Source organism: cyanobacterium endosymbiont of Rhopalodia gibberula (genome assembly GCF_003574135.1).
Taxonomy (GTDB): Bacteria; Cyanobacteriota; Cyanobacteriia; order Cyanobacteriales; family Microcystaceae; genus Rippkaea.
The window spans coordinates 1845489-1960831 of record NZ_AP018341.1; the positions used below are offsets into that span (position 1 = coordinate 1845489).

Genomic DNA, 115343 nt, shown 5'->3' on the forward strand with positions numbered 1-115343 from the left:
CGTAGAACGAGAAGGACTCGCACAGCAAACTCTAAAACTCTTAAACCTCGAGCCCCGTCAACCAGATTTAAGTCAGTGGCAAACCTTGATAGACCGAATGCAGTCTCCTACTCGACAAATTGAAGTAGCCTTAGTAGGGAAATACGTCCAGTTGAGCGATGCCTATCTGTCTGTGGTAGAAGCGTTGGGACATAGTGGTATTGCTGTTGAAAGTGAAGTCAAACTACGATGGATTAATGCTGAAGATATTGAAGAACAGGGTCCAGAGAAACTCTTAGACGATGTTAGCGGCATTATTGTTCCTGGAGGGTTTGGCGTTCGGGGAGTAGATGGTAAAGTTAAAGCCATAGAATATGCCCGTCAACAGAAGATTCCCTTCTTAGGATTATGTTTAGGAATGCAATGCGCAGTTATTGAATGGGCGAGAAATATAGCTCATCTAGAAAGAGCTAATAGTGCTGAATTTGATTCAGAAACACCCAACCCAGTAATTAACCTTTTACCAGAACAACACGATGTGGTTGATTTAGGGGGAACTATGCGTCTTGGACTATATCCTTGTCGTTTAATACCGAACACTTTAGCGAACTCCCTTTATCAGCAGGAGGTAATTTATGAACGTCATCGTCATCGTTATGAATTTAATAATGCTTTTCGGAGTCTTTTATTAGAAACTGATTATCTCATTAGTGGTACTTCCCCCGATGGCCGATTGGTGGAAATTGTTGAATTAACCGGACATCCCTTTTTTATTGCGACTCAATTTCATCCCGAATTCAGATCTCGTCCTAACAATGCTCATCCGTTATTTTTAGGCTTTGTTAGGGCTGCGGTTGACTATCACTCTGTTTATTTAACCTCCATTAATGGAGATCAACCATTAATCTCTAGTTCCTAATCCCAATCTCTTGTACAATTAGTCTTGACATTTCTAGGCTCTCAAAGCATTTCATGATTTCTAGTAATGATTTTCGGACAGGTACTACTATTGAATTGGACGGAGTGGTGTGGCGTGTTATAGAATTTCTACACGTTAAACCCGGTAAGGGCTCGGCGTTTGTGCGAACTAAATTAAAAAACGCACAAACTGGAAGCGTTGTGGAACGTACTTTTCGTGCTGGGGAAACTGTCCCCTCAGCCAACTTGGAAAAACGCACCATGCAACATACCTATAAAGAAGGTGAACAATACGTCTTTATGGATATGCAAACTTTTGAGGAAGCGCGCTTAACTCCAGAACAGATGGGAACAGCCGTCAATTACATAAAAGAAGAGATGGAGGCCGATGTACTTTTCTGGAACGATCAGGTGCTGGAAGTTCAACTTCCAACATCAGTGATGTTAGAAGTTATTGACACCGATCCAGGGGTTAAAGGAGATACTGCAACTGGTGGGACAAAACCAGCTATCCTTGAAACAGGAGCGCAAGTTATGGTTCCTCTGTTTATTTCGATTGGGGAAAAAATTAAAGTAGATACCCGCGACGGATCCTATTTAGGACGAACATAACCTTGAAATATTTGAATTTACCCTGTGTCGGTTGTCATAATTTGGATAACCGCCCTTCTATTAATTTTACGGGATGGATGATTTGTGTCGATCAACTTCAATGAACTTAGAGAACTGTTAGGAGCGATCGCTCAAACAGATATTGCAGAAGTTACCCTAAAAACTGAAACGTTTGAACTGACAGTACGCCGAGGAAACAGCAACATTCCGGTTGCGTCAACTGTGTTATCTTCTACGGCTACGGTTCACCCTTCTCTCGCGACGGCGGAAACTTCTATTATGTCCTCCTCACCTGAATCTCTTAAACCTTCTGTATCTTCTCCTATCGACAAGAAGTGGGTAGAGATTACTTCTCCTATGGTAGGGACATTTTACCGAGCTCCTGCCCCTAACGAGTCTCCTTTTGTCGAAGTAGGTGATTGCATTAGTAACGGCCAAACGGTTTGTATTGTTGAAGCGATGAAGTTGATGAATGATATTGATGCAGAAGTAGCCGGAGAGGTCATGGAAATTGTGATCGCTAATGGGGAACCGGTAGAATATGGACAAACTTTAATGTGGATTAATCCTAGCTAGTTTTTAAAACTTTTAGAAAACTGACTATTAGGACGATGATGACATAACCTAGTATTTACTGATCTGGAGAAATAGCAGTTGTAATGACTTGTCCTGAGCTTAATAATTTCTATTTTTTAGAAGATTGTAATCATCTATTTTTGAATATTTCATTTACTGTAATAGTATTGACAATACTAAAATCTTTGAAGTAAATATTATTTATTACTTTAGTGTTATTAACGATAAATTAATTCTTGGTAAATTTTATTCAATCACCATTCATGTACAACTTAGCACAGATGGTGTCAACTATCTTCTTAGTTACTTTTCTATCTATTAAAAGATTAAAAGTTATTAAAGTTAACTTGCAACCACAAAATTTTCTTCAGAACGCGAAATCAGAGTAGAAATATTATGTTTAAATCCAAAAGAATAAAAAGTTATAGAAATTGTATTTTAAGTAAAATAATCATACAATTTGATTAGAAAAATAACTTTATGATTCATTATTTAATGAGTAAAGAAATATTAACTTTTTCAAGAGATGAAAGAAAAAGAACTTTAATTGTAAGAGTATAAAATACTTTAAATAGCTCTCAGAAAATAATATAAAAACTTGTAATAGTTAGAAATTATTTAATCTTAAAAAGAAGAGATAAAAATCAAATTCACTCTCAGAAGAATCCGTAAGATTCTAAAAAAAAGGAATCATAATGAAAATAAAAAAAGTAAATATAAAATTTTTCCATCAACAAAAAAAATGATAAAGGCAGAAAAACTTTAGATTGAGAGGTAGATTAAGCAAAAAAAATACAGCGAATACGAAAAGATAGATACTTAAAATTGTTTTTTAGCAATGACTCATGAACCAGCGCATACAAGTAGTTTAGTTAGAGCCAAACTCAAACAATGGAAAGAAAAAAGATTATATCTCTGTTTTCTACAAACTTATAGTCTAGAACTAAATATAATGGGATAAGGATGGCATAAAATAAAAGTTAATGAAATTGCCAAAATAATATTTGAAGATAAATATGATTTAGCCAAAGCAGTTAAACAAAGTCCTTATTAAAGGAGTTATTCTTAACTAAGATACTAAGTTTAGTATCTTAGTTAAGAATAACTTCAAAAATTATTATCAAGCCCATAAATATAACTATATTTTCTTTTATATAGAAATACAAAATAATTTATTCGTTCAACATTTACTGGTAAGAACAGGATCCTACTATAGGATTAACTGATGAGATGTCAAGTCAAGATACTTAGGTGTTAAAAATTGATAAAAACTCTAAATTCATTAGTTTTCTTTTTAATTAATTTAAATTTATTATTAATATCTTCAGAACGGTTTTCAAGTTTTTTTACATAAATAGATAGTAATTTATTTAATTAAATAAATTTTCACAGCTTTTTAGTTCAAATAAATAGGCTTTTAACCAAAACAGTTATTTTAATAGTCCTGATATCTAGTATTAATTTTCATCAAAAATATTCCAGATTTATCCTTAAACTTGTGCACTTTCGAAAGAATAAATGACGTTATTATATACTTGATTTAATCTAGCTTTTTATTCTTTACTTTAATCTTTTTTGTTTTTATATAAAAAATACTCACTCCCTATATAGAGACTAATATATTGTTTGATTTTTTACTAGTATTTTTAGTTCTTTAGCTTCTAATTTAGAAGTTTTTTGTTGATTATCTAATTCAGTTTCAGCGAACCTATTATGCATAATCGTTAATACAATACTATTGTTTTAGTTTCTAAGAATTTGTTGATTATTAACATGATTTCTAAACAAGACCATGTTAAGGCTTGGCAGATTTTACCATTTTAAATTCAGTGACGCCTATATATTGAGTATTGATTCAATTTATCAGACTAGACCTATGTACTGTTACTTCAGCTTCAATCTTTGTCAAAAATTGTTAACTATTTAAATGTCCGAAATTTTCTCATCTGTAGTTATTGACCTAAATCTTTGAGCATTGTTTCTATTTCTTGTTCACTCACTCCATTCCTTTTAGCTACATTTTTCATGTTACTATTTAAAACCTCTTCAATAATTTTTGTTTTAAATCTTTCAGTATATGTTCTTTTCTTTCTAACATAGCTTAACTCTTCTGTAAACTTATTTCCACATTGGTTACATCTCATTTGACGACGATTAATTTTGAGATAGACGGCTTTCTCTGCCCAAGGTAAATCTCTAATAGTTAATTCATTATTTTGATGAAGTTTCCTAGTGGTTGAACCACAATAAATACAAGTTGCTGTGGGGTCTATTTTTTCGATAAATAAAACTATTCCTATCTCATTTGAAATTTGATAATGGGTAATGCTGAGTCCTTCCAAATCTAGAATCTCATTCATTAAACTGAGTTGAGCATTTGATGCCATAGGTATAAACTAAGTAAAAATATCGGGCTTAACACAATTTAATTTAAACATAAAATTTGCTACAATACCATTTATATGGTAACTATATAATAACAGTGGCTTTTGATAAGCCTATTATTAATAATTAGACTCTGTCTTTATACTTTTAATTTTTAAATTACAGATAAAGATTAAGTAAAACTGCATTTTTTAAAAAAGTGAGCTACAATTGTTCCGTAAGGTTTATGCCCTAGGCAATGATGTTACTATACTGTGTTTTTGCAGACTTATAAACCAAAAATTATAGCAATCAATTTGATATATCTTACTTTAATGAAAGTCTGTCAAGTGTTTAAAAATAACTTGAAAGGCTCTATAGGCAAAGAATTTAATTGATTCCTTGCTATCAGATTAAGTAGAAGTTAATTAAACCAATTGACATAATTTTACTTCGTAAGTATTTTTTGATTGCAACAGTTAACGAAAAAATCGAAAATATCTTTCAGACTTAACATTTAAGAAATCGAAGTAGAAGTATTTGGAACTGTTTTGTTAACGATTTTACTGGACCAGTTACTTATATCGATTGATCCGAAAATCCTTTTCTCAATTTTAAGAACGGAACGTTCTGAAGATTTATCTTGAATTAAGGTAAAAGTTCTGAGTATGAAAAGATAATTCCTAAATTCCTAGTCGTTGATAGATTCGATCTAAATTCTGTAAATGATATTGAGGATCAAAACAACTATCAATTTCTTCAGGAGATAAATATTGAGTCACTTGAACATCTTGTTTAATTAATCCATAAAAGTCGCCATCAATTTTGTTCCAAGCTTGATGAGCACATCTTTGAACAGTTTTGTAAGCATTTTCCCGACTCATACCTTTTTCTACCAAGGTTAATAACATCCGTTGACTAAAAATAACTCCGCCATAAACATTCATATTGCGTTTCATATTTTCGGGATAAACTAATAAGTTCTTCACCAAATTGGTAATTTCAAACAACATAAAATGGGTTAAGATGCAGACATCTGGTAACATAATCCGTTCCACCGAACTGTGGGAAATGTCCCTTTCATGCCATAAAGCGACGTTTTCTAAAGCAGTAACTGTATATCCTCGAATAATACGGGCAATCCCCGTTAAGCGTTCTGAACGGATAGGGTTACGCTTGTGGGGCATAGCAGAAGAACCTTTCTGTCCCTCATAAAAAAATTCCTCGACTTCTAAGACATCAGTGCGTTGAAGATTGCGGATTTCTACTGCAAACCTTTCGATAGAAGCAGCTAACAAGGCCAATTGTTGGATAAATTCAGCATGGCGATCACGCGAGACTACCTGAGTTGAAGCGGTATCAGGTTGAAGTCCCAATTTCTGACAGGTAAGGACTTCTACACTGGGATCGACGTTAGCATAAGTTCCCACTGCCCCCGAAATTTTTCCTACCGAAACATTATTGCGTAGGTTTACTAAACGCTCACGGTTCCGCAAGACTTCGGCCAGCCATCCTGCCAATTTAAAGCCAAAAGTAATAGGTTCGGCATGAATATTGTGTGATCTTCCCACCATTACCGTATTACGATGCTCTTGTGCTTGGTAACGAAGAACTTGTACTAAATCTTCTAGACGTTCTAGGATCAAATTGAGACTGGCTACCATTTGAAGAGCTAAGGCTGTATCAAGAACATCGGAACTGGTTAACCCTAGATGAATGTATCGCCCCGCATCTCCTACATACTCATTAACATTGGTTAAAAAAGCAATTACATCGTGGCGGACTTCGGTCTCAATTTCGAGAACCCGTTGGAGATTAAAATTAGCCTTGGCTTTTATCTCTTCTACTGCATCTCGGGGAATATGACCCAATTCTGCTTGTGCTTCACAGACAGCAATTTCTACTTGTAGCCAAGTTTTCAGTTTATAAGTGTCTGTCCATAGTTCCCCCATTTCGGGAATAGTGTAACGCTCAATCACTTAATATTCTACCGAGTACGACTCTTTCATTCTACCCTGTTTTAGTTAATAGGAAGACACTTCGAACAATACGGGTCAAGATAAATAAGTTAATATTAATTAATGTTTTGTGATCTGGTTATGCAGTTAGCTTCTGTCATATCAACATCTTCGGTCCCTGTAAACTATTCACGATGGCAAGGTCATTCAATATTTCTGGTTTATGAATTTAACGCTTCTATCCGAATCGCTGGCGTAAAAATATTAGCCAATTGCCCAATTACCAATTACAAGAATACTTTGAGGTATAGGTAATTAATCTATCGATAGATCGAACACTCCGCAAAGTTGAATGTAGCCAAAGGTTACTACTATAGGCGCAATTAGTCGCAAAATTTTATTACAGAGGTTATCAAATAACCGGCGGTGTTGGCAGGCAATTTCTTGGCAAAATATGCTGCTTTAATTTTTAGCGGCTTGATGTCCAGACACAACAATCCGGATTGTTGTGTCTGGACAGTACGGGTTCTTTCAGCAAGCTCCCATTCCAAAAGCCCAATCTATTACAAAAGTTAATTTTTTCTATTCTTTCACAACCTTGGGGGAGTTATCTTTTTATATCAAAAATGTGTACTGCCCGGCTAATATTGGTAGGATCCACAAAAAAGCTTAGCTTGATTGTATCGCAGTAACTGATCGTTTAGCAGAAGAAATTTATCACCCTTTTTGTGGGCATGGTGCAGTCGATCTATATTACCTCTTTTTTTAAAACTTCTCAAAGAAAAAAAGTTGATGTCTTTTTGCCGTAGCTAACCCATCTTTGTATGAAAGTTATGGAGAGGGGGTGTCCTTAAATTAATGTTGAATAACGGGGGAAACAGTTTAGTTAGTCAACATTATCTCCATTTGAAATTAGTCACGGACCTTACAACGAAATCCCGAAGAAAGCGTCTTGAAAGATGTAGTTAAGCTTCGCAAAATTCGATAAAACCCACCTAACTCAAGACTTTTTTGTTCCCCTATCTTATTAAATAACTTTTCCATTGGGGAGTTTCATAGTACAGACTATATTCTCTCCTTAGTAACCTCCAGCTTTCCCCCTCTATCTGTCGTTGTAGATAAATGTCAAATCGATTCTCTTTTTGTTCTTTTATTTGACGAGGAAACATCAATTTTAAATTGTAAGTTCCCTGAAGGTGATAAGTGGACAACTGTGCAACTAAAGTTGAGTCGAGTTTCTTAACTTGAATTTGATTAATTTTAAGCTGGGGAAGAGTCATGTCCAACTGATTGCTCAAATGCTGTAAATTTTGAGTTAGTTGTAAGACAATCGCTTTTTCAACTATCTCTCCATCAGGAGCAAATTCTGTTGGAGGAGTTGGAGAATCACAGGCAATAATTAAACTACTTAGACCAATTAAAATAGTTGTCAACACAAAATGTAACCATAAACGAATCATATCACATATATGCTAGATGAGGCTCAATTCACTCTTCTATTTTCCCACAACTTCTTCATATATTTTAGTCAACTCATTAATACTAACTTACGTTCTGCTGACAGGTATTACTGTTAACCCAAATGGAGCTTTACTCTCATCAAATGTTTAGATCTTTATGGGTAACTCCCTCAATGTTCTTCGGTAGCTTTTGTGATTTTAAACAAAACTAACCCAGTCAATAACCTAAAAACCATTCCATAGTACTGTTCATTGGCAATAAATTATTTCTGTAATGAAACCTCTCCTGATTAAAGATTCACTACTTTTTTCATTGATTTGAACCACTCTGTTTCCTTTAGAAAAATAATTTTGGGGTTTAACTCTCCGTTGAATTTACCTAAGTCTCACAAACATTAACAAACTTAAAGAAAGCTTCTTGAGCCGCAGCTTGTTCAGCAATTTTTTTAGAACGACCTTGGCCTGATCCTAATTTACGGTTGACAAGCCAAACTTCAGCCAGAAAACTCGGTTGACTAGTCGGCAAAGAGTTAAGCTTTTGAACTCTATATTCTGGTAGAAGTTTATACTGAGCCTGAGTCCATTCTTGTAGCGCATCTTTATAATTTTGACGAGCCGGATCTTGTCGAATTTCTTCAGCTTTGGCTTTCAAAAGATCGTCTAACCAGGGACGCACTAAACTCATGGTTTGGGTACTTAAATATAGTGCGCCTAAAACCGCTTCAAAGGCATCTGCTAAACGAGAAACCCTTCCGGCTTCATCTTTAACTACATGATCAGCCATCAGGATATAGCGTTCTAACCCAAAACTCTCGGCAAATTGGGCTAAAGTGCGATCGCTGACCATCATAGAACGTAGAGCAGCAAATTCCCCTACAGACTCATTTGGATAGGTTTCTAAAAGGATTTCCGCGGCTACAAGTCTCACGACAGAATCCCCCACAAATTCCAGTTGTTGATAGTTCTTTTCCCTGGAAATAGTAGGATGAGTTAAGGCAATATCTAACCATGACCAATTAATCTGTGAGGTGTCAGATAACCCCAGTTTCTGCATTAACATTCGTAATTGCTTATTACGCCGAGGATCATTAAAAATCATGAGAAAACTGTCTTGAAACACTATCGGCTGCTCTAGTATATAAATAAGTTAAAGGCTCGACAATTTTTTGTGTTTTAAATTTTTTACCAGCACGTTCCCATAAGTCTGTGTCTTCTCCATAGTGAATATCTTGAAAACCTTGCAATTCAAAAAAGACATATCTTCTGCCAAACAGGGTTGGACAAATAACACAGTTTTGGATATTAACTTTTTGGTCAGGATTATAATAGTCTGTCACCCATGTTTCTTGATTGGGTTTGAATCCCCCTGCAATTAACTCAATTTCTGGATGTTTTCTAAAAAAGTCTAGTTTCGATTGTAAGTGATTGGAAAGATATTGATCATCGCTATCAATAAAAGTTATATAATCTCCAAAAGAGGCTTTAATCCCTATATTTCTCGATAGAGCTGCTCCCCTATTTTTATGTTTTATATAACGAATATTAGAAAAATTTTCAAGATAAGGATTGACAATTTCAAAGGTGTGATCTTGACTGCCGTCATCAACAATAATAAATTCCCAATCTTGATAAGTTTGGTTGAGGACACTTTGAATACATACTGTTAAATATTCGGCTCGATTATAAGTCGCTAATATTACGGAAACTTCAGGAATAAAAGAAAAATTTAAATTATTCATAGTTCAGGTATTAAGATAAAAACAGTTTTAAATAACTAGCTTTATTGGGTAGTCATTTCTCTGCTACGATACAGGTGATAACAGGATAACCGGGATTAAAATTATTGATTTCTTCTGAAGAGAGTTCTTCAGTTGCAATACCATGATAACTAGCAATGAGAGTAATGAGGCTATCATAAATGTATAATTTTTGCTCAGAGAAATCTTCAAATAAATACTTTATTCTATCGTGTAAAGGTCGCCAGTAATCAACAGGAGTACCATGAATTCTGACAGTATTTGGAACCATTGCGAAATATTTCCCCCCAATTTTTAGCCATCTATAAATATTCTGAACCGCTATCCAAGGATCATAACAATGTTCTAAAACATTAAAAATAATCACTGAATCTACTGATTCTGGTTCTATTACGGAAGGATCATGAATATACCCCATAATATCTATTCCTAACCCTGGTCCCAAATTCAGGACTTGATAAGAATCTTGGGAAGTCACTTCATAAAAATCTCGATCTTTGGAAGTTCCTCCTATTTCTAAGATCTTTCCCTGAATTTCTTCTCTAATTTCTTCAATAAATTGATTTAGATAGTAACAATCAATAAGAGTCCCTCGCGTTAAACCAAATAAGTAATAAATGGGAACCAACTTTTTAAAGTTTCCCCAATCTAGAGAATTTATCTCTGGAGATAATAGCCCCAAATCCTTGAGTTTATTAACAATTCGTATTAATTTTTCCTCGCTGTCAACTAATTGTAAATCCTTTTGTAGTTTATGTGTTTGAAACAGTTGAATAATAATTTTATGAGTTTTAATACTCAACTTATGTAATTCAATTTCCCTACTTTTCTCAAAAAAACTACGAAATCCTTGAAGAAGAATCTTTAAGCTTTTTTTACTTAAAAATATTAAAGTTTGAGAAAAATTCTGAATGAGTTCTTGATAGATAGTTAATTCTGAGATTGTTTCTTGATTTAAGTCAAATTCTCTTACGATTTTTAAAATTTTATAAGCATCTTCTAGAGAAATTTGTCGAATAAATTTTTCTAGAAGATGCTAACCAAGATTGAGCAGGCATTATCTCTGGCTCTTTTTTACTCCAAGCAAAAATTTTATATAGTTTTGAATCCTGCGATTGTAAAATCATACTTGTACTATATTTTTTCCCATAGAATTTAAGCAAGCAACATTAAGTTCAATATTAGTTAAATCATTAAATAGCTTAACTAAATCCCAATTGTCTTCCAAAAGGGATAAAAGAGGTCATCATCGGAGCCGATACTGGTTTTCTCAAGCCTAATTTCCACTTTAACCCCATCGAGATACCCAAACTGGGAAGATTGACAATAGTCAAGAAAAACGGTAATTATTACATTCGGGACTTGATTGTATGCTGTTTTGCCATTTTTTTATTTTTTAAAAAAACTAGCAGTGTTATCTGTTTGAAACAGACAAGTTTATTGCTATAATCTATAATTATCTTTAATATCTGTCACTTATTCCTCTGTTCTCTGTAAAAATATTTAAATTGCTTCCTCCCAATTATAAAATTTCCTTAGCTTTAATAGGAGTGGCTGTTGTCTTGAGCGTGACACAACCTCGGGCAAGTTTATCCCTATCTTTAGTTTGATTTATCTCTGTTATTTCAAATCGTCAGTATCCGTTTACAGTTTACTCCAATCGTTTTAGATATTTATCCTTAGGGTAAATTGATTCACTGTTTTTCTTATGCTGAATAGAAAAACTAGCCAATTTTTTGGAGTTCAAGACCAATTTTATTTTCGAGACGTTAATAATATTCACTTTTTGCCTATTACTTTTAATTTTAAAACCTTGAAAAACTGTTTATAACAATACTGTCTTTTACAAGAAGATTACTATTAGTGTATAATTTTAACATCATTTAGATAAGCTAGATTGTCTGGGGAAAATACTATATAAATCAATTCTTGTTACTCATCGGATTAATGGCTCAACCATAGATAAGTATGTTCGTAACATAAAAACTCATAATCTAGAATTAGAACATTATTCAACTAGGATAGATTCGATAATTAACGTCGAACTATTAACATAAAAGTTACCTTCAAAATTACTGTAAATTTGTAACGAGAAAATGAATATAGACGATAACCAAATTCCCCCAACCCAGTTAACCAACAAGTCAACTGACAATACTGCCGAGAATGCAGTCGCATTTGAGAACTCAAACCCAACTTCAGAACCAACAAAATCTACTTCGATATCAACTACGTCTGCTTACGTCAAAAGGGAAAAAGAAGAAAGTACTTCTGAACCTGAAATGATTAGAGTTTCTAACACAATATTAAATCTTGAAAGTAAAGTTAAAGAGTTAACGTCACAAGTTCAGTCCTTAGAACAACAAAAACAAGAGTTAACTCGAGAAATAAAACAGCTACAAGAATGTGAACATAAAATGATGGCGGAAAGAATTCAAGATATTGAGCAACATATTCGCTTGATAGTTAAAGAAGGTTTAAAAGAACTTAAACAGCAAAAACAAGCCTTAGAAATTTCCGTTGAACAACTTGAACGTCGTCGGGATAGAATCAAAGAAGAAATGCAAACAACATTTGCAGGAGTTTCTCAAGATTTAGCGGTTCGGGTTCAGGGATTTAAGGATTATCTAGTAGGCAGTTTACAAAATTTAGCGGCAACGGCTGAACAGTTAGAATTACCCACCCAAGAAAATTGGAGTTCTTCAGAAACAATTCCTTCTCAATCTTCGAGTTCAGGTAAGATTCAGTTTGCTCCCCAAGAATTTGAAGCACAAACTACAAAAATTAAGCAAATATTGGAGCAATACCGCAATAACCCTGATTACTATGGGTGTCCTTGGCAACTACGTCGTACTTTTGAACCAATTCATGCAGAACGGGTACAAACGTGGTTCTTTTCTCAAGGGGGACGGGGAGCTATCTTATCTATGGGGACTCGCCTACAGAATATTTTGATTGCGTCGGCAATTATTTCTGTATTAAATAGTCTTCACGGTGATCGCTCTCGGTTTCTAATCCTAGCTAACAGTCCCGAAAGACTCGGAGAATGGCGTAGAGGATTACAAGATTGTTTAGGAATTTCCCGCAGTGATTTTGGTCCAGAAAAGGGAGTAGTTCTCTTTGAATCTCCAGATGCTTTAGTGCTGAAAGCAGAACGTTTACTCGAAGATAAAAAAATTCCCTTGGTGATTATTGACGAAACCGAACAACAGATAAATCTTTCTCTCCTACAGTTTCCCCTTCTGTTAGCATTTGCACCTGATCCTCAACAAGTGTCAAGCTATTTATATTAACGATATAGATCTGTAAACTATACATAATGACGGAATGAATTAGGAAATATGGCTTGGGTAATTAGTGGATTTTTGTGTATGGTGGCCTATTTACTAGGTTCGATTCCTACAGGTTATCTTGTAGGAAGAGTCCTCAAAGGGATTGACATTCGTGAACATGGATCTGGTTCTACGGGAGCGACAAATGTGTTGCGAATACTGGGCAAAACAGCAGCTGTCCTTGTATTAATTACAGATCTGGGGAAGGCCATCTTGTCTGTGGCAATGGTCAAATGGTTTTATCTATTAGCCCCTACAGGATTGATTACTTTAGACTGGAAACCTTGGTTAATGATAGTTACGGCGATGGCTGTTGTATTTGGCCATAGTAAGTCGATTTTTCTTAATTTTACAGGTGGTAAGTCAGTAGCTGCTGGTTTAGGAGTTTTGTTTGTCCTTAACCCTTTAGTTGCCTTGGGAAGCTTAACTAGCTTTTTGCTGATGCTGAGTTTCTCTAAGATTGTTTCCCTGAGTTCCTTAACAGGAGTACTTGCAGTCAATATTTTGATGATTTGGCTACATCAACCTTTACCCTATTGTATTTTTGCTTTGGTAGCAGGACTCTATGTCATTATTCGTCATAGTACAAATATTAATCGTCTCTTTGAGGGGAAAGAACCAAAAATTGGTCAAAATCTACAAAATTCTTCTTTGTCTTAATCTAAGAGTTAGTTTAACTTATCTCTATTTTTGCTTTTTTTGGGTATAGTACTCTCAAATACTAGATATTCAGACATTTTCATGAAAAACCTACCTTCAGAATTAGAAAGTAAACAAGATACATTTTTATAACAAAATCACCTCAAGACAAGATAGGTGGGCAGCTAAAATGTAAACGCTAAAAAAGCAAACTATCCCTAATTTTTAAATTTCAACAATTGCAATTGACTTTGTATCATTTTAATTAGTGTTTTTTCAGACAATTACCTTGACAAGAACCTTATTTAATTACCTTAGCTAAATTATATTGATCTTCAAACCTCTTGAAGACAATTTTATAAGTTCTATTTAACGTTTTGCTTTGCTACACTTAGTCATTTTTTCTGCTTATATTTATCTAAACCTATCCTTCCAATTTATCCTATTCAGTAGGAAAGAGCAATTTCTTTGACCACTATCTTATTATTTTCTAATGTCAGAATGACAGTCTAGCTTGGTAAATTATGTAAAGTGTATGTAGTTAAAAAAACTCAGTTTGTGTCGCTTTTAAAATATTTAGGCTAAAATTAAAATTGTGCAGGCTTTTAGAAAATTCCATGGTATGTAGATCTATAGAGAAGTATAAATTATTCCAGTGTGAATGTAATTTATCGGATAGTTACAATAATAATCCGTCGAGTAGACACTCTCGTGTGATACAAGCTTGTACAATAAATTTCCAAGGGATTTGGTAGATCATCACTACTTATCTGGGGATGGCAACTTCGGAGATTAAGTTCAGATGGCGACCACCTAATCAATTACCTTTAGTTTTGACTAGTCCTAGGAAAACTTGGTATTGACATTATAATAATAATGTGCGGTGTATGGCAAAAAATGATGTGTAGTGCATAGCATAAAAAACAACTCGTCAAAAGGTGAAATCTATCTTAGTATTGAAAAATAAGAGAATTGATTTTCTTGAAGATTAACTCACACAAAACAAAAGATAGATTAGGAGGACATCTATGGCACTCGTCCCAATGCGAATGCTTCTAGATCACGCGGCCGAGAATGGTTATGGTATTCCTGCATTCAACGTCAACAATCTTGAGCAAATCTTAGCAATCATGCAGGCGGCCGACGAAACTAATAGCCCCGTTATCTTACAAGCTTCTCGCGGTGCTCGTAAGTATGCAGGAGAAAACTTCCTCCGTCACCTGATCTTGGCAGCATCAGAAAGCTATCCTCATATTCCCATTGCTATGCACCAAGACCACGGAAATAGCCCCGCTACCTGTTATAGCGCAATCCGCAATGGTTTTACCAGTGTTATGATGGATGGCTCCTTAGAAGAGGATGCCAAAACACCCGCTAGCTTTGATTACAACGTAAATGTTACTGCAGAAGTTGTTAAAGTTGCTCATGCTGTCGGTGCTAGTGTTGAGGGTGAACTTGGTTGTTTAGGTTCTCTTGAAACTGGTCGAGGAGACAAAGAAGATGGTCATGGGTTTGAGGGAACTTTAAGTAAGGAGCAACTCCTGACAGATCCTGATGAAGCGGTAGAATTCGTTGAGCGGACTCAAGTTGATGCTTTAGCCATCGCTATTGGAACCAGCCACGGTGCTTATAAGTTTACTCGTAAACCCACCGGTGAAATTCTCGCTATTAACCGCATTGAAGAAATTCATCGCCGTTTACCCAATACCCACTTGGTAATGCACGGTTCTTCCTCCGTTCCCCAAGAATGGTTAGACATGATCAACCAATACGGGGGCAAAATTCCTGAAACCTATGGGGTTCCTGTTGAAGAAATTCAAAAAGGGATCAAGAGTGGTGTTCGTAAAGTTAACATCGATACGGACAATCGTTTAGCGATAACAGCTGCCATTCGAGAAGAATTCCATAAGGATCCTAGCAACTTTGACCCTCGCCATTTCATGAAACATTCTATAAAGTACATGAAGCAAGTTTGTTCCGAGCGTTATCAGCAATTCTGGACTGCTGATAATGCTAGTAAGATCAAGCAAGAAAGTATTGAGGCTTATGCCACTAAGTATGCTAAAGGAGAGTTAGATACTGGTCTTAGGAAGACTATTTCTGTATAGAGGTTGAGTGGCAAAAATTTTTTACTTGTCATTTAATATCTAATGCTTGGGTGACTAATTAAAGTTACCCAAGTTTTTGTTTCTTTCTTAAAATTGATAACTGTATTTTATTAAGTCTTCCCAAAAAATTTAAATTATTGTGTCAAGATAACTTTTCAAGGTTAAAGATTAAACTTAGTACATTTACTCAAACAATTTAAAAAAACACAAAGATAGTTAAACACAATACTAAGTGTATTTAGTGGTTATAAATTATGGTTATATTGCTAGAAAACCTAAAAAATAGTAACTTTATTAAGTTTATTAATACTTAAAAATTAAGACTATTCTAGAGCAATAGAAAAAATTTAACAATCTTGTTTTAGAAGTTGTTAATAAATAGTTAATCATATTCAATCAAGAAGAGCTATTACTATTAATTATGCTTAAAAGACAATACGACTAATTTAATTTTTTTGAAAACTTTTTAAAAGGATTAAATCAACTAGCATTTGATATTAAAATTGAAAGCGGTGATAAAAGTGAGCGATTAAAAGTTATTCAACATGCAAATTGTCTTACTAAAACAATTGAAAATCATAGAAAATAATCTTAAATCTCTATATAACAATATTTCCCCGGTTAATATTGATTATTTAAATATCAATAAAACTTTGATAAATATGTCATCTTTTTATTGAAAATAAAAAAAAATAACAGTGTCAGTAATAGACTTTATTAAAAACCATAACTACAATTGTAAACAGTGCAACAGCAGGTTTTACGTTTAAATTAAATTATGTTATGCTCAACATTTTGACTTAATTTATACTCATGGCATTTAATGCTAAATTCAGTTTAGCTAATAAGATGCTAAGTTTAGCAAAACTCACTTTTAATTATTATATATCTTCAAATAAGATAGGAATGGTTTGATTTTTCATAGAAATAGCCTAACAACAATTTGTATTTATTGTAATTTAACCACCAGAGAAAGCTATTTACTTAGAAAAATCGTCATCATGTTAAATGTAATCAATATAGAAATAAATTTATATAAAAGTAAAGAAAAAATAAGATAAAAATTATTAAGTTTTTTTAGAAAAAAATATTGAAAACATAAAAAATAGAAATAACACTCTAAAATTTAGGTAAAAAATTACATATATTATAGTTATCTATTTTTTTATAGAAATAACTCGAGAAACAGTAAAAAGTATTAATGATAAATCGAAGTTAATCAAAAAGAAAGTTTATGGATTAAGAAAGTTCTTAAATCTTTAACTTCGCAGTTGTTTTAACTTAACGTTTCACTAGTTAATTTTATATTGCAATCTTGCTATAACTATTAATAATTACAGAGATCAAACTTACAAGACAAAGCAAGATAAACATAAACTTATTGTTTCTTAACCATGTTTTAAACCACGATCTTTGTTGTATGTATAAAGTTACTTATATCAAAAAAAACAAATTTTGTAAAGGGTTAACAACCTATACATCTTTATAAGATAAAATGCAAAAAACTATAGGATTTAGCTATAGAGCTAGCAATTTTTAATCAAAATGATAAGCGTATTAATCCTACAGATAAAAATCTATCTACTCAAAATTACATATTAGCTTTAAAACTAACAACTAGGAATCAGTTCAAAGGTTGAACTTAATTTAAATACTTAATCATATGGAATATTTTTATAGTATATAGATATATCATCTCACTATGATTTTATTTAGAAAATTGGATTGATTAAATCCTAAAACCCTAAATCTGCTTTGGCGACTTCAGCTGCAATTAAAACCTCTTCATCAGACCATTCTGAACAATCAGTTGCTCCAATTTCACTGTAAAACTGTTGATCATAACCTCGGGTCCTAACAACTACTGGCATGGGGACAGCATGACCCAAGATTAATGCCTGTTGTTTAGAATCTAATTTAGATAAAACTGACCGCAAATTTTGTCCTCCAGATACACCTGTAAAAATCGCTTCAATGTCTTTTTCATCATTTAACAAACAGGTGATTCGAGTCCCAATTTGAGACATAACTTCATTATCAATTCCTGATGGTCTTTGATCAACAATTAATAGGGTTACAAAATATTTTCGCATCTCCCTGGCAATAGTACCAAAAATTGTTTGATGAACAATTTTAGAATCAAGAAAACGATGTGCTTCTTCAATAGTAATGACTAGTTGTCTAGGTCGATCACTTGGATTTTTACTCTGAAGAAATTTCTCTGATTGTTTTACATAACTTGCATGGATTCGTCGAGTGATCATATTGGTTGCCAGCATATAAGATAAAATATTCGATTGGGAACCAAATTCAACAACCACGTGCTTTCCTGCATTTAAAGATTGTAAAATTTGCGAAATATAATTATAGGGACAGACAGTACGTAAGTACTTTAGTTTTTCTAAGCGCATTAACTTCCGTTGCAGGGACATAAGTGATCCTGGATGACCCTGTTTTTCCTGGCAAAAAATTTTAATGTCTTCATTGGTCATATCTAATAAATTAATAATCCAAGATTTCCCATATTCTTTCCGAAGAATCTCAGCATTATCTAAACTGGCTTCTGAAATGCCTAATTCATATCCAACTAAGCGAATATCTTCAATCTCGATTTGATCAAAACTAAGGTAAAGATCTTGAGCATCTCTAACTCCCCTTCGTTTAGTAGACTCCACATCTAGAGTATAAATTTCTACCTCACTAGAGAACAGTTGACGTAACCCTTTCACCGTAGAAACGTGTTTACCTTCTCGCATCGCTTCCCAACCGTATTCCGAATGCATATCAAACATCAAATTAACAGCTGCTTGCTTTTTAATAATCCCTGAGATTAACAAACGAGTGAGAAAAGACTTTCCGGTTCCTGACTTACCAAAAACTCCATTACTTCGTTCTACAAATCGATCTAAATCAATACAAATTGGAACCTCCATATCTAACGGTTTTCCAATAGCAAAATTACGACGGGTGAGATCATCTTCCCAGCCAAAAACACAACGAAAATCCTTTTCTAAAGCTTCATAAACTTGACTAAAATGAGCCGGAATAGTTTTAACTGGGAGTAATTCAATATCACCACTTGTTTGTACCTCAAATGATCCTAATGAACTATCCCCATTTTTGGTTTTAGCATTAACTTGTACTTCCTTTTCGATAGGAGTAAACATTAACATTGGGGCTAATTCTACTTTTCCATAGGTTCCGCTTCCTGCCAGGACGTCGCGCATAAAACTATCTTCAAAACTAGGAGGATTGGAAAGAATACGAGGGTTAGTAGTTCCTAAAGAGACGTCGGTAAGGAGACAGAAAAACCGCGATTTTATTCCCTGAACGACGAGAAACTTACCTACCCGCATTTGCTCGACGGAAACATCAGGATGTAAGAGAACCTCTAATCCTTGACTAAGAGAACCTTCAATGACTGATCCGAAGGATTGTTCTATCATGAGACACAAAAAATAATACAGACGTTATAGATAGGGGGTGATTGTATAAATTAACCCTAGGGCTATTGTATCGATATCTTATAAAAAATTAACTGTAATCGACCATTAGTAATGGTTTATAAAAAACTCATAAAATTATTACGGGTCTATTTCCTAATAAACTAGGAATCCTTATCTGGTTACAATTATCGCAATAGATTAGCGATCTTCTGAGCTATATTGAAAATAACGATAAAAAATATGAAACTATATTTATAGCGATAATAGCAGAGTTGCCTCTATTTGATGCACTAGTAGTAGTCTAACTCCTTTTTTAGAAACTAAATCTAGTACTATCATTGATAGTCAAACTTACAAATGAAGATATAAACTATTAATGTTTCTCTCTTATGAAAGAGAACTACAAATCTATGCTGAATTTAATTAAAATTATGTCTATAAATGCAATCATGTTAGTCTTTGTTGTTATCATCCAGGAGTTATTAGCTATTTTTGTGATTAGAGTTGATCAATATGCCTTCGATGAGTGACTTCTAGAAGCAGCTGCACCAGCTTTAGATGTTGTTATGGAACGCAGTAAGAAACTAACTTTACCTTTTGCTATCGTTTTTGATTAACAACTCAAATCAAGAAAAAAATTAAAAAATACTGAAACAGTGGTGTGAAGAAGTTTTTGAAGAGTACACCATATAATATGACTACATAATAGAATGTGGTAGTTAATTTTTCAATCTAGGGACATTAAGAAAATATATGTTTATTAAACAAAAGAAAAATCTAAAAAATTAGATGTTCAGATACGAAATAGAAACACAATCAATTCAGTTATCTAAAAGATATCAAAAAGTAGTAAATATAGACTAATTAAATTTTTTTTAAAACGTTCAAAAGAGCAAAATAAATCGAAGCTTGGTAATTAACGTTGAGAAAAAAGATAAAAAAATTAGTTATCATGATTTTCTAAAATCAACCTTTTTAAATAAAACTAGGCAATAGCTTGACTACCTAGACAATTAACAAACAAGGAGCCTTTTAAAAAAAAGTTTATTTTTAGCAACGAACTGTTCCATTATAAAGGAATTGCCTCTAAAATTTAAGACAACAACAGTCATTGGAATAAACTCAATAGATTTCATGAGTAATTTACCTCAATCCCCTCAACCTACTGACATGCCATCTTTATCTCCTAATGCTACTCCTAGTGACACATCATCAAGTTACGTCAGACTGGCAATGCGTAACATGGTTCGTAAAAGAGGAACTTCCATTAAGCACTTTGTAGTAACAACGGTAGGCTTATTAGGATTTCTTATTAGCATTTCCTATTTAACTCGTTAAAATCGAGGGTATCATGGCACCTTCTCCCGTAAAAACCTTAACTGTTGACCTTTATCTTCAGGATGTTTTTAACTGCGAAGCATCAAATGATTCAGATATCTCTGACATTATTACAGCAACTTGGCAACAGTGGATTCAAACTTGGTTAGAAGAACTACACTCAATAATTACTATATCCGGGGCTTACGAACTGAGTCTAAGGTTAACCAGCGATTACGAAATACAAACTTTGAATAACCAATATCGTCATAAAAACCAACCCACAGATGTCTTAGCGTTTGCCGCTCTTGAAGTTAAAGTTCCTCAATCATCGGAAAAAATAAGTGCTGATGAATCTCTATATTTAGGCGATATTATCATTTCGGTGGATACAGCTAAACAACAGGCACGACAAAACCATCATTCTCTAACTGTAGAATTAGCATGGTTAGTGGCTCATGGACTTCTACACCTTTTAGGTTGGGATCATCCAGATGAAGAAAGTTTACTACAGATGCTTGCACAACAAGAAACTTTGTTAAAGCTTGTGGGCCTTCAGCCAAATAATTGATATATTGAATTAATTTAATTGTTTCAATTCCACAGTATTTCCAATAAGATTTAACAGTTCCATCGTAAAATTTTAAGATAATGAAAACAAATTTACACTTGAACCAATCCTCCTGTACTCAGTTAGTTGCCCCTTCCCCATTGCCTTCTGGTGTTTCCTTCAGGAGCTATCCTAGTCTTCAGACAAGCTCAACTGCAGAATTAAAATTACATTCCCAACGGCAATTGGCTTGGCAAATTGCCCCTAACTTGTTTTTAAGTTTTAAATATGCTTGGGCTGGCATTTGTTACGCTTTTGAGACTCAACGTAATTTCCGTATTCATACCGCCATGACCGTGATTGCCATTAGCCTAGGACTATTTTTACAAGTCACTGGTGTAGCCTTGGCTATTGTTTCTCTAACCTGCGCTCTCGTAATGGTTTTAGAGTTATTGAATACTGCTTTAGAATCGGTGGTTGATCTAACCGTAGGTCAGTCTTACCATATGCTAGCTAAAATTGCTAAAGATTGTGCTGCCGGAGCGGTAATGGTTGGGGCAATGGCAGCGGTTTTAGTCGCCAGTTTTATTTTGTTACCCTCTTTGGTTCCTTTTCTTCTTACCCTGTAAGACTTTGCGTTAAGGTCAAAGACAGATTTTGGGCGGAGACTAACTGCTCCCCCAGTAAGCCTCAAGGAGACAAGTATTGATTCTTATTATCGATAATTACGACAGTTTTACTTACAATTTGGTGCAGTATTTAGGAGAACTGGGTGCCGAACTTCCCGTGGCTTTAGATATCCAAGTTTACCGTAATGATCAAATTACTCTTGATAAGATTCGTTATCTACAACCGAATGGAGTTGTGATTTCTCCAGGGCCAGGCCGTCCTGATGATGCAGGAATATCCCTCGCGTTAATTGAACAGTTAGGACCAACTCTACCCATTTTAGGGGTCTGTTTAGGTCATCAAAGTCTTGGTCAAGTTTATGGAGGACAGGTTGTAGCCGCACCTCTGTCAATGCACGGCAAAACCTCTCAGATCTATCATAGGGGAGTCGGAGTGTTTACAGGTTTAGAGAATCCTTTTAGTGCCACTCGTTATCATAGTTTAGTGGTAGATCGAGATAGCTTACCACAAGTATTTGAAATAACTGCTTGGGTTGAAGACGGTACCATTATGGGGCTTCAACATAAAGGTTATCCTAACCTTCAAGGGGTGCAATTCCACCCGGAAAGTATCTTAACTCCATCAGGAAAACAACTTTTACGTAATTTTTTGGTCAGTTTGGAAAATTTTGACAATCAAGAAATCAAGAACGGGAAAATGTCTTAACCGTTTTGGTAACTGCTATAAATTCCAAAAGGAATAAGTTAATCAAATAAGTAATAGATAAAGTAGGGTGTTAACCAAAAACGAGTTTTTATAAGTCCAAGAACTTTTAGATTCACCCTACCTACTATGCTTGACTAACAATTAAATCTTAGAATAAGTTTTAAGATTTAATTTGTATTAAAATTTATAGCTACACTTCAACAATTTTTTCTCTTCTTAAGGAATAGGATTTATTCTAAAAACCAGTTTTATAAAAAAATGTTTAATTATTATCTTTTTATAGAGATAATCTTATAGAAGATTACTAATATTTTTTAAACTTTAAACTTGAGATTTAATTTCTTTTACATCACTAGGTTTCTCTCTAGGTTTCTCTATTGTAGGTAAGTACAATAATTTTAAAAAACTTTTATATTTAGTTTTTAACAGTTGGTTATCTTGCTTTTAATACTGACATTACTTCTCAATCTTAATTTTTAGTTAAATTATTAATATTAATATCTTCAAGAAGATAATATTGTCTTTTAATTCCTATAAGTAGTGGTCTATTTTGTTTTTAATACGCTCAGTTAACCTTCTTTATAACTTCATAATGGCGTATTTTAGTTTCAGTATCTTTTCTCTTAATCAAAATAAAAAGAAGCAGTATATTTTAAATAAATTTGCCAAATTTTTGTGGATTTATAAAATTTAGTAGCAGATTCTCAAATAAATTCTAATAAATCTCTTTTTTAAGAGTTATAAGTATATAAATTAGAAAGCCCGTTTGATAAATTTTTGCTGAAGTCAAAATTCTCATTAAAATAATTATTAAATATATTGTCAAACTCCTAATTTTTATCTTTTCTTTTTGTACTAATTACTCATATAAATTGAAGATTATTATAAAAACTTATAGTATCTTATTGTTTTATATTACCTATTTCTTCTGTGCTTAAAACTTACTCAAATAGATTCTGAATCTCATCATAAAGTTTAATCAGTTTTTTAAAACTTTAGTATTATTTTTCAAATACTTAAGTAACAATAGAATATCTTTTTTCAAGTAACTTCTTTGATTCTTTATGTTTATGTTCTCTTCATTGAAGAAGCTATGTTCATGATAAAAAGAAAGTTTTAAAAAATTTTTTTGAGGTTGGTTATTATTAATAATATGTATGATTTTAGAAAAAATTATACACTCTTTCTGAATCCTAACTAATTTATTATACGTATTGATGTTAAGGCAACTGTAATGTTAATACCTATCTAAATTTCAGTACTTACCAATTAACTAGGTGAATTTAAATAATTTTAATATATAAAAATAATTGGTAATAACCGTAGCATAAATATTATACTTGAATTTTTTAAAAAAAATTATGTTTACTATTGAACGTTTATTTGAAGTTTTTAATTAAAAGTTCTTGCTGAAGATAGATTTATTATTAAATAATATACGTATTAATGATAAGAGTTATTTAATGAATTTATAATAAATTCTGTTGTTAATTTAGAATATTTTTTGGATAAAAATTAACTATTTATTAAATGTTAATAACAGTATTTATTTTCAATTAATTATGATAAGTAAGCAGAACAAACAGTCTAGTTAAACTCTCGTTCTAAGATTATTAAAGTTAATTAAGCGATTAGCTTATCTTCCAATCAATTGAGTTTTATGATCGACCAGCAATGATTATTCCTTGACTATTGGAAGATCTTGAACATACTCTTCCTGTAGCTACTCGTTGGATCGAATATCCCGACCCTCTACCAATGCTGATGTCTAATACAATCAAGGAAAGACGATGTTAATTAGTAAATTTGCCGGAATTAAAAAATACAATCCCGATTTTCGAAAAAAATGTAAAAATTGAAACAATAGATACCAACTCTAATCACCAAAACTTAGAAATAGAGAAAAAATAGCATTTTAGGAGATACTTTTCGATATTTTTAGAGACTCTTCATTCAGAGAAAATAAAGGAGGAGTTTGATATAGATTTATCATTTTGTAGAGTAGACGAGAATTCGGTGATATATAACCATTTAAGATAGTTTTATATCTGTTGACCCTAAGGTCTAGGAATTTATCAGGAACAGTCCTAAAAAGATCATGGGAGCAGTTTATCGATGATAGTCAGGAGTCATCCCATAAGTGGGTCAAGCTTCCCTGAAAGAAAAATAAATAATGTCAGATTTAGGTAACAAATTGAAACCCTGTATTTCCTCACCGCAGTAAAATTGTCGCACAATTCGATCGTGACAAAGGTCGTAAAGATTGTCCACCGTCAAGACTTCAATCCAGTCATCACTTGAGCTATGTTGTAGGAACATCATTTTTTTCGTTACTATTCCCTGACAATTTCAGTGCACACACATACCCAAGATAGTAAGTTAAACTATATACAATTTTGCAAAATAAAGCTGAAACTGTTAAGAATTAAGAGATAGTCTCCTTAAAAATATTAGCGTGAAAAATATTAACGTGTCCTTCAACTTTCCGTTAACCTTTCGTATTTCTTCGCTTATCCGTATCACTTTAGTTAGTCTTTATTTTTCCCTGACTCTTCCCCTTCCCTTCCTTGTAGACGTTACATCCGTTTCTATTCCTCCTTTTATGTTATGGACAGGAATCGTCATGGGCTTCATAGTTTTAGTAGGAGCTTTAAGTGAACGGGTTATTGTGGATGAGGATACTATAAAAGTGACTTATCCTAGTTGGGTTCCCTCTTTTCTCTGTAAAGGATGGTCTTTGCCTTGGTCAGAAATTAAAGATTTAAGATTGCGCACTACTGGACAGGGGGGGCTTGTTTACTATTTTGTTTCTCGTGAGGCTCAAACAGCGTATTTATTACCGATGCGAATCGCTGGATTTTCCCGTTTGGTAAATATTGTTACCGAAAAAACAGAAATTGATACCACTGATATTCGTCCCTTACCTCAACCTTGGATGTATTTAGTTTTATTAGTATTAACTTTATTTTTAATAATAGTAGATGGCTGGACTATCACTACTGCAATAGGTATGGGACGCTAGAGAAACTAAAGTTTCTTGGGTGATTCTTCCCCTTTTTTCTACCGTAACTCACCAAAATGGTTTGTAGGGTGTGTCGCGTTGCGCTCATACATCCTATAGTTCTTCTAAGATTTACTTAATAAAAAGTTCTTTATTTTTTGAGAAAACATCTCCCATATGAACTACAGGGTAGGAAGATTAGGTCTTATAAACTATATTATTTTTTAGTCTCATTTACAGGAATATAAATAGTTGCAGATAAATAAACAACCCTATATTAAAAACTTTTAAAAAAGCATGTAAGTTTTCAAATTTTACTAAAGTAAAAATACTTTTTTAATAAAAGGCTTAAATAAAGTTCAGAACTAATAGAAAGATTAGTGAGTGTAAGTTTGGTACTAATTTTGAATATACTTAGACAATATTTAGACTTTTCTCTTTAATTATTAGTCAATGAACTTACTATATTTTGTAATCCTTAACAAGAAATATTTCTACTTTTAAACTATTTTTTTTGAGTAAAATTTAATAGTTTATATTACTGCGATTACCAACTTATATTCGTATTTTTATAACCAAGTAAGTTTCAATAACTGTAAAATATAAAAGTAGTTTAAAAAGAGCAATCACTAGATATTAGTTTGTCTAAAAGTCTATCAAATACAATTATAAAAGTAAAAACTATCAAAGTTAACTTGTGTTCACAAATTACTCTAAAATGAGAATGAAAACAGAAACCTTCTGTTTAGATCTAAGGGGCTGAAAAGTTAAAGAAAAATAGGTTAAACGATTAGAAGATGAAATTTTAAAAACAATTTATATATGGATAATTTAAGGAATTAAATGATTTGGTTTTAACAAATAAAAAAAAGAAAAAATAGAAGAAAAAAATATAATAGTGGAGGATTATCTAGAATTTAAAAAAGAGAATAAATTAAACTAACTTTTAAATTAAATAAGTTCGCGATTTTTTTTAAAATGGTAAGAAATAGAAATAAAGAAAAGTGAGTATTATAATTAATAATCTACAAAAAGAGAAGCTAAAAAAGAAGATTAGAAGATATTGAGTTATTCAAAAAAAATAAAAGTATAAAGTTAAAATACTTAGATGAAGCAGGTTTATATTTATAAAACACAGTAATTTGTACTTATATAAAAATTAGGAAATAGAAAATGATTCCATAGAGTTAAATAGAATTAAAATTTGATCCAAAAATTGTAAAAATTTAAAGTTTGTTTTGTGAGAAAAGCTCTATTTTATTCAAGAAAACTTGTGAGCTATCTGAATATTATCTTAACCATACTTAAACAAAATTTTTACAGATAAATTCGTAAAAATTACTAATATAATTGGAAATTATTAATCAATAAAATCAGTAAATATATCTTTTTAAACTTATATTTAATTTGATTTCTACTAATAAATTAAATACTTTTTATTTCTCGTTTCTGTAAATATAAGTGAGTTAATTTTAGAAATCTAGCGCTAAAGAGAATTAGTTGACTGACCATTCTTTTCTAGAAGTGTCTTCGTTAGTGATTACTTCTGATTTAGCTTTATAAAAACTATAAATTACCTTATCTCCGGCAAAATTATTGTATTTTTAAGGGGTATTTTAAATAATTTTAACTTTCAACAATGCGATCACTTCTCTCAATAAGTAGCCTCAGCTTTAAACACTGGGTATTACTTTTTACTAGGGGTTTATCTCAAAAAATGATTGAGGTTCTTGAAGTAGCTTCTAATTATTTATGAGGGTTAACAGCCGCTTTTATTTTAAACATTCTCAATTATCTTAATTGGCGTTCTGATAGTAATTTTGATGTCAGTTTGTTTGAACACTGCATTATCTATAATCGTGAGCTGAACTTTATTGAAATGGGTTTATTTTGTCAGTGATCATATCAGGCTTACTTAGAAAAAGCTAATTTAACCAAAAATATCATTGATAAAGAATGCATCCTCACCGAAAATTGTCAAATTTATTTTAAGTGGTCAGAGAAATTGTATATGGAGCTATGCCCTCTATCAATTAATTCATTAAACCAGTCAATAATAATCATTCTTGCCAACCGTTCTGAATCGTTTCTTTATTCTAGTCAATGCAATCTGATCTTTTAAGCAAATTACAAACCCCTGCCCGGAGATGGACACGAGATCTCATCAGATCAGAGGACAAATTAGCTTATCTTTTCCTTAAGTCTTGATTTCACAACCTGGACAAGCTCTATACACAAAATTTTCCTATAAATATCTATTGCTAAAACCTTATTTAGGTTGACAAAAAATAGCGATTTTCTCAAAAAGAGACAATGATACTTGTTGCCATCGGAACTCTCACTAATAAAAGTTAATGATGATTACCATAGAAATTAGCTAAATTAAACTTGAAAAACCATTAAAGTTAATCTATGATTTGAGTAGGTTACTTAATACTTCAGCAGACTTAAAATCTCGCACTAGAGGAAACGCCCATTGATTCAAGCCACCCTACATCAGTTAAAAGTCTTTGAGACTATGGCCCGTCATGGGAGTTTTACCCGTGCAGCAGAAGAATTGTTAATTACTCAACCTACAGTATCAAGTCAAATTAAACAACTAACAAAAGTCATTGGTCTACCGTTGTTTGAACAAATTGGCAAACGTCTTTATCTAACTGAAGCCGGAAAAGAATTACTTCAAACATGTCAGGAGATCTTTGGAAGGTTAGAAAATTTTGAGATGAAAGTAGCGGACTTAAAAGGAACCCGACAAGGACAATTAAGATTAGCAATTATTACCACAGCAAAATATTTTATTCCTCGAATTTTAGGTACATTTTGCCAACAATATCCCGGCATTGATATCTCCTTAAATGTCACCAATCATCAACATATCCAGGAACGTATGATGGAAAACCGAGATGATTTGTATGTTGTAAGTGAACCTCCTGATGGCATGGGATTATCAACTCAACCTTTTCTTGATAATAATTTAGTAGTGATTGCCCCTAAAAACCATCCATTAGCGGGAAAACAAAATATTCCTATCACCAATCTTGATGATGAAGTTTTCATCATGCGTGAATCAGGCTCAGGGACTCGACGGGCAATACAAAAGCTGTTCTATCAACATGGTTTATCTGTTGAAGTACGCCTAGAATTAGGAAGTAATGAGGCGATTAAACATGCGATCGCAGGTAACCTAGGGATTTCTATTCTTTCTCAACATACGCTTATTTCTGAGGGAAAGGATAGTGAACTAACTATACTTGATGTGGAACATTTTCCGATCAGACGTCGTTGGTATGTAGCATATTTAGAAGATAAACAACTATCAGTGGTAGCTCAAGCGTTTTTAGACTATCTACTTCAAGAGAACGCGAATTTTTCTGTCCCTCCTGTTAGTCTCCTAGCAAAAGCTTGAGACTTAACGTAAAAATTGAGTTTCTACTAAACTTGTTATGTAAAAATTAAGCATATAAAGACTATAGTCTGATTATCAATAATAGGTGTAACAAAAGCTAACTCATTTAGATGGACAATGTTTTAGCTGGTTTTGTGTTTAAATTTAAATATACTAGTCCTAAGGTTTTTACTCGACTTACACATATAGCATCAAATACTCTACTCGGTTTAATCGATAAGATTCTAAATTTTTAAATACTTATCACTATCCATCATTAGATTTTAAATGAGATAGGAGTAGTTTTACTTATCGAAAAAATAGGTATAATATTTACTTTTATCTATTAAAATTAGACTATGAGAAAACTTCATCTAAATAATCAATTCTATTAAAGATTTATCTTGTACACAAAAATCAGTCTATCTCAGAATTAATCTTTATTAAGTTAAATATAATCAACATTTAAATAAATTTAAAGAATAGTTAAGTCTCTTAAAAGAAAAAGAGTATATCTGGAAAAATTTTAAATAAAAATCATTGAAGCAATTTTAACTAGTGACATCATATAGTTTAATCTAGTTAAAGTAATGAAGTGAGTGCACAACAACTAGAAACAATGCTCAAAGATTTAGTGTAAAAATTACAAATAAAAAAACCTTAGATATTGAAAAAATTGGCAGTTACTAAAAACATCTTAATCGATAAATAATAAAATTGTTATGTAGTGTTAATGTATTTAGATACAAAGAGTGAGGGTAAGTTTACAGAAACAATAAAATATAAATTACTACTAAAATAGTTAAAAATATTAAAATAATTAGCTTTTAACTATATCAAATATATTTATATGTTTTGGTAAAAAGTATAATAATGTTGCATGTTAATTAACATAATAATCTAAATTATTAACAAATAAATATCATGAAATTAAACAGATTAACGCTAAGTCAGATAGCTATAAAAAACTTTTTAGTAAGTTAATAAAAATCTTTAAATATTAATGGTATAAAACATATAATTTCTAAATTAGAAACTAAAATAAAGTAAAATTAAACAATATATGTTAAACATTAGTAGCCCTCTTGATATATACTAATCAACAGAATAATTAAGAAAATTATTTAAGATATCAAGAATGATATCAAGACCATTTAAATTGGCTAATTAATATCAAATATTTTATTTATGATACTTGTAAAATAGTAATACTTTCATCTTAATTTTGAAAAAATTATTACTTATTTTAGACAAGAAATAGTAAAGAATATTAATGGTAAAGCTAAGTTAATTGAAAGGAAGACTTATAGGATCATAAATTTTGTATTTTTTTATACTAAAACTTTTTTACTTGATATTTTACTAATTATTTCTACATTATTATTTCAGTAAAACCAGAATTTATAATCAAAAATAGTCAGTAATTTATACCTAATTAACAATAATCTAAAGTCTAAAAATCAGATTGCCTAAGAAGAAGAACTACTTGACGTAATCTTAAAAATTATTTATTTAACTCAATTACAAATTGTCAATTTTTTCCTAAGAGAAAACACTACTTTTTGGTTCTTTTAGATATAAAAACTGAACTGACTCAATAAAATTTAATTAAATATCCAAAATTAGATTTAATAAAGGTTAATTTTGGATAGATAAGTTAGCCAAATTCCATTAACCAACAGTTTTTATATCATGTAATTATTTCAGAATTAGCCATTAATTATCAACCAAATTAGTGTATAAATAAATTCATAGCCTTCCTAAACCAGAGAGTTTGTTTCTAAATTTAGAACAGGTTGCTTCTCTATCACTTCTAGGAGAAAAGGTTTTTGATCAACTCTCTATTAATCTCATCAATAAGTTAACTAATAATATTTAAATTGTTTTAATAAAAAAGCTAATATACTCACTTTAGTGACAATCCAATGTCAATAGTCAAAATAAATTTAGTTTATTTATTTTGACTGTTTTATAAAAACTTTATTTTTTTTATTTAAAATAAAAAATATTATTACTAATAGTTATACTTTTTTTAAAAAAATAAAGTAGCCATAAATAAATTTAAACTCGTTCATGTCTTCAACTCATTAAACCTAAAGATAATGCCTATTCTATAGTAATTCAACTACTTTATAAAAACCCAGTAATTGCTTGATAATCAAAAGTATAGTCAATAATTCTATCCCACAAAGAAGCAACAGAAATCTACTAATCATCAGATTTGATTACTTCAAGTTAACAATTATTTATAGTTTCTTTGTATTTAGGTAAAGTAATGATATAAGATAAATAATAAACCCAATAAATTTGTACCAAGTATTGGTTTTCATTCAAAGTTAACTCAATTGTAAGAGAATTAATAGAAAAATAACCACAAGTTGCTAAAATCAAAATCGCCCCTGGTTTAAGTACTTCATAATACTTTTCAAGTAGTTTAGTTTTATCGGGCATATGTTCGCCACTTTCAAGGAACCAGACTAGGTCAAAATTATTATCCTAATAAGGGATATTTAAGGCATTAGTTACCTGAAAATTAACTGTAGATATTTTCTTGATAGTTAGCTAATTTTTAATTGAATTAGTGAACTTAAAATTTTTATCAAATTAATATAAATTTCTGGACAAAACTTGATTATTTCTTCTAAATAAACAATGGCTTTATGTTAGCAACTTAGTCTAACTTGACAACGTACTTATTACTATCAAGTATAGTCACTTTTTAGTATAGTATTCATATCTTTTTTATAAAAATTAATCTCTTCATAGAGAAGGTACAATTGTGATCAAATTTGCGCTTGATAATACCATGAACAATAATCGTTCGATTTAATTTCTAAAGCTTTTCCTATGGTACTGTTTTCAACAATCATCAGAACAATGTTTTATAAATTGATTAATATAATAAAGCCCTCGATTGTTTTATTTTAAAACAGACACAGTCTTGCTCGCATTACCCCATAATTCTTCGGTTGAACCTTTTGGTAGCCGACAACAGCCCTTCCATGATATCCGAGTTTTTCTAGCCTCATACCGCGTTTAACCAAATCCAATAGTTATTAGTATAGATTTCATTGGAGTTTCAAGTGACTGACAGTTAATTTATGATTTATTTATCAATAACCATATAAAAATTATATGTTGTTATTAAACACATACCAAACACGTATCGAATATTATGTTGCCTTCTGATTTATTAATTTATCGTTATAGTGGCAAGTCTATAGTTCCTAGAAAACTGCCTTTAGATTCCAACGCGCTCACCCTTGCTTCTGAACAAATTAATTGTTTTCAAAACAATCTAGGGAGTACTCAAGAACAACTAAACCGAAAGCTTCTAGAACTAGAAGCAGATAATCCAAATTATCGGATTAAACGAGGGTTAGCCCATCTGTTAAAAAATAACTTTTCAACTTTTGAAATTGTCAGTCCTCTCGAACCCCAAGAACTACGACAACGGGTATTTAGTCGTGCGGCAGAATTCCTCCCTATTCCCTCTAACCGTTTCTATCTGTTAGACAACATTGCTAGTCTATTAAGTGAGGAATTAAATAGGGAAATCTTGCCTATTGAAATTGAACGAGGACTTTATGCAGACTTACAAGAAAATCGTATCCTAACTGATTTTGAGTCTCCTACTTCAGAAGAATTAATCCATCGCTATAATTTATCACAAGTTCAAGGAATTTTCTATCGTTCGAGTCACATTATAATCAATGCTCATCGCAATGATCCAGGGGAATATAAATTGCTGTTCCGTTATCTTAAATTATTTCAATTAATGGCTTATATCGAAGGAGATGCAGATACGGGATTTACCATTATGATGGATGGACCTACAAGTCTATTTAAAGCTAACACCCGTTATGGGTTAGCCTTAGCTAAAATGATTCCGGCACTACTCCATGTTAGTAAATGGAGTCTTGAAACTAAATTACAAATCAAGGACAACTATACCGGAAAAATTAAAACTAGTCATTTTAGTTTAGATGATCGCTGTGGTTTAGTGAGTCATTATTCTAAAGGAAAAACCTATGATAGTATGTTAGAAGAATCCTTCGCCAAACGATGGGCGAAATTGAGAACTCAATGGCGACTAGAAAGAGAAGTGGATTTAATTCCTTTACGGGGGAGTGTAATGATCCCCGACTTTCGTTTAGTACATCCCGATGGACGAGATATTTTGTTAGAAATTGTTGGATATTGGCGACCAGAATACTTACAAAAAAAATTTTATCAGGTACAAAATTCCGATGTAGATAATCTAATTCTAGCTATCTCTGAACGATTGAATCTAGAAAAGGCAGGAGTTAAACTTACAGATACTCCCGCGAAGATTGTTTGGTTTAAAGATAAGCTGGACCCCAGAAAAATTTTGGATTTATTGGAATAACTTTTAGAATAACTTAATGAATCGATCGATTGACATAGAGTCATTTTTTTTCTAAAACATCTCAAAATTCAGTCCATCCACATTCTTTTTTCAGTTTTCAGGAATATTTGTAAAGTGTTAGAAAACAGTATGAGTAATTTAGTCCGTCGTCAGATATGATTGGTAATCATATATATTTTTTCCTTTAGGAAGTTAGTTGATAAACCGGAACTCTGAGCGTAAGAATTGCTGAAAAGGGTCTTTAGGAAAGAAAAAATATTTCATGTTTTTCCAGCAAACCCTAATTAATTACGTAAATTTTATCAAAATAAAGAGCTCAGCTTATTTGGAGAGAGAAATAGAAGTTGTGGTATCCTTTAAATGCGTGTTAATCACTGAATCACCAACGCCAAACTTGTTGATATTGTTCAAACAAATTGGGTAAATCACGACGAGATAATTTTTGAATTCCACTAAGTAATTTTGCCTCGGGAATACCCCTTTGGGCGATATCCTCTGCAATTGCATACACTTTCAATCCACTATCAAGAGCTTGTTGTAAATCTTGATCAACTTTGGCTGGACAAGTTTGTTGCCAAGAACCTAATGTCAAACCATCATTTCCTTGTCCACTAACAGCATAGTTAACGGCACTGCCTCGTAACAAAATATCGACTTCGCCACCGGCTGTCTTTAAAACTTGAACTATCCAAATAGCCGGATCATCTTGTTCTTCAACGATACAACGATAAGCTGATTCAATAATTTGTAATGCTTTCATAGTCAATACTCCTTAAAAATTTAGAATCCTTTTACTCCTTGCCTTACTAAAACTTGTTTTAAATAGGTTTTAGCTTATCTTGTGCCGATAACTAACGTTGATGCGGATTCGGTAGCCCATTGCCAAAAATCTTTGGGTCCGCCGCGACGACATCCTTTGATCGCTTCTTGTACACCCCTTTCATCAACACAAAGACCACAATTAATCCAATCAAATCTACAGCCTTTGTCTTGTGCTTTTGCTTGCATCGCTGCCACCCAATCTTTAGTTAATGGATGATTTTCTTCCTCAAAGGTACGGCCATGAATACTATTAGCGTGAGGTCTCTGGTGAGAAAACGCTAAGGAAACTGCTCCTTCATAGGCAAAAACATTGACATTGTAGCCTTTGTCTAATGCTGCATCCATCAGCCGAAAAGCGGTGGTTGTTCTCGCTTGTTCAAATGGCGCATCCATTAAGAGAAATGTAAGGGTTGTTGTACTCATTATTTTGTCAGTTACTAATAAACAGTGATTCAGTAGATAATTTCTGGTCATAGGCTATCGCCTGTCGACCCTCGATATTTATAACCACAAGGTTTTTTGTCCTTGTCCCATAGCATCGGCTACTGAAGATATGGTAGAAATTTGAATACCAGAATTCACTTCAGAATACTCAATTCCTCTTTCTTCGAGAGAAAATCTATCTGCCAAGACTTTAACTGAATTCAGGTTGGCTAATTCAGAAGGAATAATAGTTGAGCGGGTGGCTAGTACACCGTTTTCCACTAAAAATAAAGTCACTTCGTGCCCTGACTTAGCTAGATCAGATGCCAATTGATAATCGTGTATAACTTCTGTAGACTCGAAAGGACTTTTTGACTCGATTAAAAAATATTGACTCATGGACTCTTATTGAAAGACTATCGCTTCTGACTATATCTAACAATAGGTTTAAATCCAATTCTATTGGACTAAATTTAAGGCTTTCTTTAAAAGTAACTGGGTGGGCTTAAAAAAGCCTAAAATAGAAACGTAGTTAAAAAAGGGCTATCATTGTATACAAAACCCAAAATTTAGCTAACAAAATTAGAAGAGTAAATACTACTAAAATTGATTTATAACTACAAAAAAATGTATTTTTATATATAAAATTATTTAGAAGATTTCATTAAATAACAATTTATAGATGAATTATTTAAACAATATAAATATTGTATTTTTTTCTGATAAATAGAAAAACTTTGAATTGAAGAAGATATGAAAATATTTATAATAGTCAACAACTGTCTAAGTACCTAAGACTAAAAAATACTGTAAATATAAAAGGATAAATACGATGATTGTTATTAACATTGACTTAGTGCATACAAGTAGTTTATTTAAAGCTAAACTTGAACAATGGAAAGAGAAAGAATTATATATACACTTTCTACTAACCTATAGTCTAGGACTAAATATAATAGGAAGAGAATGACAGAAAACAAAAGCTCACAGAATTGCTATGAAGATTTTGAAGATGAATACAGTTTAGTTAAGATAGGTAAATAAAGTACTTATTAAATAAGCTTTTTTTTAAAAAAAACTAGAGCAATATAAATTCAATTTTAGTTACCTAAATATAAATCCCAAAAAAAGAATATTTTTTATATTTATATCTATCTAGATCATCCTACTTACAAATATACTAAAAATGCCACCCAGCTATTAATTAAGCAGACATTGATAAGTTTAGTTGCTTCTAATAAAAATCAATATCTGTCCATAATCAATTTGATTGAGATGAGATACGTTCAAATAGATAAACTTGGTTTTTTTTGTAGGTTAATTGAAAATCGGGAATTTGTTCAATTCTTCCTATTAGAGTGTCAACCAATTCTGGTGAACTATTCCAACCTGGATGACGTTTATTTAACAATATATCATCAAATTGTTGAAGATTAATTTCTTGTGAACCCTCAATTGCTAATTCAACTTTAGTTCGATGTGCAACATGGGGGGCAATATTAGCTGAGGTCAACACACTACCTTCTTTTGTCACTTGAGTTAAGGCTTCTCTGGTTGCTGACCAAGTATCTATAGATTCAAGGTAGCGAGAGGTAAAATAGCCAACTTTAGCTAGAGCAAAAAAAGTAACTAATGACCACAAAACAATATATTTAGGTCTTTGTAACCATCCTTGTCCTGCACTTATAGTTGCAATCACCACTAGGATTAAAAAGGGTAAAACTGGAAGAGAATATTGGTGCAATAAATCTTTTTGTTCTTTATTTTCAGTCAGTAAATTTAAGAATAAAATAGGAAAAGCACCGATTAATGGAGAAAAATGTCTAGGAAGTAATCCCCAAATAAAAGGACATAAAAGCAACAACAAATACTCTAAATTATTTAAAGTGAAGAGATGACTTAGAACAATTTGTGGTTTAAAAAAAAGATTTAAAATAATCTCCTGTAAAGATACCCCCAAAAAATTATATCTAGCAACAGCAGCCACCTGTTCTCCACTAAATTGAGGAATAATTACTTTAGTGGCTAAAACAAACCAAACTATTCCTATTACTAAAGAAATTACCCCAAACTTTATTTTTTTCTCTCCTAAGATTAGCCAAGCTCCCATTGCTGTTATAGTTAAAGATAAAGCATCCCGACAACTCAAAATAAAAATTAGTGCTAAGCTAAACGCAAAAATGTTGTTTTTTTTTGCGGCTAGTAATGCCCAAAAAAAAGCAGGCAGTGTCAATGTTTCGGGGTGAAAATCAAACAAATTTAGGTTAAAAATTAGGGGGTAAAAAAGATAAGAGAACGCGATTACTACAGCTAAGTTTGGGGTTAAATTTGCGTGTCTTGCTAGTTGCCAGACTGGTAATGCTCCTAAAGAAAGGGCAATCGCTTGTAATCCAAATAGCCAATAAACACTAGGGTAAATCTTATATAATCCAGCAATTGCATAAAGAATGAATGCAGCGTGATCTCCTAATATGTGTATACCTCGCAAGGAAACGAAAGGAATTTTTCCCTGACTAATCAAATAAATACCATTATCAAAAATTGCTAAGTCATAAGCAGTAGATTGAAATAATATATGTCTTAAGCTACTACAAGTTAATAAAATCAACGTACTCACTGTGATCATAATTATTACAGAATAGCAATTAAAGTTTTTTGGGGTCATTTCTATAATTCTTCCTCTGCTAAACTAAAAATAGTTATTTGAACTGATGATTATAATTTTTTTATAGACAAAATTATAATTAGTGTTTCAGTTCAACTTTTTTTATTAGCTCATAAACTATCTTTATTATCAATACACAACACACAAAGATTAGCAAGCCCAGACAAAGTTACTATATCAGGATTCTTTATCCATTGGACATAGATCGGTAAGGTAGAGAACAATAGCTTATTTTAAATAAAATAGCTGATAATATTTATAAATATTTTAAAATTAAGAAAAAAGCGATTTTACTTCATAAAAATCGCTTAATTTCAAAAAAAATAGTTTTAATACCTCTCTCTTATAGAAAAATTTTGTGGTACAATCACGCATAGCAAAAATACCCTGCTCACTGCAGCGTGGTTTATGCAAAAAGAGCATCTGGAAAAGTTAAAATTAGAAACCTCTAGTGGCGGAGAACATTCCTTAAACTGAAGAGCTAACCAATCTAGACAACTGATAACACTTCTTATGGTTAGCTGCTACGAGAGCAGAGATACTTAAGCGGTATGAATGATTCAGGAACTCTTATACACAAGTTTGGGCAAATCTGCTTTCTGTGCGTGCGTGGAGTTATGTTAACTCTCGATACATTCTAAGATAGATGTATTAACAATCCTTGGTTATCCTCAATATGCTGAATATTAAAAAGATTGCCGAATACGCCCAATTAAGTGCGAAAGAATTGGGAATTGATAAATATGATATCTATGGTTTATCTATCGACGAGACCAGTGTTGAGGTTGATAGTGGTGAACCTAAACAAGTCCAAGCATCAAACCGATCAAGTGTTATTGTTCGTGTCTGGAATAAACGAAAAGCAGTGGGAGTGACAACTACCACAGATCTAGACAACAAAGGCGTAAAATTAGCCTTAGAAACAGCTAGAGAAGCGAGTGAATTTGGCCGTGAAGATAATACTCCTGAGTTCAGTCCAGAAGCTCAAAGTCCTGTTACTAAGTTATCCCATAGTTTGGTGAGCCATGCACCAGTTCCTACTCTTGTCGATACTTTAATTAAAGCCGAAAAAAAACTTTTAGAAGCACATAAAGCCATTATCGGAGTTCCCTACAATGGCTTATCTCAAGAAAGTATAGCGCGGTTCTATCTCAACAGTGAGGGAGCCCTTCGCCAAGAAGAAGGGTCTTATTCTTCGATTTACCTCTACAGTCGTACTGAGGAGGAAGGTAGAAAACCGCGAGGGGCTAGTTCAGTTAAAATTAGTCACAGCTTACCAGAGTTAGACATTAACGGTTGTTTAAAAGAAGTGATTGAAAAGACAATTAGTCACATAAATTATCAATCTATTCCATCGGGCAAATATCGAATTATTCTTTCTCCTACATCATTTTTAAGCCTGATTGATGCTTTTTCTAATATCTTTAATGCTCAAAATATTTTAGATAACCAAAGTCTTTCTACCCGAGATTCTCTAGGAACAGAGATTGCCTCCCCTCTTCTGTGTCTATGTGATGATGCCCTTCATCCTCATAATGTTGCAACAGAAACTTTCGACGGAGAAGGAACTCCCACTCGTCGTGTAGAATTGATTACTAATGGAATACTGTCGGGTTTATTGCACAGTGCCGGAACTGCAAAACAAATGAACGCAAAACTCACAGGTAATGCAAATATTGGCTCAAAAGTTACAGTTAGCCCTCATTTTTATCATGTTTTTGCTTCGGAAAAATATGCCCAGAAATTAAGTTTAGAAGAATCAGACGGAGTTATTTTAGTTGATCGTTTACAGGCACTTCATGCGGGAGTTAATTCCTTACAGGGCTCATTTTCCTTACCTTTTGATGGTTGGTTAGTTAATAAGGGAGAATTAACCAGTATTGATGCGGCAACGATAGCTGGAGATATACGAGATGTATTAAAGTCAATCATTTATATTGAGTCTGAAACAAAAGTCCTTCCTGGGGGAATTTGTCCGCGAGTTTGGGTTGATGAATTGTCTGTTACTGGAGAGTAATTAATTGGTTTTTACTATGAGAGATAATTTATACATAAAACACTGAATCGAATGAAGTAGAGATTACTCTCAGAATTAAAGTCAACGGGAAGATTGTAGGCCTTAGTCGAACTGAGTAACAGAACTTACTTCCTAAACATTCTATAATCGAAATGGTTAACGACTAACTTAAAAATATCTCTTAAATATTACATTAGAGAAATTGCAGTGTTTGGAATTGTTTTGTTTACCTTTTTGCTCAACTGATGGCCTATACCTAGTCACCTGAAAAAATTTCTCTTGGCTTAAAATCACAAGGTTAACTAACCTTGTTTTCTGCCATTTTCAAACAATTATTGCAGTCTTATATTGTTGGCATTTACTATTACTATCTCGGATAATTGTCAATTTTGTCGTATTTTAATTTAGATATTAAGAATAATAACCATGTTTTTAAATCTCGTCTAACTCACGCTGATACGAGAAGAGTACTCATCTACAATGAAGGTGTTTGTCATAGAATTTTATAGGTATGGATGTTTTATGACACCGCCTAATTCAGTATCACAACATTGATTATGATCTAAAACTTTGTACTGACCTTTTTTTGTATTGAACCAATCTTAAGAAGATTAACAAAAATTTTAACAACTAGCAAACTGTTAAACGTTTGAACAATTTCCAAGTTAATGCTTTCAGAAAATTGATATTAAAATCTTATATGACTGTTTCAGTAGAATTGAGTTAAGGCTCTCCTAGACCTAACATGATAAATTAGCAGCTAATAACTTCCAAAACTTTTTTTACGACTGTATCCTTTAACTCTAAAAACCAGATCTTTATCAAGACCAATTTGACGAAGTCTTGGAAAATCTGGGAAACAAGACTTTCAGCTTCTATTTGTTGTTTGTCATGGTTTTGTCACGGCTAGTCTAGAAGGGCCAGAGTTAATCACCGGTCTAATCAGAAACAGCCTCAGAAGGTTCTTGTTGTAATCTTCTTTGTTGGATTAGTTTAAATTCCTGAGCTGCTTTATTGAGATTATTATTCGTATCTTCAGCAAAGTCGCCGGCGTTACGACTTCGTTGTAAATTAGAACGGTGCATTAGATCCATTGGATTAAAAATGTTACCAAGTTCCCCAGCAGGATCTTGTTCGTTACTTTGATAACGATTTTCCTCATTAATAACATCAACAGACTGGGCTAATATTATCCGAGGAATTCCATTTACTGTTCCTAAACCAATTAAAACACAAAATAATTGTTTCAAAGACACGTTAATAGACATCATTAAAACTCACTTCTACATACAACCAAACATTAAACATCTTAAATTGAGACTACCCTAAGCAAAACGACGACGCAACAAAGGTTGAATGGCTACTAATATTAACGCATTGAAGGCTAACAATAGAAACAAAACCAATCCAAAACTTAGGTCTGCCCAAGGAGTTTGTAGTACCAAACTATTCAAAGACCAACTTTCATTGAGATAAACATAACGAATCGGTTCAATGGCATAGGTAAGGGGGTTTAAACTGACGATAATCTGTAGCCATTTGGCCATGAATGATAAAGGAGCTAAAGCGGTACTTGCAAATAATAAAGGCAAATTTGTCACGAAAATTACTGCGATTAATTCAATATGACCTGGTAAAGCAAAAGCAAGTCCCAAACTTAATCCTGTTACTCCTAAGACGATAGAAAAGACAACTAGGGAAATTGTACCTAATCCAATTAAGCTTGGCAAACTAGCTCCTAGAACAGTGCTAGCTCCCACAATGACTGCTGTCTGGATTAAACTCAAGATAATTATATAGATGGTAGAAGCAGCCACAATCGAATAACGAGAAGCTAATGGCGCAACTAATAAACGATTGAGAAAACCAAATTCTCTGTCAAACATTACGGGCAAACCCGCATTCAATGCGCCTGAAAAAGCAGTAAAAACTATAATACCAGGAGCAAGAAACTTAGCGTAATTAAGCTCTTCTCCAAATAACCCTTGAGGAGCATTGTGAAACAGTGCGCCAAACAAAACTAACCACATAAACGGTTGAATAATACCAGCAATTAAGGTTGATGGACGGCGTTGCAGTTGAATAAAAAGACGCTTTGTCATAGCAAGGGTTTCTTGAATAAATTCACCCAAAATATTGCCGTCTTCATCTATGGGGGTTGTTTTTTGTTTTTTCGGAGATAAAGCAGATTTAACCTTAGAAGAGATCATAGTTTGACTCATATTGGTTATTCCTCATCGATACACAATATCTAAAAATTGACATGCTGACATACAATTTGCACCTAAAAAACGAATTAACCTATTTTTTTGTCTATTGTCTGTCTTAATAAACAAGTAGAACTTAAATGCAAGGTGGGCAATGTTTACTCTAAAGAGTAGGATCACTTCATTTCATTTGTTGTTTTTTCTCAGCTTTTAGATTTCGAATACTGGCGGACTCCAATTCGGCATCCATCAAAGTTTGACCAGTGGCGGCTAAGTAGACATCATCAAGACTAGGACGAGATTGAGCTAAGCTGAAAATAGGTAGTCCTGACTCTATTAAAGATTGTTCAATTTGACTTAAACAATTACTTCCTATGGTCACCACAAGGTTAAGAGAATTGCCTTGGCAGTGATTAATTATCACCTCTTCAACAAAGGGTAAATCTTGAAGTAAAGTTTTGGCTTGTCGGGCCTCTTCGGCTGGAGAAAATTCCCGGATTTTTAGGGTAACGCGATCACCACCTACTCGATTTTTTAACTGAGAAGGAGTTCCCTCAGCAATAACTTGCCCTTGATTTATAATGGCTAAGCGGTCAGCTAAGGCATCAATTTCTTCAAGATAATGGCTAGTAATTAAGATAGTTGTGCCAGCTTGTTGTAATTTCCGTAAGAATTCCCAAACAATAAACCTACTTTCTATATCTAGCCCTACGGTAGGTTCATCTAGTACCAATACCTCTGGTCGATGGAGCAAACCAGCTGCTAAATCTAGGCGTTTACGGATACCCCCTGAATACGTTCCAGTTTGGCGATCAGCGTAGGTTTCTAGGTCCAGCAAGCTGATTAATTCAGCAATACGATTTTTGGCTTTCTTTTGGGGAAGATGATAAAGGGCGGCTTGCAATTCTAATAATTCTCGTCCTGTCAATACTTGATCTAAGGCTACTTCTTGGGCTACATATCCTAAACGGCGACGGGCCGCTTTGGGGCGCTCAAGAACGGAAATTCCCGCTACTTCAATTTTACCACCATCAGGCTTGGACAAAGTACATAAACAGCGAATGGTAGTGGTTTTTCCCGCTCCATTAGGACCTAATAAGCCGAAAATCTCCCCCGGTTGTACTTTAAAGGAGATGTCTTTAATCGCTTCAAGAGTACCATAATTTTTTTTGAGGGACTCAATAACAATGGCAGGGATCATAACCGATTTATAATTGGGAAGTAACGATACGAACAACCTCATTACTTTCGCATGAGGTCTCCTTGGCTCAGTTCGATTCCGAACTGATGTCATCCTCGGTGTGCCATTTTTGAGCAACAGCCACACCTTAGGGAATATCTCCCGTAGGCGCAAATTCTGATAGTTATTGCCGTACAATAGATGACTTTATTTAGTTGTTGTGAACCGATGTTTGATATCGATCCTTTTTTATTGTATTGGAAGTTTAGGAAATGTGGGGAGTACGAACAGAGATTGTAAATTATAGTCAGCAGATTATTTAATGGATGAACTGATTCCAAAGCAACCATAGGACGTCCAGTTATTTCTCTTCATTGAAATATTTAATTTTAAATTTATTTAAAATTAAATCTAGAATTTAGAAAATAATGTTCTTAATCAACTGATTTTTTGAAAAATCAGTTGATTAAAATTAATTGTAGGCAAAAGTTAGCCTTGTCCTTTTGAGAAATTACATTTGTCCTCAGTCTTTTGTATTCTCTGAATAAGAATACTGATAACAGTCAAAAATTGACTAAATTAATCGAGGTAGCCAGTTTAAATTATGATTCAAGTTCCTCAACGACTTCAAGTGTTGAATTAACATCTAAAACTTCTATACGCTGAAATAAATTCTTCTCTTATGCATCAAATACAATAAGTTTCAGAAATCATGGCGCTCAATCTTAATAACCTGGATTCTTCGGTCATCTTAACTCTGTTGTAGACAGGTATCGTATTCATAATTGTTGGAGTTACACACGATAAGTCAATCAATTCAATCGATCCATATCGGACTTAATATATTAATTACCAGAACAAAAAAGATCTCTTTAAGCGATCATTGGTTATTTTCCATACAATATGAAAACCTGCCCCCCATTAGGGGGTAGTCTTGGAATTAGATTAAAAATTCCTAAGACTAAATCGATTCAGTCTAGTCCAAATTTTCCTTTATATACCCTAACGATCCCTCAATATCTTTCCATTCAGTAAGACTAAGAAAGAGAACACACAAGCACAAACTAAACAAAGGACCGACGATAGTCACCTAAATAAGAATAGAGTAATGGAATTAGACTTAATACCTTGAGGGCAATCAACTAAGCTATGCCCTAATTAATGAAGTAAGGCCGAACTAAATAGTAACAAAACAATTGATTAGCTAAGTTAACCATCCTAATCCAGGGATACTACTCGCCAACTCTTAGCTTATAAGACCTTGAGCATGAACAAGAGCGATCAAAATCACAATTAAAAGCCAAAACTAAGAGGAATCAAGATATATAAAGATTCCTAAACAAAGAGCCGATTTACCATTTTTTTGTACAGATCTCAGGAGAGGTGAAGTTAGCTAGGGTCAGTAGATAATTAAGGGAAGTCTTATTAGCTGCGAGCTCGCCGATAGATCATCTACAACAAGAATTTTCAGAGGGGTGTGAACTAATAGTTAAGTGCAAACTATAAGCTACAGCACCTTAAATATAAACTACAGAACCTCTATGGTGGAAAGAAAATAATAAAACATTCATGGTCTTTACCCTGCTTACCCTCAAACCTTATCAAGAATAACTTGTCAGCTTCTGTTAACCTTTTAGTTCAGCCCCGGCTGCTTGATCAAGTAACCACCAGAGTTCGTCTTGGGGCTTAATAAAACGGGAGGGATAAGTTTTTCCATCGGCTTCAGGAGCCATAATTTGAGCTAAAGCCGGACGTTTATTCTCGCCAGCCACAATAAAAATCACACAATGAGCTTGATTAATCAAAGGGATAGTAAACGTTAGACGAGGTTGTCCATCTTTGTTACCTACAGTGATTAAGCAATTACGAACATCGAGGGCTGCTGTTTGAGGGAACAAGGAAGCTGTATGACCATCATCCCCCATACCAAGTAATACGACATCCAAAGAGGGAAACTCTTCTGGAAAAACCTGAAAAAACTCTCTTAATTCAGCCTCGTAGATTTGGGCATCAACAGCAGGATCACCTGACTCTGTGGGCATAGGATGGATATTTTCTGCTGGAATAGGGACTAGATTGAGCCAAGCTTGACGTGCCATTCGTTGATTACTGTCTGAATGATCACGACTCACGTAACGTTCGTCTCCCCAGAAAATATGTATTTTTTCCCAGGGTAAAGATTGCTTAGCTAAGGCTTCATACAATGGTTTAGGAGTGCTGCCCCCAGATAGAGCGAGGCTACATTTTCCTTTGTTTTGAATAGCATTAGTTATTTTTTCCACCGTCAGAGACAGAGATCGCTCAATTAGAGCAGTTTTATTGGGTAAGACTTCAATCAATTTTTTCATTGCTTTTAAATCGTGTTCAACTGTAACCTATGTAGACTCTTTATGAGCAAGGCTTTTAGATAGAAGGTAAAAGGAGACACCGGATCTATATTTTCGATGGGATTTCACCAACACGCAGTGTCAACCTAAAACAACTGAGAGGAACAAATTTCTTCAAATTCTAAACCCGTTCTCAGTTATTAGCTGTTTTAGCACAAACTAATCGGACCACTAAATACTATCATATTGACAGTGATTGTTATCCTGACAAATTTGTACCTAATGTTTTAACAGGATGGTTAGGAGAAAGATTTACTTGTCAATTCCCCAACAACATCCATTTTTTGGGGAGAGGGTTTGCCGAAAAGGGTATGACCCGTAGCTATTTTCGGTGTTTAAATTGCCTCTGAAATGGTGGTGAACTCTATTATTGTCAGGTATGGTTTAACCTCTTTCATCAATCCCCACTGAATAAATCAACAGCCAAGCAGATAAAATGACGATGAATAACCGTGCCTTTACCTCTCTTTCGCTTAAACTCATTGGAGTGGTTTTGCTCCTGTCTTCCTTGTTGGACTATATTACTCTAGCTATTCCTTTAAACTTGCAAAGTTCTCAATGGCAAATTGGATTGCTTACAAGTATTGTTGATCGTGGAATCGTTCCCTTGGTGGGGATAGGGTTGATTTTGGTCGGATATTTTATCGAAAACTTGAACGATGCTAATCCTCATAAACCCTCTGAATTCGATCTACGAGTCCCTATTTATGTCCTGGCTACCATTATGGGGCTTATGTTTTTGTTAATTGTTCCGCTTCATCTCAATAATCTTAATGAAGCTAAAGTCAATGCCCTTAATCAAATTGAACAAGGAGCTGGACAGGGATCTGAGCAAATTCAAGCATTTTTAAGTCAAATCGATCAATTATCTAAAAATCCCCAACGTCTTAGCCAACAGATTCAACAGTTAAATCAAGTAGTTGAGTCAGGACAAGTTCAAGGACAATCTCTCAATGCTCAACAGCTAGAACAATTACAACAACAACGTACCCAACTCAAACAATTACAGGATTTATCTAAAAATCCAACAGAATACAAAAATCGCATTGATGAGTTGACTGAACAATTAGAAGCGCAGTTAGTTGATCAACGCAGACAAGCCGAAAATAAAGCCAAAACTCAAGCTTTTAAGCAAAGTTTACGTATTGGGTTAAGTAGTTTGATGCTAGCTATCGTTTATAGTGCTGTTGGCTGGATTGGATTAAAAGTTGTGATGGGGAGCAAAACTTCTTAAATTTCAAGAAGACAAACCATCATAGCTAAATTGCCGATGTTCCTTTTGTCTTTCTGACTCAAATACTTTTTCAGCAATGCCTAAAAAGCCTACGATGACTAGACTCAGTGCGATTGGTTAGATTGATATCCCCTAAATTCTGAACAAACTATGATACGATAAATGGGATTAATTACCTTCTTATTGAAGAGTTTGCGGACGTGCTTCAAGGCTTCAAGCAAGATCTAAAAAATGATCTAATTGCCGGTTTGTTAGTGGTGATTCCTCTAGCAACAACCATTTGGCTAACTATCACTGTTGCTAGCTGGGTAGTTAATTTGCTGACGCAAATTCCTAAACAGCTTAATCCTTTTGACGGGCTTGATCCGATTCTGAGCTACTGTCTTAATTTGCTCGTGGGATTAGCCGTTCCTCTGCTCTGTATTTTGATTATTGGCTTAATGGCCCGCAATATTGCAGGCCGTTGGTTGTTGGATTTAGGAGAACGAATTTTACAATCAATTCCCTTGGCTGGAGCTGTTTATAAAACCCTTCAACAAATTCTAGAAACCCTATTTAAGGATTCTAAAAGTAAGTTTCGCCGCGTCGTCATGATCGAGTACCCCCGTCAAGGGGTATGGAGTCTTGGTTTTGTCACTGGAGCGTTGAGTGCTCAATTGCAATCTCATCTGAATGAGCCGATGCTTAGTGTTTTTATTCCGACAACTCCTAACCCTACCTCTGGGTGGTATGCTATTGTTTCTGAAAATGATGTGATTAACTTATCGATTTCCATCGAAGATGCCTTCAAAGTGCTGATTTCTGGCGGTATAGTCAGCCCTCATGCCACAGCATCGATTTCAGTTACTGTATCTCAATCTCATGATCAAAAGTTAGTTTCATTAGAAAACCCCATCATTCCAGAATCTGCTCATACTATTTCGACGGAAGACGAAACCTAATAAATGTGCATCATAAACTATACGGTTAATGGTTCATAGTTTGTCATAGCCTTATGAATTCCTGAGTACGAGTCTATTGCCTATTAACACGAGTGCAATTGTACAGTCTACTTTGGAATTTTTCTTGTTTTCTCACTTTTGATTCCTGATACCATCATACTATGCATTTTAATCAGAAACCTCGCCGAATATCCCGTGAATTGGCCTTGTTGAGTCTAAGTCAAATTAAGGGAGGTTCCGAAAAAATTGAACAAAAAGAGTTGAGCAATTTAGTCTTAGCAGCAATTCGTACTTTAACCACTGAAGGACAAGATATTTTGGAAACTGCTGCAGCAGAGATAACACGTAGTTATGAACGGTTGCTAAAAAGTGAGACTCGAGCGGCTGATGTTCAAAGTGCAAAAGCTATGGTGTCCGAAGCTATTGAACTAGCCCAAGGAGCTATTAACCGCTTAGTCCATGCAATTGAACTACCAGAAATAATTCAGCTTTCGAGTCAACACGAGGTGCGAGAGTATACATTGGAGTTGATCGAAACTGTTTATCATCGTCGACTCGAGATCGACCAGCAGCTTGAGTCCGTTCTCGTAGACTGGCAATTAAGCCGTTTGCCCAAAATTGATCGAGATATTTTAAGAATATCAGCGGCAGAGATTCTTTTTCTCAATGTCCCTCGCAAAGTCTCCATTAATGAAGCAGTAGAAATGGCTAAGCGCTATTCTGACGATGAGGGTTATCGTTTTATTAATGGAGTTTTACGGCGATTGACCGAACACTTGAGAAAATCTGAGAAAATTAATGACCCCTAAAGATCCCATCCAAAAAACTAGAAGACTTTGGAGTAGGGAATTAAAGCGATTTAGGAAGACTGACGATTGAAATGAGACATCTATTTCAATTGTTGGGTATTTTCTTTCTCATTAAAAATCGTTAAATTACTTGGCCTACACCGTTTAACAATTACTTGAATTTCTTGAGCTCCCTCAGATTGTAAGTCTTCGAGATAACCTCCGTAGCTGGCTTGCGCCGATTCTTTCCGGACAAATGGACCAAAATAGTAAGTACATTGGGGAGTTTTTGTAATAATTTCTATCCAGTAAGCTAGTCCGAGAAAATTCAACATTTTAAGCATAAGTTGTTTTATCCTCATTCTCTTCATAACAATTTTGATCGTTTTTGAAGTGCTATTGTAACGTTCTCTTCGTAAGAAAATTTCTAGCGTTTCATTAACCCCTTATGGTGTGTTAGTTATGAGTCAACATTTAGTTCTTTAACTTTAGAGTCTAGTTCAGACCCGAGATAAAGCTTACCTGACCAACGTTGACGATAGACTTCGTAAAGGGTAATAGCCGCCGCTACAGAAGCGTTTAAGCTTGGGGTTTTTCCTTCTAAAGGAATGGAGATAAGTTGATCACAAAAGCGTTGAGTTAATAAACTCAATCCATTCTCCTCCGAGCCTATCACCAATCCTATCGCGCCTCGAAGTTCTATACTGTGTAATAATTTACCTCCCTCAGTTGTAGTGCCATAAATCCAAAAACCAGCCATTTTTAATGTTTCTAAAGCTCGACTGAGATTTACAACCCTAGCCACAGGAAAGAATTCCAATGCCCCTGCGGCCACTTTAGCTACAGTAGAAGTCACTCCAGCTGCCCGTCGTTGAGGGATTACTAATCCTTGCGATCCTAATGCTTCAGCCGTGCGGATGATTGCCCCTAAGTTGTGGGGATCAGCAATGCCATCGGCAATGATGATTACTGGATCATCTATACTAGCTTTAGCTTGAGAAATTAACTCGTCTAGATCTTGATAACTATGGGAAGCAATTTGGGCTGCTACTCCCTGATGATTTCCCCCATGAGTTATTTGGTTTAGACGTTGAATGTTAACTTCATCAATTACTGTTCCTTTAGTTTTCGCTATTTGGAGTAAGGAATGAAAGCGAGTATCATAATGGAGTTTGTTCGTAATCCAAATTCGATTTAACTGGCGACCACTTTCTAAGGACGTAAGAACAGAATGGCGACCATAAACTAGATCGTTAGCGTCATCATCTTTCTGTGGAGCCTTGGGATGAATATTTGTTTTCAATAAAGATTTTTGTTTTTTTATTGTTGGTTTTTTAGATTTATAAGAATTACTATGAGAAACTGGATGAGGTTTTTCTGTCATAATCGATGTGTAGAGAAGAATAAAGATATGTATATATTTTTGGAAGCAAAGATTCTGGCGATCAATTTACCCATAAAACAATAGATAGTGAGTTAACTACCATAGAATTCCTCAGAAATAGCTAATGAAACTTACTAGAGGTGTACAAAATCTGAACTTTTGATTGTGGTCAGTTATATCATTTTTAGAGCTAGGACTACTTTGAACTAATTATAATAAATAGGCGAAGAATTGAGATAGAGCTAGTTTATTCTCTGCTAGCAGCGGTAGTCTTATTGAGATGAAGGTCATCTTGTATCTTCTAGATCACCCTATGAGAGGTCAGGTATGAACCACTTTATTTTCAGGATTTACTAACCTTAAAAGTTTTTGCTTAATTTGGGAGTCAAAGACTTCCCATTTAAGTTTAGTGTAGTTAGTGTTATCGTTGCCCCCCCCAAGAAAACCAATAGGAATTTCAAAACCACCAGCCATTTCTCTTCCTCCTCCATAGTATCGACCTTGACCATCTTTTCCCAGAGTTTCCTGTAGAAATTCATCAGGATCGAGGGTAAGCTTATTGGTTCTCAGGGAACCGACAACTACTTCAATATCATTATCTTGATCGTGAATAATGCCATACACTACGGCGGTATGAATATTCTCTTCTGTGACTAAAAAATCAGCAGCCTGGGGGATTGCATCTCGATCTTCGTAACGTAGATAACCTACTCCAGCAATAGAAACATTGTTTTGAGTCCAACGGTTTTTCAGTGATCGCTCGATCACATCCATCACTCTCCGTGAGCGCGCTGATTGTAGCACGGCATTAAGTAACTGAGAGTCATAAATCCGAGATAAATAAGCTGCTGCTAATAAGTCTTGTTCTTGAGCTTGGAGTAAATTATTAGTATCCGAACGAATGCCATGCATCAAAGCAGTTGCACACTTCACATGAACGTTATCACTGCTATCAAGGTCTAATAGTCCTGCCTGCAGGTATTGAGTAATAATCGTTGCGGTAGCGCGAATTTGAGGTCGCAAGTCAAGAAACTCTGCTCTAATATCTCCTTGTTTGCCATGATGATCAATAACAACAGCAATGGGAATGTTAGCTTGTTTCAACAACGGCATCAGTTGACTGGTATTCCCTTGACTATCGACTAACACGCAACTTTGATAAACAGAAAGATCTCGTTCTTTAAGGGTATTAACACTCCATCGTTTAGCAGGTAGCCCAGTTAACTTGACTAAGGCAATATTTTCCTGGTGGGATAAGGTTCCGGCATAGACGATATCACAGTTAATGTCATAGGGTTGGGCAATAAGTTGATAAGCCCAGGCACTTGAGAGGGCATCAGGATCAGGAAAATCCTGAATAACAACAATCTGACATTCTCCTTGATGGTGTTCTAAAGTCTGTTGTAACTTATGAGCAAGTTTTCCCGGGAGTACATCATGATTTTTCTTTCCATGACTGGAGAGAATAGTTGTCGAACTGTTCTCATCAGAATCCGTGTTCGTTCGGTCAGTTTCCCCCGGAGTTGACTGCGATCTTAACTTTGTCTGCGAGGTTGTATGGTTACTAGGAGTAAGTAAGGTTGATTTCATCTGCAAGTAGTTTAGTTAGAAGAGATGGCTAATAATGGAAATTAATTTAAGAGGTTCAGAGATTTTTAACTAACTGCGGTCAGAGTCTAGCATTTCACTAGAAAGATTTGGCAAGAAGACAACTCTATGAAGAGTAAAAGGCAATTAGGATGGGTAACCGTATATTCAACTACTTTATCGACATACAGAAGGATACCTAAGGTTACTTTAGGGTCCTCTTATGATTGATCGGCAAGACAAAGTATTTCTAAATCTTTTGACAAAAAATCTAGAAATAAAGACTCAATTTAGATTAGACACATTTTCTAAATTACTCTATTATTTTAACGTAATTTTTACAGTAGGTTTTTTTTTGTCATAAAACAGTAAGATTTAACCACAGATCCTTAAATGAATATCATTATAATCAATAATTTTATCTTAAATACTTCTAAATAAACCCATGTTTTATTATCGATAATTTTGTTTACTCTTAAATTATTCTCCAAAAAACCAAATGATAATAATCAAGCATAGAATATTTAGTAAACTCAAGGATAATGACTTAAAGTTATGGAACAAGATAATAGGGATGATCGTTAAAACATGAAAAAAAATCCAGTTAAATATTAGGAATATTAAAACTAAAATTAGTAATTTCATCGGTTGAAATAATTTAGATTTTAAGTTCTTGCTTAACTAACGTTAATTAACTTTTTTTATAGAAAAATAAAAGATAATCTTATGATTTATATAATAATGGGTGTATCTGGTTCGGGAAAAACAACTATAGGAAAACAACTTAGCTATCATTTGGAATATCATTTTTATGATGCAGATGATTTTCATACACCAGAAAATATCCAAAAAATGAGTAAGGGAATTTCTCTTAATGACAAAGATCGCCAGCCCTGGTTACTATCTCTCAGTTACTTAATTAATAACCTACAAGAACACAAAAAAAATGCTATTATTGCCTGCTCATCTCTCAAGAAATCCTACAGACAATTATTACAAGGTAATCATCAAGATCTAGTTTGGATTTATCTTAAAGGAAGTTTTGAACAAATTATGGAAAGACTTGACAAACGAAAAGAACATTTTATGAAAAGTCAGATGCTCAAGTCTCAATTTAAAGATCTAGAAGAACCAGAAAACGCGATTATTCTCGATATTAGTTCAACTACAGAAAAAATAATAAAACAGATCTTATCTAAGATAATTTTCTCTGAAAAATTTAGTAAAAATTGAAAATTATTAGTCAAAAAAAAATTCTAATTGAGAAGTAAAATCATGATATTTAGGGTAAAGTATGAAATATAATCATTAATATAATTTCTGATTAATTGTAGCAATTATTGATATTGCTACAATTAATTTTTAATTATATAAGTAGCCAGCATAACGTTCCTTCTACCAAAGCTATCCCCGTCAGGGATAGCTATATCGATTAATTTATTTAGCTTTTTTTCACAAAAATAAATGATAAACTATTGATAGCATTTGCTTATTATAATTGGGAAGCATAAATTCTCTAAGTAATTCAAATACTAAAAATTTATTCTCTTCAAATACAAAATTTTAAAGTGGAAGATTGATCGCATATCCTTCATAAAAATGTCGCACTGTATAGACTATTTACTCTGCAAGCTCCACTAATTTCATAAAACGAATGACTTTAATTCCTTTGCACTCAACTTCTAATACGGTAAAAGTCTTTAGGACATCCCTGATGGGTAAGTTTCATCAAGTCCGACTAACTGAATGTTTTAGAAACAGCTGATCTCCAGATTCAAAATCCCCAATATTGGAGATTAATTTCAAGAGATATCTCCATAAATTAACACTGGAAAACTTTTGGTTAAACAGTGTTTAGGAGTAACGTAATCACTCTTATCAGATTTGAATTCTTCGAACGACTTACCCAAAATAAGTTAATAAAGTCATTGATGACAGTAAACTTCTTCTATATAAACCGCGCAGGTGTACAACATAGATTTTTTTTGATTAAGATGTAGAACCGGACACGACAATCTATCATTCAGACAACTTCATGAATAAGGTCAAACAATCTGCACTGTACACGAAGGACCACGAGGGATTTACTCTTGATTTGATTCGGGAGAATGGGGATGAATTTGTTCCTCGCTAGGACATTCATCAGCAATAGGGAGCTCAGAATTGTATCTTGAGACGGATGCTAGTTTCTGACTCAGAGAACCAATACTCTCGAGTCGGACCATTTCCTCCCAGGAGCTAATCTCGTCATCTTCTTCGGTTTCATAACGGATTGTGACTAAGTCTCCTTCTAGGGAGACTATAGTAGCTCCTTCAATCCAACGCTGTTGATCCCGCAAGAAAAGACAGACTTCACGACCCTCTGTACAGATTTGATAAATCTTACGATGTAGCATAGGTCTCTCCTTAGCAGGTAATACATCTCAGTCATAATAATGTCATCTTAACAATAACATACTGACTCCTGTCCATGAGAAGAGAAAATCTTTTGGTTTAGCTAAATAGTTTAGATGAGTTGCTCCCAAAAATAGTCTAAATCTAGGTTGTTTAAGTCTAATGCTTTCCAGAAAAGGTTGTACTCAGTATAATCTCCAAAAGAAATGATTATAGCTCTTCTAGATTAAGAATATACAGAGTTACAGTCAACAACTTCTAAAATTTTTATCAAATCAAGATTTTATTGTTAGCTATCATACACGATACTTTTACATACTATGTAAAGGTACTGTTTTTAACGGTGTATCATTTTGTGTAATATATTGGTGCTAAAAAATTTAGTGCTACATGAGTTTTTAGGATAATTGAAATTAGACATTGTCTAAATATCATCTCGTCACTTTTGAATCCATCGCTGAGAAAAATTAACAGTGTAAATAATGTTTTCTTTCCCTCTATAGTTGTGTTAACTATCTTGACGAATTTCAAATTTCTGGATTGTAATTTGTCTATAAACATAAAAAAGAAAGTCTAGAGAGGGTATAAATAGCATATCTACTATCATGAACAAGCATTAGCTTAAATTGAGCTATTAATTTTTCTAATCTATTAAATTAGACTATATAGTTCGTATTGAGAAATGTTTTAGTGAATAAACAGTACTTTTCTGTATTTATAATATCCTTACAAAATTTTTAATTTTTTAAAATTGTTAATGACTGACATCTCTTTGATTTTTTTTCTCTGAACTTTTTCCCATTCCCTGCTCCCTATTTTTAACTATAAATTAACTATTCTAAGTTCAGTCTGAATGAGAATGGAAAGTTAAAAAAAGAAACCCAACTAAATATGCTCAGAATATAGGAACAAGATAAAAGTTTAGATGATATTTAATCAATAAAAAAACAAGATAAATAAGTAGGTAAAACTAAAAAATTTAAAAAAAAAGAAATAGAGACGATAATTATTTTTGATAATGACTCAGTTCACATACTAATCTAGTTAAAGCTAAACTGAAAAAATGGGAATAAAAAGAATTATATTTGTTTAACTTATAAATTTATAATCTTGACCTAAATATGATATAAAAAATCTGATATAAAAGTAGTGTTCTAAAATAGAAATTTATAAAATTACTAGAAAGATGTTTAGAGTTATCTACTCATAGTAGTCTAACCATTAGAAAATTTTATAAAAATAGTCAATTGACTATTAGATCCTTGTCTTGGATAGATAAAAATGTCTATTTTTAAGATAAATTACCGGCTAAATGTTTTATTTTGCAAGGTTTCCAAAAATTTATCATGCAAAATATGCTAACCATAAACAAAGGGCAGTTTTAAAGGATAAATTTACCTTTAAACTTGCCCTCAAACATTGAGAATAAGTTAACCCTTAAGATTGACTCGCCAATTTAAGAATTTGGTCTACAACTTCCATACTTTCTTTATAAAGAAGATCCTGACCCCAGCGTTGCAATTGTTTACTCAACAGTTGGTCAGTTTTTTGATCTGCTAAGGAAGTTACTTGTTCAATACGACAGGCTTGCGCGCCGCCAGAAGCTTCCATCCGCATACATCCAGTAGTTCCTGAACAGAAAACTGTGCAACAGTCTGCTTCAAGATTAGTTGAACTCAACTTAAGACTAATTAAGTCCCCTAAAACTTCACCCCAGTCTGTTAAAGGAACCCCTGCTAGTTCTACTTCAATAGATCTATTTTCACCATTGATAAACTCAATTCGTCGAATATCGTATTCTCCACTTTCGTGCTTATAATCAACAGGTTTCCATTGTAAGCGACTGGCGATCCATCCAAGGAACATCAATGCTTGGGCTGGATTCCCCTTCTCATAATCAATAGTTCCCCGATCAATTTCTTGGACAGCATCACGACGTTCCGGGGGATCAAATGCAGCAGCGGTTAACTCTTGCCACGCACCTAAACGCGCCCAGTTTAAATCGGCTAAAGAAACATCATCGGCTAACATTTCAATAGTGCGAAATAAATCTCCTTCAGGATCGCTAAAAATACTAGAGTCGATAATCAGGGTGTCCCCTTGGGATACTAGACGTTTGAACAAGCTGTATTCAGGAGCAGGTTCAGCTTTCCACCAAACAAAAGTAGACAGCCCACTAATAGTCAAATCAGAGATAATCCCTCCAATTCTATCCAAAGCTTCTGCGGTTCCGTGTAAGGTGATATACTCACAACAAACTAAAGTATTTTGACTGCGTTTATTGACTGGACAATAGGCAGAAACTTGAGCTTTGACTCCGTTATCCTCGCCAACGGTAGGACAAAGGGTGATGATTCGACAAGGATTCGCCGAAGCGATGGTATCGGCAATTCCTGTACCTTCCAAATCGGGAGTGTACTGTTGAGAAGCCCGTTGCTGTACATCGGTTAGTCTTCCTTCAGCTTTGGCTTTTTCAAGTTCTTTCTTCAACCTATCGAGTAAGGCTTGGCTGGATTTCCCTGTTACCTCTATCTCATAAGCTTTCTGGGCTGATTTAACCGCGGCGATAGTCCGAGGTCCAGCGATGCCATCTACTGGACCAGTATAAAAGCCTAGGGTAGCTAATAAATGTTGGGTGGGTTCAGGTTCATAAACCACAAAGGTAAAAGTGGTTGCCCTAGTAGCAGCTATCCCATCTCCATCTGTGCCGTAACTTTGCCAAATACTGGCTAGTTCAGTCTCAATGACATCGATAGAAACATCCTTTGGATCTTGTAGGGAAACTAGAGGGGGGGTTTGGGTAGTCATGGTGGGTTCTTCGTTTACATTCTACAATTAACAATTGTTTCCTCAACTACAATCGTCGCCAACGCCGACCATCGCGGTTCAACAACAATTCAGCTTCTTCGGGTTCCCAGGTTCCGGCTTCGTATTGAGGAACGGTAGACGGGTCGGCTTCGCCGTCCCAAGCAGATAAAATGGGAGTGACAACACGCCAAGCTTCTTCCACTTCATCAGCACGAGTAAATAGGGTTTGATCCCCTAACATAGTGTCGAGGAGGAGACGATGGTAAGCATCAGCGGTTGCCATGCCAAAGGAAGACCCATAATTAAAGTCCATTTCCACTGTACGGGTTCTCAATTCTGCCCCAGGCATTTTGGCTTCAAACCTTAGAGCAATACCCTCATTGGGTTGAATTCGCATACTCAATATGTTCGCATTAGTCTGATGAGCAACAGATTGGAAAATAAGTAGGGGAACTTCCTTAAATTGAATGGCAATTTCAGTGACTTTTTTAGGTAGACGTTTTCCTGTCCGTAGATAAAAAGGAACCCCTTTCCAACGCCAGTTATCAATCATTAATTTCATGGCGACGTAGGTGGGGGTAGTGGAATTGGGGTTAACTCCTGGTTCTTCCCGATAGCCAGCAACAGATTTTCCTTTCATCCATCCTGCTTTATACTGTCCACGAACTGCTGAATTTTCTAAGTTGTGAAGATCTGCGAGGCGTGTCGCTTGCAATACTTTTACTTTTTCATTACGAACACTATCAGCACTTAGAGCGTTAGGAGGTTCCATCGCCGTTAGACAAAACAGCTGCATTAAGTGATTTTGCAGCATGTCCCGCAAGGCCCCAGAGCTTTCATAATAACCCGCCCGATCTTCAACCCCGACGGTTTCAGCCACAGTAATTTGAACGTTATCTACAAATTGACGGTTCCAAAGGGGCTCAAAAATGGCGTTGGCAAAGCGGAAAACCAACAAGTTCTGAACAGTTTCTTTCCCTAAATAATGGTCAATGCGATAAACTTGTTCTTCTTTACAAACGTTTTGAACAATCCGGTTTAAAACTTGAGCTGAACTTAAGTCTTTACCAAAAGGTTTTTCAATGACAATACGGTGTTTGACAGGATCACTTAGCATTCCTGTCGCCCCTAGTTGTTTGATGCCAGGAGGAAAGAAGCTAGGGGAAACCGAGAGATAAAAGACGCGGTTGCCTCGTGTTCCTCGCTTATCGTCGAGTTCTTCTAAGAAAGCTTTAAGTTTGTGATAGCTTTCTGACTCATCCATGTTGCCACGGCAATAGAATAACCCTTGGGCAAAATCATTCCAGAGTTGTTCGTTGCCGATACCATCAGAGAATTCTTCAATTCCCTTACGCATCTGTTCCCGAAAAAAATCGTGACTCCAGTCCCGACGGGCAACCCCTACGATAGTTAGTCCTGGGGGAAGTCGCCGTTCTTGTTTCATTTTATAGACGGCGGGAACGAGTTTCCGTTGAGTAAGGTCGCCAGAAGCCCCAAAAATTACGAGTATTAGGGGTTCTGGGGTTCTTTCTTGGCGTAGTCCTACGCGGAAGGGGTTTTCTAGCAGCGTTACCATAGAGTTTTCAAATGCTCCTTCGTTAATCTCCAGTGTACTGAGAACTTCTTTGATTTCAGGGAACTTATCACAGAAAATTAAGCTTTGGTTATTATATCTGTATTCAGATATCTTGGGAAGAGTGGTAGAAAACAAAAGAAAACACAAAGAAAGCAACTTTTGAATGTTTCTAGCTTTTAGCTCTTTTATAGTTTAAAGTTTTATTTTGAAAGATTATTGTATTTCTTATAAAAAAAAGATAACTATTTATTGGTATTAATAATTTATAAAAAAATTTAATTTTGATTGTATCAAATTAATCTAATTTCTTATCATTGCTAGCTTTAATAAGTGTTGACAACCTAAGTATTTAATACTCTATTTTTTTTACTGTAATATCAATTAATACGAATAAAGTTAACTAAAAAAAATTATTTATAAAAATTGTTAATCTTTTTTACTAACTTTTATTTTAATTTTTGCTAAAACTTAAAAACTTTTTTTAATGAACTTTATTCTCAATTGTGTGTGAACAATTACATTTTTATTTCTAGAAAATAGAACTAATTTGTTAGAAACTAGCTTTCCTAGAGAAAATGAGTAGCAAAAATAATTTTTAAAAATTTATGTTGTCTTTTGCTTAAAAATTTTTGTATTGTTGTTATTCTTGTTTTTTCAATGCTGATATGATGTTTATATCCCATAAATTTGAACGAGTAAAATCTTTGCAAAGTCTGCTCTTCTGGTAATTAGTAAGCCTAAAAATTTCCACAAGAACCCTACAGCTCTTAGGTTTTGACTAAAACCTAAGAGCTGTAGGGTTCTTGCTAATTGCTATCAGAGTTGGGATAACCCACATCCGTAGCTTTTTTTTCTAACTATCTAGGAAAAAGAACAAGCCTCTCAATACAAAGACTCTATAAGGAGTAGACCAAAATATTACGCCTTTGCCGTCTAATTTTCCCGATTTTTGCGATCTTCAATAAATGACTCAACGAGCTTAACATCGTCTTTAGAACCGATCACTAATGGAGTTCTTGCGTGCAGTTTATCGGGAACGATATCTAAGATTCTTGTGGTACCGTCGCTAGCCTTTCCTCCTGCTTGTTCAATCAAAAAAGCGAGGGGCGCAGTTTCATAAAGCAATCGTAATTTTCCCTCAGGTTTTTTAACTGTGCCTGGATAAAGAAATACTCCCCCTTGCATTAAAATTCGGTGTACATCTCCGACCAAAGCTCCACTATAACGAGCGGTGTATCCTTCATGGCGGTGAACATAACGAGTATAGTCTCGAAAAGCTTCATCCCACTGCCAAAAATTTCCTTCATTGTTACTGTAAACCGGTCCATGATCGGGAATCTTAATATCTTCTTGAGCAAGGATAAATTCTCCTAAACTGGGGTCAAGAAGAAAAGAGTGAACCCCATGACCAATGGAGTAAACTAACATAGTCGAAGGACCATAGAGAATATATCCGGCTGCTAGTTGTCCTTTGCCATCTTGCAATAAATCCGCTTCATCTTCATTCATTACCTGTTGTTGACGAATGGCAAAAATAGATCCCACGTTTAAGTTAATATCCACATTAGAGGAACCATCGATGGGATCATAAAGAAGAGTATAGCGTCCGATAGGACAATTTTCTGGAATATAATAGGGGTTGTCCATTTCTTCAGAAGCCAGACGACAAACTAAGCCACTTTGCTTAAATACAGAAATAAATACATCGTTAGCGTAGACATCCATCTTTTTGACGGATTCTCCCTGAACATTAGTTTCTCCCGTAAATCCTAAAACATCGGCCATCAGACCGGCACGGCTAAGGCGACGGGCAATCAGTTTCCCAGCCAAGGCAATGCGGGTCATGATAGCACTAAGATCCTGGGCTTCCGGGGAAAAGCTTTGGAGTTGTTGGAGAATGTGGCGAGAAAGAGTAGTACAGTCACGATCTAGGCTGCATTCTGGAACAGCTACAGGCTGGAAGCTAGTCATAATGAAGTCATCCGGTCAAAAGTTAAGAAGTCAGAAGTTTGACTTCATCTATATTGCTTGTGATCGATCTTAATCAATGATCGCTGCTTTGCTCAATAACTTTAGATTAGCTTCAGGTTATGCCGGAATTATTGATCAAATCAAAATGAACACAGAAATGAATCTAAAATTAGAGTAATCGAAGGATATAACCTAATGTATTAGAGTGAATAATACATTAGGTAGCTAAATAGGCTTAATACCTAAACTTTCTAGTTATTATTCTAATTTTTAAACTTTTATTGCCTATTCTTGAGAGGTAAAATATTGTTCACCCTGCGGATCATGCCAATAATTTTGTAAAAGATTATGGATTATAAAATCCTAAGAGCTCTTTTCGATATTTTCGTCATAATTTTCTTTTTTTTAACTATATTTCCCTAGTCGCGTTTAAGAAACCTTTCTAAGGTTAGTATAAAAGTACTTTATTTATCTCATCAAACATATGACATTCGTAACTTCACATCAATAAAATACGGGAAATATAAAGAGTCAAAAACTATCAGAAATAGTAACATCTATCATTTTTTTAGATAGACATAGAAATCCAGTCTCAATAGAGCATTATAAATTTGGATTATTAGTAGGATCAGGCTATCTTTCTACTTAGAGAAAACAGGAGCTTAAATTCCAATTGAATGGACTGTATATTAAGCATAATTATCGATCAAAAGTTTTTTTATAGAAGTTAATTTTTAAAATTTGATCATAGATTGACTAGCAATACAAAAAAAATATTACTAATCAATCTACTTAGAGTTTACGTTCAGACTCCACTTATATGAATAATAATATCCCGTTTATGACTACCTGATCGGTGTTCCCAAAGATAAACACCTTGCCAAATGCCTAACATTAATCGACCTTGACTAATAGGAATTTGCTCAGAGGTCTTTGTTAACGCCGAGCGAATATGGGCAGGCATATCGTCAGGTCCTTCGGTGCTATGAACATATCGTCCTGATTCGGGAACTAATTGGGTAAAGAAATTAGATAAATCTATTAAAACATCAGGATCAGCATTTTCTTGAATTACCAATGATGCTGATGTATGAAGTACGAAAATAGTACACAATCCTGTTTTAATTCCAGACTCAGCAACCGCTTCTTCCACCGTACGGGTAATGCGATGAAAATCTTTTCCTCTGGTCGTAATAGATAGTTTCTTCTGATGGCAATTCATAAATCAGTAACCGATAATCAACAATTAGTAATCAGCAATTGGTACTCAATTGCTGATTATTTTAAAGCAATAAGAAATGATTAGATAACTAGCGGAACATACTACTAACAGAAGTATCTTCATGAATGCGCCAGATAGCTTCACCGATCAAGTTAGCAACCGAGAGAACTGTTAATTGTTTAAAACGATGTTCTTTTGGAACACTGATTGTGTTGGTCACAATAACTTCTTCCAACATTCCACTCGATAACCTAGAAATGGCTGGTTCTGAGAAGACAGCATGAGTTGCACAGGCATAAACCTGTCTTGCACCTTCTTTACGCAATAGTCTAGCCCCTTCTAAAATGGTGCCGGCCGTGTCGATCATATCATCGACTAAAACGGCGGTTTTTCCTTGAACATCCCCAATTAAATTTAACACTTCAGCCACATTATGAGCTTGACGACGTTTATCAATAATTGCTAAGGGAGCTCCATTAAGTTTTTTAGCAAATGCCCTTGCCCTAGCCACACCTCCCACGTCAGGGGAGACAACTACTAAATCAGAAAGCTGTTTACTTGCTAAATAATTAATGATCACGGGAGATCCATAAACGTGATCAAAGGGAATGTCAAAATAACCCTGTATTTGGGCTGAATGTAAATCCATGGCTAATACCCGTTGGGCCCCAGCTTCAGTGAATAAATTAGCTACTAATTTAGCTGTAATCGATTCGCGCCCGGCGGTTTTACGATCAGCCCGTCCATAGGCATAATAGGGAATAACAGCAGTAATTTGCCGCGCTGATGCCCGACGACAGGCATCAATCATAATCAGCAATTCCATGAAGTGATCATTCACAGGATGAGAACAAGGTTGGATTAAATAAACATCACATCCACGAATAGATTCCTGAATCTGAACATAGAGTTCCCCATCAGCAAATTTTTTGCGAACCATTGGACCAATGTTCATTCCTAAATAACAGGCAACCTCTTGCGCCAGAGGAATGTTCGCAGACCCTGAAAAAAGACTTAGACGATTGTTCTCTGACAGTGTTGGCGCTGTCGGAGCTAAAGTTAATATAGGAGTATGACTCACAGCAGACTCTTGTCCCTTTAAATTATGGCAAATCTATCATCTCAGGTTTTTTACTTGCCTGAGTGAGTTTTCTTCTCTACATACGATCATATCGAACGCTCCCCTCGATAGATATACATGCACAGATAGTTTTTATACTTGAAAATTTTAGGTAATCCTTCTGAAAAGTTAGCAAACTAATGAGACAATTAAGAAGAGTTGTTTTTATTGTTCCCTAAACTTAAACAAAACTAAACAATTATTAGAAAATTTCAAGAGCTTTTTTTGATTGATAAAATGACAACATTGTTAATTGCAGGAACAGATACAGAGTCCGGTAAAACCATTGTTACAGCTGCTTTAGCGGCTTATTGGCAAAAATATTATTCCCATCAACCTTTAGGGTTAATGAAACTGTTGCAAACAGGAGAAGGAGATTACCAATATTATCAGCGATTGTTTGCTGATTTCACCTTGGTACAAGTAGTTAATCCCTTGTCTTTTCAAACTCCTGTGGCTCCACCCATCGCAGCCCAACGCGAAGGACGATCCATTCCTTTACAAGAAGTTTGGCAAGATTTAGTTTCCTTGCAGCAAACATCTGATTTTATTTTAGTCGAAGGATTAGGGGGTTTGGGATCTCCACTAACTTGGGAGTTAACAGTCGCTGATTTAGCGAGAGAATGGCGGTTGTTGACAGTGTTAGTTGTTCCGGTGAAGTTAGGAGCGGTCGCCAAAGCAGTGGCTAATGTAGCCTTAGCCCGTCAAAGTAATGTTAAACTCAAAGGCATTGTTTTCAGCTGTTCTGAGTTTGTTTCTGAACAGGAATTAACCGATTGGATTCCTATAGAGTTAATTCAACAATTGACGGGAGTCCGAGTCTTAGGAATTCTACCTTATTTACCAGATATAAATGATCTCAATAGATTAGCTCAAGTTTCTTCTAATCTAGATTTGGAGTGTTTATTTGACAACCTTTTATTGTATAAAATATGACCTCTATTAGTAAACAATTAACCGAATATTTTTGTCAAGCATTAATTAATGCTTTCGGGACTGATTTTGCTGAAATTGATCCATTAGTAGTTCTAGTAAGTAATCCTAAGTTTGGAGATTATCAATCGAATATTGCTCTAGTTTTAGCTAAAAAATTAGGGAGAAATCCGAGAGATATCGCAAGAAAAATTATTGATAACTTAGCATTGGAAGAGTTAGGAGAACCCCCCACTATTGCTGGACCAGGATTTATTAATATCAGGCTGAAGATAACTTATCTTGAAAGTCAGCTTAAAGCAAGTCGATCTGATCCTCGTTTAGGCATAGAGAGAACTGACCTTTCCCAAAAGGTAATTGTTGATTTTTCTAGTCCCAATATTGCTAAAGAGATGCATGTTGGACATCTACGATCTACTATTATCGGTGATTGTATTGCCCGAACTTTAGAATTTAGAGGTCATCAAGTTCTAAGACTCAATCATTTGGGAGATTGGGGAACACAATTTGGGATGTTAATTGCTTATTTAGGCGAAGTTTACCCTGATGCTTTAACCACAGCAGATGCTTTAGATATTGGAGATTTAGGAGCATTTTACAAAAAAGCCAAACAACGCTTTGATAAAGATGAAAACTTTAAACAAACTGCTAGGAATAAAGTAGTTAAATTACAAGCCGGCGATGAAAAAACACGTCATGCTTGGCAATTATTATGTGATCAGTCCCGTCGGGAGTTTCAGGTCATTTATGATCGTTTAGATATTAAATTAACTGAACGAGGAGAGTCTTTTTATAATCCTTTCTTGGAAGATCTTGTTAAAGAATTAGACAAACAAGAGTTACTTAAAGAAGATGCAGGAGCGCAATGTGTTTTTTTAGATGGATTTACTAATAAAGTAGGTGATCCTTTTCCCTTAATTATTCAAAAGTCTGATGGGGGTTATAACTATGCAACTAGTGATTTAGCTGCCTTAAAATACCGCATTGAAGAAGATAAAGCAGAACGAATTATTTATGTTACTGATGCTGGACAAGCTAATCATTTTGCCCAAGTTTTTCAGGTGGCTAGAAAAGCTAAAATAATTTCTGATCAGTTGGAGATTATTCATGTTCCTTTTGGTTTAGTTAAAGGAGAAGATGGCAAAAGATTAAAAACTCGTTCTGGAATAACAGTAAAACTACGAGACTTATTAGATGAAGCCGTTAATCATGCACGTCAAGATCTTGAAAAAAGACTGAAGAAAGAACAAAGAAAAGAGTCTATAGAGTTCATTGATAACGTTTCCCAAGTTGTTGGAATTAGTGCCGTTAAGTATGCAGATCTACGTCAAAATCGAACTAGTGATTATGTTTTTAGCTATGAAAAAATGCTAACATTGCAAGGGAATACAGCCCCTTATATGCTTTATGCTTATGCAAGGATACAAAGTATTAGTCGAGAGGGAAAAATTGATTTTCAGAAGTTAGAAAAAGATATTGAGATTACTCTTAATGAAGACACTGAGATTGATCTAGGAAAATACTTATTACAGTTAAGCGAAGTGATTAAGGAAGTTGAAAAAACTTTACTCCCTAATCGTTTATGTGATTACCTATATGAACTAAGTAAAAAGTTTAATCGGTTTTATGAAAATTGTCCAGTCCTTAAATCAGAAGAAGTTTTGAAAACATCTCGTTTATTACTGTGTGATTTAACAGCAAGAACTCTAAAATTAGGTTTGTCTTTGTTGGGTATTTCTGTTTTGGAAAGAATGTAACGAAACTTTTAGTCCTTCTAGACTAGCTGCAACAACATGGATAATCAATAAATAAAAATTTTGGAAATTATTGGCTACCCATTTATCACATTCAGTCCAGAAAGACTATACAATAAGTTTTTAGATGAAATTTATATTTTCAAAAACGTCGACATCTATTAAAACATTAGGAATTAATTTAATTTTTGAGAAATTATGTTTTTTTTAAAAGTAAAAAAATAAACAATAATTTTAGCAGTCCGAAAACTTATTTTCTTTTATTATAATTAATTTAATACTTTAAACTAAAACTAAAATAATTATATTTTTTCACTAAGTAGATAGTTATTAATGATAATAACCTTCATGATTTTATTTATGAATAAGAGAATTAATTGCAAATTATATTAGTAATTACTCAAAGTTATTACAGGTAAGATGATGATAGATTAGTTCCGCCGTGATATAACCTCTAACATAAAAGTATTACAATACTTTTATGTTATTGAAATTAACTTTTAAAAAGTTGAGTATCTTGAAAAATGTATGTTCAATTTTTTATCTTGTCAAGTCATTATTTCCTTATGAAATTTGGCTAAAAATATGAGCAATAACACAAATTTTACAAGTTTTTTTATTAAAAAAAATAATATTTACTGTTTTAAAATACATTTTTAAATCCTTAAATTAACCGATGGATATTTGCTGCTCTGAATTAATTCAACAATATATTGAAAATACAACGATTAATCAGCTTTAAATTGACATTCAATTGCTTTTATCGAGAGAACCCCATACAATCCATACTTTTAAAAAGTTACCAATCCATGACAACTATACAAATTTCTCAGTTATCGTCAGGAACTTTAGCTTGCAAATTTTTTCAAAAATCTTTCGCAATTTGAGACTCCCAGTGACGTTATTGTAATCGTAAACTGGATAATACTGACCATATCTTAGGAAGCATCATGACAGTCTAATTTTTAGAGTAGGCTCACGCAAAACTAATAAAATTAGTTGACGAAACCACTCTTAGCCTTGGAAGTTACCTGATTTTAGAAAGTAGTTATACATAAACTTGCCAAAAACCGTCTAAAAAAGCAACTATATTTGTTTTTTTGGAAAAATATTGTACTATAATAGCGGATTAACCACAACCATTTAGTAAAAGCGATTTATGCTCTTTCGAATTTCCAGAATTTATGTTTACTAACTGAATGCGGTGGCTTACTGTCTAAAAAAGAAATCAAATTAATTGGAAAAATTATTAAATAAATCATCGATAATCAGTAATTGTTGCAGTAATTGAAGTGTCACGTTTTTATGTTTAAAAAACCTAAATTAGGACTACCTTTAGTGTAGGGAGTTACTTGTAACGGAGGAACTTTCGACTTTATACTACCTTTTAGGTAAACTTAAATTATGACAAATTCAGTAAAAGTAGATAGCAATTTTCTAATTAAAACAATAGGCTTTTCTTTAATTGTTATTTCTATTTCCGTACAATCAAGCGTGATGGCTCAGTCTAATAACTATAATGTACCTACGAACTCCGCTGACATTATTATTGAAACTGCTCCATCGAATTCTTCCTCTCCTACACCTTTTAATGCTAATTCAGGAAACGAACGGTTTATCTGTCAGTTAGAAAGAGGTAGATATACCGTTATGTACTATCCTCAAAATCAAGACCGTTGGCCTTATCCTTGGGCAATTCCCAGTGATTTAGAGAATGGTTGGACGGCACAACGACGTTGTAATGAAATTAGTCGTCGTCTAGAAATGTATCGACCTGATGGATTATTAGAATTAAAAACAGGAAGAGAAAATAACTACGACACTATCTGTGTTACCACTCAACAAGACCGCTCGTGTAGGATTGTTCTGACCATTCCTCCTAATCAAAATCCTGAGATTACTCGCAATAAAATTTTCCAAACTTTAATAGCGGCAGAAGAAGGACAATATACCCAAGGCGTTAATGCTTTTACTGACAGTAAAACTAGTGGGTCGATCATCAATCAATTTGGTCGAATTTTTAATGATAATTTATCCCGACAGAATAATTTATCTCCCTCAAATAATGCCATCAACTTACGACCTTTTCTTGATCCAAGTGATGGAGGAACAGGTTTCAAACTACTAAATAATTCCACCACTCCTGCTCTTACTCCCACTCCTGTTCGAACAAACCCCTCTAGTCTTTGGATGTTAGATCTAGATAAATTCAGATTAAGAATAGACTCAATTCCTTAGTATCGATAGTTAAACCAGATAAATAAAGTCTGTCTAGGTAAGTTTTTTAAGTCTTAAAGGGGGTTAATTACAATTGTGATTAACCCTAAGTTTACTGGGCTAATTTTTGATAAACAGCAGCTCTCAGCTTAGTATATAACTGGGAAGAGTCTGAATGGGGAATAAATTGGTGAATCGAACGCTCAGACTTTATTTTTTTTGACTTTGTGTTTAATGAAACAAATTCATCAACTGGCAGTTCTCTCTCTAAAGTCCCGTTATTGAAATTAATAGTTGTAGGGGACAATTCCAATGTTTGGGGTATATCTTGAGAAAACTGAGTTAATCTGCGTATTGCTAAAGAATTTAGGTTTTTTAAAAGTTTACGCTGAATATCTTTTTTATCGGGTTGATCAACTTTCTTAGTTTCTTGAAACTTTGTGGTTGAAGATTGAGGCTCAATTTTGTCAATATTTTCTTTATTAACAAAAACATTTCGACAGATAAATCGTTCAAATTCATGAGGAAAGTGAAAGGTAGGGTGTCCTCTTCGTTTCCACAGACGAAGAATATGATCAACAGAAACTGCTTTGTAACGTCCTTGATACAAAGCTTCAATAATTGCCAAACGAACCCAGTACTTCGAACAAGAGGTCAACCAGTAGTCAATATACTCAGCTGGAGAACGTTCTTGCAGATCAAATCCGTAACAGTCTAGTAATACTGCCATTTGGGTTATGGTTTTGTTATCAGACTGTAGCACAGATTCCACGGGGTCTATTGAGCAACTCACTTTCAAAGAGGATTATCTCTTGAGGCTAATCAAGTTAATTGTAATTTTATTCTAGAGCATTTAAACTGGAATTTAGTCTCCTTATTTTTTAAAAAGTTTGGTTATTCATTAATTAAGCAACTTTGAGTTAGTTTCATAATACATAGTGGTTGCTTTATTTGTTCCAAAAAATACATATTTGACATTATTTTTCAATACATAACCTCTAATTCCCTTAAATCCTCAAACAACTTTGGAGAATATATCTTTTCAAAAAGGAATTTTCGTAACCTAAATGATTAACATTTACTCTGACCAAATGAAGGCTGAGTCCCAATAAATAAAGCCGGCTGCGCCTGTAAATATTTATCATAATGGTTAAACTTTGACTAGAAAATATCTAATAAACTAATTCTTTGAAAGTTAAAGTATCTTTGTTTTTCTTATTTTTAAACATTTTATCCTTAGGAATAAAAGAAGACAAAATTAGTCGATGTTGGAAGACGACATTTTAGACGATTTATCCAAAATAAATGATTAAAAATGGTATTTCAATAGCAAAAATAAAGTTAATACCTCGTAAAAGTAGTAAATTTTTACTTATATATGTATATCTACTGTATATGTATATTTATGGAATTTTAACACCACTATCGGAATAGTTGAACTTTTTGTGTAAAAGGAATAAATATGAAGATACAAAATTTAGGTAGATGAAAAAGTGGTATTAATGATTGCAGGCGATCGCAGTGGCGTAGGAAAGACAACGGTCACCCTAGCACTACTTGCTTTTTTAGCATCTCAAAAACACCAAGTACAATCGTTTAAAGTAGGGCCTGATTATATTGACCCAATGTTTCACACTGCCATTACTGGCCGTCCCTGTCGTAATTTAGACCCCATTCTAACCTCCGAAACTTATGTTCAATTATCTTTTACTAAACACTGCCAGGGGGTTGAATATGCTTTAGTCGAAGGAGTAATGGGTTTATTTGACGGTATTCCTTGTAAAAAGACAGATGACACAAGGCTTAAGGGAGCAATGAGAAAAACTTCTGAGAAAATAAGATCGCTAGATTATGGGAGTACGGCTCATATTGCTCGACTTTTAAACATCCCTGTGGTTCTTGTGATTGATTGTTCTCATTTATCGGGGTCAGTAGCCGCAATCACTCACGGTTACAGTTCTCTTGATCCTCATATTGATCTAGTAGGAGTCATTTTAAATAGGGTTGGTAGCAATCGCCACCTTCACTTACTCCAACAGTCTCTAGATACCCTTAATATCCCTATTCTGGGAACCCTACGTCGTCAGGACGATCTAACAATTCCTTCTCGACACCTCGGTTTAATCCCCACCACTGAACTAACTCACTTAGAGTCTTTATTTCGACAACTTGCCTACCTAGCCCAAACTTCTTTTAATTGGCAGTATCTCTTACCATTACTTACCCCCTCTCCTCTTGATTTCCTTACCTCTTCACCCCTTCATCCTCTCATTCATTCCCCTCCCATAAAAATTGCCGTAGCTAGCGATCAAGCTTTCAATTTTTACTATCAAGACAATCTAGATATTTTACAAACCTTAGGCGCACAGCTTATTCCTTGGAGCCCCCTAGAGGATGAAAACTTACCTAAAAATATTCATGGTCTCTATTTCGGGGGAGGGTTTCCTGAAATGTTTGCTCAAGATCTCTCAAGGAATTGTCGGGGACGAGAAGCAGTAAAAGCCGCGATTATTAGTGAAATTCCTACCTATGCTGAATGTGGGGGGTTGATGTATCTCTGTCAGCAAATCATTGATTTTCAAGCCCAAAAATGGCCAATGGTAGGAATACTACCAACCACGGCCATAATGAAAAAAAATCTGATCTTGGGTTATCGTCAAGCCACTGCTCTACAAAATAGTCCTTTGTTAACCATCGGACAGACAATTTGGGGACACGAATTTCACCGTTCACACTTAACTATTGTATCCAAAAATCCCTTATTTTCTATGCAAAATTGGAGATATAACTCGCTTAAAGTGAAAGAAGGCTGGAAAATGCATAAACTACACGCTTCCTATATTCATCTTCATTTTGGTGAATATTCTGATTTTCTCAGAAAATTTTTAGGTCACTGTCTTGATTTTTTGAGGTCAAGTAAGCTAGGCTGAATACAGTTAGGTTTTGAGATAAACCATTTAGGCAGTAAAGGAGGTGATGCCCATGACAGAAAGTAGTGAAAGTATGGGTCTCCCGATTGAAGTTAGCCAGCTGTGCGCCGGAGCTGTTCTCTAGCAGTTAGTTTCGCAATAGTGTAACTGTTGTTAGTTTTCCTTCCGGCAGTTAGGTTTCGATCAAAAGATCCCCCTCTGAAATAACCCCAATAACCCCAGCTAGTTTTACTCCTTAACACGAATGAGTAAGATTAGCTGGGGTTCTGACTTTCTCGGTAAAGGTAGTCAAGATTATTTAAAAAATTTTAATATCAAAAAAGATAATCATAAGATAGCTAAAACAAAAGATAAACTTATGTACATTGTTATCCAAAAAAGCTGTGTATAATGAAATGAGAAGTAAGACTATGAGACTTTTTGTAGTCAATCTATAAGGTGTGAGGAAAAGCTGAAAATGCTTAGACCATTTTGGAAATCATTGTTAGTTAGTCCAGCCCTGTTGGGAATGGCTTTAGCCGTCTCACCCGCTGCAACGGCAGCCGAAACCAAGTCACAGGCTGGAGTTTCCCGGAACGAGACAATGGCGTTTGAGGTTGCTCAAGTTGAGCAATCTCAATTGATAGAACAGTTAGAAACCTATAGCGGTGAAGATGGACTGGAAACTAATCAACAAGTAACCAGCGTTAGTGAACTACGGGATGTGTCTCCTACTGACTGGGCTTATGAAGCTCTTCGTAGTTTAGTTGAACGTTATGGTTGTATTGTTGGTTATCCTGACCGTACCTTCCGAGGTAACCGTGCTACCTCTCGTTGGGAATTTGCCGCGGGTTTGAACGCTTGTCTAAACACCATGGAGCGTCTAATCCAAGAGAACGTCGCGGTTCTACGGGAAGATATCGAGAAACTCAAGCGGTTAATGCAAGAATTTGAAGCAGAACTTGCTGCTTTAGGCGCACGGGTCGACAACTTAGAGGGCCGGGTAGCTTTCTTAGAAGATCATCAATTCTCCACTACTACAAAATTGGTCGGGGAGGTCATTTTCGCTGTTACTGGAGCAGGTGGTAGCCGTTCATCTGAGGATAACCAAGCTGTTCTACAAGATAGGATTCGCTTAAGCTTCAACAGCAGTTTCAGTGGGGAAGATCTTTTAGTAACTCGTTTATCTGCTAGTACGGGGACTGGAAGTAATCGTTTTACTATGAACCAGCCTGATCTACGGGTAATTAACCCCGATACAGGTCAACCTATCGGAATTTCTCTTGAAGAAAATACTGTCATCAACCCTACTGCCACCCAAACCTTTAACATTGGACCACGGCGAAATGAAGAAGATAATGACGTTGTCATTGACTGGGTTGGTTATTACGCTCCAATCGAAATCTTCAATAACTTCAAGGTTGATACCTACGTATCGGCTTGGGGTGGTAAATGGTACGACTTCGTGCCCACTTTGAACCCCTTCTTCGAGGATTTCGACGGTGGTAAAGGTTCTTTAAGTACTTTTTCTCAACGTAACCCCATTTACCGGATTGGGGGTGGTGCTGGTGCCGGTGCGAGTGTTCAGCTTGACTGGTTAAATAACGTTCTCGGTCCCACATCTATCAGCTTCGGTTATTTAGCAGGAACCCCCAACAGTCCTTGTGTGAATGGTGATGGTGGCGGTAAATGTAACAGTGGAAAAAGTACTAACCCTGTGACCGGCAAACCCTATGCTGAAAGTGATGGTGGTAACGGTCTGTTCAATGGTAACTACGGTGCTTTGGCTCAGATCAATACCAATATTTTTGACAGTGTGAACATTGGTTTTACCTATGTTCACGCTTACCACAAACCCGACAGCCCCATCTTCGGTGAAGGTATTAACCAGGGGCCTGGAATTGTTGGTACTTCCATTGCTAATGGTTCTCGTTCTACTCTAAGTAATGCCCTTGCTGGTGGAAGCGTAGGAGATCCAGGAACTAGTACTAGCTCCTTTAATGGAAGCGGACGTAACTCTCTAGATGGGTTGGAAGTTAATCCTTTTGACTGGGGTGGTAAAGTCACTAACAGTTACGGTGTTGCTGGTACTTGGCGCCCTTATGACTGGGTTAACTTCAGTGCGTTTGGTTCATTCCACAACGTTCGTTATCTTGGTCGTGGTATGAGTGGTGAACTTTGGACTGGTGGCGGTGGATTCGCCTTCCCCGATTTGTTCAAAGAAGGCAACTTATTAGGTGTGTTTGCCGGGGTTCAACCTTATCAGGGTGATAGTGATCGTCCTACCACTGCGGGGTATTACGAGTTACCTCTACAAAACCCCATAACAGTTGAAGTATTCTATCGCTATCAGGTTACAGACAATATTTCTCTGACTCCTGGTGTGATTTGGATTTCCAAACCCGAGCAATTTGTTAATATGCAAGGGTCTGACGGTGAAGTTATCGGAACCCTTAGAGGTACCTTTTCCTTCTAAATCTGAATCTAGTGTAGATTAAAAAAAGGCCCTGCTGATAACAGCAGGGCCTTTTTGATAGTTTAGATTCAAAAAGTAGACCTCAGTAACTTTTTTAGATCGAAGTTTGATTAAGTCAATACTCAACTAGTATTTTTTCAATTAGGCGAAATTTAGGCTAAATACTCCTAATATTGCTAATTTTATACAAATTACTTTATATCAACGTGAGTTCGACCAAAGGTTATGAAGAGAAAGGGAAACGACAGTCCCATGCCAAAAGTAACATTTGTTGCAGTCTGGTACTAAGGATACTAAGATATCATCCTAACCGCACCGAAGTTTTTTGTGATCTAGATCACTTCTGTCAAGAATTTTAACAGTATTGCAATTTTGTTCCTTAATTTACAGATTTTCTAGGAAAAAGATAATGTTTTTTTGATTAAAAGAGGTTAAGTTCTGACCATTTTTATTGCTTTAAATGGATCATAATACAAATCTTTTAGAGATTTTTATAAATCACAGTTCTTCCCCATTGCAAAAAAGTATTTAAGTTAACTCTAGGAGACACAAACGACCATGAACTTTTTCCTTAACACAGGAAAAAGTTCATGGTCAATTATATTGAGTATTCTTTACACAAGGACTCTTTGAAACTGTTTTTTGATATAAATAGTTAAGAACTAAACTAGAAACATATCTGAAATCAAATATTTATAGATTATCGACTAGATTTAGATTTTTATTTATAAATAAATCTAGTCTCACTTCACGCTTAAATAAAATATAGTTTTTAATTATTTATTGGCGGTTAGTATTTTTACTAATTGTTGACTTTTTCGTATTTTTTACTTAAAAATTAAGAATAATAACTATGTTTTTAAATTTTGTCAGATTTACGTTGTGTAACACTTAAGTCCAAACAACTTAGTGCAAACATAAAACTATTTAAGTTTAATACAAAATTATCTTCAATTAAGCTCAAAGAATCAACGTTAAAGCTTCAACAACTCTTGTTAAGTTAAAGTAATCAAGGTCCTAGACTAATGTTGTTGTAGATACTTTATTCATTGATTAAAAAACAAGACCTTTTTAAATATAGGTTTTTAGAAAAAAATACAATAAACAAACCGGACACTGATGTAAGTGTAGATAGATTATAATAAAACCTAGGATAATACATCCACAGCAGGATAGCAGCTGCAGTTGGTGATTAGAATTCTTAACCAAAAATCTAACTTCGCTATTTGACGATTTAATTAAACCTTTTCATTTTTCAGTAAGTTTGTTTACTTTAGCTTCTCCTCATTGAATATTAATCTTGTATATAATCCGTCCCATTAATTAAGGCAATTTCAGCACGAATAAATTCGCGCCCTAAATAGGCTGCATGGTCTAACATAGTGACTGGACAAGGTTTAATTTCTTCAAATATTTTGACACACAATTCTTTAGCTGTTCTCCCCTTATAAACTTTCTCGAAAGTACGTTCAACTTCTCCTTCACAAGCAATTATTTCACCGGTTTCAGGATCAGCAGCTAACCCTTGTTCATTAATAACATTAGTAAAATATTCGGCACAAATCAACTTATCCTCACGCTCAAGATAAATAATAAAGTAGCCACCAGGATCAAGAGCAATAAAACGTTTCGACAGTTCGTTATCAATGGAACTGATTTTTTCTAGAATTTGAGTCATTAAGGATTAAGCTCTCTTTAAGATAAGAACATAATTTACGATTCTAAATTAATAGAACAAGTTAAGTAAGGTTAAGCAAAAACGATTAACCACTTAAAACAATTCGTTTCCATTGCCCCTAGCTACAGCTCCAGAATAAACATGGCCTTTTTCAGCATCTAAAGTTACGATTGCCCCTTCACGAATAATTTGGGTAGCATCTTTCATAGCAACAATAACAGGAACTCCTAACCGAATTCCGATGACTGCCGCATGACTGGTAAGACTGGATTCCTCGGTAATAATACCTGAAGCTTTTCGCATCATCTCCACAAAGTCGGCATTTGTTCGGGGAACTACCAGAATATCTCCAGCCTTAAAATCCCCTAATTCACGAGGATTATGAGCGATTCTCGCTCGTCCACTAGCAGAAGCCTGGCCAATTCCTACTCCCTTTCCTAAAATAGCCTTGACCATTTCTATTTTAATTAAATCCGTTGATCCGGAAACCCCTTGAAGAGTTCCAGCTGTCATCACTACTAAATCTCCATCTTGGACTAACTGATTTTCCTGAGCAATATTAATAGCTGATTGAAATGTTTGACTGGGGGAGGGAAAATCGAGAACTAACAAAGATTTAACCCCCCAAACTAACTGTAACTGTCGAGCTACATCTACATGAGCCGTGATAGCTAAAATTGGTTTAGGAGGACGAAATTTAGAAACATTTCGTGCTGTTGATCCCGTTTTTGTCAAAGTCATAATAGCAGCTGCGTCTAATTCCTGGGCAATTTGACTAACCGCCGAAGAAATAGCATTAGTTATTGATTGTCTGGGATTAGAAGAAGATTTAATGAAGACAGGTTCTTGTTCCATACGTTCGGCAATAGTAGCCATAGTAGCTACTGCTTCGACGGGATATTTACCCACTGCGGTTTCATTGGAAAGCATTACTGCATCAGTTCCATCGAGAATAGCATTAGCCACATCTGAGACTTCAGCGCGAGTAGGACGGGGATTATTGGCCATACTATCCAACATTTGGGTGGCCGTAATCACCGGAATTCCCAATTTATTAGCAGTGAGAATCAGGCGTTTTTGAAGAATTGGTACATCTTCGGCGGGTAACTCTACTCCTAAATCTCCCCTAGCAACCATTACCCCATTACAGAGAGTAAGAATTTCTTCCATTGCTTCGATCGCCTCATGTTTCTCGATCTTGGCAATTACTGGGACTGCTTTCCCCGCATTAGCGATTAAGTCCTTAATTTCCAGGATATCCTGGGGATTACGAACAAAACTGAGGGCAACCCAATCAACTCCTTGGTCAAGTCCAAACATCAAATCGGTTTTATCTTTAGCGGTTAACGCTTTAACCGACAGGTAAACTCCTGGAAAGTTAACTCCTTTATTACTGGAGAGAATACCCCCAACTACTACTCTGCAGTGTAATTCTTGACTGACGCGATCAATTTTCTCCACTCGCATTTCTACTTTGCCATCATCGAGGAGAATTTTTGCTCCATCAGGGACTTCATCGGTTAGATGTTCATAGCTAACGTAGCTAATTTCTGAAGTGCATTCAACTTGACGACTAGTAAGAATAAAAAGATCACCATTTTTTAGATTGATAGATCCACAGGTAAATTTACCAAGACGAATTTTAGGCCCTTGTAAATCCTGTAGGATACCCACAGGTTCATTAAGTTCAAAGGCTGTTTGACGAATGAGGCGAATCGTATGTTGATGGTAATCGTGATCACCGTGGGAAAAATTAAGACGAAAAGTCGTAGCACCAGCTAAGATAAGCTGTCGTAGCACCTCTTTATCCTGGGTAGCTGGGCCGACAGTGGCAACAATTTTAGTTCGACGAAATAGGGGTCGCGGTTGCATAGGGATATCAAGACCCTAGGGTTAAGGATCGATCGTATTCTTAAAGATTAGTTTTCCTTGCTCATCTTCTCATATATCAAACTAAAAATCATAAAAGTTCCCTATTTTTTTAGGTAGGAGTCATATGTCGTATAAACAAAGTTTAATGTACTACATTTTTATATTGCAATTTTGCAAGACTCAAAAACATTAAAATAATTGTTATAAATCACTGGAAATCATTAGAAATAAACTAAAGAACAGACAACTGAACAAAATAGAGAATGTGTCAAAATATATAAATAGCTATCGGGATCATTCCCAAAAATAAAATACTAAGTTTCACCCATATTTCCATACCTAGTATTTTTGCTAAACTCCAATACTCAAGCTGTAATAATTGCTCCGAGATGTTCGACGACTTGTTTCATGAGAATGTGAATCGTTGCTGGCTAAGAACAAATTGCAAACTTGTTTACACAATAAAGTAACACGATATATTGATATTATAGGTAGAATCTTAAGTATTAGTAATACAGCTATGGTAATGCAAACTTAAGTAGAATCATCAAATTTTTTGGCAAAAAATTGATTTAATTATGTTATTTTATTTCGACCGGTCAAAAGTAGGAGCATCTGTAAATTTATAAAAAGAAAATCTGAGGTTATCTTAACTTACTTTTTACGAGCTCATTATAGATAAACTTAAATAAATCTAAAATAAAAAAGTAATTAAGAAATGGTGATCATTAGATATTAGTCTTTCTAAAAGAATTATTCCAAAAAAGTTGGAAGAGTAATAATTATAATAAATATTGATTTATGTAAATTTTTTTCTATAAAAATAATAAATATTCTGTTAAAATCCAAGAGAATGTAAAGTCAAAAGATTGTAGATTGTGCAAAGCTTTTATAAGAAAATCTGGAAAGATAATTCCTAAATTAATTTGTCAAAAACAAAGAAATTATTCTGTTTCTAGAAAAAAAAGGATTAAGAAAAAGATGTTAAATGTTTCAAGTAGCCATCTTAAATTATTAAATAACTTATCTTACCTAAGTAATTATCTAATTTAATAAAAAAAATAAATCAACTTATGAAAAAATAAATACCTTTAAAAGAAGAACTATCAATATAAATAAATAAAGACTTAAATTAGTTCTTTGATCAAAGAAAAAGTTTTAAAAAGTAAATATAAAAATACTTGAACAAAAACAAACTTTAAGAATAAAATGCCAACTAAAAGTAAATTTAAACCATAATAAATAGCAAAATAAATCTAAATATAACCCCAAAATATAAAGTTATATACACAGTGAAAACAAGATAGACACTAAAAATAGATAAAATTAAAATTTTTGTAGAAAAAATAAGACGGATATAGTAATTGTTTTTAACAATCACCAAGTACGTATAAGTATTTTATTCAAGATCAAACTAACTTCTGTTTATAAATCTATTTTTCACCTACTCATGATTAACAATTTTCTATAAAAAATTTTAATAATTTTAAATTAAAATCCATAAAAATACCGTTTTTTTAGAAAAAAGCATAATTTTACTAAAAAAATAAACTTAATCAACATTAAGTAAAATTAAATAAACAGCATTAAAGCAAAAATTCAACTTCTCTCTGATTATTAAATTACTCAGAAATAATTTTAAAAATATTTTTTACTTACTTGTTACTTGAATTTACCTATTTAGTAAAAGCTTAGCAATTCTCTTAAAATTAATTAACACTAAATATTTCTGGCTTTTTAACTCAATTTAGTTATTTTATAACTGATAAAATTATTAATTTCAATTAAGCAGTTCTAAAGTTTTCCCAAAATTATAATAATTATTTTTTTATTCTAGAGAATTTATATTCCACACAATTTGTCAATTTGTAACCACTGTGTCTATAATACTGAGAAATCAGAGGTGTGAAGAAATCTATGGCTATTCAATTGCGACAAGCACTCAAGGTAGGGACTTATATCATCAGTCAACGTTTATTGGGTCGTCAACGTTTTCCCTTAGTATTGATGTTAGAACCCCTATTCCGTTGTAATCTAGCCTGTTCAGGATGCGGGAAAATTCAACATCCGCCAGAAATTCTTAAGCGCAACCTGACCCCAGAAGAATGCTTTGCTGCGGTAGAAGAATGTGGCGCACCGGTAGTATCTATCCCAGGAGGAGAACCTTTATTACATCCGCAAATTGATGAAATTGTCGAAGGATTGATACAACGGAAAAAGTTCGTTTATTTATGTACTAATGCTCTCCTTTTAAAGAAAAGTCTCTACAAGTTCAAACCGTCTCCCTATCTGACTTTTAGTGTTCATCTTGATGGGTTACAAAAAAAACATGATGAATGTGTTGATCGCCCAGGGGTTTTTGATAAAGCAATCACCGCAATTAAAGCAGCGAAAACAGGAGGATTTAGAGTAACTACAAATACAACAGTTTTTAAAGGATCAGATCCCCAAGAAATGCAGGATTTTTTTGATTTTCTTGAAACCTTGAGAACCGATGGTATGATGATTTCTCCAGGTTATAGCTATGAATGGGCTCCCGATCAAGATCATTTCTTAAAACGGGAACAAACTAAGGCATTATTTCGGGAAATCCTAAGTCCTTGGAAGTTGGGCAAAAAGAAATGGAATTTTAATCACAATCCTCTATTTTTAGATTTTCTATTAGGAGAGAAAGATTATGAATGTACTCCCTGGGGAAGTCCAAGTTATAGTGTTCTTGGCTGGCAAAAACCATGTTATCTTTTGAATGAGGGTCATTATAAAACCTTTAAAGAACTGTTAGAAGAAACTAATTGGGATAATTATGGTAACAAGAGTGATAATCCCCAATGTGTTGACTGTATGGTACATTGTGGTTATGAACCAACTGCAGCTGTAGATGCAATAAAATTCGCCAATGTGGGGCGTGCTTTGGAAAGTCTATTTAGTGCTTAAGGTTTATCAAAAATAAATTCTTAGAAATTGGATAATTTTCTCTTAAATTAGCCTAGGGGTTTCTCCTAGGTTGATTTTTATATCCATCGTTCTTTTTATATTATAAAAATATCTACACCATAGACAATTAGGTATAAATGAACAACACTTTGTTAAAAACTTTTGAGAACGTAGATAAACTTTCAACTAATATGAAAAAAATCAAACAAAATTTAAAAATAATAGAAATAGTAGTCAGCATAAATTTGATATTATTAAATACAGCCTAGTTAAATAACATTTAGACTTTTATATTTAGTTCTTAGTTAATTAACTTCCTTGTTATTTTGAGTCCTAAAAAGAAATATTTTATAAATAAAAATATTTCCTTTTAGGTAAAGTTTGATAGCTTCATAAAAGATGGCTAAAAAATAGAGGATCTAATTTAATTTAGATTAAAGAAGTTAGTTTATTTTTTTTTAAATTGATGATGATTTTGTTAATTAATGCTACTATCTGAAGTAGCAGCAAATATGTTTAATATAACAAAACAAGTTAATACTCAATTATATAATCACAAAAAACTTAGATAAAAAGTAAAACAGCTCCAAAATACTAGTCAAGAAAAAAAATGTAAGATTTAAATAAAAATAAATATTTTTTACTTAAAAAAAAAGAAGATTGAGATATTAATTATTAAATTAATCTTAATCAAGAGAATATATTCTAGATTTGGAAATTTATAAAATTTCTAACTTCTAAGTTCCTTGATTTGATATTTGACTAGTTGATTCTAAATCATCAGTTCGGTATTATCTAATTAAATTTTAAAAATGAAAACAGACTATATTGAAAGCGATAGTTTTATAAAAAAACTTACTGAAAAACTAAAAAACAAAATCAAATTTTATTTATATAAAACTTAACCAGAAAATTTATATATACTTTATAAGCTCAGATAACATACAAAATTTCCTATTGAATAACATGAATAAAAAATTAATTTAATCCATAAAAAATAACTAAGTATTCTTACATAAGAAGATAAAACTCTTAGCAAGAAATCAGTATTAACTCTAATGACTTAGTAAAAAGTATTTTATTTCTTTATATTTCAACTTGGCTCTTAGCTTATTTGATGAATGAAAGAGACTTTGTTCATAACGTCAAAAAATATTTTTGCTAATAAGCTAATAAATGAAAAATATATTGTAATCCTTAACTAGAAGTAAAAATATGATATCTCAGCATATTTAAACTTTTAGTTTAAAAAATTTATATTTTACGTCTGAATATTGAGTCCAATAAATTAGTTATTTTATACTATTTATCTTTACAAGAATCTAGGCAAAAAAATAATAATTATAGGGAAAAAATAAAATAATTAAAGATTGATTAAATCTTCTTATCAAAGAATAATCAAAAATGAGCTTGACTATTTTTTAAAACTTTATTACGTGCGATTGATTTTTTTAGAATACAAAAATCTGGTTGATTATGAATCGATTGGAAGTTTTGAGACTCACTTTTAAATAATCATTAATGTCTCTCTATGTAGGATTTTTTTAATATAAATAAGTTTTATCCAAAAAAACTTATTTATATTAAAAATTACGTTGATTATTGATTATATTTTATAATTTTACTTCTCAATAAAATTGAGCTAACTTATAATTTTTGTCTCTGACATTAACTTAAAAAGTGCTAATAATATTGTTTATTTGCAAAATAAAGCGATTAGAGATTAATTCTTAATAAAGATTTTTTTAGTTTTCTTGGTTGGTCATAAAATATCTTAAGTAAGAAATAGAATCTACAAGAATGAGAGGAGTAAATAACACTTAAGATAATACGGCTATTTATTCTGAAAGCTAACTATTTATTAAAGATAAAATTACAATTTTTTATATTTTTTTATTTAAAATTACTAAAATTAACATAAATATAATAATATCTAAAATTCAGATCTCTTTTGTTGACTAAAAACAAGTAAATTACTTACTTTATAAGCTTTTTTTATTATTACATTATCGGAAATAATAAGACGATATTTTAGAGAAAAATTTAAGTATATAATTTTTAAAGAGGAGATAACAGAAGCTATTAATTGAACTGAAAGAATTAAATTTTATTAAAAATAACTACATCCAATATAGTTTACTTTACTCGAGTATCTTTATCGATGTTAGACTCGCTAAGATGGACTAGTTCACGTTTCTTATAATAGCTGATTATTTCATTAATGATCCTAAATAAGTTATTACGACAAGACAAATTTTAGAAGTAAAAGTTTTATAAATTAATCAAAAACTTAAAAGGCTCCATTTATTAATGGAAGATACTAATTAAAGTTGAATGAATTATTGAATTTTAAAGATATTCTTATCGCTTTTATTTTAGAGTGATAAGAATATCTTTTTGTAATGCTTCTGATCGACTCATTTTGTTCAACTCAGTAAAAAGTCAATTAAATATATAACGAGAACCACATTCTTTATATTCAAACGCCTAAATCACCAATTTATCATATAATTTTCGATAGTAATTTCCCTAAAAGACTGTTAACTATTAGGAACTGTGCGAGATTTAACCACAATAAGTTAATTTATTTTAGCTTCTAGTCACTCCAATTCGGTCACTAAAAAGTCAACTCCACATCATCACATCCATTCGAGAAATTATTAGCTGTGACCAAACTATTCATTATTAACTCTAATGTTCAACTTCATTAATACGTTCGAACTCCCAGTGATCTGCATCAATTTCACTGAGTAACGCTTCTAATTTTTGTTTAGCTTCTTCCTTTGAGGTTGCTTTAATGGAAAAGCAAGCACTAATAATTACTTCATAGAGTTTATCTGGATTAAAGGGTTTAATAATATGTTGCATAAGAGAAAAAAATGGAAAACTATTATAGAGGTTACTTTTTCTATTGTACCCTATAACTGGTGATCAACTCTGTTTATTTCAATACTAAATTGAAGAATTTTATATTAATTAATATAAATACATATTGCTAATAAAAGATTATTAGTCAATAGATAAATTTAAATAAATGTAAATCAGAGAAGTATTGTTATGAAGGGTAATCACTTAAAAATTAAGTTAACAGAGTTAGAAAAGGAAAACTATTGAGATTAACTCGTAGCCCAAAAATTTTTTAAAAAACAAGAACAAAAATAGAAATTTTGTATTTAAATACAATTAATTATACAAATAATTTCTATATAAATTTTTAAAAAAATAGAAATATATAAGGTCTTTCTACTTCTTGAAAAAACCTTGTATAGACATTAATTGATAATTACCTAATACCTCAAAAAAAGAGCACGAAGTAAAATTTACATCTTCTAAATAAGATATAAATAAAAAATAGAAGTAAATATAATAATTAAATTTTTTTATAGAAAAATATAAACTAAAAAATAAATTTAAAAATAATTTTTTTAAAAAATAAAGAGAGCATAAAATTTTAATAAAACAGGTTTGAATCCATAAATGATAATAATCATTGACTATCAATAATTAGAATATTGTAAATTAATTTACGATTTAAAAAAAATAAAACTGACTAAATATTATAGTAACTTAAGGATTAAGTAAAAGTTTTCATTATGTTTGATCAATAGATAGTCTGAAAAAGAGAAGTTTCCTAAAAAAATCTGTAGAGAAATAGATCTAGCTAAAAAAATACAGCAAAGATAAAGGAATAGAAACGGTAATTGTTCATGATAATGACTAAGTGCATACAAGTAGTTTAGTTAAAGCCCAATTAAAACAACAAAAATTAAAATCGTTATATCTATATTTACTGGTATTTTCTAGTCTAGAACTAAATTAAATAGAAGAGAGACAACATTAAATTTTATTTTATAAAGTCGCTAAAAATACATTTAAAAACCAATCTGATTTAGCTAACATATTCCAATGAAGTTTTGATTAAAGTAGTTGCTATAAAAATATAAAATTGAAACAATTCTAGTTATTTACTACTTGATTATTAACTAATTGTTAAAAAATTAGCCTGCTTACGCAGGTTTAATCTGTATATTTGAACTTTTCAAAATGTTGACTAATAATTTGCTTACCAAGGTACACCAGGAATAGTAATTCCTTCAGCCGCAGCACGGAAAGACTCAGCCGCTTCGCTATAATCGATGGAGAGAACTTCAACCACATTATTATGAGGGCAAGGAAAATTATCTAAGTTTCTAGGGTTGTTACTTCTGTAAGTTGAATTGCTTCGATTCCAGCCTGCATTGCAGTTTTAACTTCTTGAATATCTCCGCAAGGTACATTTAAGATAAAACGTACGCTTCCGTCTCTAATCTGACCCATGATGATAATCAGAGCTGCTTTTACCATGGCATCAGCTGCAGCGACAATTCTTGGAAAACCCTTTGTGTCGATTAATTCCACGGCAGAATTGTAATGGCATAAATTTTAAGTCTTCCAAAATCTCAATGGTTAATCGATGAGAATTCTCGATAGCTCTAAACTATAAGTAGAAACAGTCAATTCTTAACCATCAATAATGATATAAATTAAAAATATTCGGAGCAAAATTTCAGACCAAAAATTCTTCTACCTCCTCAGTGTGGTCAAGAATTAAAACAGTCAGGAGACTTTCTGCAGGGTTGGGAAAAATATAGTGACTCACTACATGTCCTCCATAAGATACTTCTGCTGTTAAAAAAAATACTTATTCGAGTCCATCCAGTAAATTTAGGTTGTCAGTAGGTAATTTTACAATCATAGTCAGGCAACGTGAATATCCTGACGCAACAAAATTGTCATTTATATTCTAATACCATGAATATGGTAACATACATTTTTGTGCAATTCAAGTTAGTAAAATTTAAACTATATTTTTAAATAAGTAAAAAATAATAGATTCTATATAAAAAGTTTGCTTTTAATCTTCAAGATAGATTGATCGTTGGAAAGCTAGTTAACAACTATAATTGATAGAAAAATTATTAATTTTAAGACCAACTTTTTAAAATAGATAGTTTAAAAAAATATAAAAATATAATGATAGATCATGGAAAAACTATAAGCTTAATAATTAAGTAGCCTGTTACCAGGAATCAATAATTATGAGAAATCAAAAGCTCTATTAGCTTTAATTTTAAAATTATTGTAAATATTCTCTTAGGTAGATTTTATAAAAAATAAACTATCATTGTTATCTTAATTTCAAATATATATTAATACTGAAGATTATATAAAAACACCAGAAAATATCAACCAAAAACTAAGAAAAATAGCCTTATAATATTCCTAAATTTCTAACTTATATTTATAGTCACATAATTTTTTCTATTATAAAAAATAAGATTAAATTCTTGAATAGTAAATTCAACATACGATTTTGTTAATACTTACTATTTACAAAAAAAAGTATTAACATAAATATTGTTAATATTGTTTGATGACAACAGTTATTATTTTAAACTAAGTAGTTTTTCAGATAAAAGTTAATTTCTTTTGAAGGTAACTTGCGAACAATAAATAGTTTTTAATATAAATAAACACAAGTAAAATTATTAATATTAGTCTATTTAAGTTAGGTAATCTACCGCCGATACTTTTAAAAAAAAGCAATTGATGTTAAATTGATCTGAGCAATGTCTGTTTAAGAGATATCATAAAAGATCGAAATTAGGATAGATAATTTACTAAAAAATAAGCTAGATCTGAGCATAAAAAATAATTAAATTCGCCTTATCTTACTTAATTTAAATATCTTTATTTGTTTTATATACCTTAAAAGAATAAATCATAAAAAAATTATACTTTCTATAAATTTTTTATGATTAGTTTTGAATAAACGCAATTACTATGATTAAGATCGCCTGTAAATTGCTTGAAATTTTTAACTTTTAAGCATTTCGCTGTTGTGGCAACGTTGAAAACTTTAATGTATGCTAGAAAAGCTAAAGCAATTGCTGTAGTAATAAAATCAAAAGATGTTTTGCTGATTCTTGATTACAAAAAACCCTATCACTTTGCCAGACTACTTGACCAGACTACTTGATTTGAAAGTCATTAGAAACAGTGGGAAGCAGCTGCGGGGGAAGCGCAAGAGAGTTATCTCCAAAATTGAACTATTGATATCGGCATTGTCGAAAGCAGATCTTCGCATTGATGAGAAAACCTTAAAAGAAACTTTGCAGTTGTCAGTAGAAAATTGATTCATCAAATCTTCATTAAATCCTTGACAAATACAAGATAAGCCTGCTGAAAGATGAGTTAAACTAACAAATGCGCCCCTATAAATCAGCAATATCATCGAAAGCTAGTTAAGGAACACAATTTATGGCACCCACCCCATTAACGTCTAAAGAACTCTCCGACCTGACATATCATTCTAGCAGAGATCACTTTGACCAAAGCTGGCAGGACCCCTTATCTACTTTACTAGGCTTGGGACGGGCAGCAGGAGCAGATTTTGTTGAATTTTTTCTCGAACGGGTAAACTATATCAGTTGTTTAGCTGAACAAGACACCGTCACGAGTCTATCCCCTCGTCTCTCCACAGGGGCTGGTATCCGTATGTTTCGAGGTAAAGAAGATTGTTATGTCAGCACTAATGACATCTCTTTTACCGGGCTAAAAGCTGCCTTAGAAAAAGCATTATCTATTTTAGAGTTAACCTTTCCTTCCCCTAACGCTTACATTCCTGAAATTAACCTAGAAATGATGCGAGACTACGCAAAAATAAAAGATAAGGAGTTTTGGTTAGATAACTGTAGTTCCATGGCAGAAATGGGAGATCTTCTTTTGTCAGCTAACGCCAAACTAGGACAAAAAGCCAATCATGTCCAATCTCGTCGGGTTATGTATTTTCGTGACTGGCAGGAAATCTTAGTTGCCGCCAGTGACGGAGTTTTCGCTAGAGATATTCGTCTGACGCAATCTGTGGGCAATTCACTATTATGTTCTGATGGGGAACATCGTGCCTCTATGGGTAAACGGTTTGGCAATACCAGTGATCCTAATTTCCTACGGGAGTGGGACTACGAAACTGCCGCCGAAGAAGTGGCTGAATCTGCGGGTAAAATGCTCTATGCGGATTATGTAGAATCAGGTAATTATCCTATTATTATGGCTAATCAGTTTGGTGGGGTCATTTTCCACGAAGCCTGCGGACATTTGTTAGAAACTACCCAAATTGAACATAAAACTACTCCTTTTATGGAGAAAAAAGGTGAAAAGATTGCCCACGAAAGCTTAACTGCTTGGGATGAGGGATTATCCGATCAGGAGTTTGGAACCTTGGACATTGACGATGAAGGAATGCCCACACAACGCACCTTATTAATTGAAAACGGCATTTTAAAAAACTTTATAGCTGATCGTACCGGATCAGTCCGTACCGGACATCCTCGTACAGGAAGTGGTCGTCGTCAAAGTTATGCCTATGCTGCAGCCTCACGGATGCGGAATACTTATATTGCCCCTGGTGATTATTCTATTGATAATCTGTTTGCGTCAGTTGATAAAGGAATTTATTGTAAGCAAATGGGGGGAGGAAGTGTTGGACCTACTAGTGAGTTTAACTTTTCCGTTTCTGAAGCTTATCTGATTGAAAAGGGAAAAGTGACCAAACCCCTCAAAGGTGCAACTTTAATTGGAACCGCCAAAGATATTATGACGGAGATTTCCATGTGTTCCCAAGACTTAGGGTTAGCTCCTGGCTTCTGTGGTTCTGTCAGTGGAAGCATCTACGTTACCGTGGGACAACCCCATTTAAAAGTTGACAAAATTACTGTTGGGGGACGATAAGTTAAAACATTATTAATTAAGTGACTGGGGATTTTAAATAGAAAAAATATAATCTTTATCCCCATTTATCTTCTAAATTTTAGATATTTGGTTACCTATAAAATAATCAGAGGTCGATACAAAATAATAAATAATTAGGGCATAGTGAAAGTAACTCAAAGTTTAGTAATAGATAAAAATGTATTCCTTGCTAAGGAACTATTCAAATATAGAAACAGTAACTTAGATTAAGTAGATGAGAAGTTTGAAATAAAGTGAGATCAGGTCAAACAAACCACACAAAGATTTCACTGATAAATTAAGATACAGCAGATTAAACTTGAATAAAATATAAAAAGTCTAGAGACATAATAGAAAAGTCAGATGATTAAGGTAGACAGGATTAGCAAACAGTTAAGTATGCAATAATTTATCAATCTTTCGGTTGCCGTCAGCTTTATTTAAGTCCCGGGAATGAGAGCCGCTAATTTTTTTTTGAATTTTCTTTGCTAGTTTTTAGAATGTAAATGATTAAACAACGATTAAAATTGCTAATATTTGGGACAGTTCAAGGAGTAGGATTTCGCCCTTTTATTTATCGATTAGCCACAGAATTGAATCTTACAGGATGGGTTTATAATTCTTCGTCAGGGGTATCTATTGAAGTAGAAGGAGAATCCAAGATACTAAAAGAATTTTTATCAAGAATACAAACAGAAAAGCCACCGCGATCACACATTCAATCAATAAAAACCACTTATTTAGATTATATCGGGTACACCACCTTTGACATTCATCACAGCGTCAGTGGAGAAAAAAATGCCATTATTCCAGCTGATTTAGCCACCTGTCCTGACTGTTTACGAGATATTTTTGACCTCCAAAATCGACGATATGGCTATCCTTTCACTAACTGCACTAATTGCGGTCCGCGTTATACCATCATTGAAACTTTACCTTATGATCGTCCTCAAACTACCATGAAAGAGTTTTCTATGTGTTCTGAGTGTCGACAGGAATATGAAAACCCTCATGATCGTAGATTTCACGCTCAACCGAATGCATGTCCCTGTTGTGGTCCTCAATTAGCTCTTTGGGATAAACAAGGAAATAGTATAGCTATTCAAGATTCAGCCCTTAAAATTGCAGTAAATTCTATAAAAGAAGGAAAAATCATAGCAGTTAAAGGGTTAGGAGGATTCCATCTAATGACTGATGGAAGTAACCCTGATGCTATTAGGCAACTACGACAGCGCAAAGTCCGCCCGCAAAAACCCTTTGCTTTAATGTATCCATCTCTTGAGTTAATTAAACACCATTGTCAGGTTAGTCCTCTAGAAGAAGAATTATTAACCTCTCCTGAATCTCCTATTGTTTTACTCAAACGTAGATCGGATTGTATCAACTTATGGGAGTCTATCGCTCCGAATAATCCCTATTGGGGAGTTATGTTACCCTATACTCCTTTACATCATTTGTTACTTTTAAATCTAAAATTTCCTTTAGTTGCCACCAGTGGGAACATCTCCGATGAGTCCATCTGTATTGATGAAGGCGAAGTAATAGAAAGACTAGGACATATTGCAGATGTATTTTTAGTCCACAATCGTCCTATTCTAAGACCTGTAGATGATTCTGTAGTTCGCGTTATGGCAGGGCGAGAAATAGTCTTCCGTCGCGCAAGAGGATATACACCTTTTCCCATTATTCTGGAGTTAGAAAGCAAAAGGCAAAATACAGAAGTTGAACATTCACCTCCATCCATCTCCCTTCTAGCAACCGGCAGTCAGTTAAAAAACACGGTAGCTATTTTACGTGGTAATCAAGTCTTTATTAGTCAACATGTTGGAGATTTAAGTAAATGTCAAGCTTTAAGTGCATTTTATCAGGCGATAGATAGTTTAAAAAGACTGTATGATTTTGAACCTGAAATTATCGCTTGTGATGCACATCCGGATTACTTTTCAAGTCAATTTGCTCAGTCCCAAGGTTTTCCAGTAGTCAAGGTCCAACATCATTATGCTCATGTTCTCTCCTGTATAGCAGAAAATGGAATTACTGCACCTGTTTTAGGAGTTGCTTGGGATGGCACAGGCTATGGAGAAGATGGTACTATCTGGGGGGGAGAGTTTTTGTTAATTACTGATAATAGTTACCAACGAGTTGCTCATTTTCGACCTTTTAAATTGCCTGGAGGACATCGGGCAGTTAAAGAACCGAGGCGTATTGCTTTAGGCATACTTTATGAAGTTTTTGGGTCTTTTGATGGCTTAGAAATATTTCCATCATTCAAAGATTTTTCTAATCAAGAATTAAAATTAATTCAGCAGATGTTATCTCATAATTTGAATGCTCCGCTAACTTCAAGTGTGGGACGGCTTTTTGATGGGGTGGCTTCTATTTTGGGTATTTGTCAACAGACTAGTTTTGAGGGGCAAGGAGCGATGGATTTAGAATACAGAGCCATCAATTATAAAACAGATAAAATCTATCCCTATGAAATATTAGGAGACGATTTCCCTTTAATTGTTGATTGGCAACTAATTATAAAGGGAATTTTAGACGATCTTTTAGTGCATTCCTCTATTGAAGAAATTTCATCTAAATTTCAGAATACCCTAGTTGAGATAATAATTGAAATCTCTCAAATTATCTCAGAAAAAAAAGTTATTTTAACAGGGGGATGTTTTCAAAATAAATATTTAACTGAACAAGCAATCAGTCGATTAAATCAAGAACAGTTAATTCCTGTATGGCATCGAAAAGTGCCTCCAAATGATGGTGGAATTGCTTTAGGACAAATTATTGCAGGGATAAGGCGAACACTAAACCAATAAAATCCAATGTTGGCTAACATTTTTTTAGAAATAATTAACGAGGAATTGTTACTTTCTTATTGTGTTGCCATAATTGACTTAACCTAATATGGTTTGTACGAAATTAATATAAATAATTTGGCAAATAAAATAGACTAAAAATACACCGCCATAACTGCCAATAAAGAAACGTAAGCAAATTCTATAAAACCTTCTTAGATACCGAGTTCTTCAGAAACTTTCGAAGTGGTTAGTAGGGTTTCAGTAAGTTGAGTAATCCCCACAAAAGCGTATATAGATAAAAAAATTGTCAAAATAGCTACTATACTTAACAATAGCTGATAACGTTATTTTACTAACTATCTCAGTGTTCCGCAAAAGACCTAGCAAAGCAAAAGAGACATAGAGGAAATAACCGTAGCCAATTTTAACCCAAGACAGTTAGAAGATAATCCTTAGCGATAGGCACGTATGTTTCTGATAAACGTGACGGAAAACCCTCAAGAATTACCTTAAGAATTAAGGGGAATGGCAAGGTTGCTAACTTGGGAGTCTCCGCCATGCCAACTGCGTCCATTCTCATGTCAATACTTCACTTCGATGTAAGTCGTTAAACTTTCCTGAAGTATATTCAATGTACCGCTCTCTTTAAACTTCTTTACTTTAATTGTTCTATTGAGCTAAGATTAATAGTAACGTTTTTTATGTTATGATGCTAACCGTTACTGGACAATCATGGTGTTATACTCATAGATTAGTAAATGCAGAACAAGATGCAAGTTACATGTTCCTCCCCAGTTACTTACTTGCCCGTGGTTTTGGTTCCCATGTCTGCTGCTCTTGTCTTTGTAGTGATAAGACTTTTATTCATCTGAGTTGAAAACGAAGCATAGTTTCATCTTTATCTATTTTTTTATTGATGATTTCTTCTTATTAAGAGAAAAATTGATAGCTTGGTTAAAAACTAAAAAAAAGTTAGCGGACTGTACTCGCCAACAGTTTTCTATGAAAAAATAAAGGTTTACCTTATAAGGAGATTTTAACAGTTTAGAGACAGAGCAATTTTATTTCTAAAGTCTGTTAGTGGGTAGTTTTTTTTGGAGGACGAGATAAGATGTGTTTAGCTGTTCCAGGGAAAGTTATCAGTATCATTGGTGATGAACCTTTGATGAAAAAAGGAAGAGTAAGTTTTGGTGGAATCATTAAAGAAGTTAGCTTAGCTTATGTTCCTAATGTTGAAGTAGGTAATTATGTGATTGTTCATGTAGGATTTGCTCTCAGTATTTTGGATGAGGAAGCTGCGCAAAAAAGTTTAGCTGAATTTAAAGAAATGGAGACAATTTTACAGTCAGACAGCAATAAGTTATGAGTTGTGAAAACTATATTTAAGTTTAGGAGAATGCTAGGATGGAACATTTGAAATTTCTTATGAATCATTCCTGGTCACTATAGTAATAATCCCACAATTGGGAGAATATGAAGATTACTTGTTAACCTAAATTCGAGAAGATTTATGGGTCATGGGCACTGTCGTTATTCTCAATATTTAAGTCAAAACGCGAAGGGATTGATGATTATATAAAAATAATAATCTCTAACAATCAGAACTTAAATTGTTGCTTGATAAAGAGTATAAGGTAAAGTCAGCTCATCTTTTGCTCTTAACATAGAAGAAATTTTTTAGGTAATAAATAGATATTAGCTATCGGCTAGATATGAGCTATCGACTAAACCAAAAGTTTGATAGGATTGTCTCAGATATTTCAATTTCAAGAATACTTATAAAGTCTTATAAAGTGTAATTTTATTAAAATAGTTTTACTAACTTCTGCTTCATCTTAATATTTGTGACAAAAATTAATTAAAGTTATTTTCGATGGTTTTCAAGTATATCCTTCAAAAGAGAACAGGATCAAAATTCTACTCAAATCTTCGACAGAAATAGTCCATATCACAAAACACTTTGGTTTTATCAAGATAAAATTTCATGTTCATCGCCCGAAATCTTGATACATACTTTTTCCGACACAGAAACTGGTCTTGAGACAAAAAGAAGTCACCGGTCAGAATACCCTATACCTTCTCAGGGTAGGGTATTCTGACAGAAAAATCTTAGATCACCCGAAGGAAATTAAATTAATCAACGTCTTCAAATTATCTCCGACAGTTGCAACCAATTGATGAGTCACAGCTAGACTATCAAGAACCATTCCTGTGCACAGAAGCATTAAGTAAAAGATGGAAAATTTAAACAGTGATCGCGCTAATTCTTGATTGAAGGGATCTTGTTTTAACTGCCAAGCTTTCTCGATAAATTTTACCCCTAAAACCACTGCGATCGTCCCATAAATTATTCCAGATACTCCTAAGGGATAAACCAGAAGGAAAGTGCAAGGAATAACCAGCAAAGTATACCACCAAATTTTACGGACTGTAGACTCTTCTCCTTCTACTACCGGCATCATAGGAATATTGACCTGAGCATAATCTTCTTTGAGCATCAACGCCAACGCCCAGAAATGGGGAGGAGTCCACAGGAAAATAATGGTAAATAAAACCCAAGAGGCCCAACTTAAATCCCCTGTTACTGCAGCCCAACCCACCAGAGGAGGGATAGAACCAGCTGCCCCACCAATGACAATGTTTTGGGTACTGTTACGCTTGAGAAAGTGGGTATACACCAGCATATAGAAAATAATGCCGGACATAGCTAATAAACCACTGAAAACATTGATAAATAAAGCAAAAAGGCAAAAAGATAAAATGGCAAGTATGACAGCAAAAATGAAGGCATGGCGTGACTGTACTCGTCCAGAAGGGATAGGGCGGGCCCGAGTCCGTAACATTTCATAATCAATATCACGGTCATAAATGCAGTTCATTACCTGGGCTGAAGCAGCGGCAAGAGTTCCGCCTAATAAGGTAATAAATAAGGTAAATAGATCCACCCGGCCTCCACCAGCAATCCACATGGCGGCAGTAGTGGTGATCAATAATAGGGGAATAATACGGGGTTTGGTTAGCTGATAATAGCTTTTTACAACTTGTAGCCAGTTTTCATTACGGGGGGCAACATCAGTCCCAATCATTAATACACACCAAATTCTGTTGATTTACTTGAGTTTTTGTCAGTTATTGTTCTTGAAGCATTGATGAGAACAGAACTTCTTTTGAAACCTAAAATCGGTCAAAGGTTTTAATTCTGACTTCTAACTTCTAACTTCTGTGCATTCGCACCGCACGGAAGCGAGGAACTTCTGACATCGCGAATGGCTAACGTTGTCAAGGCGACTAACGTACCAAAGAGGGCAGCACCACAGGTATGGTGAGCCACAGTTAAAGGTTCTACTTGTAGATGTAATCGGAAAGTGGCAACCCCCAACAAGATTTGTAGGGCAACAATGCCTCCAGTAACCCAAGCAAGTTTTCGTAACCAAGGATGGAGGGCAGAGGTACGCCAAGCGATAAACACAACGCTGAGGGTAGCAACAGTAGCTGGAAAAACACCAATGATATGGCTATTCATCACGGCACATAGTTGCGAACCTCCAAAACATTGATGTACCGCCCATCGAGACCCCACTAAGGCTCCCAACAAACATTGTAGGTAGACTAAAGTAACGGCGATGGTTGCTCCCCAACTTAGTTTTTTGGCGTTGGTAGTTCCTTGATAGGGTATAAGACACACAGCAATAACAATAAGAGTTCCTAAGAAGAGTAAGGCGGTTCCAAGATGGGCTGTGACAATATCAAACCGTAGCAATTGAGTCACTGTAAGTCCTCCTAAAACTCCTTGGAAGACAATTAACCCCAATGCACTTACCGATGCCCAAGGTAGCCATTTGGGGAGTTCTTTGCGAAACCACCATGAAAGTCCGACAAGAACAAGAGTACTCAAGCCAATGAGAGAGGCATCGAGACGATGGAACCATTCTAGGAACACTTGTAGATTCATCTGTTGACTGGGAACCAATTGACCATAGCATAATGGCCAGTCAGGACAGGCAAGACCTGCATTCATTACTCGTGTAGCACTGCCCACTGCCATCAAAAGTAAAGTAGCAATGGTGATTTTCCAAATAAGAAAACGCATCCATTTCTGGACTCGGGGGCAGTCGCCAGTAACTTTGATTTGGGATTGAATAACCGAATCTGTCATAGCATCCTAATGCTTTGTTAAACATTATTATGTCTTCATAGTGAGTGTTTACTCTCTTTGAAGATAGGTTTGGTTTAATACAGCTAGTCAGATTCTACTGAACAGTTTATCTTTCTTGCATCAATTAGTATAAAGGTTTTGATATATTCCAGATTCGGTTAACAATTGCTTTACATAACTTTACATTAAAAGGATAAATCATTGCTTTAACTTTTTCTAAAAAGAATATTGCATGAGTTTATGCTAGAGTTAGTATGGGACGATAAGCCAAAATTAATTTATGGAAAAGACAACTCAAATTTTACTTTTTTTCCTGATTCAACTCAGAGAAAGTATCAGATAGAAATTAAGAGAAAAGAGATAAGTTATTAGAGATAAGTTATTAAAGACCAAGACTTAAACTCAAATCATCATTATCACTAAAATCGTGAGAACTTCTTTTTTGGAAAAAAACTATACTACAACTATCCAGTTTTTATGAGTATATACAGAATTGAAAGGTAATTTACTGGTGTTTGGTTACAAAAAAATCTATAGATTATCCGCTGTTTCAACTACTAATTGAAGGCGGTTTTTCGGTTAAGTGTAATAATTTTTTTTCAGGATACTGCGAACTTTCTTCTTTATTTTGAATTTTTTGTTATCTTAACAAATGGAGAATATCAAGGTAAAGTCTAAGCCATTGTAAGAAAAATAGCTGAAGTAAAGAATAGACAAGCCTAACTATACAGTCGTAGTTTTTTCTCTTTGAGAGTTCGAAGAAGTTAAATTTATTACAATATTATTTTCTTTATTGTCATTACCTTATTGGGTCTTGAATCGAACTAATTATTTAGAACAGCTTTAACTTCTTGACCAACTTCTTGACCAACTTTTTAAACAACTATTCTTGAAATATATCTCCCTATTAATGTTATTTCATCACTTACATTTAGATTGGGTAGTTTTTTGCAGAGATGTAAAAAAATATTAATCCAATTAATAAAAAATCATAATTTATTTCTTAAATATCGCACAATTATTTCCATAAGCTGACTAAAATAAAACCATATATTATTTGTTTTTTTCATTTAGTAAGATATTAACTTAGACCAAACCTCTTCTACAAAACTGGGTGAATTTATATCAAACCATTCAATTTCTCCATAGGCGCGAAACCAAGTTTTCTGATGTTTTGCAAATTGACGGGTGTGTAAAACAATTGCTGTTTTAGCTTCGGCTAAAGACAGATCTCCCTGAAGATATCGTTTGATTTCCGAGTATCCTAGGGTATTTAATAATGGTAAATTCCAACCGTATTTTTGAGTAATTTTTTCAACTTCTTCAACTAACCCCATGCTAACCATGTCTTCAGTTCGCTTTTCAATTCGTTTTTGTAAATATTTTGACTCACAATATAACCCAATTTGTACGATAGGATAAGAGGGTGGATCCTCCCCTTGTTGTTCAGAAATAGGGTACCCTGTGACGTAAAATACTTCTAAAGCACGGAGAGTTCTTACTTTATCATTGGGGTGAATTTTACTGGCAGCAATAGGATCAACTTGCTTTAATTTTGCATAACATTGTGATTGACCTAAAACATTGAATTGTGATCGTAATTGAGGTTGAAAGGCCACTCTAGGAATCTTCAACCCTCGTACAATCGATTTGATGTACAAACCTGTCCCGCCTACTAAGAAAGGGGGAGATAGAGGAGAAGCTAACTTAATTAACGATTGTGCTTGTTCTTGATATTGAGCTAACGTAAATGTTTGTGTTGGTTCACAGATATCAATCAGATAATGGGGAACTAAAGCTTGTTGGTCCAAAGTTGGTTTGGCTGTTCCAATATCAAATTCTCGATAAACTTGACGCGAGTCAGCACTAATAATAAAGGAATTAAAGCGTTGAGCTAATTGACAGGCTAACCCTGACTTGCCTGTGGCCGTTGCACCACAGATAACAATTAAACGAGTTTGCATAAAAACCTACTAGAAATCTGTTAATATCTGACAATATTCTATCGAGAATAAAAACATGATTGGGAGTATCAGGCAGTTTTCGCTACAAAGCTGTCATCAATAAAATTATGATTAAGTTCAAGAGGTACTTCTCTTTGGATTTGATGTTGATAATCAATAGTATGTTTTTTATCAATTTTTGAAGTTTTCTCCTTGCTATTTTCGTATCTATCTCTAGGTATTTTTTTCCATAGGTTATTAATCTGTCCCTACAATGGGATTCGATTTTAAACTCTTATAAGATTTTTTAAAGTTTCAGGAATAATTAACCCTTTCTTTTACTAAATAAATTAAGCTAATATTCTCTCTATTAAGGAGTAATAGAGAGAATATTAGCTCTTATCAATTACTTTTATTTTCTACATAACTCCGTATCTTATATAGTTCTAAATCCTTTATTAATGATTTTAACTTCTATTTGATTCTTAGCCTTACCTCAATTAGCACTCATAATTCTTCAGAATTAATGGGTTTCAATAAATGTTTATTGACTCTTGTGATAAATGGTGCTTCTTTTAATTTGTTAATTACTATTTTCGTATTTACTTATAAGCACACTAGCTGCGTCCATAGTTCCACTGCCACTGCGTAATATTTTAGTTTTTAAAACGATGTCTTTGTTTTCCTCCTGTTAAAAATTTATATTTAAAGACATTATTAGACTGATAATGAGGACAAGGTATAGAAATGAAAGTTATTCTCATAATGAGAATAATTTAAAATATAAACTGTAAAGTTTTATCGATATCTGACCTTTCTGTAAACGCAAAAAAGTAACATCATTTGTAAAAGTTCTGATAGCTACCTCTTATTTTTATAAATCATCATATTGTATCGGTTTTCTGCTCTTTATTTTTAGAGATTACTTCATATTCATTTCATAAATCATATTTTAATTAATCTGCTAATGGGTAACTCTTAAATATTCTTTATTTTTGAATGAGACGTCTAGAAATTTTTTAAAAATTATGTTTTCTGATAGATTCACCCTATTTACAAGTTTTTTAACTTGCTGTTCTCTTGTATATAAAGATAGCATTTGTGCTTTTGTTGTGTTGAATAGAAATAATTTTGGGGTTGTAAGTTAACTTTAATAGTTTTTACTTTTAAAGTTAAATAAACTAAGTTATTATACAGATTTCTATCTAGTAATTGTTCTTTATTTAACTACTTTTATACTTTATATTTGTTCCAGTTCATTTACTTGAATTCGTCAAAGGATGTTAAAACATAGACACAATAACAATTGTTCGTGTTAAAGATTAATGTAAAAAAACTCCTGAATATGATCCCAATGAAAGTGATTAAAAAAACAAATGAGCCGTTGCTGGCATTTCAGAATAACTATTGGTTTTCCTCAGTTTTTCAACCATGTTCCTCTATTAAGAAATTAGCTGTTCTTTCCCTACCTGTATTTCCACTCTAGATTTAGATACATAGAAAGTACGATAAATGTTGTTATCGAACAGACTAACGACATCGCCGGATGAGGTTTTCTTATTTTTGTTAGATATGAAAAATCCCAATTTCTATGAACGGTTAGAAATTTGTGTGCGAAACAATCAGAAATTACATGAAATTCAAATGTTTAATAATTTTGTATCTATCGGGCTGTTACATTAATTGCTTTTCTCTGCTTATAATGCGTAGTAATTAGTATTTTTGTACTTACAAACCAATTTGTGTTAATCAATCAGCAGGAATTGTTCGTTAAATTTTTTTTGAGTTTAATCTAACACTCTCTATCAAGAGGACTTGATTGTATGACTATTGAGTACACTGGTGTTTGAAGTTTTTGAACAAAATTTCCTCGGTCTCCAAGTAATTGCTAATCAAACTTTACATTAACTTAGCAATAAGTGTATAGTTATCTGTTTTGTCTGGAGTTAGCTTAATCTAGATGAGGTTTTATATCCATAGCACCACACCTCAATAAATACTGCCTCTAGTATAGAGCTGCTACTTCCCTATTTTCCTATAACTTCCTGTTGAACTTACGTTGACTGATTGAAGTTATATTGACTGAGGCTGTCTTATTGAATGTTATTGTTCCTCGAGGTTAAGTTAAAGAAAAGCTCAATAGAAAATTTTTACAAGAAATGTCGATTATGTCTTGGCTTTCTTAGGTTTAACTTTTTCTTTCTGTTTATCTCGTTTTGCTGCTACTTTAGCTGCTTTTTCGGCTTTTATTCTCTCTTTCTCTACTTTTTGTCTTTCCTCTTCTTTCTTATCTAGATAAAAATGATAATTACCTGGATAAACTATTAATTCTCCTTCTTGAATTTCAACAATTTTATTAGCGACTTGAGAAATAAAGTAGCGATCATGAGATACGCATAAAACCGTTCCTTCATATTTAGATAATGCTTCTTCAAGCATTTCTTTAGCTGGAATATCTAGGTGATTGGTTGGCTCATCAAGAACTAATAAATTAGCAGGTTTCAGCAACATTTTAAGCAAGGCAAGTCGGGCTTTTTCTCCTCCACTTAACCCTTCGACTTTCTTAAACACTGTTTCTCCACTAAAAAGAAATCGACCTAACAAAGAACGAATCTTTGTATTAGTCCAATCAGGGACTTCATCATGAACCGTATTTATAACAGTTTTAGTTAAGTCTAATGCCTCAGCTTGGTTCTGTTCAAAATATCCTGGAATAACGTTATATTTTCCTAGATTTACCTCTCCCCCATCAGCTTTTTCTATATTTATAATTAAGCGTAGTAGAGTTGATTTTCCAGCTCCATTGGGACCGAGTACGGCGATACGATCACCTCGTTCTACGAATAAACTTGCCCCTAAGAAAAGAATCTTATTTTCATAACCATGGACCAAGTCTTTAATGATAACAACCTCACGTCCACTAGTAGGAGCTGGAGGAAATTCAAACTGTAAGGTTTTAACATTAGCCGTGGGAGCCTCTACAACTTCCATTTTTTCAAGTTGCTTTTCACGACTTTTTGCTTGAGTACTACGAGTTGCACTGGCTCGAAAACGGTCAACAAACTCCTGTTGTTTTTGTCTTTCTTTCTGTTGCCGTTGATACGTATTCTCTTGAACCTCTCGACTAAGAATTTTTTGTTGAAGATAATCAGAATAATTTCCGACATAAGTACTAGAAACGCCACGCTCCGTTTCAACAATTTTTGTACATAAGCGGTCTAAAAATTCCCGTTCATGGGAAACAATTACCATTGGAAGATTTAGTCCTTTGAGATATTTTTCAACCCATTCAATGGTTTCCAAATCTAGATGGTTTGTTGGTTCATCAAGTAGTAAAATATCAGGGTCCTGTAAGAGAATTTTACCTAAACTCATCCGCATTTGCCAACCACAGCTAAAGGAACTTACTAGACGCTCACCATCTTCAAGTTTAAAGCCCATTTCCGGTAATATTTTGGCAATAGCCGCATCGAGAAAATAACCATCAAGGGCTTCAAATTCTCTTTGTAATTTATCTAGTTTATGAATTAGTTTATCTAATTTATCAGTATCTGCAACCTCCATCTGGTGTTGAACTCTGGTCAATTCTTGGTAGACTTGATTAGCTTGTTCAAATGCAGTCCAGAATTCTTCATGAACAGTCCGACTTGGTTCCACCTCAAATTCTTGGGTTAAATAACCGATTTTTAAATTTCCTGGCCGAACTACTTCTCCAGAAGTAGGTTCTACTTGTCCCATAATAATCTTGAGTTGGGTAGATTTCCCCGCCCCATTTGCTCCAACTAACCCGACTCGTTCTCCTGGGTTGATTTCCCAAGTAATGTTTTTTAGCACTTCTGCAGTTTGGTAAATTTTACTGATGTTTTCTAGTCGCAGCATAATGATTCTCCGTCTAAATTTAGATACTAAAGTGTACTATCTGTAATACAGGGTATAGCAGAACTTAGCAAGTGTTCAAGTCAGGATCAAAATCTCTTCTAGACCTAGATTCGAGCAAGAAGTATTTTTAAACTCATGTTTTGACTACTTATAGTACTCTTACCAAGAGTAATTAAAACAATTTACCCAGCAGAATGGCGGTAAGTTTTTCCTAGCTACTGTTCTAATGAGGTGTGTTCTATTAAATAGATTTTTTACGACAGAACACATCACTTCTAGTTTAGAAACTATATTATGAAAGTCTATAAACATGACTTTGCTACTTTCATTATTGCCAATACTAACTTCTATGTCTAAATAGTTCTGAGCCAAAACAAATTGTAGAGCTTCATGGACATTATCGGTGCTTATGTTTTGTGATACAATCGCCAAAGTTTTGGCAATTGCTTCTGCTTCTAAAAGCATTGCTTGAATTTCTCTTTGGGCTGAATTAATATTAGAGTCTCGTTTACCTTATGAGTTTAAAATAGCTGTCTGTTCTTGACGTTCAGCAGTCGTTTGTGATTTTATAGAGTCTCGAACTACTTTTGAGGGGACAATATCATACGATTCTATGCGGGTTATTTTAACTCCTCAGATATCTGTGGAAATGTTTAATTTAAGTTCTAGAAGTGAAAGTTTGATTAAATTTAAATCTACTCATTTTCGAAAAAATTAAGGAATATATTGGCGGAAGTATTGATTGGTTTCTATCAGAAAATTTTGCTTTTCAAGAAAACCCCTTAAAAATAATTATTTTTATCAAAATTAGTACAATTTTTGTTATTTTTTATTAAAAATTTGCCACGAAAATAGAAATAATTACTAGGTTAATTTTCTCCATTAGGAGAATACTAATACTTATAATAAAAACAACAGAACCAATGAATACCGCTTAGATAAAATCTGTTATATAATAACAGTAATTAACTATAGTAGAAAGTAACTGAACGGTAGGATGTCTTTCACATCATAACTGCTTATATTATTAACGTAAGTTCTCAAACTAAAAATCTAATTTCAATCCTATTTTTGCTTGATTAATATCGACAATATTATCTTCATCTTTTTTTAAAAAATCTATCTCAATGTTTTAACTACATGTTAAATAATTATAATTTCTATTTAAAAAAAATTATTTTTACTACACTGAATTAGTGTTACTTCTAATTTTATTTTTAGTTCTGGTAGTCTAGTAATGGGTAAATTAATTTCTTTGTTCATGGTTAAATGAGGTGTAGAAAAAAAATAGATATGTGAAAGAATTTAAAATAAATTAAATTAAATACTGAAATTATCAATGACACTTATTTTTAGCATAAATAGGATTATCTAATTTAACAAGTAGTGCAATCATTTTCAATTCTAAAATAGAAGGATTTTAAATGATAAAGTATTCAGTTAAATTTGTAAATTTATTAATTTTTTCGTCTAATTATAGATATATATGATACTTATTTTAAATATTTAAGTATGATTTTGTATTAGTATTTACTAAATTAATACTGTAAGCGCTCTAATTTTAAAAATTAGTAGTTGCGGCATAGAATCACTGATAAATATACAAATTAACTATAATTAGCTTTCTTTGAAAAAAATTAGTTTTATACTGTTTTTAGATAATTTTTTCTAAAAAAATATCTACTAAGAATAGTGTTTATCTATTTTCGATAAGTTAATACTGAAAAGATTAAAAATATTAAATTATTTTAATAACTTAGAAGAAGATCTTATTTTTGTCAGCTGTTATAAAAATTAAATTTTACGATAGTAAGAATCTACATTAATAGCTTTTCAGCATATTTTTTTATTCTTATTAGTACTTTTATATTTCAATAGGTAATGGCAAAAACAAGATTAGAACAATAATTATAGAATTCAAGATAACAACACATTGACTGTGAGGAATAGCTTTAGAATATTGCGGTTAGGTTATAGTAGCTTCAGTTAAGCTTATAGTAAGTAATTTTATTATCTAATCTAATGATTTAGGATAATTACTATTTTGATATAAGTAGCGATTACATACCATTGAGAAGTTAAACATGATTGAGCTCAAATAATACAGTTTTTTAACCCATATATTATTTTATATTCTCAAATATTTAAATTTTTTAAAAAAAACGTGATATTTTCTATACAAAAATATCTTAAGACACTACCAATAAGATTAATCAAAATACTTTGTTTTTTTATTTGAAATTTATCAAAATTAGTAATTAAGTATATTAGTTTAGAATAACCTAAAAATAAGTAAATTTTCCCAATTTATTTTTATAAGTCGAGAGTATAGGTCAACAGTTATTGACCTATACATTCAGTCAAAAGTTAAAATTCTCCTCTAAATTTGTCTCTACAATCATTGTCTATACCCAAATAAAAAACTCTCTCCAGACCTCTCTAAAGCAGTCATTAAACCTTATGTGCTAGAATTTTTGAAGATTTTGCCATCGAGGGGTTAGAAGTTCCCCTGTAAGCTATTACTAAGCTATTATTGGGAAAGATTCATGACAACAAGTGATTACGGCGCGCAACAGATACAAGTCCTTGAAGGGTTAGACCCCGTCCGCAAGCGTCCAGGGATGTATATTGGGACTACTGGACCGAGGGGACTTCACCATCTTGTCTATGAGGTCGTCGATAACTCTATAGATGAAGCTTTAGCAGGCTATTGTACTCATATTGGAGTTGATCTAAATCCCGATGGATCTGTCACCATTATAGATAATGGCAGGGGGATTCCCACTGATATTCATCCTACTACGGGCAAATCCGCCTTAGAAACTGTAATGACCGTTCTCCACGCTGGTGGCAAATTCGGAGGAGGAGGTTACAAAGTTTCTGGAGGTTTACATGGAGTTGGAGTTTCTGTAGTCAACGCCTTATCGGAATGGGTAAATGTTAGGGTTTGGCGAGACAAAAAAATTCACACTCAACATTACGAAAGGGGAATTCCCATGGGTTCCTTAGAAGCTAAACCTGATCCTAGCCATCCTACTGGAACCTCTATTTCCTTTTTACCTGATACCCAAATCTTTACGGTAGGCATCGAGTTTGACTATAGTACTTTAGCCGGTCGATTGAGAGAATTAGCTTACCTTAATGCAGGAGTTGAAATTACTTTCAGTGATTATCGACTTAAAGAACCTCACATTGAAATCTATTGTTATGAGGGAGGGATCAAAGAATATGTCACTTATATGTGTCGGCAAAAAGAACCCCTACACCAAGATGTCATTTATGTTTCGGGAGAGAAAAATGGAGTTCAAGTAGAAGTGGCTTTGCAATGGTGTATTGATGCCTATAGTGATAATTTGTTGGGGTTTGCTAATAATATTCGGACGATCGACGGAGGAACTCATTTAGAGGGGTTAAAAACAGTTCTGACTCGGACTATGAATAATATTGCTCGCAAGCGCAACAAAATCAAAGATAATGAGCCTAATTTAGGGGGAGAAAATATCCGAGAAGGATTAACAGGGGTGATTTCTGTGAAAGTTCCTGAACCGGAGTTTGAAGGGCAAACAAAAACGAAATTAGGTAATACAGAAGTTCGGGGAATTGTTGATTCTTTGGTAGGGGAAGTTCTTAATGAATATTTGGAATTTAATCCCCATGTTGTTGATAACATTCTTGAAAAAGCAATTCAGGCTTTCAAAGCAGCAGAAGCAGCACGACACGCCAGAGAATTAGTTCGTCGGAAGTCGGTTTTAGAGTCTTCTCCCTTACCTGGAAAATTAGCAGATTGTAGTACTAGAGATCCTGAAGAAGCAGAAATTTATTTAGTGGAAGGAGACTCCGCAGGAGGAAGTGCCAAACAAGGACGTGATCGTCGTTTTCAAGCTATTTTACCTCTACGAGGAAAAATACTGAATATTGAGAAAACCGATGATGCCAAAATTTACAAGAATAATGAGATTCAATCATTAATTACAGCTCTAGGATTAGGCATTAAAGGAGAAGAATTTGATGACTCTCAATTGCGTTATCATCGAGTAGTTATTATGACTGACGCCGATGTGGATGGTGCACATATCCGAACTCTTTTATTAACCTTTTTCTATCGCTATCAACGGGAATTAATAGACCGTGGTTATATATATATTGCTTGCCCTCCCTTATATAAAGTAGAAAGGGGACGCAATCATACATATTGTTACAATGAGCGAGAATTACAAGAACATCTCCGCAGTTTACCCTCTAATGCTAATTACATTATTCAACGGTTTAAAGGGTTAGGGGAAATGATGCCTGTTCAACTATGGGATACCACTATGAACCCTGAAACTCGTACTATGAAACGTGTAGAAATTGAGGATGCTGCCGAGGCTGATCGTATCTTTACTGTTTTAATGGGTGATCGTGTTGCCCCACGACGAGAATTTATCGAAATCTATGGACCTAAATTAAATCTAACTGATTTAGATATATAACCTTTGTACTGAATGTTCGGTACAGCGTGAATAACCAATGAACATTCAGTACAAATCTATTCCATATTTCAGTTTTTTTCAAAAAAGAGCATAATTGCCCTATATTGATTAATTAAACTTTTTTTAAAAGGTTAATTATTTTCACAACTTTTAGGATTAAGTATTATAAATTAGTAATAAAAATACCAGTTAAACCAGACTATCTTTCTAATTTAATCAAAATTAATTAAGCTATGAGCTCATAGCTTAATTAATTGAATTTTCTTCTTGATTCCTTCTGTCACTACTCAGATAGCTCGATTATCAAAATGATTCGACAATTATTCGGAAAATATTGATAGGTAGTTTCCGTATATTCTGGAAATTTATAGAAAGTCACATCACTCATTATTTGAGTAAAAATTTTTTTTATATTTAATAAATATTCTCTAAATACTACAGACATTTTTTTACTTGTTATATCTTAATTTTTTGTAACTTATAATCTTTTTTTATTAAGTAATAAATATTTTTTATAGCTTATTTTAGCTAGCTTTTTATTTCTTTTTTTGATTTTTCAGTCTTACTGATTTTCCTTACTTATATCTTGAACAAGAATACTAAAATACTATTTTTAACAGATTTATAACAAAAAAATTATATAAGATTGTAGAGATTAATTTTATTGATTCTACTCCAGAAAAATCTGTTGTTGGGCTCAAAGTAAAGCATAATTATTTTTTAAAAACTTAGTTAGATAAGATAAAAATCCTGTAGGATAGTATTAATAATTTAAACTGAATCTGATTCCAAACAATTGTGGCAAATATTGACTTTTAAGTTTCAGACAACACAGCGCATAAATTTAATTTACAAATTATTTAGAGACCGAGAATATATTACTCACTAACTCTTTTAAAGGCTCTATAAATGTAAAAATCCACATCTATTAAATTAGAATCAATAAAAATTGATTGATAACTAGTACCAACTCTAACACGAGTTATTTCTTGAAGTTAATATGAATTTTATTTTAAAAGATTTACAAAAAAATATGTAATTATAAATTATGATTATAAGTTTGTTATTGTTACGCCAATTTTCATCACTTCGATTCAGAATAATTACTATTTTCTCTTAAAAAATCTTATATTTAAGTCAATTTGTAAAGGCTTAACTTATAGTAGGGATTAAGAATCGTTAACCCCTACTCATAAATTTATTCCTCTTCACCTTCGTTTACTTCGTTACTTTCTCCCTCTTGGGCGGCTTGAGGAACTAACGCAACAGCAGCAATTGCGTCATCATCGTCTAACCTTTGTACCCGAACTCCCGTAGCCATACGAGATTGCAGAGAAATAGCATTAACCGCTTGACGAATAATAATCCCTCGGTTAGACACAATCATCAACTCGTTATCTTCATTCACAATATGCAACGATGCTAAACGATCAGTTTTAGATTTAAACTTAATGGCTTTTACCCCCATTCCTGCACGATTTTGAAGACGGAATTTATTAACAGGAACCCGCTTTCCATACCCTCCATTAGTAATAGCTAATACCCACGGGCCACCAGTGGTTTTTTCAGTTTCGAGTAATTCTTCGGTTTCGAGTAATTCTTCGTCTTCCTCCTCTTGTGCATTCTCTATTCCGACTATCACTTGACTTGAAAGAATATCCATACTAATGAAGTTATCGTCTGACTTTAACTTCATGGCTTTAACTCCTCGTGTGGATCGTCCTAGGGGTCGCAATTGCTGGTGATTAGCGTGAAAATGAATGGCCATTCCCTGGCGTGTCCCAATAATAATGCTATCTTCTGCCCTGGCCAGTCTTACCCAACGCAGTTGATCTCCTTCTCCTAAAGAAATAGCAATTAACCCGTTGGCGCGAATATTACTAAAGGCGGCTAAGGCTGTTTTTTTGATGTATCCTTTACGAGTCAACATAATGAGATATATATCTTCGCTAAACTCACTGACCGCTACAATAGAGGTGATTTTTTCGTCTTTGGGAATGGGTAACATTTGGACTATGGGCACTCCCCTGGCGGTTCGAGAGGCCGCGGGAATTTGATAAGCAGGAATACCATAGACGACACCGCGATCACTAAAAAATAGCACTTGATTGTGGTCACAACAGCTTAAGAAATGTTCTACTACATCATTTTCTTTTATTTTTGCTGCTGCTTTACCCCGCGTTGCCCGACTTTGCGCTCCAAAGGTACTGACAGGCATCCGTTTAATGTATCCTTGTTCTGTAAGGAGAATGATAGCTTGCTCATTAGCAATTAAATCAGTATCAATGATTTCTCCGTCGTCACGGATGATTTCAGTACAACGAGAGGTAGCATGGATAGATTTAATTTGCCCGAGTTCTTCTTTGATAATAGTTTCGATACGTTCGCGCTTAGCTAAAATATCTTGTAAATCGGCGATTTTTGTCTGCAGTTCTTTGTGTTCAGCGTGAATCTTATCAGCTTCTAAAGCAGTAAGACGACGCAGTTGCATTTGTAAAATAGCGTCTGCTTGAACCACAGAAAGACTAAATTGTTCAACTAACTCTTCTTTGGCAGTGACTGTATCAGCAGCTTGACGAATTAACCGAATAACTGCATCTAAGTTATCCAAGGCGATTAGTAACCCTTGTAATAGATGATCCCTTTCTTCAGCTTTGCGTAACTCGTATTTAGTTCGTTTAGTGATGGTCTCGATACGAAAATCAAGGAAAACTTGAAGAAACTCTTTTAGAGTAAGTAATTGTGGTTCTCCATTGACTAATGCCAGCATATTAGCCCCAAAATTGCTTTGAATTGGGGTTTGTTTATAAAGGTTATTGAGAACAACACGGGGATAAGCATCCCGCTTGAGTTCAATTACAATCCGCATTCCTTCGCGATCACTCTCGTCTCGAATATCAGAGATCCCTTCAATACGTTTATCGTTAACTAGATCAGCAATTCGTTCAATTAAAGCTGCTTTGTTAGTTTGATAAGGTAATTGGGTGACGATAATAGCTTCGCGATCAGGTTTTCCCTTTTGTTCAACGGTGGCAATAGTAGCCACCCCTCGCATGGTAATTGAACCACGTCCAGTGGTGTAAGCATCCTTAATACCTGATCTTCCCAATATTTGTCCTCCAGTGGGGAAATCGGGTCCAGGAATAATTTTTCTCAGTTTTACCTCTTCTATTTCTGGTTCATCGATCAAAGCTACGGTTCCATCGATCAATTCTCCTAAGTTATGGGGAGGTATATTAGTCGCCATTCCTACTGCAATTCCAGAAGAACCATTAAGTAGTAATTGGGGAATCCTAGCCGGAAGCACGACAGGTTCTTGTTGCGAACCGTCAAAGTTGTCAGCGAAATCGACTGTTTCTGATTCAATATCTCTTAATAAAGCATTCGTTGATAACGATTGTAGACGACACTCCGTATAACGCATAGCTGCAGGGGGATCATTATCTACTGACCCAAAATTTCCATGCCCTTCAATTAGTGGATTTCGCATGGAAAAATTCTGCGCCATCCTTACTAGTGCATCATAAACGGCTGTATCCCCGTGGGGGTGATATTTTCCTAAGACTTCTCCGACCACCCTTGCACACTTTCGGAAAGGGCGTTCAGGGATCAACCCTAGTTCGTACATGGCGTAGAGAATACGACGGTGGACTGGCTTTAACCCATCTCTAGCATCAGGTAATGCTCGTCCTACAATGACGCTCATGGCGTATTCCAAGTAAGAACGGGACATTTCATTACTCAAGTCTGTGAGAATAATCCGATCTTGAGAGGCAGTCATAGGGTAATCAACTCCATTAAAGGTTGCAGATTAAGAGAATATTGTCTTAAAAAGAGACAAAAAAGGCCTAACTAAAGGCCTAATTTTAATTCAGATAATTAGATTTATTTTTATATCCTTTCATATTTTAACATAACTACACCCCAAATAATAGGTTCTACCTAATCTATTATTTGGGTAAAATTAACACTCTAATGAAGAAATAACAGAGAATAGATTTTAACTTTCTAGTTTTCTGATTAAATCAATAATTAATTGACTTTCCTCTTTTAAGAAAGTTAAAATTATTTCCATTTTATTTCCCTAGTACTCTCCAGCTATTTTGATATTATTAAAGTTTTACTAACCCTAATAATATCAAAGTCGAAAATATAAAGATAAAGTTTGATTATTAATAATTAGCTTGTCAAAAACTATAATTAGTGTATAAACACTATTATAATAGGTTTTGTGTTTAAACTTAATCAAACTAAATTCAATACCTCCACTTAGTTTATTGCTATCGCATCAAATACTAAACTTAGTTTAATAAATGAAATTTTAAATTTGGAAAATACTAATATAACCCATTATTGTATTTTCATTCTTTTAATTTTTTTTAAAAAAATAGCAGTAAGTGAGTTTTTATTAAAATTTAATCGTTAAAAAATAAATTAATTGTAAGCAATTATCTTAAGATAAAAACTATTTTTTTAAAAAAAATTATTGTAGTTAAATAAAATTTAATCAATATGGAAATAAATCCACAAGAAAGTTTAGTTTTTTAAAAAAAACTCTGATATATTTAATGTAATTAAAGTAAATTGCTAACTATTTACTATCATTAAATGATTTTTTTTAAATCATATAATGATAGTAAATCTAGATAAAGTAGTGCAAGTAAAATTTATAAAAACAAGAATATCTGAAGAAATAGTAAAATTGTCAGAAGTTTTATTGAAAAATATTCTTACAAAAATTGAGAAGGTGAATATAAATCTTAAAAATTTTTATGAAAATATCATGAATAAATTAATCCTATTAAGTAAGTTGGAGTAGTAGCATAGTAGATATATATTTTCTGATGAAATAAGTTAATGCCGAATTAGATCATCAAAAAAATTTTTAACTAGAAGCTAAAGAGCTCGTATATATTATTTTTTTTCTTAAAAAGAAAAAATTATGTCAAGATTAAATAAAAGTAAATATATCTTATCTAAGATTAAGATTTAAGCAAATAACAAAGGACTAAAGCAAGCTAGATGTATAAAATTTCACTAATCCTTTTATAAATATCCTAATTTAAATAAAATCAAAGAAATTATTGTCTATTTTGACTAAGAAACAACTAAAAAGATAGTAAAAGGTGTTAATAATAACTTGAAGTTAATTAAAAGTAGATCTTAATAGGTCGAGAAACATCTTCAATATTTAATTATGAAGCTTCTTGAGTTAGCATGTTACTGGCTGATTTTGTATGATCAGTTTGGTCTAACGAAAATTTAGACAGGTTTTGTTCTTTATTTACCTAACCTTTTAATATCTCTTAGAATTAATGATTCCATCGAAATGCTCAATTCTGATGATACTTAATATGATAAGTTGGATTTAAATATTAATAATTAACTATTTTAAATAAGCAATAGTTACTCCTGAGCCGCCTTCATTTTGAGGTGCTAATTCAAACTTATCTATTTGGGGATGTAGCTTTAAAAATTCATGAACCCCTTGACGTAGTTTTCCAGTTCCTTTGCCATGGATAACCCATAAAACCCCTGATTTAGTGGCTTTGGAAATTGCATTTTCTAAATTTGATTCTGCTTCAGCAATGCGACTTCCTCGAATATCTAAAGTATTTTGGGATGTTTTAATCATCGGAATATATTGAGATTTTTCAGTTTTTAATGAAGTAGCAATAGGGACTTTTCTTTTCGCAATAACTTCAACTTTTTTCCCATCTAAAGATTCAATCTTAGTGAAAGAAACGGTCATTTTCATTAATCCAAAACGCACAGTAACTTCTTCCTGTGCTTCATCTATTGCTAATACATCTGCTGTCTGTCCAAATCTTGGTAGTTTAATTGTTTCCCCAACTTGGGGCTTATAAGCAGGTTTACATTGTTCCAGTTTAGATAATTGACGTTCACCAATTTCTCGTAAAGTAGCCGTAGCTTTTTGTGCTTGTTGTCCTGTTTGTTTTCCCTTTTGCAATTGACGAATAACTTGAGCAATTTCTTCTTTCGCCTGGGCAATCGCTTTTTGAACTTCTTGTTCTTGATATTGTTTCAACGACTGTTCTCGTTGTTGCAACGATGAAGCTTTTTCTAAAACTTCTGTATAAAACTTCTTAGTTTGTTGTAACAAGTTACTAGCTTCTTGTGCTTTTTGTTCCTGTTCTCGTCGTTGTTTTTCTAACCCGGCAATAACTTCATTAATTTCTTCAGAGAACCCTCCAATGCGAGTTTTAGCCTCTTCAATAATTTCCATTTGTAACCCCAATCGACCAGCAATAGTTAGGGCATTAGAACGCCCTGGAATCCCCCACAATAAACGATAAGTAGGAGAAAGGGTTCGATCATCAAATTCTACTGACGCATTCTCAAAACGGTCATCTTGATATTTTAACGTTTTCAATTCCCCATAATGAGTACTGGCAATGGTAAGTAAAGCATGATCAGCCAAATAATGAAGAAGAGCGACCGCTAATGCACTTCCTTCTGCAGGATCAGTTCCTGCACCTACTTCATCAAGGAGGACAAGAGAAAAAGAGGGGGCAAGGGAGAGAGTGGTTGTCAGAGATTCTAGAATACGGACAATGCGGCGGATATGACCTGAAAAAGTGGATAAACTTTGCTCAATTGACTGTTCATCTCCAATATCTGCTAAAATTTGTCTAAACCAAGGGATTTTTACAGGTTCTCTGGCAGGAATGAATAAACCTACTTTAGCCATCAAAGCAGCTAAACCGATGGTTTTTAGAGTAACGGTTTTGCCTCCTGTGTTAGGTCCGGTGATTGCTACAACTCGAATTTTTGGATCAACCTGAACATTTATGGGAACAACAGGAGAACCTTGTTCGTGCTGTTGTTGCCAAACAAGCAGAGGATGACGTAGTTGCCGCAGAGTTATCAACTCTCCTTCAGTTGGGTCAATAAATTCTGGAGCATTTCCTTCTAAATATAAGCTATAAAGAGCTTTAGCCGTTGTTAAGTCAAGAACAGTAGCTATTCCAAGTAAATAGTCTAGTTCACTGTAAATAAGAGCAACTTGTTCGGTTAAAGCACGCAAAATAGCTTCTATTTCTACCTGTTCTTGACGTAAATATTGACGGCGTTGGTTACCCCATTGTACGATGGAACTTGGCTCAACATAAATAGTTGCTCCTGTACTAGAGGTATCGTGAACAATACCTCTAATCTGGTCCCTTTTTGGAGCTTTTACAGGAATTACAAAGCGATCACCCCGTTGGGTAATAACAGCTTCTTGGACTGCTCCCCCTTGTTGGTGGATAATATTTTGGAGTTTCTGATAAATTTGATCGCGGACGTCTTTAAGATTTTGACGAATCTCTCCTAATTTGACACTAGCGCGATCAGCGACTTTTCCTGCTTCGTCAATACAATGGTTAATTTTCTGCTCTAATTCAGGATAAGTCCGAATATCTGCCACTAATTTTTCCAAAATAGGACAATCTTCTTGATTATTGATTATTCTCCGCAGTCTCCTCACCCCGGCTAAAGTGGTAGCAATATTAAGCAATTCCTGTCCAGAAAGTATTCCTCCTAATTTAGCTCGTTCTAGAGAGTCTCCAATATCAGTGATCCCATCAAAAGACCATTGAACTTCTAAACTCTGTTCTAAACGATAAATTTCTTTGGTTTGGGCTAATAATTGCTTACTTTCTTCAATAGAATCGGGAATCGATAGTTTCCTGGCGGCTAACACTCCTAGTTTTGTCTCGGCAAAGGTAGACAGGTGTTGACAGAGTCGAGGCCATTCGAGAAGGTTTAAGGTTTCTTGTTGAATCAAAACTTAACGTAAGAATAGTAAATAAAAAAACTTCTGTTTTTACAATGTAACTAATGTTGTTTATAGTGCCAAAGTCAACTGGAAAATTTCAAGGCAGTCTACTCAAGACTATATAAATCACAGACAACTTGATTACGTTTACGTTCCTTAGCTAAATAAGAAAGCTCTATCCATCTTAAGTTATCAACTTTTCCGTTAATGTTTTCCTGTCCCAAAATCGTAGCTACCACCCTTAGACTTATAGTAACATGATTATTGTACAGATAAGAAATTATGAAGGGTTGTTGTAGTGTTTACCTGTTGTTGTATTAATTTATGTCGGGTGTTTACCTTATTACCATGAGTATTTTGTGAAAAAGTAGCGATTTTCCCTTTTTTTAGGGTAAACTACTAAATCTGCTGGACAATTGACGACTGCACAAATGGTTTTCTAAATAATTTATAGCTAATAATTTTTTTATTGACGATAATAAAAATAATTATACAGTTTAAAATAATCTATAAATAACATATAATTTACGAGCAAGCAAACTTTTTCTTTACACTGTTCTTTAACTTATTTTTTTTATACGGCGATAGTTTACCCATTGCGTTAATCCTTCTAAAATTATTAGAACCTCTGATTTTTATTAGTTTATTTTCGATTAATTACTGATTATAGATATTGAAATCTTATCAAGAGTTAAATAATACAATTTATATCTTTTTATTTGAAAAGTTTTTAATTTATTAGTTTTTAACTTTCGATATTAATGATATTAGCAGCGATTTTACATTTTTTATGAATTAATTGTTGAGTTTTTAAAAGATTCATAATTACATATATTAGATATTTAAGTATCTCTAGTCTAACAATAAGATAAATCAAAATTTATCTTATACAGAACTTACTTTATATCATAAATAACTATATATTATCGTTCAAAAAATATATTGCTTGGTAAGTTTATATTGGAATGATATACATAGAAAATATTAAAATTTTTAGGTTATTTTTTGTTATTTTATTAGTCAATTATTAGTAATATAATAGTCATTAATCAGTTAATCAGAAAAAATACTTGAATAGTATTGCTGAAAAATTATAGTAAAAATGATAGTTATTTTGATAAAATCAAGACTACTTTAATCAGGGATAGGTGCAACATTAGGCTTATGGCCATTGCTTATATTATTGGACTAGGAAGATCAGGAATTGCCGCAGCTAGAGTACTGAAAACAGACGGATGGGAAGTAGTTCTGAGTGATCGCGCTAACTCTTTACCCCTACAACAAACTCGACGGATCTTAGAACAAGAAGGGATTACGGTTAAATTAGGACATGAACTAACGTTGATAACGACAGACTCACCTGACTTAATTGTAGTCAGTCCAGGGGTTCCTTTTGATATTCCTTTTTTGGTAGAAGCGCGCGCTCACGGTATTGATGTTATTGGAGAATTGGAATTAGCTTGGCGATATTTACACAGGTTTCCTTGGGTAGGAATCACGGGAACCAATGGGAAAACTACCACCACGGCCCTAACAGCGTCAATTTTTAAAACATCAGGACTCAATGCCCCCTCTTGCGGCAACATTGGTCATGCTGCTTGCGAGCTTGTTCTATCTTTAGAGAAATTTGATTGGATTATAGCTGAAGTTAGTAGTTATCAAGGAGAGTCTTTGAGAAGATTAGCCCCAAAAATTGGTATTTGGACAACTTTTACGGCTGATCATCTTGACCGTCATAAAACCCTAGATAATTATTATGCTATCAAAGCATCTATCCTACATCGGTGTGAATATCAAATCCTTAATGGAGATGATCCTCATTTACATCAAGTGGGATTAAATCAGTGGGCCAATGCCTATTGGACGACTACTAAAGGAAAGGATCATTTACTCTGCACTCCTTCTAAGGGGATCTACGTTCAAGATAATTGGATAGTCGCTTTTGGGGAATTAATCGCGCCTTTGAATCTCTTTAAAATGGTGGGGTCTCACAATCAACAAAACTTATTAATGGCAGTAGGAGCAGCACGATTAGCAGGAATTGAAAAAGGGGCGATTGCTCAGGCAATTCCTGAATTTAAAGGAGTTCCTCATCGCCTAGAATTAATTTGTAATGTGCGGGGAATTGACTTTATTAATGATAGTAAGGCAACGAATTATGATGCAGCAGAAGTTGGCTTAGTTTCCGTCAAATCTCCAGTAATTTTAGTGGCGGGGGGAAAAATAAAAGAAGGGGACAATGACCGTTGGATTAAACAAATTAAAAAAAAAGTTTCTACAGTTTTGTTAATTGGAGAGGCAGCCGAAATATTTTCTCAAAAGTTACAAGAGTCGGGATATGAAGCTTATGAAATAGTAGAAACTCTAGAAAATGCTGTTAAACGAGGATTAGAATTAGGACAGAAACAGAAGGTGAAAGTGGTATTATTTTCTCCGGCTTGCGCTAGTTTTGATCAGTATCAAAGTTTTGAACATCGTGGTGATCATTTTCGACAACTCTGTCAAGAATTAAGTTAATGATTGCTTTAAGATCCTACTGAGGAAAGTGTTCGGTTACGCCACCAAGCTAATAGGGTACTAGCAATAAAAATACTTGAATAAGCCCCAGCAAGAAAACCAATAATCAAGGCGAGGGAAAAATATTTTAGGGTTTCTCCCCCAAATAAGAAAATAGCTAATAATGGTAATATGGTGGTAACACTAGTATTAATGGAACGGGCAAGACTCTGGTTGACGGAAGTTTCTACCGCTTCGTTGATGGAAATATCAGGTTTTTTTTCTATATTATCTCGAATGCGATCATAAATGACTACAGTATCATTAACTGAGAACCCAATTATTGTTAATAGAGCGACCAAAGATAGACTATCAACTTCAATTGCTGTAATTAGCCCTAACACAGCAAAGACTCCCACTGTAATGAAAACATCATGAAAGAGGGCAATAATTGCAAAGAAGGCATAATCAAATTGAAAGCGAACAGTAAGATAGACAATGATTCCGAAGAAAGCTACTAACAAAGCTAGGATTCCTGACTTAAATAACTCTTGTCCCACTGTTGGACCTACTGTATCAATTTGAATGGTCTCAGGGTCAAATTGTCCAATTTTCTTATTTAAGATTTGTTGTAACTGAGTACGTTGGTCAACGTCGAGATTTTTACTCCTAATTGATAGAATGTTGTTTTCTAAAACCTGAATACTGCTGCCATTCAACCCCTGTTGAACAAGAATTTCTCGAACTTTCCCTGTATCGATGGGCTGGTCACAGGTCCCTTCTGCCGCACAGACTAATTGTAACTGTAGTCGAGTTCCCCCTATAAAGTCTATCCCTGGACGTACAGGCGAGTTGAAGGTGGAATAGGAAATTAACATCGCAATGATTCCACCAAGAATAAGAAATGTTGAAATCGACCACCATAGGCGTTCCCATTTAAGAATATGTAATTTCATTGTTTGGTAATCAATAAATTAGTAAACTGCAACAGTTAGGAAATTCATAAACAAAGTTTTTTTCTCTTCTCCTTTGAGGTTCTCACTAGTAAATTCAATTCGAGGAAAAAATTAATTAACGGTTTTAGGTAGATTAGGACAAAATAGTTCAGGTTTTTTACGGACTGAGGGCAATCCTAATACCGTTAGTAATGAAAGAGTTCGGCTACAAGTAACTGCCGTAAACATACTTACCAATACGCCAATAGCAAGGGTGAGGGCAAATCCTTTAACCAATCCCGATCCCAATCCAAACAAAGCACTGCAGGCAATCAAAGTAGTGACATTACTGTCTAAAATACTAGAAAATGCGCGATTAAATCCAGATTCTACAGAGCGATAAAGACTATTTCCAGATCTTAATTCTTCACGAGTCCGTTCGAAAATTAGTATATTTGCATCTACAGCCATACCAATACTTAAGATAA

The 115343-nt window shown here is 33.8% G+C and carries 71 protein-coding genes and 4 pseudogenes (2 of these 75 cut by a window edge); 33 read left to right on the forward strand and 42 right to left on the reverse strand.

Annotation, left to right across the window (positions count from 1 at the left end):
• From RGRSB_RS05900 to accB, 3 genes are all read left to right on the forward strand, one after another.
• Positions 1-898, forward strand: partial view of a CTP synthase gene (locus tag RGRSB_RS05900; RefSeq protein ID WP_119260248.1) — the 3' portion only. 752 nt of this gene lie to the left of the window's left edge; 898 of the gene's 1650 nt are visible here — the last part of the coding sequence; its start codon lies beyond the left edge, outside the window; its stop codon occupies positions 896-898.
• Between the two features lie 53 nt (positions 899-951).
• Positions 952-1509, forward strand: coding sequence for an elongation factor P (gene efp / locus RGRSB_RS05905; protein ID WP_119260249.1), 558 nt, complete (start codon positions 952-954; stop codon positions 1507-1509).
• A gap of 84 nt (positions 1510-1593) precedes the next feature.
• On the forward strand, positions 1594-2085 hold the full coding sequence (accB, locus tag RGRSB_RS05910; protein WP_119260250.1) for an acetyl-CoA carboxylase biotin carboxyl carrier protein: 492 nt from the start codon (positions 1594-1596) through the stop codon (positions 2083-2085).
• A gap of 1955 nt (positions 2086-4040) precedes the next feature.
• On the opposite strand, the pseudogene RGRSB_RS05915 reads toward accB, so the two are convergent.
• The 7 genes and pseudogenes from RGRSB_RS05915 to RGRSB_RS10755 form a co-directional block, all read right to left on the reverse strand.
• Positions 4041-4472, reverse strand: a pseudogene (locus RGRSB_RS05915) (transposase family protein); the annotation flags it as partial.
• A gap of 660 nt (positions 4473-5132) precedes the next feature.
• Entirely contained in the window at positions 5133-6428 is a 1296-nt protein-coding gene (gene purB, locus RGRSB_RS05920; RefSeq protein WP_119260251.1) for an adenylosuccinate lyase, read from the reverse strand.
• A 998-nt stretch (positions 6429-7426) separates the two neighbouring features.
• A complete protein-coding gene (locus RGRSB_RS05925) occupies positions 7427-7843 on the reverse strand; it encodes a hypothetical protein (RefSeq protein ID WP_338063320.1) in 417 nt (138 codons plus the stop codon).
• Between the two features lie 403 nt (positions 7844-8246).
• Entirely contained in the window at positions 8247-8966 is a 720-nt protein-coding gene (gene rnc, locus RGRSB_RS05930; protein WP_119260253.1) for a ribonuclease III, read from the reverse strand.
• Positions 8956-9606: a glycosyltransferase family 2 protein gene (locus tag RGRSB_RS05935; RefSeq protein ID WP_119260254.1), complete on the reverse strand. Its 651-nt coding sequence runs from the start codon at positions 9604-9606 to the stop codon at positions 8956-8958. The genes rnc and RGRSB_RS05935 overlap by 11 nt, the downstream gene beginning before the upstream one ends.
• 52 nt (positions 9607-9658) lie before the next feature.
• A complete protein-coding gene (locus RGRSB_RS05940) occupies positions 9659-10426 on the reverse strand; it encodes a class I SAM-dependent methyltransferase (RefSeq protein WP_232014476.1) in 768 nt (255 codons plus the stop codon).
• Positions 10427-10826: 400 nt separating this feature from the next.
• Positions 10827-10958: a hypothetical protein gene (locus RGRSB_RS10755; protein ID WP_269460768.1), complete on the reverse strand. Its 132-nt coding sequence runs from the start codon at positions 10956-10958 to the stop codon at positions 10827-10829.
• Between the two features lie 374 nt (positions 10959-11332).
• Here RGRSB_RS10755 and RGRSB_RS10915 point away from each other — a divergent pair, with 374 nt between their 5' ends.
• The 4 genes from RGRSB_RS10915 (at position 11333) to fba (ending at position 15703) form a co-directional block, all read left to right on the forward strand.
• Entirely contained in the window at positions 11333-11455 is a 123-nt protein-coding gene (locus RGRSB_RS10915) for a DUF3119 family protein (protein ID WP_338063321.1), read from the forward strand.
• A 265-nt stretch (positions 11456-11720) separates the two neighbouring features.
• Positions 11721-12917, forward strand: a complete 1197-nt coding sequence (locus RGRSB_RS05950) for a DUF3086 domain-containing protein (RefSeq protein ID WP_119260255.1) — start codon at positions 11721-11723, stop codon at positions 12915-12917.
• A gap of 48 nt (positions 12918-12965) precedes the next feature.
• Complete coding sequence (plsY, locus tag RGRSB_RS05955) at positions 12966-13616, forward strand: glycerol-3-phosphate 1-O-acyltransferase PlsY (protein ID WP_119260256.1); 651 nt, start codon at positions 12966-12968, stop codon at positions 13614-13616.
• Between the two features lie 1007 nt (positions 13617-14623).
• Positions 14624-15703, forward strand: coding sequence for a class II fructose-bisphosphate aldolase (gene fba, locus RGRSB_RS05960; protein WP_119260257.1), 1080 nt, complete (start codon positions 14624-14626; stop codon positions 15701-15703).
• A gap of 1736 nt (positions 15704-17439) precedes the next feature.
• On the opposite strand, the gene RGRSB_RS05965 is transcribed toward fba, so the two are convergent.
• Positions 17440-19149 (reverse strand): helicase HerA domain-containing protein, encoded by a 1710-nt coding sequence (locus RGRSB_RS05965; protein WP_119260258.1) that lies wholly within the window; start codon positions 19147-19149, stop codon positions 17440-17442.
• Between the two features lie 1134 nt (positions 19150-20283).
• Between RGRSB_RS05965 and RGRSB_RS05970 the strand changes: the two genes are divergently transcribed.
• The 7 genes and pseudogenes from RGRSB_RS05970 (at position 20284) to RGRSB_RS06000 (ending at position 28758) form a co-directional block, all read left to right on the forward strand.
• Positions 20284-20487 (forward strand): DUF3285 domain-containing protein, encoded by a 204-nt coding sequence (locus RGRSB_RS05970; protein ID WP_172582053.1) that lies wholly within the window; start codon positions 20284-20286, stop codon positions 20485-20487.
• A gap of 13 nt (positions 20488-20500) precedes the next feature.
• Positions 20501-21037, forward strand: a complete 537-nt coding sequence (gene ybeY, locus RGRSB_RS05975) for an rRNA maturation RNase YbeY (protein WP_119260259.1) — start codon at positions 20501-20503, stop codon at positions 21035-21037.
• Between the two features lie 80 nt (positions 21038-21117).
• Positions 21118-21645, forward strand: a complete 528-nt coding sequence (locus RGRSB_RS05980; protein WP_119260260.1) for a diacylglycerol kinase family protein — start codon at positions 21118-21120, stop codon at positions 21643-21645.
• Positions 21646-21721: 76 nt separating this feature from the next.
• Positions 21722-22351, forward strand: a complete 630-nt coding sequence (locus RGRSB_RS05985) for an anthranilate synthase component II (protein ID WP_119260261.1) — start codon at positions 21722-21724, stop codon at positions 22349-22351.
• Positions 22352-24806: 2455 nt separating this feature from the next.
• Complete coding sequence (locus RGRSB_RS05990) at positions 24807-25373, forward strand: hypothetical protein (RefSeq protein WP_232014478.1); 567 nt, start codon at positions 24807-24809, stop codon at positions 25371-25373.
• Positions 25374-27120: 1747 nt separating this feature from the next.
• A pseudogene (locus RGRSB_RS11115) lies at positions 27121-27252 on the forward strand (L-histidine N(alpha)-methyltransferase); the annotation flags it as partial.
• A gap of 576 nt (positions 27253-27828) precedes the next feature.
• Positions 27829-28758 (forward strand): LysR family transcriptional regulator, encoded by a 930-nt coding sequence (locus RGRSB_RS06000; RefSeq protein ID WP_119260262.1) that lies wholly within the window; start codon positions 27829-27831, stop codon positions 28756-28758.
• A 2214-nt stretch (positions 28759-30972) separates the two neighbouring features.
• Here the strand turns inward: RGRSB_RS06000 and RGRSB_RS06005 are convergent.
• Positions 30973-31221 (reverse strand): annotated as a pseudogene (locus RGRSB_RS06005) (methyltransferase domain-containing protein); the annotation flags it as partial.
• 691 nt (positions 31222-31912) lie between these two features.
• Between RGRSB_RS06005 and RGRSB_RS06010 the strand changes: the two are divergent.
• On the forward strand, positions 31913-33127 hold the full coding sequence (locus tag RGRSB_RS06010) for a DUF790 family protein (protein WP_119260264.1): 1215 nt from the start codon (positions 31913-31915) through the stop codon (positions 33125-33127).
• Positions 33128-33506: 379 nt separating this feature from the next.
• Here RGRSB_RS06010 and RGRSB_RS06015 read toward each other — a convergent pair whose 3' ends face one another.
• The 4 genes from RGRSB_RS06015 to RGRSB_RS06030 form a co-directional block, all read right to left on the reverse strand.
• A complete protein-coding gene (locus RGRSB_RS06015) occupies positions 33507-33887 on the reverse strand; it encodes a hypothetical protein (RefSeq protein ID WP_119260265.1) in 381 nt (126 codons plus the stop codon).
• 74 nt (positions 33888-33961) lie between these two features.
• Complete coding sequence (locus RGRSB_RS06020; protein ID WP_119260266.1) at positions 33962-34372, reverse strand: DsrE/DsrF/TusD sulfur relay family protein; 411 nt, start codon at positions 34370-34372, stop codon at positions 33962-33964.
• Positions 34373-34450: 78 nt separating this feature from the next.
• Positions 34451-34771, reverse strand: coding sequence for a DsrE family protein (locus tag RGRSB_RS06025; RefSeq protein WP_119260267.1), 321 nt, complete (start codon positions 34769-34771; stop codon positions 34451-34453).
• Positions 34772-35633: 862 nt separating this feature from the next.
• A complete protein-coding gene (locus RGRSB_RS06030; RefSeq protein WP_119260268.1) occupies positions 35634-37037 on the reverse strand; it encodes a DUF2079 domain-containing protein in 1404 nt (467 codons plus the stop codon).
• A 676-nt stretch (positions 37038-37713) separates the two neighbouring features.
• On the opposite strand from RGRSB_RS06030, the gene RGRSB_RS06035 reads away from it, so the two are divergent.
• The gene (locus RGRSB_RS06035; protein ID WP_119260269.1) at positions 37714-39054 is read left to right on the forward strand and encodes a TldD/PmbA family protein; all 1341 of its coding nucleotides are present in this window, start codon (positions 37714-37716) and stop codon (positions 39052-39054) included.
• Between the two features lie 938 nt (positions 39055-39992).
• Here the strand turns inward: RGRSB_RS06035 and RGRSB_RS06040 are convergent.
• From RGRSB_RS06040 to pgl, 4 genes are all read right to left on the reverse strand, one after another.
• On the reverse strand, positions 39993-40325 hold the full coding sequence (locus tag RGRSB_RS06040; RefSeq protein ID WP_119260270.1) for a hypothetical protein: 333 nt from the start codon (positions 40323-40325) through the stop codon (positions 39993-39995).
• 54 nt (positions 40326-40379) lie between these two features.
• Positions 40380-41276: an ABC transporter permease gene (locus tag RGRSB_RS06045; RefSeq protein WP_119260271.1), complete on the reverse strand. Its 897-nt coding sequence runs from the start codon at positions 41274-41276 to the stop codon at positions 40380-40382.
• Positions 41277-41442: 166 nt separating this feature from the next.
• Positions 41443-42462, reverse strand: a complete 1020-nt coding sequence (locus RGRSB_RS06050) for an ABC transporter ATP-binding protein (RefSeq protein WP_119260272.1) — start codon at positions 42460-42462, stop codon at positions 41443-41445.
• A gap of 1604 nt (positions 42463-44066) precedes the next feature.
• Positions 44067-44789 (reverse strand): 6-phosphogluconolactonase, encoded by a 723-nt coding sequence (pgl, locus tag RGRSB_RS06055; protein ID WP_119260273.1) that lies wholly within the window; start codon positions 44787-44789, stop codon positions 44067-44069.
• Positions 44790-45270: 481 nt separating this feature from the next.
• Between pgl and hpsJ-B the strand changes: the two genes are divergently transcribed.
• The 3 genes from hpsJ-B to nusB all read left to right on the forward strand — a co-directional run bounded on the left by hpsJ-B (position 45271) and on the right by nusB (position 47812).
• Entirely contained in the window at positions 45271-46062 is a 792-nt protein-coding gene (gene hpsJ-B / locus RGRSB_RS06060; RefSeq protein ID WP_119260274.1) for a hormogonium polysaccharide biosynthesis protein HpsJ, read from the forward strand.
• Positions 46063-46262: 200 nt separating this feature from the next.
• Entirely contained in the window at positions 46263-47003 is a 741-nt protein-coding gene (locus tag RGRSB_RS06065; protein WP_119260275.1) for a DUF502 domain-containing protein, read from the forward strand.
• A gap of 161 nt (positions 47004-47164) precedes the next feature.
• Entirely contained in the window at positions 47165-47812 is a 648-nt protein-coding gene (nusB, locus tag RGRSB_RS06070; RefSeq protein ID WP_119260276.1) for a transcription antitermination factor NusB, read from the forward strand.
• Between the two features lie 80 nt (positions 47813-47892).
• Here the strand turns inward: nusB and RGRSB_RS06075 are convergent, their stop codons facing one another.
• From RGRSB_RS06075 to RGRSB_RS06085, 3 genes are all read right to left on the reverse strand, one after another.
• The gene (locus RGRSB_RS06075) at positions 47893-48135 is read right to left on the reverse strand and encodes a DUF1816 domain-containing protein (protein ID WP_232014480.1); all 243 of its coding nucleotides are present in this window, start codon (positions 48133-48135) and stop codon (positions 47893-47895) included.
• Positions 48136-48251: 116 nt separating this feature from the next.
• Positions 48252-49175: a 23S rRNA (guanosine(2251)-2'-O)-methyltransferase RlmB gene (rlmB, locus tag RGRSB_RS06080; protein WP_119260278.1), complete on the reverse strand. Its 924-nt coding sequence runs from the start codon at positions 49173-49175 to the stop codon at positions 48252-48254.
• Positions 49176-49496: 321 nt separating this feature from the next.
• Positions 49497-50765, reverse strand: coding sequence for a DHH family phosphoesterase (locus RGRSB_RS06085; RefSeq protein ID WP_119260279.1), 1269 nt, complete (start codon positions 50763-50765; stop codon positions 49497-49499).
• A 723-nt stretch (positions 50766-51488) separates the two neighbouring features.
• Here RGRSB_RS06085 and RGRSB_RS06090 point away from each other — a divergent pair.
• Positions 51489-51995, forward strand: a complete 507-nt coding sequence (locus RGRSB_RS06090) for a gluconokinase (protein WP_119260280.1) — start codon at positions 51489-51491, stop codon at positions 51993-51995.
• Positions 51996-52846: 851 nt separating this feature from the next.
• Here the strand turns inward: RGRSB_RS06090 and RGRSB_RS06095 are convergent.
• The 6 genes from RGRSB_RS06095 to RGRSB_RS06120 form a co-directional block, all read right to left on the reverse strand.
• Positions 52847-53158, reverse strand: coding sequence for a DUF6679 family protein (locus RGRSB_RS06095; RefSeq protein ID WP_119260281.1), 312 nt, complete (start codon positions 53156-53158; stop codon positions 52847-52849).
• A gap of 1435 nt (positions 53159-54593) precedes the next feature.
• A complete protein-coding gene (opcA, locus tag RGRSB_RS06100; protein WP_119260282.1) occupies positions 54594-55964 on the reverse strand; it encodes a glucose-6-phosphate dehydrogenase assembly protein OpcA in 1371 nt (456 codons plus the stop codon).
• A 46-nt stretch (positions 55965-56010) separates the two neighbouring features.
• The gene (gene zwf, locus RGRSB_RS06105) at positions 56011-57540 is read right to left on the reverse strand and encodes a glucose-6-phosphate dehydrogenase (protein ID WP_119260283.1); all 1530 of its coding nucleotides are present in this window, start codon (positions 57538-57540) and stop codon (positions 56011-56013) included.
• Between the two features lie 933 nt (positions 57541-58473).
• Complete coding sequence (gene fbp, locus RGRSB_RS06110) at positions 58474-59511, reverse strand: class 1 fructose-bisphosphatase (RefSeq protein WP_119260284.1); 1038 nt, start codon at positions 59509-59511, stop codon at positions 58474-58476.
• Between the two features lie 805 nt (positions 59512-60316).
• Entirely contained in the window at positions 60317-60733 is a 417-nt protein-coding gene (locus tag RGRSB_RS06115; RefSeq protein WP_119260285.1) for a secondary thiamine-phosphate synthase enzyme YjbQ, read from the reverse strand.
• An 88-nt stretch (positions 60734-60821) separates the two neighbouring features.
• On the reverse strand, positions 60822-61814 hold the full coding sequence (locus RGRSB_RS06120; RefSeq protein WP_119260286.1) for a ribose-phosphate pyrophosphokinase: 993 nt from the start codon (positions 61812-61814) through the stop codon (positions 60822-60824).
• Between the two features lie 276 nt (positions 61815-62090).
• On the opposite strand from RGRSB_RS06120, the gene bioD reads away from it, so the two are divergent.
• The 3 genes from bioD (at position 62091) to RGRSB_RS06135 (ending at position 66778) form a co-directional block, all read left to right on the forward strand.
• On the forward strand, positions 62091-62789 hold the full coding sequence (bioD, locus tag RGRSB_RS06125; protein ID WP_119260287.1) for a dethiobiotin synthase: 699 nt from the start codon (positions 62091-62093) through the stop codon (positions 62787-62789).
• On the forward strand, positions 62786-64543 hold the full coding sequence (argS, locus tag RGRSB_RS06130; protein ID WP_119260288.1) for an arginine--tRNA ligase: 1758 nt from the start codon (positions 62786-62788) through the stop codon (positions 64541-64543). Before bioD ends, argS begins: the two co-directional genes overlap by 4 nt.
• Positions 64544-65944: 1401 nt before the next feature.
• Positions 65945-66778, forward strand: coding sequence for a COP23 domain-containing protein (locus RGRSB_RS06135; protein WP_119260289.1), 834 nt, complete (start codon positions 65945-65947; stop codon positions 66776-66778).
• Between the two features lie 91 nt (positions 66779-66869).
• Here RGRSB_RS06135 and RGRSB_RS06140 read toward each other — a convergent pair whose 3' ends face one another.
• Entirely contained in the window at positions 66870-67529 is a 660-nt protein-coding gene (locus tag RGRSB_RS06140) for a hypothetical protein (protein ID WP_119260290.1), read from the reverse strand.
• 721 nt (positions 67530-68250) lie between these two features.
• On the opposite strand from RGRSB_RS06140, the gene RGRSB_RS06145 reads away from it, so the two are divergent.
• The 3 genes from RGRSB_RS06145 to RGRSB_RS10130 all read left to right on the forward strand — a co-directional run bounded on the left by RGRSB_RS06145 (position 68251) and on the right by RGRSB_RS10130 (position 72501).
• On the forward strand, positions 68251-69687 hold the full coding sequence (locus tag RGRSB_RS06145; RefSeq protein ID WP_119260291.1) for a cobyrinic acid a,c-diamide synthase CobB: 1437 nt from the start codon (positions 68251-68253) through the stop codon (positions 69685-69687).
• A gap of 457 nt (positions 69688-70144) precedes the next feature.
• Positions 70145-72142, forward strand: a complete 1998-nt coding sequence (locus RGRSB_RS06150) for an iron uptake porin (RefSeq protein WP_119260292.1) — start codon at positions 70145-70147, stop codon at positions 72140-72142.
• 206 nt (positions 72143-72348) lie between these two features.
• Positions 72349-72501 carry a hypothetical protein gene (locus RGRSB_RS10130; protein ID WP_172582055.1) on the forward strand — a complete coding sequence of 51 codons (153 nt, stop codon included), beginning with the start codon at positions 72349-72351 and terminating at the stop codon, positions 72499-72501.
• A 935-nt stretch (positions 72502-73436) separates the two neighbouring features.
• On the opposite strand, the gene RGRSB_RS06155 is transcribed toward RGRSB_RS10130, so the two are convergent.
• Positions 73437-73820 (reverse strand): DUF4346 domain-containing protein, encoded by a 384-nt coding sequence (locus RGRSB_RS06155; RefSeq protein ID WP_119260293.1) that lies wholly within the window; start codon positions 73818-73820, stop codon positions 73437-73439.
• A 93-nt stretch (positions 73821-73913) separates the two neighbouring features.
• A complete protein-coding gene (pyk, locus tag RGRSB_RS06160; protein WP_119260294.1) occupies positions 73914-75692 on the reverse strand; it encodes a pyruvate kinase in 1779 nt (592 codons plus the stop codon).
• A gap of 1917 nt (positions 75693-77609) precedes the next feature.
• Here pyk and hpnH point away from each other — a divergent pair.
• On the forward strand, positions 77610-78626 hold the full coding sequence (gene hpnH / locus RGRSB_RS06165) for an adenosyl-hopene transferase HpnH (RefSeq protein ID WP_119260295.1): 1017 nt from the start codon (positions 77610-77612) through the stop codon (positions 78624-78626).
• 2691 nt (positions 78627-81317) lie between these two features.
• Here the strand turns inward: hpnH and RGRSB_RS10135 are convergent.
• Together RGRSB_RS10135 and RGRSB_RS06170 are read right to left on the reverse strand one after the other, a co-directional pair.
• Positions 81318-81494, reverse strand: a complete 177-nt coding sequence (locus tag RGRSB_RS10135) for a hypothetical protein (RefSeq protein WP_172582056.1) — start codon at positions 81492-81494, stop codon at positions 81318-81320.
• Positions 81495-82689: 1195 nt separating this feature from the next.
• Positions 82690-83024, reverse strand: a pseudogene (locus tag RGRSB_RS06170) (BMC domain-containing protein).
• A 1902-nt stretch (positions 83025-84926) separates the two neighbouring features.
• On the opposite strand from RGRSB_RS06170, the gene RGRSB_RS06180 reads away from it, so the two are divergent.
• Together RGRSB_RS06180 and hypF are read left to right on the forward strand one after the other, a co-directional pair.
• Positions 84927-86396: a TldD/PmbA family protein gene (locus RGRSB_RS06180; protein WP_119260296.1), complete on the forward strand. Its 1470-nt coding sequence runs from the start codon at positions 84927-84929 to the stop codon at positions 86394-86396.
• Positions 86397-86902: 506 nt separating this feature from the next.
• Complete coding sequence (gene hypF, locus RGRSB_RS06185) at positions 86903-89212, forward strand: carbamoyltransferase HypF (RefSeq protein ID WP_119260297.1); 2310 nt, start codon at positions 86903-86905, stop codon at positions 89210-89212.
• Between the two features lie 406 nt (positions 89213-89618).
• Here hypF and RGRSB_RS10140 read toward each other — a convergent pair whose 3' ends face one another.
• The gene (locus RGRSB_RS10140; protein WP_172582057.1) at positions 89619-89768 is read right to left on the reverse strand and encodes a hypothetical protein; all 150 of its coding nucleotides are present in this window, start codon (positions 89766-89768) and stop codon (positions 89619-89621) included.
• Between the two features lie 132 nt (positions 89769-89900).
• On the opposite strand from RGRSB_RS10140, the gene RGRSB_RS10145 reads away from it, so the two are divergent.
• Together RGRSB_RS10145 and RGRSB_RS06190 are read left to right on the forward strand one after the other, a co-directional pair.
• Positions 89901-90071 carry a hypothetical protein gene (locus tag RGRSB_RS10145; protein ID WP_172582058.1) on the forward strand — a complete coding sequence of 57 codons (171 nt, stop codon included), beginning with the start codon at positions 89901-89903 and terminating at the stop codon, positions 90069-90071.
• A 234-nt stretch (positions 90072-90305) separates the two neighbouring features.
• Positions 90306-90560, forward strand: coding sequence for a HypC/HybG/HupF family hydrogenase formation chaperone (locus RGRSB_RS06190; RefSeq protein ID WP_119260298.1), 255 nt, complete (start codon positions 90306-90308; stop codon positions 90558-90560).
• Between the two features lie 748 nt (positions 90561-91308).
• On the opposite strand, the gene RGRSB_RS06195 is transcribed toward RGRSB_RS06190, so the two are convergent.
• From RGRSB_RS06195 to RGRSB_RS06220, 5 genes are all read right to left on the reverse strand, one after another.
• A complete protein-coding gene (locus RGRSB_RS06195) occupies positions 91309-92280 on the reverse strand; it encodes a heme o synthase (protein WP_119260299.1) in 972 nt (323 codons plus the stop codon).
• A 107-nt stretch (positions 92281-92387) separates the two neighbouring features.
• Positions 92388-93350 (reverse strand): COX15/CtaA family protein, encoded by a 963-nt coding sequence (locus tag RGRSB_RS06200; RefSeq protein WP_119260300.1) that lies wholly within the window; start codon positions 93348-93350, stop codon positions 92388-92390.
• 1070 nt (positions 93351-94420) lie between these two features.
• A complete protein-coding gene (miaA, locus tag RGRSB_RS06205; protein WP_119260301.1) occupies positions 94421-95314 on the reverse strand; it encodes a tRNA (adenosine(37)-N6)-dimethylallyltransferase MiaA in 894 nt (297 codons plus the stop codon).
• Between the two features lie 2145 nt (positions 95315-97459).
• A complete protein-coding gene (locus tag RGRSB_RS06215; RefSeq protein ID WP_119260302.1) occupies positions 97460-99172 on the reverse strand; it encodes an ABC-F family ATP-binding cassette domain-containing protein in 1713 nt (570 codons plus the stop codon).
• Positions 99173-99331: 159 nt separating this feature from the next.
• Positions 99332-99637, reverse strand: coding sequence for a hypothetical protein (locus tag RGRSB_RS06220; protein WP_119260303.1), 306 nt, complete (start codon positions 99635-99637; stop codon positions 99332-99334).
• A 2081-nt stretch (positions 99638-101718) separates the two neighbouring features.
• On the opposite strand from RGRSB_RS06220, the gene gyrB reads away from it, so the two are divergent.
• The gene (gene gyrB / locus RGRSB_RS06225; protein WP_119260304.1) at positions 101719-103644 is read left to right on the forward strand and encodes a DNA topoisomerase (ATP-hydrolyzing) subunit B; all 1926 of its coding nucleotides are present in this window, start codon (positions 101719-101721) and stop codon (positions 103642-103644) included.
• Between the two features lie 1198 nt (positions 103645-104842).
• Here gyrB and gyrA read toward each other — a convergent pair.
• The 3 genes from gyrA to RGRSB_RS10760 form a co-directional block, all read right to left on the reverse strand.
• Positions 104843-107425, reverse strand: coding sequence for a DNA topoisomerase (ATP-hydrolyzing) subunit A (gene gyrA / locus RGRSB_RS06230; RefSeq protein ID WP_119260305.1), 2583 nt, complete (start codon positions 107423-107425; stop codon positions 104843-104845).
• A 1605-nt stretch (positions 107426-109030) separates the two neighbouring features.
• On the reverse strand, positions 109031-111433 hold the full coding sequence (locus RGRSB_RS06240; RefSeq protein ID WP_119260307.1) for an endonuclease MutS2: 2403 nt from the start codon (positions 111431-111433) through the stop codon (positions 109031-109033).
• 98 nt (positions 111434-111531) lie between these two features.
• On the reverse strand, positions 111532-111663 hold the full coding sequence (locus RGRSB_RS10760; RefSeq protein ID WP_269460770.1) for a hypothetical protein: 132 nt from the start codon (positions 111661-111663) through the stop codon (positions 111532-111534).
• 925 nt (positions 111664-112588) lie between these two features.
• Between RGRSB_RS10760 and murD the strand changes: the two genes are divergently transcribed.
• Positions 112589-113941 (forward strand): UDP-N-acetylmuramoyl-L-alanine--D-glutamate ligase, encoded by a 1353-nt coding sequence (gene murD, locus RGRSB_RS06245; protein WP_119260308.1) that lies wholly within the window; start codon positions 112589-112591, stop codon positions 113939-113941.
• Positions 113942-113949: 8 nt separating this feature from the next.
• Here the strand turns inward: murD and secF are convergent, their stop codons facing one another.
• Positions 113950-114876: a protein translocase subunit SecF gene (secF, locus tag RGRSB_RS06250; RefSeq protein ID WP_119260309.1), complete on the reverse strand. Its 927-nt coding sequence runs from the start codon at positions 114874-114876 to the stop codon at positions 113950-113952.
• A gap of 111 nt (positions 114877-114987) precedes the next feature.
• Positions 114988-115343 carry the 3' portion of a protein translocase subunit SecD gene (secD, locus tag RGRSB_RS06255; protein WP_119260310.1) on the reverse strand. Its footprint extends 1057 nt past the window's final position, so only the last 356 of its 1413 coding nucleotides appear in the window; the start codon falls outside the window, past its right edge; it ends in the stop codon at positions 114988-114990.

Coding starts and splice junctions, on each gene's coding strand:
- RGRSB_RS06020 (WP_119260266.1), bottom strand. CDS start 34,372: ATGAGTACAACAACCCTTACATTTCTCTTAATGGATGCGCCATTTGAA.
- RGRSB_RS05970 (WP_172582053.1), top strand. CDS start 20,284: ATGAGTAATTTACCTCAATCCCCTCAACCTACTGACATGCCATCTTTA.
- RGRSB_RS06200 (WP_119260300.1), bottom strand. CDS start 93,350: ATGACAGATTCGGTTATTCAATCCCAAATCAAAGTTACTGGCGACTGC.
- ybeY (WP_119260259.1), top strand. CDS start 20,501: ATGGCACCTTCTCCCGTAAAAACCTTAACTGTTGACCTTTATCTTCAG.
- hpnH (WP_119260295.1), top strand. CDS start 77,610: ATGGCTATTCAATTGCGACAAGCACTCAAGGTAGGGACTTATATCATC.
- RGRSB_RS06030 (WP_119260268.1), bottom strand. CDS start 37,037: ATGACCCCAAAAAACTTTAATTGCTATTCTGTAATAATTATGATCACA.
- RGRSB_RS06045 (WP_119260271.1), bottom strand. CDS start 41,276: ATGAGTCAAACTATGATCTCTTCTAAGGTTAAATCTGCTTTATCTCCG.
- nusB (WP_119260276.1), top strand. CDS start 47,165: ATGCATTTTAATCAGAAACCTCGCCGAATATCCCGTGAATTGGCCTTG.
- RGRSB_RS06075 (WP_232014480.1), bottom strand. CDS start 48,135: ATGCTTAAAATGTTGAATTTTCTCGGACTAGCTTACTGGATAGAAATT.
- RGRSB_RS06220 (WP_119260303.1), bottom strand. CDS start 99,637: ATGCTTTTAGAAGCAGAAGCAATTGCCAAAACTTTGGCGATTGTATCA.
- RGRSB_RS06135 (WP_119260289.1), top strand. CDS start 65,945: ATGACAAATTCAGTAAAAGTAGATAGCAATTTTCTAATTAAAACAATA.
- RGRSB_RS06035 (WP_119260269.1), top strand. CDS start 37,714: ATGCTGAATATTAAAAAGATTGCCGAATACGCCCAATTAAGTGCGAAA.
- RGRSB_RS06155 (WP_119260293.1), bottom strand. CDS start 73,820: ATGACTCAAATTCTAGAAAAAATCAGTTCCATTGATAACGAACTGTCG.
- hpsJ-B (WP_119260274.1), top strand. CDS start 45,271: ATGAATAACCGTGCCTTTACCTCTCTTTCGCTTAAACTCATTGGAGTG.
- murD (WP_119260308.1), top strand. CDS start 112,589: ATGGCCATTGCTTATATTATTGGACTAGGAAGATCAGGAATTGCCGCA.
- RGRSB_RS06095 (WP_119260281.1), bottom strand. CDS start 53,158: ATGCTACATCGTAAGATTTATCAAATCTGTACAGAGGGTCGTGAAGTC.
- secF (WP_119260309.1), bottom strand. CDS start 114,876: ATGAAATTACATATTCTTAAATGGGAACGCCTATGGTGGTCGATTTCA.
- RGRSB_RS06150 (WP_119260292.1), top strand. CDS start 70,145: ATGCTTAGACCATTTTGGAAATCATTGTTAGTTAGTCCAGCCCTGTTG.
- gyrB (WP_119260304.1), top strand. CDS start 101,719: ATGACAACAAGTGATTACGGCGCGCAACAGATACAAGTCCTTGAAGGG.
- RGRSB_RS06215 (WP_119260302.1), bottom strand. CDS start 99,172: ATGCTGCGACTAGAAAACATCAGTAAAATTTACCAAACTGCAGAAGTG.
- RGRSB_RS06180 (WP_119260296.1), top strand. CDS start 84,927: ATGGCACCCACCCCATTAACGTCTAAAGAACTCTCCGACCTGACATAT.
- RGRSB_RS06015 (WP_119260265.1), bottom strand. CDS start 33,887: ATGAAAGCATTACAAATTATTGAATCAGCTTATCGTTGTATCGTTGAA.
- RGRSB_RS06050 (WP_119260272.1), bottom strand. CDS start 42,462: ATGATCCCTGCCATTGTTATTGAGTCCCTCAAAAAAAATTATGGTACT.
- RGRSB_RS06040 (WP_119260270.1), bottom strand. CDS start 40,325: ATGATGTCTATTAACGTGTCTTTGAAACAATTATTTTGTGTTTTAATT.
- hypF (WP_119260297.1), top strand. CDS start 86,903: ATGATTAAACAACGATTAAAATTGCTAATATTTGGGACAGTTCAAGGA.
- RGRSB_RS05950 (WP_119260255.1), top strand. CDS start 11,721: ATGAATATAGACGATAACCAAATTCCCCCAACCCAGTTAACCAACAAG.
- RGRSB_RS06190 (WP_119260298.1), top strand. CDS start 90,306: ATGTGTTTAGCTGTTCCAGGGAAAGTTATCAGTATCATTGGTGATGAA.
- fbp (WP_119260284.1), bottom strand. CDS start 59,511: ATGACTAGCTTCCAGCCTGTAGCTGTTCCAGAATGCAGCCTAGATCGT.
- zwf (WP_119260283.1), bottom strand. CDS start 57,540: ATGGTAACGCTGCTAGAAAACCCCTTCCGCGTAGGACTACGCCAAGAA.
- RGRSB_RS10140 (WP_172582057.1), bottom strand. CDS start 89,768: ATGGACGCAGTTGGCATGGCGGAGACTCCCAAGTTAGCAACCTTGCCA.
- opcA (WP_119260282.1), bottom strand. CDS start 55,964: ATGACTACCCAAACCCCCCCTCTAGTTTCCCTACAAGATCCAAAGGAT.
- RGRSB_RS06115 (WP_119260285.1), bottom strand. CDS start 60,733: ATGAATTGCCATCAGAAGAAACTATCTATTACGACCAGAGGAAAAGAT.
- RGRSB_RS10145 (WP_172582058.1), top strand. CDS start 89,901: ATGATGCTAACCGTTACTGGACAATCATGGTGTTATACTCATAGATTA.
- RGRSB_RS06085 (WP_119260279.1), bottom strand. CDS start 50,765: ATGAAATCAACCTTACTTACTCCTAGTAACCATACAACCTCGCAGACA.
- RGRSB_RS10135 (WP_172582056.1), bottom strand. CDS start 81,494: ATGCAACATATTATTAAACCCTTTAATCCAGATAAACTCTATGAAGTA.
- bioD (WP_119260287.1), top strand. CDS start 62,091: ATGACAACATTGTTAATTGCAGGAACAGATACAGAGTCCGGTAAAACC.
- RGRSB_RS05965 (WP_119260258.1), bottom strand. CDS start 19,149: ATGATAGAACAATCCTTCGGATCAGTCATTGAAGGTTCTCTTAGTCAA.
- RGRSB_RS06025 (WP_119260267.1), bottom strand. CDS start 34,771: ATGAGTCAATATTTTTTAATCGAGTCAAAAAGTCCTTTCGAGTCTACA.
- RGRSB_RS06010 (WP_119260264.1), top strand. CDS start 31,913: ATGTTGCCTTCTGATTTATTAATTTATCGTTATAGTGGCAAGTCTATA.
- RGRSB_RS05980 (WP_119260260.1), top strand. CDS start 21,118: ATGAAAACAAATTTACACTTGAACCAATCCTCCTGTACTCAGTTAGTT.
- RGRSB_RS06090 (WP_119260280.1), top strand. CDS start 51,489: ATGATTTATATAATAATGGGTGTATCTGGTTCGGGAAAAACAACTATA.
- gyrA (WP_119260305.1), bottom strand. CDS start 107,425: ATGACTGCCTCTCAAGATCGGATTATTCTCACAGACTTGAGTAATGAA.
- pyk (WP_119260294.1), bottom strand. CDS start 75,692: ATGCAACCGCGACCCCTATTTCGTCGAACTAAAATTGTTGCCACTGTC.
- RGRSB_RS05935 (WP_119260254.1), bottom strand. CDS start 9,606: ATGAATAATTTAAATTTTTCTTTTATTCCTGAAGTTTCCGTAATATTA.
- rlmB (WP_119260278.1), bottom strand. CDS start 49,175: ATGACAGAAAAACCTCATCCAGTTTCTCATAGTAATTCTTATAAATCT.
- plsY (WP_119260256.1), top strand. CDS start 12,966: ATGGCTTGGGTAATTAGTGGATTTTTGTGTATGGTGGCCTATTTACTA.
- fba (WP_119260257.1), top strand. CDS start 14,624: ATGGCACTCGTCCCAATGCGAATGCTTCTAGATCACGCGGCCGAGAAT.
- RGRSB_RS06195 (WP_119260299.1), bottom strand. CDS start 92,280: ATGATTGGGACTGATGTTGCCCCCCGTAATGAAAACTGGCTACAAGTT.
- pgl (WP_119260273.1), bottom strand. CDS start 44,789: ATGAAAAAATTGATTGAAGTCTTACCCAATAAAACTGCTCTAATTGAG.
- RGRSB_RS10915 (WP_338063321.1), top strand. CDS start 11,333: ATGCTGAATAGAAAAACTAGCCAATTTTTTGGAGTTCAAGACCAATTT.
- miaA (WP_119260301.1), bottom strand. CDS start 95,314: ATGCAAACTCGTTTAATTGTTATCTGTGGTGCAACGGCCACAGGCAAG.
- rnc (WP_119260253.1), bottom strand. CDS start 8,966: ATGATTTTTAATGATCCTCGGCGTAATAAGCAATTACGAATGTTAATG.
- argS (WP_119260288.1), top strand. CDS start 62,786: ATGACCTCTATTAGTAAACAATTAACCGAATATTTTTGTCAAGCATTA.
- efp (WP_119260249.1), top strand. CDS start 952: ATGATTTCTAGTAATGATTTTCGGACAGGTACTACTATTGAATTGGAC.